This window comes from Amycolatopsis sp. NBC_00438 (genome assembly GCF_036026695.1).
Taxonomy (GTDB): Bacteria; Actinomycetota; Actinomycetes; order Mycobacteriales; family Pseudonocardiaceae; genus Amycolatopsis.
Genome location: NZ_CP107923.1, coordinates 6,600,662 through 6,711,956 on the forward strand (window position 1 = coordinate 6,600,662; position 111,295 = coordinate 6,711,956).

Below are 111,295 nucleotides of genomic sequence, written 5' to 3' on the forward strand. Positions count from 1 at the left end.
TCGCCCATGAGCGGCGAGGCATGCCGGATTCGAAGGCTTCTGTGGCACGACCGGACAGGAACCGCCCGAACCGGACTTCGGGGCCGCTCACCAGGGTTGATCCTTGTGTCGGGTCGGTCCTACTCTTCAGCGTCGATGATTGCCTAGGAGGGCCGATGCGAGGCGTCAACCGTAGGCGTGGTCACTTGGTGATCATCTCCTGTGCACTGTCCGCCGGGCTGCTCGCCGCCGCGAGTCCGGCTGCGGATGCGGCGCCGGCACAAGCGCCTCGATACTCCCCCGGTGCGCCGGGCGCTGGGGATCCGTACTTTCCCGACATGGGCAACGGCGGTTATGACGTCAGCCACTACGACATCCGGTTGGCCTTCAGCCCCGAAACCGAAGCGATCGACGCGACCACGACGATTCTCGCCACGGCCACGCAGGACCTCTCCCGCTTCGACCTGGATTTCCGGGGGCCGCTGAAGATCAGCCGGCTCTCGGTGAACGGCCTGGACGCCACCTTCACCCGCAGCGGTGCCCAGGAGCTGGTGATCACCCCGCCGCACGGGCTGCGGAAGGGCAGTGCGTTCGTCGTCTCGGTGTCCTACGCCGGCGTCCCGCAGAAGATCGACGACCCCGCGCTGGGCGTCTCCGGCTGGGTCGCCACCAAGGACGGCGCGGTCGCGCTCAACCAGCCGATCGGCGCGGCGACCTACTACCCGGTGAACGACACCACCGACGACAAAGCGACCTACACCCAGACCATCACCGTGCCGGCCGGGCTCACCGTGCTGGCCAACGGCGAACCCGGGCCCACCACCACGCACGATCACCGGACCACCTTCCGCTGGTCCATGAACCGGCCGATGTCCAGCGAGCTGAGCATGCTCGCGATCGGCGACTACGACGTCACCCGCGGCAAGACGGCCGGCGGCCTGCCGGACATCACCGCGATCGGCAAGTCGATCGACACCCAGCCCGGTCAGGGCGAGGTGTTCAACCGGACCACGGCGCAGGTCGTCCAATGGGAATCCTCGATGTACGGGCCGTACCCGTTCGACTCGACCGGCGGCATCCTCGCCGACGTCGGCGTCGACTACGCCCTCGAGACCCAGAGCCGCCCGGTCTACGACCAGAGCACCAGCGACGTCGACGGCGATCTGCTCGCCCACGAACTCGGCCACCAGTGGTTCGGCGACAGCCTCACTCCGGTGCATTGGTCGGACATCTGGCTCAACGAAGGCTTCGCGACCTACTCGGAATGGCTCTACCAGGAGAAATTCAACAACGTTCCCGTGCAACAGACCTTCGCGAAGGCATACGCCGACGAGAAGGACTGGAGCGGCGAAGTCGCCGACCCCGGACGTGATCACATCTTCGACGATCTGGTCTACAACCGCGGCGCGATGGCACTGCAGGCACTGCGCGTGAAGATCGGCGACCGCGCCTTCTTCCAGGTGCTCACGCAGTGGCCGACGGCGCACCGGTACGGCACGGTCTCGACGCGGCAATTCATCCAGTTCGTCGAGCGACAGACCCACCGCGACCTCGACTCGTTCTTCCGCACCTGGCTCTACCAGCCGGGTAAGCCGACGCTCTGACGAGCCGCCCGCCTCCGGCCGTCGGGTCAGGCTCCGACCGTCATGCGGTTCCGGGACCTGCTCGCCGAGTACCCCGAGAGCCGGGAAGCCTTGTTCGCCTATGCCTGCGCGCTCGACTACGCCGGGCATGAGTCCGACGCCGCGTCGGCCTACGAGCGGGCCTTCGCCGCGGGCCTCGACGGTGACGATCTCCGCCGCGAGCTGCTTCAGTACGGCAGCACTCTGCGCAACCTCGAGCGCGTCGACGAAGCCGTCGCCGCGCTCGAGAAAGCCGACGAGATGTTCCCCGGGCACGACTCGGTGAAGGTGTTCAAGGCACTCGCCCTCACCAGCGCCGGACGCAGCCGCGAAGCTGTCGCCGGCCTGATCGACCTGGCCCTCGATCGCATCGACAGCGACGACCTCCAGCGTTACCGATGGGCTGCGCAACTACGCCGCGGACCTGGCCACATGACGCGGCGGACCGGCCGGCCAGGGTGGTCGGGCAGGCGCGTCGAGGTCACCACACGTGGGGAATGAGCCGGGCCCGGCTCGCCGCGAACCGCCGGTAGCGGTCGCCCAGCGCTTGCTCCAGGGCGTGCTCCTCGATGCGCAGGCGGTAGATCAGGGCGATCAGCACCACGGCGACCGCGCCCGCCGCGCTCACCCAGTTGTCCGCGATCAGGCCGCCGCCGGTGAAGGTGAACAGCAGGCCGGTGTAGCTCGGGTGGCGCAGGAGCCGGTAGGGGCCGTGGTCCACGACGGGCTGGTCTTCGCTGGTCTGGACCGTCACGGTGAAGTACTTTCCCAGGCTGGCGAAGGACCACCAGCGCAGCAGCAGGCCGAGCCATCCGAGCACGATCCCGAGCGCGAACAGCCAGCCGCCTCCGCCGATGCGGGCGGCCGGGACGACGGCCCGGCCGACCGGCCACAGCAGGATCGCACCGAAGAACATCGCCCTGAAGACGATCTCCGCGCGCACATCGACGAGTTTTGCGCCGCGGCGCGTACGGAACGCCTGGACGAGTTCGCCCGCCACGAAGGCGCCGACGCTGCCGACCAGGACGACACTGGCCACGTTCGGCAGCTCTCCCCAAGGCGCGAGCACACCGCCATTATCACCCCGGGAGCACGCCGCCCCACTCAACGATATGCGCGTGTGACGCCTCGAGCGCAGACTGCCGGGATGGACATCGGAGACGTCGGCGCGCGGTTGGTGGATCGGTTCGGTCCTGAGGCCGAGGGGTGGCTCGGCCAGGTGCCGGAACTCGCCGCGCGGCTGGCCTCCCGATGGGGAGCCGTGCTCGGTGAGGTGTTCCGGAGCGGGGCGTCCTCGGTTGTCCTGCGGTGTCGATGGCGGGACGGGACGCCGGCGGTGCTCAAGCTCAGTCCGGATCGGGCGCTGCTGACCAGGCAAGTGGAGATGCTGCGCTTGTTCGCGCCGTCGGGTCGGGTGCCGGCCGTGTTGGCTGCGGACGCGGACGCCGGGGCGATGGTGCTGGAGGAGGTTCTGCCCGGCACCGAGGCCGAGGACCTGCCGCCGGAGTCGTTGCCGCAGCGGTGGGGAGAGTTGCTTGCCGCGCTGCATGCTGTGCCGCCGCCCGTGCGCTGGCCCTGGGAGCTGCGCGGCCGGTGTGACGAGGCCTTCGCCCGGATCGGGCGGCGGTTGTCCGATCCGGTGATCGGCGCGCGGATCAGGCCGGACGCGTGGCAGCGGGCGATGCGGCGCTGTGAGGCGTTGCTCGACACTCAGGCCAGAATCGTGTTGCTGCACGGTGATCTGCACCTCGGCAACGTCCTCGACGGCGGTCCGGCCCGGGGTCTGGTCGCGATCGATCCGAAGGCGTGCTGGGGTGATCCGTGCTTCGACGCCGTCGACTTCGTGGTGGCCGGTGCGGGGCAGGACGGTGTCGAGGCGCGGTGTCAGCGGGTGGCGACGTCGTGTGGGCTCGACGGGGACCGGCTGTACGCCTGGAGCCGGGTGATCGCGCCGATGGTGGCCGTCGCGCACCTCACCTATGGCGCTCCGGAACCAGTGCTCGACGAACTGCTCGCCCTGAGTGCCTGAAGGAGATGTCCGGCGAGGACCTTCACCGACGTCGCGACGGCAGTGCCCCCGCTCGACGTCCTGACGCCGTTACGAGCAGGCCCGTTCGAGCCACACCGAGTCCGGGCCGCCATTTGTGTCGGGCTCTCGTTTCAGGTGCGTGAATCCGTGGTGGGCGTAGAACTTCGCCGCTCGGTCGTTGCCCTCGATGTGCGCCAGCCGCACCGCTCGGTGGTGGCCCTTCGCGGTGTCGATCACCTTGCGCAGCAACGCCGTTCCGGCGCCCGAGCCCTGTGCTTCCGGGACGACGTAGAGCTTCCACACGATCAGCACGTCCTCGACCGGGCCGAAGCTGGTCATGCCGATGATCTCGCCCGTGGTGTCTTCCGCGACCAGCGTGCGCTCGAGCGCTTGGCGGAGGAGGTCACCGGACCACCAACGGGCCAATCCGTCTGCGACGTATTCCTTGCCCGCCAAGGGTTCGTACGTGGGCGGCCAGGTCCGGTGGCCCACTTCCGCGATGGCGGGCAGGTCGCCCTCGACGGCTGCTCGGATGCGCACTTTCTTCTCCTCACGCGTGATAACTGCCGATGTTCGCGGACCCCAGTGTGGTCAGCGGGCCCGGGACGCCGTTCAGCAGCCGGACGAGGTCGGTGCCGCCCAGGTGGTGCGCGACCTTCCACGAGTATGCCGGATCGCCGACGACGTGCCCGAACGCCAGCGCGTCCGCCTGCCCGCTCCCGAAATCCAGCGCGGCGAGCACCGAGGAGAGCAGCACGTTCCGCGCGTTCTCCAGCCACTTTCCGACGTCGTGGTGGCCGAGGACCCGCTCGGTCGCTTCGCGTACCTCGGCTTCGCGGTCGGTGGGGAAGCTCAGTTCGAGCCACGCCCGTGCTTGGCCAGGACGGCGCTGGACGCTGGTGCGCAGGCCGTAGCTGATCCCGAGGTCGTCGCGAAGTGCCTGGTACAGCGGGGCGAACGGCGCGCCGGCGACGCCGAAGAGGAACAGCTCCGCCGCCGCGGCTTGTTCGGGGTCCAGTGGCGGCAGGTCCCAGTACACGGCGTACCAGGTCTGCCGGCCGCTGCCGGCTCGGTGCGTTTCGCCGGCTCGCCTCGGCGACGTGAGGTCTGCCGGTGGTTCGCGGCTCGTGGCGGGCTCGGCGGGGCCGTCGAGGTCGGCGAGGATCGTGAGGTGCGTTTCGAGCGGGCCTTCCGGCCGGACGAAAAGGTCTTCGCCGGCGGCGAGTCTTCGGGCGGCGAGCCGCGGATCGGCGGTGCGTCCGGCGTCGGCGACGTCCAGGTCCGCCCACGTCAAGGGCGTGCCGCCGAGAAACCCGAGCAGCTCGCCGAGACGGTCTTCGGTCACCGTGAACGACAACGCCGGCTTCCCGGCGAGCACCTTCGTGCCCACCCCGGCGCCGGTGCTCGCGGCGACGCCCCGCCACTCCGGACGCACGGCGACCGCCCGCTTCCACGCCTCGGCGACCTTCGCGGACGCGCCGGTCGTGGCCAGCGTCCACCGGACGTGCGCCAGGCCGGACGCGATCCCGGACCGGTACACGTCCGCCGGCAGCCGCGTCGAGCCGCCGACCGCGATCCGCACGGGCAGGCACTCCAGGACGGCGGTCACAGCACGATCTCCCGGCCGCCGTGCGCGGCCAGTTCCACCGCGGCCTTCGTCACCCGGTCACTGTCCACATCGGACAGCTCGGCGAGGTAGCCGTCGACGGACGCGCCCGCGAACATCCGCAGCCAGGTGGCCGCGCGCGTGCGCGGCACCGGGCGGTCGAACCGCTTGAGCGCCCCGGTGCGCACCCACCGCGCGGCAGCCGCCACCACCGCCGGATCGAGCCCGTCGGCCAGGGTCCCGAGCGCCGAAGCCAGCGCGTCCGGCAGCCACTCCGTCTCCCCGGTCGCCTCGAGGGTCAGGCACGTCGGCGAGCGGTCCTCGTTCGGGTCGCCGCTGATCCCGGCCCGCGCCGTCACGTTCGTCCCCGCGGGCGCGCGGCGGCCGACCAGCGATCGGCCGCCACCCTGTCCCAGCAGCGCGGCCACGACCTGGGCGACCGCGAGATCGGTCAGCCACCGCCCGGTCCGGACCACCGGGAAGCACACCGCGCGGGCGTGCGGCGAGTCGTCGGCGCGCTCGATCCGGATCACCCGCGGGCCGCCCAGGTCGTGCGGCCGCGGCGCGTCGGGCACCGCGTTCCCGTCGAGCACGTCGAGCAACGGCGAGAGCCGCTCCGCCACCTCGTCCGGCCCGAGCGGCCCGACGCTCGCGACCTGGGCGACCGCTGGGTCGAGGAAGAACCGGAACCACCGGTCGAGGCCGGCGGGCGTCAGTTCCCGAAGGGCCGGGTTGTCGACAAAACCACTGTGCGCGTTGACCTCGTCGTCGAACAGCGCCGCCCGGTTGTACTGCACGCTGAAGCCGCGCTGCGGGTGCCGCAGCACCTTGCTCGCCACCTCCTGCGCGATCACGTCGAGTTCGCGCCGCACCGCGGCCGGCTCGTGCGCGGGATCGACGAGCTGCCGCCGCGCGATCCGCGCCCAGCGGCCGAGCCCGGCCGGCGGCACGCTCACCCAGAACTGGACGTAGTCCGCTCCGGTGTAGGCGTTGCAGATCGCGCCGGCGGTGCGCAGCGACGCGAAGAACTGTCCCGACCCGGCGTCGCCACGGCAGTGGAACACGTGCTCCACCAGGTGCGCCGCGCCGGGTAGCGGCTCGTCGCGCTGACCGCGTCCGAACGTGAGGCAGACCGTCTGCAGTGCGCGGCCCCGTTGCCGCTCGGCGAGCATCATCGGACCGCGGCCGCCACGGCGGCGGGCGGGGCGGGGGCCACCGGGGCGGGTGGCGGGCGGACCATGGTGCACGCGGCGGCGGCCACCGCCCCGCACGCCGCCGTCACCAGCCACACCACCGTCCCGCCGCGGGCGGTCAGCGACAGCATGACCACCGGCCAGAGCAGCCCGGCGGCGGCCCAGCCGAGCTGGTAGGCCGCCATGTACTGGGCCAGCCGGGCGGCCGGCGCGATCCGGGCCACGAAGTCGTTCATCACCGACGTGCTCAGCAGCTCACCGGCGGTCAGCCCGACCATGCCGAACACCGCGCACACCGCGGTTCCCCAGGCCGGCAACAGGAAGCCGACGCCCAGTACGGCGGCGCCGGCCGCGATCGACAGCGCCGCGGCGATCATGACCGTCCGGTGCTGGTACCGCTCCAGCCGCCGCGACACCACAGGCAGCAGCAGCACGAGGAGCACGACGTTGAGCGCGATCAGCGCTCCGGCCAGCCCGGCCCCCCATTGTCCTTTTTGGACCAGGGACAGCGTGAGCACGGACGGCATCGCCAGCAACGGCACCACCAGCAGCACCGAGGCGATCAGGAAAACACTGAACCTGACGTCCGCGTAGACGGCCAGCGCGCGGGCCGGCCGTTCGGCGCCGGCGACCCGCGGCGCGGTGCGCACCCCGCGCAGCAGCACCGCCGCGACCAGGAACGACACGGCGTTCAGCGCCATGAACACGGTCAGCCCGCCGTTCCCGGCGAACCCGACCGAAATGCCGCCGACCAGCGCGCCGAACCCCATGGCGGCGTTGCGGATGCTGCCTTCCAGCGCGTACCACCGGCGCCGCTGGTCCCCGGTGATGTCGGCGACGAAAGTCGAGTTGCTGGCCCAGAACGCGTTGTCGCCCGCGGTCGAGAGCAGCAGGACGACCAACGCGAGCAGCCGGCTGGTCGCGAACAGGGCCCCGACCGCGGCGAACGCCCGCGCGTAGTTGATGACCACGAGACAGCGTGCCGAGCCGAACCGCCCGACGAACCGGCTGGCCAGGGTCCCGGCCGGCAGGGCCAGGATCGCGGCCAGCGTCATCAGCACGCCGACCGCGGGCTGGGAAAGCCCGGCCCGGAAGACGAAGTACAGCGGGATGAACGGCACCAGGGCCCCGCCGGCGACGGAGTCGATGGCGACCGAGGCGAGCACGGACCGGCCACGCGGGATCCGGGCGAGGTCGAGCTGCGTCCAGCGGGCGAACATCCTGCCTCCTCAGTAGTGCGCGAGCGGAAAGCGGTTCAGCCCGGACTCCGGCAGCGGCGTCTCGCGCCAGCCGAGCGTGACGGCGGCCCGGCTCACCCGCTCGCCGCCCCACTGCGGGAACGCCGCCGGGAAGTTCGGCACCAGGCCGGGGCTGAGCACGCGCACCGCCGAGAACCCGGCCTCGGCGATGTCCGGCGTGGTCAGGTCGACGGCGATCGGTTCTTCGCCGAATTCCGCTTGCAGGGCCCCGGCGATCCGCCCGATCTGCGCGTCCGCGGTCTCCGGCGCACCCGCCGGCTCGGCCGGGCGGAGACCGGCGGGGACGTCGAGCGTCCACGTCGAGACCCGCGCGGCCGCCCGCGGGTCCAGGTAGATCTGCAGCTGGCAGGACAGGTCCTTGACGTCGCGGAAGTCGGCCCGGTACGAGTCCAGGTACCGCGAATCCGCCCGGAACGGCTTGAGGTTCCGTTGCGCGGAAAGGACGTTCGCCTGCGCGCTGCCCGGCCGCGCCCCGCCCATCGTCAGCCCGGTCCACTGGAGACCGACGCCTTCGGCAAGCGCTTTCCGGCCCGCTTCGGCGAAGCCGGGCCGGGTCGCGAACCCGATGGCCAGGAAGTCCGACCGGACGTCCTGCACGCAGGCGGCGACGGTGGCCATGCCGTACCGGCCGGAGATCGGGATGATCGACGTCCGGAACCGGTCGCCGAGCTCGGCGGCGAGTTCCGGCGCGAACGCCGCGAGCGGAACCCGCGGCAGCACCGGCGTGTTCGCCCACCAGACCATGGACGCGTCGCGCTCGATCGTCTCGCACAGGCCGTTCGCGACGGCGTCCGCCCAGGTGCGGCCGCCCGCGATGCCGGACAGGTTCGGGTAGAGGTGCCGCTGTTCGCCTTCCGGCCGCACGGAGTTCCACGACACGTACACCCAGCACGCCGGGACCCACCGCTCGGCGCCGCTCACCAGCCCGCGGCCCGGAACCCACGCCACGGTCGTGTCTTCGGCCAGCGGCGCGAACGGGAACCCGCGCTCCGCGTGCTGGTCCGCCGAGTACCCGACGAGGCTGTCCGGCGCCACTGCGGCGAGCCCTCGCCGCGTCAGCTCGGTGTAGCTCGCCGACACCATCGGCGTCCGCGGCGACACCCAGTTCGCGCAGTAGCGCTCGATCAGCTCGCCGATCGCCGGGCCTTCGGCGGCCGCGGCGCTTTCCCAGCTGGAGCCGAACGCGGTCAGGTCATTGGGAAAGTCCATCACCCGGCGCATGTCGGCCGCGCGGGCCACCGCGATGTGCAGTGAACGCGGGAAGTGCGCCGGTGTCGGCTGCACCTTCACCGACCGGATCACCCCGGCTTCGGGATCGCGCAGGTGCCACGCGTCGGTGCGGCGCACCGCGCGACGGCGGTCGCCCTGGTCGGGCAGGGCGATGATGCCGTGGTGCTCGACGCTCAGGTGCGCGCAGTCCAGCACCAGCTCGGCCGACTGGATCTCGGCGCGGGCGGCCCCGGCGAGCCAGCGCTCGGCCTGCACGGCCAGCGTCGCGCCGGCCCAGCGCAGTTCCGCGGGCCGCAGCGAATCCGGCTCGGCCGCCGGCGGCTCCTGGTGCTCGGCCAGGAACATCGCCGGGGACGCCGCGGCGGCCTCCCGGCGGCGGTAGACGTCCGACATGGTCGCGCCGACACCGGGTTTGATCACCGGCCCGGCGAAGATCTTGTGGTCGAGCAGCCGGACGACCAGCCGCAGCGCGTCGAGCCGTTCGAGCTCGTCGTCCAGCGCGATCACGGCCTTCGCCGGCGCGTGGCTGAACACCGGGCAGACGACCAGGCGCGGCCCGAGGTCGTCGAGCGCCTGGCCGGCGGCGGTGAGGAGGCCGTCCTCGGCGCACACGCGGGCCTCGGTGCGCAGGCCGGCGGCCTGCCAGGCCTCGGCCAGCGCCGTCACGGGCCCGGCGGGGCCGAGCCAGAGGAACCGGTAGTCGTGGAGCCGCTGCGTGCGCAGCGCTTGCGGGAGCAGCCGGTACCAGGACCGGTCCCGGGTGTCGGCGACCGGCTGGACGCAGCCGTCGCGGGTCAGCGCGTCCCAGACCTCGGCGAACCCACCGGGATCGGGGGCCGCGGCCAGCAGTTCCTCTTCGGTGCGGGTGCCGTCCAGGAGCGCGAGCCAGCTCCGCATCCGTTCGGCCGCGACGCGGACGCGAAGAACGGTCCGGCTCGGGGGCACCAGGAGGCAGCGGTCCGGCCCCTCGGCGACGACCCGGACGTGCCCGGCGATCCATTCAGCTGACATCTGCTTCCTCCACGCCGCTGCACGCGTTACCCTGGACGTGCCGGTTGGCCCCCGGGGTGTGCTAAGGACGCACCCCGAGGGCCAATCCGATCATCGTGCGGTCAGTCCTCGTCCCAGCTGAACTCGATTTCCGGGGCGACGTTGTTGTTCGCCAGGATTGCGAGCTCGTTCTCGTTTTCGAAGGACTCGAAGATCTCCAGCATGTGCGGGTGCTTCCTTTCCTCGATCGATTACCGGACCGCGCCCGGCGGCGAGGCTGCGTCGGCGTGGCCCACCCTCGGGTGCGACTCACAGCCGGTCATGTGCGTTCCTCATACCTTCGCCGTGCGTGTTTCCATGGTGCCGATCCGGCACAACGCAGACGTCTCCCCGATTGCGGCCCGCGGATGCACACCTCGGTGCGCGGGACAGGACCGCCGTCAACGGACCTCGGACGCGCGGCTCTAGCGCCGGGCCTGCTCCACGTTCGCCTGGTGGGGGCCGGCGAGCCAGTCCTGCTCGAGGCGCGCGTCGGCCGGTTCTTCGCCTCGCCGCAGCGCTCCGAGGTAGGCGCGGTCGGCGGCGAAACGGGCCGCCACCTCGGATCCTTCGGCCACGGCGCCGTGGCCGGGGATCACGACATCGACGTGCTCGGCTGCCTCGGCCAGGCGGTCGAGGGCCGTCTCGTAGGCGCTCAGCTGACCGGGGCGGCGCGGGTCGAGCAGCGGGATCAGGACGTCGGACAGCATGTCGCCGGCGAGCAGGACACCCCGGTCCGCGAGGAGGATCGCGGCGTGGCCGACGGCGTGCGCCTGGTGCTCGACGATCTCGCCCGGCACCCCTCCGCCGTCCGCGGGCAGCGGGGTGAGGAGTGCGACCAGCTCGAGCGGGATGCCCGTCGCGCTCTCCGCAGCCATCTTCTGCGCCCGCTCCCGGGCTTCACCGGCGAGCTGCGCGCAGGCGGCGGTGGCGTAGCGCGGCACGTCGCCGAACCGGGCGTGCCACAGCAGGTGGTCCCAGTGCGGGTGGGTGGCGAACCCGGCGACCACCGGAATGCCGAGCCGGTCCACGTCGTCGGCGAGCTGGTTCAGATCGGCGCCGTCGATGCCGGGATCGACCACGGTCAACCCCGCGTCGCCGCGCACCACGACGGCGTTGCTCCAGACCCACTCGCTCTGCCGGACCCAGACCCCGTCGGCCACCTGCTTCAGCATCGGGTCACTCTGTCAGCTGGTCCCGCCCGGCGCGAGGGCTACCGCAACTGGTCGCGACGGCGGGTCAGGTAGGCGATTTCCGCGGTGTTGCCCGCCAGCTCGATGGCCTTGTCGTACGCCGCGCGTGATTCCCGGCTCCGGCCCAGCCGGCGCAGCAGGTCGGCGCGGGTCACGTGGTAGGCGTGGTACCCGGCCAGCTTGTCCGCGAGCCGGTCGACGGCGGCCAGCGCCACGTCCGGGCCGTCCAGTTCGGCGACCGCGATGGCCCGGTTGAGGGCGACGATCGGCGACGGGTCGAGCCGGACGAGCCGGTCGTAGAGGGCGACGACCTGCGACCAGTCGGTGTCGCGGATGTCGCGGGCGGAGGTGTGCACGGCGTTGATCGCCGCGAGGATCTGGTAGCGCCCCGGCGCCACGCCGGCGGCGGCCGCGGCGAGGCGCTCGCGCACCAGCCGGTGCCCCTCGGCGATCAGCGCCGCGTCCCAGGCCCCGCGGTCCTGCTCGGCGAGCGCGACCAGTTCGCCGCCGGCCGAGATCCGGGCGGGGCCGCGGGCCTCGATGAGCAGCATCAGCGCCAGCAGCCCGGCGACCTCGCCGTCGTCGGGCAGCAGGGCCCGGATCAGGCGGGTGAGCCGGATCGCCTCGGCCGTCAGGTCCCGGCGGACCGGATCGGTGTCCGGGCCCGTCGCCAGGTAACCCTCGTTGAACACGAGGAAGAGGACGGCGAGCACGCCGGTGACGCGGGCCGGGAGGTCCTCGGCGGACGGCATCCGGTAAGGGATGCGGGCCGCCTTGATCTTGGCCTTCGCGCGGGTGATCCGCTGCCCCATGGTGCTCTCGGCGACCAGGAAGGCGCGGGCGATCTCGGGCATGGTCAGCCCGCCGACCAGCCGCAGGGTCAGCGCCAGGCGGGCGTCCATCGCGAGCGCCGGGTGACAGCAGGTGAAGATCAGCCGGAGCCGGTCGTCGTCGAGGACGCCGAGAGGCTCGGGCGGGTCGTCGTCGTACCGCATCTGTGCCTCCTTCTGGGCCTCCCCGTGCTTGTCGTCGCGCTTGTTCTCGCGCCGGATCCGGTCGATGGCCTTGCGGGTGGCGGTGGTGGTCAGCCAGGCGCCGGGGTTGGGCGGCACGCCGTCGGCCGGCCACCGCTCGACCGCGGTCGCGAACGCCTCGGCGGCCGCCTCCTCGGCGACGTCGAGGTCACCGAACCGCCGGGTCAGCGCGGCGACCACCCGGGCCCACTCCTCGCGGTGCACCCGGATGACCGCGTCGTCGACGTCGTCGGTGCCCGTCATCGGAACGGCCGCACCTCGATCTTCCGATCGCAGACCTTCGACGCCTCGGTGGCGAGCTTGAGCGCCACGTCCAGGTCGGGGGCCTCCCAGACCCAGACGCCGGCGAGGTACTCCTTGGACTCGACGAAGGGGCCGTCGGTGACCACCGCCTGCCCGCCCCGGTTGTCGATGACCGTGGCCGTGCCGGTGTCCGCGAGCCCGCCCGCGAAAACCCAGTAGCCCTCGGCGATCAGCCGTTCGTTGAACTCGCTGATGGCCGGCTGCCGGTCCGTGCTGCCGGGGTCGTCCTTGTCGTCGATGACGGAAACCAGGTACTGCATCCGAAGATCCTCTCCTGCGGGTCGAGACGGTGGGTGTGCTTCAGGCCATCGCGTACTGCGGGCGCCCGGCCGGCCGGTAGACCTGGATCGTCACGCCCTTCGAGTCGGCTCGCGACTCGACGAGGTCGAGCGCGAGGTCCGGACCGGCGTCCGGGAACAACCGCGCGCCCTGGCCGAGCACGACCGGGACCACGAGCAGGATCATCTCGTCGACCAGACCGCGCTCCAGCAGCCACCGGGTCAGGGTGCCGCTGCCGTGCACCTGCAGCTCACCGCCCGGCCGGGCCTTCAGGTCCGCGACCGCGGCCGCGAGGTCGCCGGAAAGGACGGTCGTGTCCGCCCAGCCCGGCGCGGTGAGCGTCGTCGAGGCGACGTACTTGGGGGCCGCGTTCAACGCCACGCCGACGGGGTGCGAGCGCATCCGGTCGATCGATCCCCAGGACCCGGCGAACAGTTCGTAGGTCCGCCGGCCGAACAGGTACGCGCCGGCACGCTGGTAGGTCCGCGTGATGAACGCCCTGGTCTCGTCGTCACCCGCGCCCTTGGCCCAGCCGCCGCGCTCGAACCCGTTCCGGCGGTCCTCCTCCGACGCGCCGCCGTTGCCCTGGGTGACTCCGTCGAGGGTGACCTGGGTGATGGTCGTCAGCTTCATGATCGCGGTTCCTTCGCCTCGGCGCCGGCCCGGCGCGGGCGGCCTCACCCCTGCTACGAACACCACCGCCCCGATCCGACACCGCCGCCGGGAATTTGTCCGAAGAATTTTCGGGCACCCCGTCCGCCGGTAAGCTCGCTGGTCAGCAGGGGTGTCCGCGCCGGCCGCCGGAGTGCGTCGAAAGAATCTTCCGGGGCCGTGTCGATCCGCGCGCCGCTCGCTCGACCAGGGGGTGCGAAGGCCGGGAGGCGGCCCGCCGGACAAGGAGAAGCCGATGTCGAAGTACATGCTGATCATGCGGGGCACCGACGAGTCGAACGCGGCCATGATGGCCGACATCGACGAGATGATGGTCACCAGCCGCCGGTTCATCGAGGACCTGTTCAAGGCCGGCGTCTACGTCGCGGCCGAAGGGCTGGACGACCCGGGCAAGGGCGTCGTGGTCGACTTCGGCGGCGAGACGCCCGTGGTCACCGACGGGCCGTACGGGGAGACCAAGGAGCTCTTCGGGGGGTTCTTCCTGATCGACGTCGCCTCGAAGGAAGAGGCGGTCGAGTGGGCCAAGCGGGTCCCGGCGGCGCGCGGGGCCAAGGTCGAGGTGCGGCGGGTGCCCGGCGAGGACGAGGTCCCGGCGGAAAGCGGGACGTCCGCCGAGAGCACCGGCCGGCGCTGATGGGGACGGCCGACGTCGAAGCCGTCTGGCGGATCGAGTCGGCGCGGATCGTCGCCGCGCTGACCCGGTTCACCGGCGACTTCGGGCTGGCCGAGGACGCGGCCCAGGAAGCGGTGGCCGAGGCGCTGGTGTCGTGGCCGCGCGCCGCTCCGGCCGATCCGGCCGGCTGGCTGATGACCACGGCCCGGCGGCGGGCGATCGACGCGATCCGCCGCCGGGCGGCCCTCCGGGACCGCTACGCCCTGCTGGCGGACGACGACCGGATCGACGCCGAAGAAGCCGACCCCGACCGGATCGACGACGACGTCCTCGCGCTGATGTTCATCAGCTGCCACCCGGTGCTCTCCCCCGAGTCCCGGGTGGCGCTGACCCTGCGGGTGGTCGGCGGCCTGACCACCGAGGAGATCGCCCGCGCGTTCCTCGTCTCCGTGCCGGCCGTGCAGGCCCGGATCACCCGGGGCAAGAAGGCGATCGCGGCGGCCGGTGTGCCGTTCGAGGTGCCGACCGCCACCGAGCGCCGGGAGCGGCTGGGCGGCGTGCTCAGCGTCCTCTACGTGATCTTCACCGAGGGGTCGACGGCGACCTCGGGTGACCGGCTGGTGCGCCCCGACGTCGCGTACGAGGCGATCCGGCTGGCCCGCAAACTGGCCGCGGTGCTGCCGGACGAGCCGGAGGTGCACGGCCTGCTCGCGTTGTGCGAGCTGACCGCCGCGCGCTTCCCGGCCCGGACCGGCCCGGACGGTGCGCCGGTCCTGCTCGAAGACCAGGACCGGCGGCGGTGGGACTTCTCGGCGATCACCCGCGGGCTGGCCGCGCTGGCCAAGGCGTCGGCTCGCGGCCTCGGCCCCTACGGCCTGCAGGCCGCGATCGCCGCCACCCACGCGTCGGCGTCCTCGGTCGAGGCGACCGACTGGGACCGGATCGTGGTGCTCTACGAGGCGCTGGGCCGGGTCGCGCCCTCGCCGGTGGTCGAGCTCAACCGGGCCGTCGCCGTGGCGATGGCCTCGGGTCCGGAACCGGCCCTGGCCATCGTCGACGAGCTGGTCGCCACGGACCGGCTCCCGGGTTCGCACCTGGTCCCGACCGTGCGCGGTGAGCTGCTGGCCCGGCTCGGCCGGCGCCCGGAGGCGCGCGCCGAACTGGAGCTGGCTGCCCGGCTGTGCGCCAACCAGCGCGAACGCTCGGTACTGCTGCGCAAGGCGGCCACGCTGGGTTGACGGCTCCGGGCGGCCACACCGGGCACCCCGGCCGGCTTCCATCGACCGTGACGACGGTCACAGAAAGCCGTGTCGAGAACGCCTCGCCGGCTCCGTCCCAGGGGTACGAGCGGCCACGAGGGCCGCGTGACCCGGGAGGGGAATCATGACGATCCACCGGATGGACCACGTCGGCGTCGTCGTCGAGGATCTCGCGGCCGCTGTCGCGTTCTTCGTCGAACTGGGCCTGGAGCTGGAAGGCGAGACCACCGTCGAAGGCAAGTGGGCCGATCAGCTGATCGGGCTGGACGGCGTCCGCGCGGACATCGCCTTCCTGCGGACCCCGGACGGCCACAGCCGGGTCGAGGTGTCGGCGTTCCGTTCGCCGGTCTCCACCAGTCCCGCGCCGCGGGCGCCGGTGAACGTCCCGGGCATCCCCCGCTTCACGTTCGTGGTGGACGCGCTCGACGACGTCCTCGCCCGCCTGCGCCCCCACGGCGCCGAACTCGTCGGCGAGGTCGCGCGGTACGAGGACTACTGCCGGTACGGCTACGTCCGCGGGCCGGCGGGCGTCATCATCGGGCTGGTCGAGGAGCTGACGTAGGCCGGCGCGCCGTACCGTCCACACCAGACTCCCGCTCCGGAAAGGACCGTCCGTCATGGCTGTCGCCGACGACCTCGACCGCGCCACCGACTCTTCGTGGGACTGGGTCGCCGAGCAGACCCGCACGTACCTGGCCTCGGGCGGCACCGAGGGCCACGAGTCGAACGGCGTGTACACGCTCATCCTCGCCACGACCGGCCGCAAGACCGGCGAACCGCGCCGCACCTGCCTGATCTACGGCACCGCGGGGGACGACTTCGTCGTCGTCGCCTCCAAGGCCGGCGCCGACGAGGATCCGGCGTGGTTCAAGAACCTCGAAGCGGACCCGAGCGTCGGGGTGCAGGTCGGCACCCGCCGGTTCACCGCCCGCGCCCGGGTCGTGCCCGCGGCCGAGCGCCCGCCCCTGTGGGACCGGATGGCGCGCATCTTCCCGCTGTACGACGAATACGCGCGGAAGACCGACCGCGTGATCCCGATCGTCCTGCTCACCCCGCAGGACTGACCGGCTCGCGCGGCGTCCCGTCCGGGCCCTCAGCGTCGTGCAGCGTCCGCGCGGCGGCACACAGCGGTGACGGTCGCCGTGCTGGTCGGGGCGGTTCCGGCCGGCTGACGCGGTGGTGTCAGGGCTGTGTCAGGTGCGTGTCAGGGCGGCCCGTGATCGTGGCTTCACCAGCCCGCCACGAAAGGCACTTCGATGACCCGGACCCCAGGCCTGCCCATGGAACGCGACGCCGGCCCGTTCGACCCGCCCCGCGACATCACCCGGCTGCGGGAGACCCGGCCCGTCAGCCCGCTGCTCTTCCCCGACGGCCACGAAGGCTGGCTCGTCACCGGTTATGACGCCGTCCGCCAGGTCATGGCCGATACGCGCTTCAGCTCGCGGCAGGACATCGGTGTCCTGCACGTGCCGTACGAGACTCCCGGGATGCCCGTCGTCACCGAGCCCTCGCCGCAGCTGCCCGGGGTGTTCATCGCGATGGACCCACCCGACCACAGCCGGCTGCGGAAAAGGCTGACCGGCGCCTTCACCGTCAAGCGGATGAAGCAGCTCGAAGGGCACATCGTCGACGTCGTCGAGCGGCAGCTGGACGAGATGGCGAAGCTGACGCCGCCGATCGACCTCGTCCGGGAGTTCGCGCTGCCGGTGCCGTCGCTGGTGATCTGCGAACTGCTCGGCGTCCCCTACACCGACCGCGCGGACTTCCAGGCGAACTCCGCCCAGTTCATGGTCAAGGAGCAGCCGTTCGAGCAGAAGATGGGCGCCTACATCGCGCTCAACACCTACCTCGCCGAACTGGTCACGCGCAAACGGGCCGACCCCGGCGACGACATCCTGTCCGATCTGGCCGCCCAGGACGACCTCACCGTCGAGGAGCTGACCGGCGTCGCCTTCCTGCTGCTGCTCGCCGGCCACGAGACCACCGCCAACATGCTGTCGCTGGGCACGTTCGCGCTGCTGGAGCACCCCGGGCAGCGTGCGGCCCTGGCCGCCGACCCGGAGCTGCTGCCCGGGGCCGTCGAGGAGCTGCTGCGCTACCTGTCCGTCGCCGACATCTTCTTCCGCTACGCCACCGAGGACCTCGAGCTCGGCGGGGAGACCATCCCCGAGGGGGCGACGGTCGTCATCTCGCTGCTGGCGGCCAACCGCGACCCGAAGCGGTTCGAGCACCCCGACACCCTGGACGTCCACCGCACGGCCCGCGGGCACCTGTCCTTCGGCCACGGCGTCCACCAGTGCCTCGGCCAGCAGCTGGCCCGGATCGAGATGCGCGCCGGGTTCGAGGCGCTGCTGCGGCGTTTCCCGACGCTGGAACTCGCCGTCCCCGCCGGCGACGTGAAGCTCCGGACCGACATGAACATCTACGGCGTCCACGAGCTGCCCGTCACCTGGACGGCGGTGGACCGGTGACGGCGATCGAGGTTTCCGGGCTGTACAAGGCGTTCAAGGACAAGGTCGTGCTCGGCGGCGTCGGCTTCGAGGTCCCCGAAGGCACAGTCTTCTCCCTGCTCGGCCCGAACGGCGCGGGCAAGACCACCACGGTGAACGTGCTGACCACGCTGATGAAGGCCGACGGCGGGACGGTCCGCGTCGGCGGGCACGACGTCGGGACCGAGGCGAAGGCGGTGCGCGCGCAGATCGGCGTCACCGGCCAGTTCGCGGCCGTGGACGAGCTGCTGACGGGCCGGGAGAACCTGCAGCTGATGGTGGACCTGAAGCGCGCGGACGACCGGATCGTCCCGGAGCTGCTGGACCGGTTCGACCTGGCGGAGCCGGCGGGCAAGCTCGCGTCGACGTACTCCGGGGGCATGCGCCGGAAACTGGACCTGGCGATGACGCTCGTCGGCGGCCCGCGGATCATCTTCCTGGACGAGCCGACGACCGGCCTGGACCCGCGCAGCCGCCGGACGATGTGGACGATCATCCGCGAGCTGGTCGACGACGGCGTCACCATCTTCCTCACCACCCAGTACCTCGAGGAGGCCGATCAGCTCGCCGACCGGATCGCGGTGCTGGACCAGGGCGAGCTGGTCGCCCAGGGCACGCCCGACGAGCTCAAGCGCCGGCTCCCCGGCACGCACGTCCGGCTCCGGTTCACCACCACCGCCGAACTCGGCGCCGCCGCGCGGATCTTCCCCGGCGCCACCCGGGACGACGAGACCCTGGCCCTGCGCGTGCCCAGTGACGGCGGGACGAAGTCGCTGCGGGCCCTGCTCGACCGGCTCGACGAGTACTCGGTCGGCGCCGCGGACTTCTCCGTCCACACCCCGGACCTCGACGACGTCTTCCTCGCCCTGACGGGCCACAACACGAAGGTGAGCCCGGAATGAGCACCCAGGTCATGGTGCGCCGCAACTTCAAGCACATCGCCCGGAACCCGACGTCGGTGTTCAACGCGGTCCTGATGCCGATCGTGATCATGCTGATGTTCGTCTACATGCTCGGCGACGCGTTCAGCGTCGGGGTCGACTACGTGGACTACGCGACGCCGGGGCTGATGCTGCTGGCCGTCTGCTACGGCCTGGGAGCCACCGCGACGTCGGTGAACTCCGACATGACGAAGGGCATCATCAACCGGTTCAAGGTCATGGACGTCTCCCGGGGCGCGGTGCTGACCGGGCACGTCGTCGCCAGCCTGCTGACCAACCTGGTCGCCATCGCGGCGCTCGTCGGGGTGGCGTTCCTGCTGGGGTTCAGCACGTCGGCGAGCCTGCTCGACTGGCTCGGTGTGCTCGGGATCGTCGTGCTGCTCGGGGTCGCGGCCGGCTGGTTCACCGTCGCGCTGGGACTGGCGGCGAAATCCCCGGAGACGGCGGGCCTGGCCACCGTGCCGCTGGTCATGCTGCCGTTCTTCAGCAGCGCGATCGTCCCGGCCGAGAAGATGGGGCCGGGCCTGCGGCAGTTCGCGCAGTACCAGCCGTTCACGCCGATCATCGAAACCCTGCGGGGGCTGCTCGACGGCGCCCCGGCCGCGGGCGACGTGATCCCGGCCCTGGCGTGGTGCGCCGGGATCGCCGTCGCCGGGTACCTGTGGGCGCGGGCGACGTTCAAGAAACGGGCGTGACCAGCTCGCTCCACGCCGTCTCCGCGCCCTCGCGCGCCGCCTCGGCGTACCCCTCGCCGCCGAGGCGTTCCCGCGCGGCCTGCTCGATCCGGGCCACGTCCGGACAGGACCGATCGGGCAGGCCGCGCACCCCCGCGCTCGCCGCCAGCAGCCGGGCGGCCTGCTCGGGACGGTCTTCGCGCAGCGCCAGGTCCGCCAGCCCGACCAGCGCCTGGGCGATCGTGGGCGGGTGTCCCGCCTCGGACGCCGCCCGCAGCGCCGCGGCCCGGTGTTCGCGGGCCGCGCCGAGATCCTCCGCCAGGTAGCCGAGCAGGTCCTGCGTCATCGCGCGGACGCCGGGCAGCTCGGCGGCGTCCCCCAGCAACGCCGTCCCGGCGTCGAGCTGCCGGCGGGCCTGTCCGGCGTCGCCGCTCCAGCGCGCGAGCTCCGACTTCGCCAGCGCCAGCTCGGCCAGCGCGCTCGGCCAGGCGACGCGTTCCGCGTGCCGCTGCGCTTCCGCCATGGCCGCCGCGCTCGCCTCCGCGTCACCCGACAGCCAGTACAGCTGGGCTTGCCGCGACCGCATCGGCACGACGTCGTCGAGCGCGCCGACTTCGGTGACGACGGCGATCGCGTCTTCGTAGTGTTCGCACGCGCGGACGAACTCGCCGCGGGTGGCGATGCGGTTCGCCACTTCCATCAGGGCGAAGGAAATCCCCCACCGCTCACCGAGCGCGCGGAACTCGGCGAGGGCCTGCTCGAGGTAGACGTCCGCGTCCCGCCCCTCCCGGCCGAGCTCGATCCGCATCTTGCCCAGGTGCAGCCGGGCGAGCGCGCGGACCCACGGATCCTCGTCGGCGAGCAGGGGTTCCCACGCGGTCAGGGGCGCTTCCGGCGCCCGCACGAGACGTTCCAGCGCGGCGATGACCCCGAACAGCGGATGCCGGCTCCGGCCGCGCAGGGTGAAGTCGTACGCCCGGTGGATCCACTCCGCCGCCCGGTACTGGTTGCCGCCCCGCCCGGAGCTCAGGAACATCGTGGCGTAGCCGTACACCATGGCGCGGACGTCGTCGGTCACCTCGCCGGGCAGCGCGGTGGCCGCCATGATCAGCTCGTTGCTCTCGAGCTTGTGCCCGCCGAGCCACCAGTACCAGGCGGCGCCCGCCGCGAGCCGCATCGCGCCCTGGGCCTCGCCGGCCGCGAGCGCGCCGCGCATCGCGGCGCCGATGTTGTCGTGCTCGGCCCCGAGGGTGGCGAGCCAGTCCAGCTGCTCCACGCGGCGAAGGTGCGGCTCCGCGGTTTCGGCGAGTTCGGTGAAGTACGCGAGGTGCGCGTGGCGGGCCCGCTCCGACTCCCCCGCCTCGGCGAGCCGCTCCCCGGCGTACTCCTTGATCGTGCCGAGCATCCGGTAGCGCGGCGCCTCGTCGCTTCCGGTGACCACCAGCGACTTTTCCGTCAACGCGGTCAGCAGCTCCAGGACCTGCCACGCTTCGACGGCGTCGCCGGCGCAGACCCGCTCGGCCGCTTCCAGGCTCGCGCCACCCGAGAACACCGCGAGCCGGCGCAGGACCGTCCGTTCGGCGTCGGTCAGCAGCTCCCAGCTCCAGTCGACCACCGCGCGCAGCGTCCGGTGCCGCGGCAGCGCGGTGCGGCTGCCGCCGGTCAGCAGGCGGAACCGGTCGTCGAGCCGGTGGGCGAGCTGGTCGGGCGACATCGTCCGCAGCCGGGCCGCGGCGAGTTCGATGGCCAGCGGCATCCCGTCCAGCGCCCGGCAGATGCGCGCCAAGGTCGACGACGTGCCGGCGTCGCCCCCGAGGTCGGTGCGCACCGCGCCGGCCCGGTCCCGCAGCAGCCGGACGGCCGGCGCGGCCTCGATCGCGCCGGGTCCGGCGCCGGCCGCGGGCAGGACCAGCGGCACGACCTGCCAGAGGGCCTCGCCGGTGATGCCGAGGGGCTCCCGGCTCGTCGCGAGGATCCGCAGCCGCCGGCACTCGCCCAGGACGCGGTGGGCGAACGCCGCCGCCGACTCGATCACGTGCTCGCAGTTGTCCAGGACCAGCAGCACATCCCGCTCGCGGACGGCGGCGACGACCCGGTCCGTCGCCTCCGCGTCGCTCGCCTCGGCGAGCAGCGCGTCCCGCAGCCGGAGCGCCGACAGCGTCGCCTGCGCGACGTCACCGCCCGCGCCGAGGGCCGCGAGCTCCACCACCCAGGCGCCGTCCGGCAGGTCGCCGAGCAGCGTGCGCGCGGTTTCGGTGGCCAGCCGGGTCTTCCCCGAACCCCCCGGCCCGATCAGCGTGACGAGCCGGTGCCCGGCGACGAGCTCCCGGACCGTGGCCACGTCGTCGTCCTTGCCGACGAAGCTGGTCAGCTCGGCGCGCAGGTTGGTCTGCCGGGGCTCCTCCCGCCGGGCCAGCTCGCCGCGCAGCAGCGCGACGTGCACGGCGGCCAGCTCCGGTGACGGGTCGACCCCCAGCGCGTCGGCCAGGGCTTCCCGCGCGCGCTGGTAGACGAGCAGCGCCTCGGTGTCACGACCGGCCGCGGCGAGGGCCCGCATCAGCGCGGCGACGAGCCGTTCGCGCACCGGGTGCGCGGCCACGAGATCGGTCAGTTCCGCGACGAGGCCGGCACCGCGGCCGGCCCCGATCTCGGCGTCGAACCGGTCCTCGACGGCGGTCAGGCGCAACGCCTCGAGCCGGGTGACGGCCGCGTCGAACGCTTCGCTCTCCTGCAGTCCGACGTCCTGCATGGCCGCGCCCCGCCACAGCGCGACGGCCTCGCGCAGCAGCCGCGGATCCCCCTCCGTGCGGGCCCGGCCGACCAGCCGTTCGAACTTCACGGCGTCGACGGCGTCCGGGGCCACGTTCAGCCGGTAGCCGTCCGGCTGGCCCTCGACCGAGCCTTCCGGCAGCGCTTTCCGCAGCCGGGAAACCAAGCGTTGCAAGGCGTTCGCCGCTTCCGCGGGCGGGTGCTCACCCCAGATCCAGTCGACGAGCGCGGCCTTCGGGACGACGTGCCCCGGTTCGAGTGCGAGGGCGACCACCAGCCCGCGCAACCGCGCGCCCGGCACCTCGGCGGTGCCGCCGTCGTCCGTGCGCACCTCGAACGGTCCCAGCATCCCGATCTGCACTTCGCCGATTTTGCCACGAAGGGCCGGGCGAGCGGCGGGCCGGCAAGATCTTCTCGCCGGCCGGCGTCACGAACAGTGGCGAGCCGGGTTCGCCGCGCGGCTTCGGGCGAGCCGCGGGATCAGGCGTCCGCCCGGCGCGGACGTTCGGCCGCTCGCGCCCGGAGCGCGGCGCCGGCCGGCGGGCGGTCGCCGTGCGGGGCTTCCCGCGAGTGTCCTCATAGGACTCCAGGCCCGCCGCGGAACTCCCGAGCGACGGCAACGCCGGTGGCCCGGCACGCACGGCAGGTCCGCGGCCGGCAACCGCTTGCGAGCCCGGGCCGCCGTTTCGACGACGTACGCGGCCACCACGCGCCGGACCCGGTCGTCGAGGAGCCGATCGACGGCCACCGGCCCGGATCGCCGTGGTCCACCGGGCCCAGCGAGGACGCTGCCACGAACGGCCGGTGCCGCCACGGACGTCGCCGCGGCGGCACCGGCCGGGAATGCCGGACCCGGTCCGCCCCTCCCCCGCGAGAAAGCGAAGCCGGCCCCGGCGAGTCGGTCCACCGTGTACGCGCACGGCGTCAGCGGCGCGGCTCCCAGCGGAAGAGGCGGGTGGCCAGCGCGACCGCGACGACCACCCAGGCCAGCGTCGGCGCGAGCAGGATCAGGGAGTCGCCCAGGGCGACGCCGCCGTTCCAGGCGTTGAGGATCAGCTCGGTGGCCGAGCCGCCGGGCAGCAGGCGCTTGAGCAGCGTGAGCTTCTCCGTGCCGGTGGCGCCGACCCAGCCGGCCACCGCGATGACGCCGACGCTGATCGGCAGCGTGGTGACCTGGGCGTGTTCCGGGGAGTTCGTCAGGCCGGCTGTGGCCAGGCCCAGCGCGAGCATCATGACCACCGTCGAGACGACCGCCACCACCAGCAGGAGCGGGTCGGCGGGCTTGCCGGTGACCGCCGCGAGCACGCTCAGGATCACGGCGATCTGGACCAGCGTGAGCACGGTGATCGGCAGCAGCAACCCCGCGAGGATGCCGGTGTCGCCCGCCGCGGTGGAGCGCAGGCGTTTGAGGAACAGGTTCTGGCGGCGGGAGGCCAGGGTGGTCACCGACGTGGTGTACAGCCCGATGCCCACGACGAAGAACAGCGCCAGGGCCGCGATGTAGCCGAGGCTGCCCGCCTGGGTGAACAGTTCGTGCTGGTTGATGAGGAACGCGCTGAACGCGACCGGCAGGAGCAGGGCGGTGACCAGGACCAGCCGGTTGCGGAAGATCTGGATCAGCTCGCCGCGAGCGATGGAAAGCATGGGAAGGGCCCTTTCTCAGGAGTTGCCGATGGCGCGAAAGACGTCGTCGAGGCGGGTCGGGCCGGCTTCGAGCCCGCGCAGTTCCACGGCGTGGTCCTGCGCCCAGGCGAGCACCGTGTGGAGGTCCTTCTGCAGCCCGAACGTCTCGATGAGGAACCGGCCGTCCGGCTCGCGGGTGGCCTGCAGCGGCGGCGCCGGCGCGTGCGGCGGGAGGGCGAAGTGGATGGTCGAGGGCAGGGTCCGCGTCAGCTCGGCGACGGTGCCCTCGCGGTGGAAGGTGCCCTCGTGCATCAGCCCGATGCGGTCGGCGCGCTGCTGGGCCTCTTCGAGGTAGTGCGTGGTGAGCACGATGGTCGAGCCGTCCTCGCGCAGCCGGTCGACGGCGTCCCAGAGCGCGTCGCGGGACTGGATGTCCAGGCCCGTGGTGGGCTCGTCGAGGAAGATCAGCTCGGGCGTCCCGTAGACGGCGGTGGCGAAGTCCAGCCGCCGCTTCTCGCCGCCGGAGAGCTGGGACACCTTCGTGCCCGCCTTGCGGGTGAGGTCGACGATGCCGAGCACCCGCTCGACGCTGTCGGTCCGCTCGGTGAGGCCGCCGATCAGCCGGACGGACTCGCGCACGGTCAGGTCCGGGGAGAAGCCGCTCTCCTGCAGCATGATCCCCATCCGCGGGCGTACCGCGGCGCGGTCGCGCGGGCTCTTCCCGAACACCCGCACGGCGCCCGAGGTGGGCGCGCGGTGGCCCTCGACGGTCTCGAGGGTCGAGGTCTTGCCGGCGCCGTTCGTGCCGAGCAGCGCGTACAGCTCCCCGCGTTCGACCTGGAACGAGAGGTCCCGGACGGCGTGGAAGCCGCCGTAGGTGAGGTTCAGGTGATCGACGTCGATGACTGGTGTCGTGGACATGCTCCGATTCCAGCGCGGTGCGCGCCCGCCCGGCAGTGTGGCCACGTCACCCGAGGACATGACGTGGTGTCACTGGTGGGGCCCGCCGTGGCCGTTACGCTCGGGGACATGGAGGTGACCACGCTCGCACGCCGGGCGACCTGGACCGGTGGGGCGGTGCAGGAACGGCTGCGCCGGCTCAACCTCATCACGACGGTGCCGCCGCTCGCTATCGTCGGCGTGCTGCTGGTGGTGCTCACCGCGCGTACCTGGTGGCACGTCGTCCTGCAGGTCATCGGCCTGATCGCCGCGCTGGCGACGGCGGAGCGCTGGACCGCGGGCGACTTCATCCGCGTCGCGCGGCCCTGCGTGGCCATCACGGCGGCGGTCTGGCTCGCCGGCGCCCTGAACGACGACTCCTCCTCGTTCTACGGCCTGTGCGTCGTCGGCTCGTTCACCATCCCGCCGCTGCCCCGGCACCGCATCGCGGCCCTGCTGGGGCTGGCCGTGCTGGTCGCCGCGCTGGGCGCGTCGAACCCGCTGTTCTTCCACGACTACGGCGTCGGGCGGCTGCTGCAGTACGTCGTCATCCCGGCCGTCTCCGTCGTGGTGTCGACCGCGTTCACGTTCGTCAGCCAGCGGTTGTACGACCTGGTGGCGGAGCTGGAACAGTCCCGCGACCGCGAGGCGGAGCTGGCTGTCATCCGCGAACGCATGCGATTCGCCAGCGACCTGCACGACATCCAGGGCCACACGCTGCACGTCGTGAAACTGAAGGTCGCGCTGGCCGAGAAGCTGCTGGTCGGCGACGTCGACCGCGCACGGCAGGAGCTGCGGGAAGTGCACACCCTGGTCGGCGACACCATCGTCCAGACCAAGGAGCTCGCCTACGCCCAGCGGCGGCTCAACCTGTCCGCGGAGCTGGAGAACGCGAAGAACCTCTTCGAGGCCGCGGGCATCCACGTGCGCGTCGACCGCGAGGCCGAGGTCGACGCGCGCGCGGGCGAGCTGCTCGGCCAGGTCCTGCGCGAGACGACGACGAACATCCTGCGCCACGCCCAGGCCGAGCAGGTGCGGATCACGCTCACGGAGTCCGGGATCAGCATCGTCAACGACGGCGCGCAGGAGGGCGGGCTGCCCGAGCTCAACGGGCTTTCCACCCTCCGGCAGCGGCTGGCGGACGACGGAGGCGAACTGAAGGTGGAGCAGCAGGACGGCCGGTTCCTGACCGCGGCCGCCTTCCCGCGACGGGAGGACGTCCGATGACGACCGTGGTCCTCGCCGACGACGAGGCGTTGCTGCGCAAGGCACTGGCGGCGTTGCTGCCCCTCGAGGGCGAGATCACCGTGCTCGCCGAAGCGGAGGACGGCGAAGAAGCCGTGAAGGCCACGCTGGAGCACCAGCCGGACGTGCTCGTGATCGACCTGGAGATGCCCAATGTGGACGGACTCGGCGCCGTCGCCGAGATCCGCCGCGCCCGGCCGGACCAGGTGATCCTCATGCTGACCCGGCACGCCCGGCCCGGCGTGCTGCGCAAGGCCCTGAAACTCGGCGTCCAGGGGTTCGTCAGCAAGTCGGCGGAACCGGCGCACATCACTTCGGTGATCAAGACCTTGCACGAGGGCAAACGCTGGATCGACCCGGACGTCTCCGCGCTCGCCGTCGTCGACGACTGCCCGCTGACCGACCGCGAAATCGACGTCCTGCGCGCGACCCGCGAAGGGTTTTCGGTCGCCGACATCGCGGGCCGGCTCCACCTCGCGGAGGGCACGGTCCGGAACTACCTGTCGAACGCGATGCAGAAGACCCAGACCCGTACCCGCCACGAAGCGGCCCGGTACGCCCGCGAACACGACTGGCTCTAGAGCACCTTTTCCGTCCACGCCAGGAGTTCCGCGACGACCTCGGCGCGGTTCGTCTCGTTGAGGATCTCGTGCCGGGCGCCCGGGTACACCCGGGTCGTCAGGTCCTTGATGCCCGCTTCGCGGTAGCGCCGCACGAGGACGTCGAACAGCGCGAGGTTGCCGTTGACCGGGTCCTGCTCGCCGACGGCCAGGTACATCGGCAGGTCCGGGCGCATCGCGCCCACCGCGGCGGGATCCGCCAGCCGGCGGGCGCCGGCGAACATCGCCCTCGTGTTCTCCGGGTCGATCCCGAAGCCGCACAACGGGTCCGCGACGTAGGCGTCCACTTCGGACTCGTCGCGGCTGAGCCAGTCGTAGTCCGTGCGCGGCGGCTGGAACGGCGCGTTGAACACCGCCAGGTCCAGCGGCCGGTCGAGGTCCAGCGCCGGCTCCAGGACGTCGAGCGCGGCCGTGCCGGTGAGGACGGCCGCGTCGACGGCCGCGGAGTTCTCGAGCAGGTACTGCTGGGCCGCGAACGAACCCATGCTGTGCGCCAGCAGGACGACCGGCAGGCCGGGCCGCTCCGCGCGGACGTGCGCGGTGAGCACGCCGATGTCGGCGACCAGCGCCGGCCAGCCGTCCGGCCCGAGGTCGCCCGGCGTGTCCCGGATGGACGCGCCGTGGCCGCGGTGGTCCTGGCCGTAGACGGCGAACCCGCGATCGGTGAACGCGCGGGCGACCCGGTCGTAGCGGAGCACGTGCTCCCCCATGCCGTGGGTCAGCTGCAGCACGGCGACCGGCGGCCCCTCCGGGTCCCAGCGGTACGCGGTCACGCTTCCGGGCAGGGTGAACGTCTCATCGGGCATCGTCGCCTCCTCGTTCCGCCCACCCTGCCTCATGCGCCCCGCCGGTTCCAGCCCTCAGCCGGCCGGGATGTAGGCGAGGCCGTGCGCGCCCGGCTCGCCGGCGCGCGGCACGGCGAGCGTGCCGACGACGGTGGGCGCCGCGGGATCCGCCAGGTCGACCACGGTGACCGTGGAACCGACCACCGCCGAGACGTACGCGCGGTCGCCGTCGGGGGACGACGTCAGCGTCAGCGGCATCGTGCCGACCTCCGCCGTCCCGACCAGCTCCAGCGCCTCGGGCGACGCTCCCTTCCAGACGGACAGGCGGCCGTCCGGGCGGTGCTGCTCGCCGGCCAGCAGCAGGCCGGTGGCCGTCCAGTGCACCGGGATGACGGCGTGGGCGGCGGGCAGGGTCCGCACGATCTTTCCGCTGCGGGTGTCGATCAGCGCCACGCCGGGCTCGGCGTCCCGCACGGCCACCGCGACGGTCGCGCCGTCCGGGCTGACCGCGATGCCCTCGCTGCCGGCCACGGCGATCTTGTCGAGCAGCTCACCGGTGGCCAGTTCGACGACGGTGACGTACGGCGCTTCCTTGTTCGCCGCGTACCCGCGCACGCCGTCCGGGTCGATGACGAACCAGTGCGGGCCGGGCGCGAGGGTGTCGATGCGGCGCAGCACGCGGCGCGTGGTCGTGTCCAGGACGACGACCCCGCCGGGGCCGGCCGGACCGGCTTCGACGCTGACGTAGAGGAGCCGCCGGGCCGGGTCGAGGGCCAGGCCGTGCGGCCCGTGCTCGGGTGACAGGTCGAGCACCTCGACGATCTCGCCGGCGTCCGGGTCGATGACGGTGAGCAGGTGGTTGTGGCCGTCGTGGGCGCCGTAGTAGCCGCGGACGTAGGCGCTGGTGCAGTAGAGCAGCCGGTGTTCGGCGTCGAAACACAGCTCGTGCGGCTCGGCCGGCACGGTCAGGACGGCGCCGGCCTCGTGGGTGACGGCGTCGAACAGGGTGACGGTGGGGCCGCTCTGGCTGACGACCGCGAGCCGGTCGCCGGGGCGGGGGTAAGTGGACATCGGGATCTCCTTCGTTCGTTCTGGTCCCACCTTGCGTCGCGCGGCGGTATTGCCACAATGGGAAAGTCGGCACGGGATAGTTGCTCAGATCGGAACGGTGCTGGTGAACGTCGATGCGAACCTGCTGGTGGCGCTGGACGCGTTGCTGGCCGAACACAGCGTCACGCGCGCTGCGGAGCGGCTGCGCACGTCCCCGGCGGCGATGAGCCGCACCCTCGCCCGGCTGCGGCGGCTGCTGGGCGACCCGCTGCTGGTGCGCGCCGGGCAGGCGATGGTGCCCACACCCCGCGCGGAGGCGATGCGCGACGAGGTCGCGGCGGTCGTGCGCCGCTGCGGAGCGCTGCTCTCCCCCGGCGCGGACGTCGACCCGCTCACGCTGCAACGGACGTTCACCCTCCAGGCGGCCGACCTCATCGCCGCGGCCCTGGCCCCGGGGCTGCTGGACCTCGCGGCGACGGAAGCGCCCGGGGTGTCGGTGCGGTTCCGCGCCGAGGAGCTGGAGGGCGGCCCGGCGCTGCGCGACGGCCAGGTCGACCTGGAGGTCGGCGCCCTCGACCACGCCGACCCGGAAACCCGCACCGAGCCGCTGGTCACGCTGCGCATGGCGGCCGGAGTCCGCGCGGGCCACCCGCTGACCGAAGGCCTGCTCACCCCGGCCCGCTTCGCGGCGGCGTCGCACGTGGTGGTGAGCCGCCGAGGCCGCTTCACCGGCCCGGCGGACGCCGCCCTCGCGGAGGCCGGCCTGCGGCGCCGGGTGGTGGCGGCACTGCCCAGTCACCTGGCGGCGATGACGCTGGCGGCGCGGACGGACCTGGTGTGCCTGGTGCCGGGCGGAGTCGGCCCCACGACGGAGGCGGCTCGCGCGCTGGGGTTGCGGCTGCTGGAGGTGCCGTTGCCGTTGCCGCCGGTGGTGATCGGGATGGCTTGGCACCCCCGGAATTCCGCGGATGGCGGGCACTGCTGGCTGCGTTCGGCCGTGCGACGGGTGCTTGGTGAGGGACTGCCGCTCCCACCGGGATAATCGCCGGGTGCCCGACGCCGAGGTAGCCGATCAGACGACCGCGCCGTCGTGGCCGCGTCAGCGCTGGTGGCGCATCGCGCTGGTCGTCGCCGCGATCGGCGTCGCCGCTTTCTCGTGGGAGCAGCCCGTTGTGGCCCTCTTCGGCCTTCTCCCCACCCTCGTGTGGTGCGTCCTGGCGAAGTCACCGCGGACCGGAATGATCGTCGGACTGGTGCTCCTGGTCCTGCTGGCGTGGTTCGTCGTGCCGCGGGCCCTCGACCTGACCGGGCGGTGGGTGCCGGCGTCGATCGAGGTCTACTGGTTCCACACCACCCTCGCGGCCGTCGTCTGCGCCGTCGGGATGCTCGCCGGGCGGCAGCGACCCAGCGAACTGCTGCCGACCATGGTGGTCATCGGGTTCGTGGCGGCCGGCGGCATCCTCTTCCTGCACAAGGACGCACCGCCCGGAGACGAAGGCGTTGCGCCAGGGCCGTCGCGGCTGACGGTCGTGCGGACCGTCGCCTGTGGGTCCGGCGGGTGCTGGGGTCTCTTGGAAGCCACCGGCGACCGCGCGACCGAGGTGATGCGCGACTACCTCGTGCCGCACGGTTACACGCCGGCGAGCGAGATCGACGGGGTGCCCCGGCTCTGCCGGCGCACGGGTGTGCTCGTCACGCACGAGGTGTGCGCGGAACTGCGGACCCTTTCGGCGACGGCCGTCCGGGTCGAGTGGTACGTGAACTGACGGCGCGGCGGCGTCGGACCGCCGCGCCGCCGGGTCAGGCCGGGGCCACCGCGCGGCCGGTCTGCGGGGAGATCATCCCCGCGCACAGGCCGCGGGCGGCCAGGCCCTGCGCGATGCGCGGGATCGCCGCCCGGGTGTTGGCCGGCCACTCGTGCATCAGGATGATCTGGCCGTTCTGGAGCCGGGCGTTGGCCGCGACGATCGCGTCCGTGCTCGCGCCGTTCCAGTCCTGCGAATCGACGTCCCAGATGATCTGGGTGAGGCCGTACTTCGCTTCGACCATCCGGAGTGTGGTGTTGGTTTCGCCGTAGGGCGGCCGGAACAGCCGCGGGGTGCCGCCGCCCGCGTTCGCGATCGCCTGCTGCGTCCGGGAGACCTCCGAGTCCATTTGGGACTGACTCTGCTGGATCAGGTGCGGGTGGGTGTAGCTGTGGTTGCCGACCCACATCCCGGCACTCACCTCCGCCCGCACCTGGGCCGGGTACGCGGCGGCGTACTGGCCTTCGTTGAACATCGTCGCCCGCAACCCGTTCTGCCGCAACGCGTTGAGCAGCGCCGGAGTGTTGGCGTTGGACGGGCCGTCGTCGAAGGTGAGCCCGACGTACCCGGAACAGGCGGCCGCTCGAGCCGGCCCTCCGACGGCGATCGCGCTCGCCGCGGCCACGACCGCGACCGCGGCCAGCAAGGATTTCCGCATGATCAGCCCACCGTCAGGTTCGAGTTGCCGCTGCTCTGGTAACCCTCGGTCGCGAGGATCATGTAGTAGCTGAAGTTGCCGAGACGCATGCCGTAGCGCGCCCACGCGTCGAAGTGGTTGCCGGTGGTGATGGTGCCCCCGGTCCGCTTCTGCTGCCGGACGCTCCAGTACTGGTTGAACGTCTTGGTACCTTCGACCGACGGCGCGTTGTACCGCGTGGTCTGGTAGACGTCGTAGGTGCCGCCGTCGCTGGTGACGGTGCCCTTGTAGGTCCCGGTCGGCCGGTAGGTGCCCCAGTTGTCGACGATGTAGTACTCGACGAGCGGGTTCGACGTCCAGCCGTAGAGCGCGAGATAACCGTTGCCGGAGGGGTTGAAGCTCCCGGAATAGGCGACGTTCCGGCGGCTCCCGTTGCTCCACCCCTTGCCGGCGACGAAGTTCCCGGTGTTGCTCCAGGAGGTGCGGTAGTTGCCACCGGAGCCGAGCGTCATCGAAACGGAGCCACCGCCGTCGGTCCAGAAGGAGTAATAGTAGCCGTTGCTGGTCCCGGTCCGATTGGTCGTGATGACGGTGTCGGCGTGGGCGACACCCGGCGTGAGCGCCGCGAGCACCGCGACGGCGACCCCGCTGACAAGCACCTTGACGCGACTCTTCCTGCGCATGCTTCCTCCTCGCTGAGGATGGTCCGGTGCGGGAAGTATTGGTCCGATTTCGCCGAAGTGTCAACGATTCTCGAAACCTTTCGACATGCTTTTCGGAGCCGAAAGTTTCGGTCGCCACCGAACCGCGAGGCATCCCCTGCGCATCCAGTTCCGTGAAGGCCTCCTTGAGGGACTCAGAGTCCCTCAAGGAGGCCTTCACGGACTTGCCGGTGACTACTCGCGCAGGCCGATGGCGTCGATCGGGCGGGCTCGCAGCGCCACCCGGGTTGCCAGGCCCATCGACAGCAGGCCCAGCAGTACCGCGCCCGCGATGATTCCGATGTAGACCGTCGGCGAGCCGGACGGGATCACCGTCCCCCGCAGGCCCATGTTCAGCAACGCCAGCGGCAGCAACGGAACCAGTGTCCCGGCGACCACCGCGACCCCGACCGTCGCCAGCGCCTCCAGGCGCATCATCCGGATCACCTGGCCACGTGTCGTGCCCACCAGGCGCATCAGCGCGAACTCGCGGCCGCGCTGGGCGGTGCTCATGACCAGGGTGTTGGCCACCGAAATCGCCACGTAGCCGATCAGCACGCCGACCGCCACCAGGTTCAGGTAGAACTGCGCCTGCCGTTCGCCGCCGGTTTCCGGGGACGTCGAGGCGAAACCCAGGCCCGGGTAGCGGCCGGCGACCGAGAGCAGGCCGGCGGACACCGCGGCCGGGTCGGCCGTGAGCGAACGGCGGACCAGGACCGAGTCGTCCAGCTGGTCGCTCGTGTGGGCGCGGGCCAGCGAGGCCGGCAGCACGAAGTCGCCGAACGCCAGGTCGTGTGTGTAGGTCGCGACCAGGCGCAGTGCGGCCGGAACGCCGTCGCCGTAGTAGAAGTCGACTTCGTCGCCGATCTTCTTGCCCAGCCAGCTGGCCTCCGACTCGCTCAGCGCCACCGTGTTCCCGGTGAGGTCCGTCAGGCGGCCGGCCGAGACGCCCAGGTCGAGGGTCGCGCCGGCCTGGTCGCCCAGCAGACCTTGCGCCGGCAGGCGCTGGACGTCCATGTCCTCGCCCGTGGGCGTCGCGACGATCACCTGCGTGCGCACCACCGGGGTCGCCGCCGCCACGCCTGGGACGCGCCGGACCGCCTCCGCGACCTCCGGGGAGACGCCGCCCGCCGGGCTGGTGAGGACGTAGTCCGCCGTGGTGGACCGCGCCGTCTGCTGCTCGGCCGCCGCCGAGGCCGACGTCTGGCTGTAGAACATCGACAGCGCGAACGCGACCGCCAGCATCAGCGGGGTCACCGCCGCCGCCAGCCTGCGCGTGTTGGCCTGGCTGTTCGCCGCGGCCAGGTAGCCGCTGATCCGCGACACCCGCGACAGCACCGGCGCGAGCACCCGCACCATCAGCCCGACCACCCGCGGACCCACGACCGCCAGCCCGATGACCGCCACGAGCGTCGCCATCGACGACGCCGCCGTGCCCGCCTCACCGTGCACGAACAGCGGGACCGCCGCGCCGCCGAGACCGATCAGCACCAGCGCCCAGCCCGTGACGAGCCGGACCTTGCCGAGTTCGCGCCGCTCCACCGCGGCTTCGCCCAGCGCCTCGACCGGCTTGATCGTCGACGGCCGCCGCGACGCCGTCCAGGCGGCCAGCCGCGCCGCGCCCAGGCCGAGGAGCACCGCGGCCACCAGCGGGAGCGGGCCGATCGCCAGGCCGAAGTCCGCCGGGATGACGCCGATCGCGGCGAACGCGTCGCGCATGCCGGAGGCCACCGCCAGCCCCAGCACGCTGCCGAGCACGCCGGCGACCAGCGCGATGAGCGTCGTCTCGACGCCGATGAGCTTGCGGATCTGCTTCGGCGTCGCCGCGACGGCGCGCAGCAATGCGAACTCGCGCCGCCGCTGGTTGATCGTGAGCGCCAGGGTGCTCGCCACCACGAAGACCGCGACCATCAGCGCGAACCCGCCGAACGAGCCGGCGATCGCGAGCAGCAGTGTGCGGGTCTGGCTGACGTCGAGGAACTCGACGGTGCTGCGCTCGACGCCGCTGGTCACCTCGACCGGCGCCCCGGCCGTCGCGGCCCGCACCCGGTCGGCCAATGCGTCCGGGGCCACGCCCGGCTCGGCCAGGACGCCGATCGCGTTCACCTGGCCGGGCCGGTCGGCCAGGCGGGCGGCCTGGGTCGCCGTGAAGAACAGCGCCGACTGCCGCGACAGGCTGGCCGCGGTGGCGATGCCGGACACGCGGTAGGGCACCGGCGCCGACCGGGTCATGACGCGCACCTGGTCGCCGACGACGACTCCGGCGCGCTGGGCCAGGTCGGCGTCGAGGACGACCTCGCCGTCGGTCGCCGGCGCCCGGCCGGCGCTCAAGGTGAAGGGCGCGAGGACCGCCGCGTCCCAGTTGTGCCCCAGCGACGGGACACCGGTCACCACCTGCCCGTCGCGGGTCACCACCTGCGCCGCGAAGCTCTGCTCCGCCACCGCGGCGCGCACGCCGGGCACCGTGGCGAGCCGGCCGGCCAGGTCCGCGGGCACGGTGGCCTGCTCGGCGACCTGCTCCGACGACAGCGCGTCGGCGCCCGGCGGCCGGACCGACTGGGTGCCGCCGACGACGACGGCCGCGTCCGCGTACCGCTGGGTCGGCACGCCGGCGCGCAGGCCGGACTCCATGAGGATCCCGCACGCGGCCACCAGGGCCGCGCCGCACAGGATCGCGACGAACGCGCCGGCGAAGCCGCCGATGCGCGTCCGGATCGTCTGCAGGGCCAGGGTCAGCACGGTCACCACTCCCCGAGGTGCGTCATGCGCTCCGCGACCCGCTCGGGCGTGGGCTGCGTGAGGTGGCCGGCGAGCTTGCCGTCGGCGAGGAAGAGCACACCGTGCGCGGCCGAGGCCGCGACCGGGTCGTGCGTGACCATCAGGACGGTCTGGCCCATGCCTTCGACGACGGCGCGGAGCAGGTCGAGCACCTGCCGTCCGGTGCGGGTGTCGAGCGCGCCGGTCGGCTCGTCGGCCAGCACGACTTCGGGCCGGCTGACGAGCGCCCGCGCGATCGCGACGCGCTGCTGCTGCCCGCCGGACAGCTCGGCCGGCCGGGCCTCCAGCTTCTTCGCGATGCCGACGCCTTCGACGATTTCCCGCAGCCAGTGCGGATCCGGCTTGCGGCCGGCCAGCCGCGTCGGCAGCGTGATGTTCTGCAGCACGTTCAGCGACGGCAGCAGGTTGTAGGCCTGGAAGACGAACCCGATCCGGCTGCGCCGCAGCTGCGTGAGCGCGGTTTCCTTCAGCTTGCCGATCTCGGTGTCGCCCAGCAGCACCCGGCCCGACGTCGGCCGGTCGAGGCCGGCCGCGCAGTGCAGGAACGTGCTCTTGCCCGAGCCGGACGGCCCCATCACGGCGGTGAACGTCCCTCGCGGCACTCCCACCGATACGCCGTCGAGCGCGGTGACGGCACCGTCACCGCGGCCGTACACCTTCCGCACCTCGGCCAGCTCCAGCGCATACCCTGTGGTCATCACGATCCCTTTCGTTCTGTACCAACAAAACTAGGATCGCGGTGGCGTCCGATCGATCCTGCGGAGAGGTGGATCGGGGGTAGCGCCAGCACCACCACGCCGGTGGGGTGCGCCCTGGTGGGAGACTTGCCCGGTGACGACCCGCGTGCGCGCCTGCTGGTCGGCGGTGCGCTACCTGCTGGTCGGGGCGGCGACGTCGATGTTGTCGATCTTCGCCCTCCTCGGGCTGTTCGTCGTGCTCGTGCTGTGCCCGTTCGGCATCGGCATCCCGTCGGTGGCGCCCGCGATCCGGTTGTCGCGCAAGGTGGTCGCGTTCGACCGCCGCCGCGCCGCCCGGGCGCTCGGCGAGCCGATCCCCGAGCCCTACCGCGACGGCAACCCGCTGACCGACCCGGCGACCCGCCGCGACGTCGCGTGGCTGGCGCTTCACGCGGCCACCGGGCTGGTCCTCGGCGCGCTGGCCTTCGGCCTGCCGATCGGCGCGGTCCAGCAGGTCGTCACGGCGTTCGTCTGGCCGGCGGTGCCCGGCGGGATCGAGGCGTCGATGGGGATCGTCGTGCACTCGTGGCCGACCGCCGGGCTCGCTGTCCTCAGCGGGATCGCGATGGCCGCGGTGACGCTGCTGCTCGCGCCACCGGTCGCGCGCTGGCAGGCGCGCACCGCGCGGTCTCTGCTCAAGCCCGGGCCGGGCGTCGTGCTCGCGGACCGCGTCGCCGAACTGACGGCGACCCGTGCGGCCGCGCTGGAGGCGCACGGGGCGGAGCTGCGCCGCATCGAGCGTGACCTGCACGACGGGACGCAGGCGCGGATCGCCGCCGTCGTGCTGCAGCTGGGCATCGCCGGGCAGCTGTACGAGCGTGACCCGGAAACCGTGCGGGACCTGCTGGTCAAGGCGCAGGACACGGCGACCGACGCGCTGGCCGAGCTGCGGACGGTCGTGCGCAGCATCTACCCGCCGCTGCTGAGCGAACGCGGGCTGGCCGGCGCCGTGCGCGCCCTGGGCGAACGCAGCCCGGTGCCGGTCGCGCTCACCGTCGAGAACGACGCCGGGCGCCCCGCCGCGGTCGAGGCGGCCGCGTACTTCGTCGTGGCCGAGGCGCTGGCCAACGTGACCAAGCACGCCGACGCGTCGAAGATCGAGATCACCCTCGGCGGCACCGCGGGCCTGCTGAGCATCGACATCCGCGACGACGGCCGCGGCGGCGCCGAAGAGGCCGCCGGCAGCGGGCTCGCCGGGATCCGGCGGCGCGCCGAGGCCTTCGACGGGACCCTCACCCTGACCAGCCCACCCGGTGGGCCGACCGAGCTGCGAGTGGAGCTGCCATGCGGGTCGTGATCGCCGAGGACGACGCCCTGTTGCGCGAAGGGCTGTCGCTGCTGCTGAAGACGTCGGGCATCGAGGTGGCCGCGACGTTCGACAACGCCGAGGACTTCCTCACCTTCGTCGAGCAGGACCGGCCCGACGCCGTCGTGATGGACGTGCGCATGCCGCCGACGCACCGCGACGAGGGGTTGCGCGCCGCCGTCCGGGCCCGCGAGATCCACCCGGGCCTGCCGGTGCTGGTGCTCTCGGCGCACGTCGAGACGAGCTACGCGGTCGAGCTGCTGGCCGACGGCGTCGGCGGGGTCGGCTACCTGCTCAAGGAGCGCGTCGGCAAGGTCGAGCGGTTCCTCGACGCGCTGCAGCGCGTCGCGAAGGGCGGCACGGCGATGGACCCCGAGGTGATCGGCCAGCTGATGGCCCGCAGCCGCGCGAAGGATCCCCTGGACGCGCTCACCGCGCGCGAGCGCGAGGTGCTCGCGCTGATGGCCGAGGGCTACAACAACGGCACCATCGCCGAGCTGCTCGTCGTCAGCGACGGCGCGGTGCTCAAGCACATCCGCAACATCTTCCAGAAGCTCGACCTGCCCTCGGACGAGGGTGGTCACCGGCGCGTGCTGGCCGTGCTCGCCTACCTCGGCCGGGACAGCTGACACGCACCGGTAGTGCTGGCGCTACCCCGATTCCGGGTGCGCGGGCCAGTGAATCGCGCCGCGGCCGCTTCTAACGTTCCGGTCATGGAAAACAACACCATCGCCTCCGCCCGCACCTTCGCCCCGGCCCTCTGGCTGGTCCTCGCCGTCAGCGCCGGAACCAACGCCGTCGGTTCCGTGACGGGACTGGATTTCACCCTCCGCATGATCGCCGGCTCGGTCGCCCTGGTCTGCACCGTCCTGCTGATCACCCACTACGTGCGCCGCCGCAAGGCCAGGTAGTCGCCGAGCCGGGCCGACGCGTCGAGCATGGCGAGGCCTTGGGCCGTCACCCTCGCCTGCCAGCCGGCCAAGGCGCGGGACAGCTCCTCGGTACCGCCGGCCGTCCGGATCTGCTCGACCACCGTGGCGATGTGCTCCAGCGGGTAGCCGCCGCGGCGCAGGAGGTGGGCGAGTTCGGCGTCGCGGACGTCCTCCGCGCGGTAGACGCGGTAGCCCGCGGCGTCGCGCGAGGGCGTCAGGATGCCGGCCTCCTCCCAGTTCCGCAGGGTCGCCGGCGTGACGTGCAGCCGGTGCGCCAGTTCGCCGATCGTCCGGACGCCCGGGTCCGGCGCGGGTTCCGCCGTCAGGTCACCCGCGGCGCGGCGCACCGAATCGAGGGTCTCGCGGTCGCGCAGCAGCCGGCCGTGGCCGCGGTCGATGACCAGGAGCGCGTCGTCGAGGTGGTCGTCGTGGATCGCGAGCATCACGCGACCGGCCGTCGGGTGGCCGTATCCCCGGATCAGGGCGAGGTAGGCGCGCAGCGCGGCCGCGTGCGTCCCGGTGTAGATCCGGTAGCCGCTCGGGGTGCGGTCCGCGGGCGGGAGGAAGCCGTCCGCCTCGTAGTTGCGGACGGCCTGGCTCGAGAGCCTGTGCTCCCGGGCGAGGTCGGCGGGTCTCATCGGGTTGAGACTTTACCGTGCTCGGCTTGGACGAAGTCTCAACGGTTCTTTCAACGATACGCTTGAGCCTCATGAGTCAGGACATCCGAGACTTCGCCCCCGCGTCGTGCACCCTGCTGGGTTACGGCGAGCCGTCGCACCAGGAACCGGCGTTTCCCTTGCGGCGCAACGCACTCTTCGCCCAGCTGGCCGAGCACGGCTTCCGCTCGATCGCCCTCGAGACCGACCGGGTGGCCGCGCTGGCCGTGGACCGCTTCGTCCGCGACGGCGTCGGCACCCTCGACACCGCGATGAAGGAAGGCTTCTCGCACAGCTTCGGCGAGCTGGACGCCAACCGCCGCCTGGTCGCCTGGATGCGGGACCACAACGAGCACCTCCCGGCCGAGGAACGCCTGGCGTTCCACGGTTTCGACGCCTCCACCGAGATGATGAGCGCGCCCAGCCCGCGGCACTACCTCGAGCACGCCCGCGACTACCTGGGCCTCGACGTCGACGTCGCGAGCCTCGCCGGGGACGACGAGCGGTGGAGCCGCACGGAAGCCGTGATGGACGCGGCGGCCTCCCCCGGCGCCACGCCGGAGGCCGACACCCTGCGTGCGCTCGCCGACGACCTGCTGACCACGCTCTACAGCCGCGCGCCGGAGCGGATCGCGGCGACCTCGCACGCGGAGTGGGTCCGCGTCCGGACTCATCTGAGCGCCGGGCTGGGTCTGCTGCGCTACCACAAGCAGGCGGCGATCGACGGCGCCGAACGGTATTCGCGCCTCAGCGGCACCCGGGACGCGATCATGGCGCAGAATCTCCTCGACATCCGCGACCTCGAGGCCCAGCGGGGCCCGACGATGGTGTTCGCCCACAACAGCCACTTGCAACGCGGCACGAGCACCTGGAACTCGGCGGTGGCGAACCTCGTGTGGTCCGGCGCCGGCGCCATCGTGGGGTCGCTGCTGGGCGAGCGGTACGTCTTCGTCGCCGGGAGCGTCGGGCGCAGCGACGCGCTCCGGCTCGGGGAGCCCGAGCCGGAGACCTACGAGGCGTCGCTGCAGGACCGCGTCGACGGCTGGGGCCTGGTGCGCGCGGTCGAGCCCGGCCGCACGCGCACGGACGCCATCCCGGAGACGGGTTACTTCCCGCTCACCTCCGAGGTCCTCGACGGCGCCGACGCGGTCCTGCACATCAACGCGACCACCTGAGCCAGCGCGATCAGCACGACGGCCGTCCAGACCGGCGCCGCCACCGCCCCGAGCACCGGGCCGGCGGCGGCGCCGACGTTCAGCGCCGCCGTCGCGTACGAGCCCGCCATCGTCGGCGCGCCCGAGGCCAGCCGCAGGATCCGCGCGATCACCGTGCTCCCGACGGCGAACGACAATGCGCCCTGCGTGAACGCCAGGACGGGCAGCGCGCCCGGGACCAGCGCCAGCACGACCCAGCCCGCGAGCAGCAGGAACCCGCCGATCGCGACGACCCGGCCGGGCCACCGGTCGGCGAGCCGGCCCGCCGCCGTCACGCCGGCGAAGCAGCCGGCGCCGAAGATCGCGAGGACCAGCGGCACCGGCGCGATCCCGGTGGCCAGCGGCGCCAGGGCGGTGAAGACGCCGAACGTGGCCGCGTTGACCAGGGCGCCCAGCAAGAGCGTCCCGGCGAGCGCCGGTCGTCGCAGCTCGGCGAGTTCCGCACGCAGCCCGGACGGCTTCGCGGTCGCCGGGGTGTCGGGGATCCGCGCGACCCCCGCGACCGCGGGCGCGCACAGCAGCGCGACCGCCCAGAACGCCGCGCGCCAGCCGAACACGGCGCTCAGCAGCGCGCCGCCGGGAATGCCGGCGACGCAGGCGAGCGTCGTGCCGCCGAGCAGCACCGCCAGGGCCCGGCCCGTCCGGTCCGGCGGCACCAGTCCCGCGGCCGCGGTGAGGGCGACGGCGAGAAAGCCCGCGTAAGCCACCGCGGCCATCGCGCGCGTCACGAGCAGGACGGCGAACGATCCCGTGAGGCCGCCGACGACGTGCGCCGCGACGAACACCGCCAGGAACCCCAGCAACGCCGTACGACGCCGCCAGGAACGGGCCACGGCGGCCATCAACGGCGCGCCGACGACCAGGCCGACGGCGAACGCGGACGTCAGGAATCCGGCCTGCGCCGGGGAAATCCCCAGCGCGCCGGCGATGTCGGGCACCAGCCCGGCGAGCATGAACTCGGACGTGCCCATGGCGAACACGGCCAGGGCGAGGAAGTAGACCGGAAAGGGCACAACAGGCTCCAGGGATCACGAGATCGGCAGACGACTTCGTGGTCACCCGGGGACCCGGGCACGCGGGCGGTGAAGGAGCGGGCTACCGGGCTGCCGGGGCGACCGACAGCCCGGTCCTGGACGCTTCGGGGCTCGACACGCGTCCGACGATACCGTGGCCCCATGTTCGAGCAGGAAGTCGCACGCCTGGACGCCGTCCTGGAGCCGATCGCGAACGCCCCGTACGACGGGGAGCCGTTCGAGGTGGTCCTTCCGCCCGGCGCGCGGGAAGTTCTGCGCGCCCTGCTGGACCACTACGCGACCGGCGGCGACGACGCACGGGCCGCCGTCCGGGCGTTGTTCGAGCGGTACCCGTCGTTCCGCTGGGCGGTGTCCCTGCCCGACGCGGACTTCCGCACCCGGCTGCTGCACTTCTCGGCCTGCGACCAGGGCGCCGACCCGCGGGACGAACTCCTGGCGCTCAACGCCCTCTGCGCCGCGGCCCTCGCCGACGGTGTCGACGTCCGGCCGGTGCTGCGGGAGGTCGCGGCACTGTCGAGCCCGGTGGACAAGTACGGCATGGGCTCGACCCGGGACTTCCTCTTGCGCAGAGCGGACTAGCTACGACCACGTCGTGGCGCAGAGCGGCATGGCGCGCCGGATACCGCCGATTTCCCGGTGGCCGCGCAACAGTCCCTCGCGGAGGTAGCCCGCGTTTTCCGCCGCCCGCACCGAACCGGGGTGCCACGGCTCGACGTACAGCCCGATCCGGTGCAACGCCACGATGGCCCAGCCGAACGCGGTCACGGCTTCGATCGCGCTGCCGCACCCGGTGGAGCGCCTGCTCGGGCGTCGGGTCCGCGAGGATGCTGCCGACGAGCGGGAGATACGGGTCCCCGCCCAGCTCGGCCGCGAGGCGCGCGCCGACGGCGGGTGGTCTGCCGCGGCTCGTCGTGAGTGGTTAGGGCGGTTAGAACCGCCCTAACCACTCACGACCGGCCACGGGAGCCTCAGCCGGCGCGGAAACTTGCCCGGTAGGCGTGCGGGCTCGTTCCGACGACCCGTTTGAACCGCTCCCGGAACGCCGTCGGTGACCCGAACCCGACCTCGCCCGCGATCCGGTCCACCGCGTACCCCGTCGCCTCCAGCAGGTACTGGGCCCGCCGGACCCGCACCCGCAGCAGCCACTGCAGCGGCGTCGTCCCCAGCTGCTCGCGGAAGCGGCGGTTGAGCGTGCGGGTGCTCATCCCGGCGTACGCGGCGGCGTCCTCGAGGGAGATCTCCTTCGCGCAGTTCTCCTCCAGCCAGGTCAGCACCGGCTCCAGCGCCGAGCCGCGCGGGGCCGGCGGCTGGTCGTGGACGATGAACTGGGCCTGGCCGCCCTCGCGTTCCAGCGGCATGACCGACAGCCGGGCCGCGTCGGCCGCCACCGCCGAGCCGTGGTCGCGGCGGATCAGGTGCAGGCAGAGGTCGAGGCCGGCCGCCGCGCCCGCCGAGGTCAGGAACCGGCCGTTGTCGACGTAGAGGACGTCCGGGTCGACGTCGATCGCCGGGTGCCGCCGGGCCAGTTCCGCCGCGCCGGCCCAGTGCGTGGTCGCGCGGAGGCCGTCGAGCAGCCCGGTCTCGGCCAGGATGAACGCGCCCGAGCAGATCGACGCGATCCGCGCGCCCCTCGCGGCGGCCCGCCGCAGCGCGTCGAGCACGTCGAGAGGCACCGGCGGGTTCGCGTCGCGGCCCGGCACGATGACCGTGTCCGCGTCGTCGAGCCCGTCGAGGCCGAACGGCGGCCGCAGCGTGAACGCGCCGGCGTCGACCTCGGGGCTCGCGCCGCAGATCCGGACCTCGTACGCCGGCCGCCCGCTCGGCAGCGTCGTCCGCGAGAACACCTCGATCGGCGTGGCCAGGTCGAAGGGGACGACCCGGTCCGGCGCGAGGACGGCCACGATGTGCATGCCGTCCACGATAGGCCCGGCCTACCCGGCCGCCGGCGGCTCCGGGCGGAGGCTGCGCAGCATGAGGTTGGCGAAGTGCTCCCCCACCTGCTCGCCGGACAGCGCGCCGTCGGCGTGGTACCACATGTGGAGCCGGTGGATCGCGCCGTAGTGGTAGTTGATCACCAGGTCGGCGGGGACGTCGGCGCGGAAGACGCCCGACCGCTGGCCTTCCTCGACGAGGTCGCGCACCCGCTCGTGGTAACTCCGGCGTTCGGCACGCACCTGGACCTGTTTGGACTTTTCGAGCAGCGGGAACGACTGGAAGAACACGGTCGCCGCGTCGAGGTCCGCAATGGACGTCACCACGACATCGGCGATGATGGCGTGCAACCGTTCCGGCAGCGGCATGTCCGACTCGGCGATGGTGCGCATCCGCTGGGTCTGCATCCGCAGCATCGCGGTGTAGATCTCCAGGAGCAGGTCCTCCTTGGACTCGAAGTAGTGGTACAGGCCACCTTTGGTGACCCCGGCCGTCTCGACGATCTCGCGGACCGTCGTGGCCCCGAACCCCTTCTCGGCGAACAAGCGCACCGCGGCCCGCACGACCTTTTCCCTGACCGCCATGTCTTCACCTTAAGCGAGGGGGTGGGCCGGCTCGCGCGGCGCCGCGAACCGGCCCACGTCTCCTCACTTCCCCAGCAGGTTCACCTGGTCGGGGGTGGCGCGTTCGCCGCTGTACGGCGTGATCGCGCCGGTGCCCCGGTCGGTGACGGCCGGTTGCTGGATCACCGTCGTGGTCGTGTCCGGGTTGATCTTGAACACGTAACCGCCGGTGTAACCCGAGTGCGAGTCCTTCGAGAATCCGAACGGCGTCAGGCCCGGTCCTTTGAGGGAACCGGAACTCATGGCTTCGACGATCTTCTGCCGCGTCGGGTCGGGCCCGGAGGCCTTGAGCGCCTGCGCGAACGTGTAGGCCAGCACCATGCCGTAGAACAGCGTGTTGGTGAGCTGCTCCTTGGGGATGTACTTGTCGTGGATGCCCTTGAAGTAGGCGACCCACGGGTCGGACGTCTGCGCGACGTCGGGCAGGTAACCGGTGCCGATCAGCCCGTTGAGCAGCTGCGCGCTCGACACGCTCGCGCCGCCGCGCTTGGCGAAGTCCTGCAGCAGCCCGGAAAGCGTCGCCGGGTCGGCGCCGATGCTGCTGACGACGAACTGCGGCTTGTAGCCGATCTTCGCCGCGGCCAGGATGGACAGCGCGGTGAACGCCGGGATGCACTCGCACACGACGACCTCCGCGCCGGCCGCTTTGAGCGCGGACAGCTGGGGCGTGACGTCGGTGTTGGCACTGTCGTAACCCTGCTTGGCGACCGTCTGGTCCTTGATGAACTGGTCGAGGCCGGCCTGGGTGTCGCGGCCGACGTCGTCGTTCTGGGTGAAGTAGCCGACCTTCTTGCCCGCGAAGGTGTCCTTGATGTACTTGCCCTGGATCTTGCCCTCCCGGGTGTAGTCCAGTTGGTACCCGAAGGTCATCGGCGCCTTCTGCGGGTTGTCCCAGGCGAGCGCGCCCGACGACACCAGCAGGTCCGGCACGCCTTCGGTGTTCAGGTAGTCGACCACTTTGGAGTGCGTCGGCGTGCCGAGCCCGCCGACGATCGCGAACACCTTGTCCTGCAGCACGAGCTTCTTGACGACCTCGACGGTCTTCGTCGGGTTGTAACCGTCGTCCTCGACCTTGTAGTCGATCTTGCGGCCGTTGATCCCGCCGCCGTCGTTGATCGACTGGAACACCGCGCGGGCGCCGACGGAGATCTTGCTGTAGCCCGGCGCGGCCGGCCCGGTGAGCGGCTGGTGGGTGCCGATCACCACCGAGTCCTTGGTGACGCCGACCGCCGAATCCGCGGCCTGCGTGCCACTGGTGTCGGACTCCCCCGCACCGCCGCACGCGCTGAGCGCGAGCGCCAACACCGCGATTCCCGCGACGGTTCTAGTGGTTCTCATGGTTCTCCTTCTTTTCGGCGGTGCGACGGAGAAGCCCGCGAAGCCGTTGGAAACCGCCCTGGATGCCGCGCGGGAAAGCGAGCACGACGACGATGAGGATCACGCCGTACACCGCGAGCGGGAGGTTGTTGGCCACGTCGGTGTTCAGGTGGAGCGCGTCGGCGAGGTCTTCGGACCACGCCTGGAAGTAGACGAGCGCGATCGCGCCCCACAGCGCGCCCCAGAGCGACCCGAGCCCGCCGAGGACCACCGCGGCCAGCAGGCTCAGTGACAGCGCGGGCGTGAACGAGCCGGGCGCGGCCGTGCCGAGCAGGTACGCCTGCAGGCCACCGGCGAGACCGCCGCAGACCGCGCTGACGAGGAACGCCAGGATCTTCGTGCGTCCGACGTGGATCCCGCTCAGCGCGGCGGCGACCTCGTCGTCGCGGACGGCGCGGAAGGTCCGGCCGAGCTTGCCGCGCACGATGTTGACCACGAACACCAGCGCGACGAGCACGCTGAGCCAGACGATCCAGGTCTGCCAGCGCAATTCCGGGACGACGCCGGCCAGGCCGGCCGGTCTGCTGTGGACGGTGAAGCTCAACCCGTTGCTGCCGCCCAGGAAGTCCTGGAACCGGCGGGTCAGCGCGGGCAGGCCGACGGCCAGCGCGAGCGTCGCCCCGGCGAGGTACGGCCCGCGCAGCCGGGCCGCGGCGGCCCCGGCCAGCAAGCCGCCGAGACCGCCGGCGGCCGCGGCGAGCAGCAGGTCGGCCCACAGCGGGAACGCCGGGACCCGGCGCACCAGCAGCGCCACGGTGTACGCGCCGATGAACATGAACGCGCCGTGCCCCAGGGAAACCTGGCCGGTGAGGCCGGTCAGCAGGGTCAGGCCGGCCACCGCGATCAGGTAGTAGCCGACGGTCGCGATCCGCAGGTTGGTGAACTCGTCGGTGACCAGGGTGAGCACCACGATGACGGCCAGCGCGCCCAGCGCGGCCAGGATGTGCAGGACCAATGGGGGCAGCCGGCGGTTGCCCGGCCGGGCCGGGGAGCCGGCCGGTGCCTCCGGAAGACTCGTGCGCACGCTCACACCCGCCTCGCCTTCGCGCGGCCGAACAGCCCGGCCGGTCGCAACGTCAGCACGATCACCAGGATCACCAGCGCGGCGATCGTCACCGTCTCCGGTCCGAAGTAGCCGGACACATAGGACAGTCCGACGCCGAGCACGAACCCGCCGGCGATGGTGCCCAGCGGGTTGTCGAGCCCGCCGAGCACGGCCGCGGTGAGCGCGTAGACGAAGACGCCGTCCAGCACGTTCGGGAAGAGGAACGGCGGGGTGGCCAGCAATCCGGCCAGCGAGCCGACGGCCGCGGCCATCCCCCAGCCGACGGTGAGCATCAGCCCGACCCGCACGCCGAGGGTGCGCGCGACGTCCGGGGCGAACGCGGCCGCCCGCATCCGCAGGCCGAGCGGGGTGTACTTGAACACCACCAGCACGAGCGCCGCGATCGCGAGCACCACCAGCACCACGAACAGGTCGTTGGCGGAGAACCGGCCGACGAAGTCGAAGGCGTACGGGTAGGCCAGCGGCTCGTTGGACCAGATCATCCCGGCGACCGCCTGCAGCACCAGCAGCAACCCGAGGGTGACGATGATCGAGCTCAGTTCGGAGCGGTGGCGCAGCGGCCGGATCAGCAGCCGTTCGGTCACGACGCCCAGCAGCGTCCCGGCCACGATCGCGACGGCGAAGCCGAGCCAGTAGCTGCCCGTCCCCTTGGTCACCGAGTACGCGAGGTAGGTCGAGATGAGGGCGAGCGCGGGCTGCGCGAAGTTCACCACCCGGGTGGCCCGGTAGATGATGACCAGCGCGAGCCCGAGGGCCGCGTAGACCGCACCGGCGGAGATCCCGCCGAGGGTCAGGTCGAGGAATTCCTGCATACCGGACCGTTCACCTCCCGTTTGATGGTCAGCAGCGTCAGAAGCCGAGATAGGCGTGGCGGAGGCCGTCGTCGGCCAGCAGTTCCGCCGCGGTGTCGACCGCCACCACGCTGCCGAGCGCGAGGACGTACCCGTTGTCCGCGATGGACAGCGCGCTGTGGGCGTTCTGCTCGACGAGCACCACGGTGAGTCCGGTCGAGGCCCGCAGGTCGCGCAGGATCCGCATGATCCGCGCGGTGATCAACGGCGCGAGACCGAGGGAGGGTTCGTCCAGCAGCAGCAGTTCGGGCCGGCTCATCAGGGCCCGGCCGATGGCCAGCATCTGCCGCTCGCCCCCGGAGAGCGTCGCGGCGAGTTTGGCCGAACGTTCTTCCAGCGGCGGGAAAAGCTCGTACACCTCACGCTTGGCGGCCGCGCGGTCGGCGCGGTCACGCCGCCACAGCGCGCCGAGGCGGAGGTTCTCTTCGACGGTCAGCTCGGTGATCACGCCGCCGCCTTCGGGCACGTGCGCGACCCCGCCGCGGGCGATCCGGTCCGGCGCCCGGCCACGCAGTTCCGTGCCGTCCCAGGTGATCCGGCCTTCGCGGGCCGGCTGCAGGCCGCTGATCGTGCGCAGCAAGGTGGTCTTGCCCGCGCCGTTCGCGCCGAGCACGGCGGTGATGCCGCCGCGATCGACGGTCAGGCTGACGCCGTCGAGCGCCCGGACGGCGCCGTAGGCCACGGAAAGGCCGTCGATCTCAAGCACCGGGTGCCTCCTCGGCGGGGTCACCGAGGTAGGCCTCGGCCACGCGGGGGTCGGCCTGGATCTCGGCCGGGCTGCCCGCGGCGATCACCTCGCCGAAGTTCAGCACCACGACGCGGTCGCAGACCTGCATCACCAGGTCCATGTGGTGCTCGACCAGCACGACCGCCATGTGCCGCCGCAGCGACAGGATCAACGTCGAGAGCTCGACCAGCTCGGCGGCCGAGAGCCCGCTCGCGGGTTCGTCGAGCAGCAGCAGGTCCGGTTCCGCGACCAGCGCGCGGGCCAGCGCGACGCGTTTCCGGACGCCGTAGGGCAGCACGCCGGGCAGCCGGTCGGCGAGCTCGGCGATCCCCAGCTCGCCGAGGGTCGCACGGGCGCGCTCGGTGAGGTCGGCCTCGTCGCGGGCCGAGCGGCCGGCACCGGCGAGCGCCGGGAGCACCCCGGTGCGAGCGTGCCGGCCCGCGCCGGCCAGCACGTTCTCCAGCACGGTCAGCCCGGCGAACAGGCCGAGGCCCTGCAGCGTCCGGACGATGCCGAGCCCGGCGAGGTGTTCGGGGCGGTGCCGGATCAGCGGCGTCCCCCGCCAGAGGACGCGCCCGGACTGGGGGCGGACGAAGCCGCAGATGACGTTGAAGAGCGTCGTCTTGCCGGCACCGTTGGGCCCGATGACGCCGACGACGGTGCCTTCGTCGACGCTCAGCCGGACGTCGCGCAGCGCGGTGAGACCACCGAACCGCACGGTCAGGCCGTCGACCACGAGCAGGCCCTCGCCGGGAAGTGTCATCGATGACCCCTCTAGTTCTCACCATGTGGACCAGTCCGTACCGCGCGGTCGGTATGAAGAGGGTGGAGCGCGGCGCGGGCCGTGTCAAGGTGCGAACCGGCAACTTCCGGATCTTCCGGGCCGGTCCGAAAATTTCGCGAAGGACGGCCGCGAGGGGAAGAGCCGACGTCCGCAAAACGACCGAAGGCGGGTGCGCAGAGTGCGCACCCGCCTTCGGTCGTGGAATTACCCGGATCAGCCGGTACCGGACTGCGGCGCGATCATCTCCGAAGCGTCGACCTTCGTCTGGATGATGCCCAGCTGCTGGAGCAGGTCCGGGACGCGCTGGATGCGGCGGGCGTCCAGCGTCGAGCCGAACGTGGGCATCACCATCAGGCTCGCGATGTCCTGGTCCACCTTGGCGTTGCGCACGACCAGCGGCTCGATCCGGCCGCGGTCCACCGAGTCGCGGGTGGCCTTGAGCATCGCGCGCTGGAACGCCGCCATCGTCCGGGGGTGGTCCTGGACCCATTTGCCGGTGGCGCCGAACCCGGTCAGCGGGAACGACTGGGTGCTCCCGCTGGCGGCGTCGACGACCGGGTACGCGCCGGCGAGCTTGGCGGCCTGGGTGAGGAACGGCTCCGGCTGGTACGCGGCGTCGACCTTGCCCTGGGCCAGCGCGGCGCCCATTTCCGGCAGCGGCATCGGGACCCACTGCACCTTGGCGAAATCGATGCCGTGGTCCCGCATCACCGACCGGGTCAGGATGTCGGAGGCGGCGTTTTTCGAGCTGATCGCGATCCGCCGGCCCGCCAGGTCGCCCACGGTCTTCACCGGCGAGTTCGGCACGGTGACGACCTCGTTGCTGAGCGGGCTCGCCGACGTCGCGTCGGCCACCAGCTGGACGTCGGCGGTTCCGCTGTTCTTGGCCAGGAAGAACAGGGTGTACGTGGACAACGCGATGTCGTCCTGGCCCTTCGCCATGCGGTTCAGCGACTCCTGCCCGCTGGTCGCGACGTCGGTCTGCACGTCGAGGCCCTCGGCCTTGAAGTAGCCGCCTTGCTGGGCCAGCCACAACGTCGCGAGGTCGACGGCGGTGAAGATGGCGACCCGGATGGCCGGCTTCTCGACATTGCCACCCGCGGAACCACTTCCACCGGCCTGGTTGCAGCCGGCCAGCAAGAGCCCGGCGGAAAAGAGCGCGGCGAATCGCCGCAGCGAGGCGCGTCGGAACATGACACTCCCGGAAAACACTGGACAGATCAAGGAAACCGGCCGGTATGGCCGAGATCTGCCGGACTGTAGATGACGCTTTCCATCGCCGCAAATGTGTTGCCGAGAAAAGAGAACACGTTATTTCCGGAAAAGGATCACCGAACTTCATCCCAGGTGGAGCGCGCCAGCAACCCACCATTGCGCGGCCTCGGAAATGAGCAACGGCAAATTGCAGAAAGGATTTTCCCGGCACCGTCGGTCCCGGTGCGCGGGTGCTCGGTCAGCGGCTGACCCGCGACCGGCGCAGGCGGCGCGTCCACCGGGCGACCAGCCGGCCGAGGCGCTCCTCGGCCCGGCGGCGGTCCCGCTCGCTCTGGCAGGTGACGGTCCACAGCTGACTGACCGGGATCATGACGGCTCCTCTGGCTCGGGGTTTCGCCCCGACGACGCCGCCGGTCCCCGGGATCGACCGGCCCCGGGGAAAACTTTCCGGGTTTCTCCCGGGGCCCTGTCGATTCCGGGCCGCGGCCGCGTCGGGTGGGTGAGAAGCTGCACCGGACGATCAGGAGGAGCCCTTGCGGTACATGCTGATGATCTGCGACGACGGCGCGGAGCTGTTCAGCCCGCCCGAGATCGACGCCCAGCCGGAGTTCGTCGCCTGGCTGCGGGACGTCGAAGCCCGCGGCGCGAGCCACGCCGGGACGCTGCTGCGGCCGCCCGCCGAAGCCGTCACCGTGCGGGTGCGGGACGGGCGGCGGCTGACGTCGGACGGCCCGTTCGCCGAGACGAAGGAATGGGTCGCCGGCTGCGAGGTCGTCGAGTGCGCGGACCTCGACGAGGCCATCGCGATCGCGTCCGCGCACCCGTCCGCCGGGCGGTTTCCCATCGAGATCCGGCCGTTCTGGGAGGACTGAGTCATGAAGTTCCTGATGTGGGTGTGCGTGGACCCCGAACTCGTCGGCACGGCGGAAGACAAGCCGGACGACTGGGTCGCCGTGGCCGGCGCGCGCCGGCTCGAAGGCCACCAGCTGCGGCCGGTCAGCGACGCGACGACGCTGTGGCCGCGCGACGGCGGCACGTTCGTCTCGGACGGCCCGTTCGCCGAGACGAAGGAGCAGATCGCCGGGTACGACATCCTCGACTGCGCCGACCTGGCCGAGGCGATCGACGTCGCCGCGGCGCACCCGGTCGCGAAGTTCGGCGCGATCGAGCTGCGGCCCGTGTGGGAGTGACCGAGCCGGTCTCCGCAGCCGTCGACGAGGCCTTCCGCACCGAGTGGGGCCGCGTCGTCGCCACCCTGATCCGGGTCACCGGCGACTGGGACCTGGCCGAGGAGTGCGCCCAGGAGGCGTTCGCCAAGGCGCTGGCCACCTGGCCCCGGGACGGCGTTCCGCGCCGCCCCGGGGCGTGGCTGACGACGACCGCCCGCAACCGGGCCCTGGACAAGCTGCGGCGCGGCACCGCCGAGGCGAACCGGCTGCGCGAGCTGGCCGTCACGGCACCCGCCGACGACGCGGCACCGGAATCCGACGACGTCCCGGACGACCGGCTGCGGCTGATGTTCACCTGCTGCCACCCGGCCCTGCCGCTGGAAGCGCAGGTGGCGCTGACGCTGCGGACGCTCGCCGGGCTGACGACGCCGGAGATCGCCCGCGCGTTCCTGGTGCCCGAGGCGACGATGGCGCAGCGGATCGTGCGGGCCAAGCGCAAGATCCGCAATGCCCGCATCCCCTACCGCGTCCCGCCCGCCGAGCTGCTGCCCGAGCGGACGTCGGGGGTGCTCGGCGTGCTCTACCTGCTGTTCAACGAGGGCTACTCGGCCAGCGCGGGCGCCGACCTGGTCCGCCAGGCCCTGACGGCCGAGGCGATCCGGCTCGCCCGCGTCGTCGCCGGTCTGCTGCCGGACGCGCCGGAGACCGGCGGCCTGCTGGCCCTGATGCTGTTCCACGACGCCCGCCGCGCGACCCGCACCGACGACGACGGTGACCTGATCACCCTGGCCGACCAGGACCGCACCCGCTGGGACCGCGCGCTGATCGACGAGGGCGTCACTGTCCTGGACGAGGCGCTGACGCTCGGCCGGCCGGGCCCGTACCAGCTCCAGGCGGCGATCGCGGCGTGCCACGCGACGGCGGCGCGCGCCGAGGACACCGACTGGGCGCGCATCGCCCGGCTGTACGAGCTGGTCGCGCGGCTGAACCCGTCCCCGGTGGTCGAGCTGAACCGGGCGGTCGCGGTGGCCATGGCCGACGGCCCGTCGGCGGGCCTGGCCCTGGTCGACGCGCTCGCGGACGGCGGCCACCTGGCCGGCTACCACCTGCTCCCGGCGACGCGGGCGGACTTCCTGCGTCGCCTCGGCAGGGGCGAAGCGGCGGCGACGGCGTACCGGGAGGCGCTGGAGCTGGCACCGACCGACGCGGAACGCCGTTATCTGGCCCGGCGCATCGCCGAACTCCAGTAACAAACCACCCCGCCGCGGAGACTCTGGCCGCGAATCGCGACGCGCGAAGAGGGTGGGAACGATGAACGACTCCTGGAAGTACCGGCCGCCGCTGCTGTCTCCCAGGTTCGGCCACGAGGTGGCGCGCGCCGGCGACGACATCTTCGTCATCGGCGGCACCGACGGGACCGCCGGTCACAGCTCCGTCGAGACCCGCAAGGTGACGGGCAGCGGCGCGTGGCACCACGTCAGCCCGATGCCGGCCCCGCGCTGCGACCACGCCGTCGGCGTGACCGGCGGCCGGGTCTACGTCGCCGGCGGCACCGTCGGCGACGGCTCCACCGACGCCGTCGACCGCTACGACCCGCGGCTCGACGAGTGGAGCCCGGCTCCGCCCCTGCCCCGCCCGCTCGCCGAGGCTTCGGCCGCCGGTCTCGGCGACCTGCTCTACGTCGCGGGCGGCAGCGCCGGGGACAGCGCCTCGGACGCGGTGCACGTCTTCGACCCGGCCGAGAAGCGCTGGGACCCGGTGGCCCCGATGCGCACCCCCCGAGCCCGGTTCCGGCTGCTCGCGACGGAAACCCACCTGTACGCGATCGGCGGGCTGGCCGGCGGGCCGCAGGACGTGCTCGACTCGGTGGAGCGGTACTCCCCCGAAACGGACACCTGGGAAGCCGTGGCCCCGATGCACAAGCGGCGGGTGCTCCCCGGCGTGGCGCTGCTCGGCGACCGGATCGTGGTCGTCGGCAGCGAACCGGCGGCCGAGGACCCGGTCGCGCGCGACCGCACGACCGAGGTCCTCGACCTGGGCACCGGAGCGTGGCACCTGCTCGCCACGCTGCTCCCCCACGGCCGGTCGTCGGTGGTCTGCACCGCCGGCGCACCGCACCGGGTCCTGGCGATCGGCGGCCGCGCGAACCCCTACGGCCGACGGATCACGGTGCCCGGCGTGCTCTCGCTGAAGGTGCCGTGACTCAGCAGAACCAGCCCGACTGGACCCAGCCTCTCTTGTTGACGTTGCCCATGGCGTAACCCTCGGCCCAGTCACCGCTGGGCGAGTACCGCGACAGCTCGAAGTGGTCGCCGCGGTAGAGCGTGCCGACGATGACGCCGGCGGGCTGCGTCCGGACGTACAGGTCGGTGGCGCAGATCTCGTGGACGGTCCCCGCCGAAGCGGCGGGGGCGAGGGTGATCGCCGCGGACACGGCGAGCGTCGCGGCCGCGAGACCGCCGGCGATGCGTGCTGTGGTCATGTCTTTTCTCCCGTCAGTCCAGTGAGAAGCAGCTGCGGAGCAGGAAGCCCCACTTGCTCGCGCCGTGCCAGAAGACGTCGGCCGAGTTGTGGTCCGACGTGATGTACCGGACGCCGATGTAGTTGCCCTGCACGAGCGTGTCGATCGGGTCCGAATGCCCCTGCCCGGCCGTGTAGTTGCCGAAGAGCGTGGCGGACGAGCAGGTGATGTGGGCGGCGCGCGTCGGCACCCACGGGTCGCTGATGGTCCCGCTTCCACTTTGGACGGTCAGGGTCCCGGCCTGCGCGGGCACGCCGCCGAACCCGGCCGCCGCCGCGGTCAGCGCGACCACCGCACAAGCGCGTTTGACGCTGGTGAACGTCATCATCGGTCCTTTCTCCAGCGGTTTCTCCGCTGCTCGGAAAAGAACTACCGAGTAGTAGGCACGGACGGAAGCCCACGTCGTGACCGTGTGTGCACAGTTCGGGTCCCGGTGTGCACCCGCCCAGGTCAGGCGTCCGCCGCCGGACCGGGTCCACAGCGGCCTCGTCCCCCGGCTGGGTGTGACCACATCCGGGGCGGCGCGACATACTGAGGCCATGCCCCGTCCGAAGCACGTCCCCGCGAGCGATCTCCGGCTCCCGGACGCACTGGAGCCGGGGCGGCCGAAAGGCGACCAGCTCCGCGAAATCATCGAAAGCGTCGCGACGGAGGCGGGCCCCGGCCGGCTGATGCCGTCCGAACGGTTCCTCGCCGAGCACTTCCAGGTCGCCCGCGGCACCGTCCGCCAGGAGATCAACCGCCTGGTCGCCGACGGCGTCCTCTACCGCCAGCACGGCACGGCGACGTTCACCGCCCAGCGGCAGGCGGCGCACATCGACATGCTGACGTCGTTCACCGAGGACATGAACGCCCGGGGCGTCGTCCCCAAGACGAAGGTGCTGCACGCCGAAATCGAAAACGCGGGCCCCCGCATCGCCGGCCGCCTGAACGTGCCCCCGGGCGCGCGGGTGTTCCGGCTGGAGCGGCTGCGGTACGTCGAGGACGAGCCGTTCGCGGTCGAGCGCACCAACCTGTCGGTCGACCGGTTCCCGGACATCGAGCTGTTCGACTGGGAGACGCAGTCCCTGCACCGCACGCTGGAGGAGCGCTGGGGCGTCCGGGCCGACTGGAACGACACGGCGATCTCCGCGGTCCTCCCGAACACCCACGACGCGGGCCTGCTGGGCATCGAGGCCACCCAGCCGTGCCTGATCATCGAGGGCACGTTGCACGACCAGAGCGGCGGCGTGATCGAGGCAGGCCGCTCGCTCTACCGCGCGGACCGCTACACGGTCTTCACCCAGGCCCGCCGCAGCGGCGGCTAAGCCCCTTCCAGTCACCGTGTCGGCGCCGCGGCGGCGACTAGGAAGTGTCCTGCAAGTCATCGGAGCCAGAGGACGATCGCGGCGATAGTCAGTTCGGCCTGGTAGTAGGCAGCACGTTTGGCGTAGCGGGTGGCCAGTCACGGAACTGTTTGAGCCGGTTGAAGCACCGCTCCACAACGTTGCGCTGCTTGTAGACCTCCGCATCGAAGACGGGGGCCGCCCGCCGCGGGAACCCTTCGCCTTTACGGCGGGCGATCTGGTCATCACGTTCGGGGCTGACGAAGGTGATCCGCCGTCGGCGCATCGCCTCACGGGTGAAGGGATGCGAATACGCCTTGTCCGCGATCACCGCCTCCGGCCGACATCGTGGCCGGCCCGGCCCGATCCGGGCGACGCTGATGCCATCCAGCAACGGCACCAACTGCGGATTGTCCCCGGCCTGGCCCGGAGTGAGCAGGAACCGTATCGGCAGGCCACGGTTGTCGACGGCGAGATGGATCTTCGTGCCCAGTCCGCCTCGGGACCGCCCGAGTCCTTCTCCGTCGAGGGCGAGGGCTTCGGTGTCGCTGCCGCATCCCCTTTTTCCGGGCACCGGCGGAATGCCGGTGCGCCCTGACCACGCTGGAGTCCACCGAGATGACCCATTCGAGGTCGCCGACGGAGTCGTCTTTGACGATGACGTGGTCGAGGATCTTGTCCCAGGTCCCGTCTGCAGTCCACAGCCGCGGTTTCCAGAGGATCGCGTTGATCACCTGGCGGTGATCCCGCCACCGCCGGCCACCGCTTTGTTGCGGTGGCAGCAGCGGTTCGATCACTGCCCATGCCGGTCTGTCAGTTCTCCTCGGCCAACCACCGCACACGATTACCAGAGGTCCAGCTCAACCGCTTACAGGCCACTCCCTAGGCGTAGTGGCTCTTGAGCAGTTTCGAGCAGTGCTCCACCAGCACCTCCGCCGCGTCCGGGCCGAAGAGCGTCACGTACGACTCGTAGATGCCGTCGCGGTGGCCGTTCGCGTCCGGCAGGTACCCGAGGTAACCGTCCGTGTAGCCGATCACCCGCGTGTGCCGGAACGGGCTGCCGCGGCGGATCCGCAACCCCAGGGACGCGAACAGCTCGAACGGCGTGTGCAGCCAGGCGATCTCCCCCAGGGACACCACGCTGACCGGCACCTCCGCGCACCCCGTGGGCCGGTCGCTGGCCGCCATCACGGCGAGCATCGCGCACCCTTCGTAGCGGGTCTGCGCGATCCGGACCGACGGGTGGTCCGAGCCGTGGCGGGCGAGTTCGCGCTGCCACTCGCCTTCGGCCGACTCCCGTAGCTCCAGGCTGTCCGCGATCGACGGGACGTCGCGGTAGGGCAGGTACAGCGACGACCGGGTCAGCCGGACCGGGCCGGTGGCCGCCGCCGGGGACGCGGCCTCGAGCGTCCGCGAGATCGATGTCGCGAGGTGGCCGCCGAGGGTGCGGACCTCCTCGTGGTCGCGGCCGCGGCGGACGAAGCGGGAGCTGGCGTCGCCCGCCGCGCCCTGCAGGAACGCCGCGACCGGCCGGCCGATCAGCGCGGCCAGCTCACGGCGGGTCGCGCCCGGCCAGTCCGCGGACCAGCTCAGGTTCTCCGGGCCCAGCACCGTGGGGTGGCTGGCGTAGTCGAACAGCAGAGCGGCCGGCGTGTCGTCGTCGCGCCGCAGTTCGAGGACGCCGAACGACGTGTCGTGCGGGCCGTCGGGGTCATAGCGGTTGCTGCCGACGGCCTCGGTCTCGCCCGCGTGCCACCGGGCCCGGACCCGTCTTCGGCAGGCGCGCAGCAGGGCCGCGGCGCCGGTGACCTTCTCCGTCATGCGCTCGACCAGGCCGGTGTCCCGCTGCCCGGGCAGCCCGGGGTGCAGCGGGCCGGTCCAGCCCTCGGGCCCGGAGTGCGTGTGCGACGCGCAGACGAGCACGCGCTCGGGGTTGATGCCGACCGCGTCGGCGACGGCGTCGGCCAGGGTGCGGGTGAGCCCGGCGTCCACGGCCAGCGCGTCCAGCGCCACCCACAGCACGCCGGGGTCGTCTTCGGTGGACAGCCAGATCAGCGACGCCTCGAGGTCGTCGTGGGTGCCGGTCGCGACGCCGTTGCGGGCCAGGTAGCCGCCGAGGGGGTGCCCGGGACCGGGGGTGATCCGCACGTCCTGCGCGGCGAGCAGGAGCGAGGCGGTCACCAGGTGGATTCCAGGACGTCGACGACGCCGTCCCGGCCGGCGGCGCGGGCCACCCCGGCCAGCTCGGTGACATCGCCGGCGGGGTGCAACAGCACTTCCAGCAGCATCGGCAGGTTCAGCCCGGACACCAGCTCGACGCGGGCCGGCCCGCCGGCCGCGAAGGTGCGGACGGCGTTGAACGGCGAGCCGCCGTGCAGGTCGGCGAGCACGAGCAGCTCGGTGGCGGCGCCGGCCAGCTCCCGCAGCCGGGCGCCGAAGTCCTCCGGCCGGTCGGCCGGGTTCAGCTCGCAGACCTGCAGCCGCGACTGCGGGCCGAGGATCATCTCGGCCGCTTCGCCGACGCCCGAAGGCAGGCTGCCGTGCCCCGCGAGAATGATCGGGATCGACATGACGGGCTCCTAACTCTTCGCAGGCCCGGCGGGAGCGAACCAGCCGAGCCACCCCAGTGCGACGCCGGCCACCATGACGACCGCGATGATCCAGATCGGCCGCATCCGGGCCTTCACCACCAGCAGGTACACCCCCGCCGTGACCAGCACCGGCAGCAGGAACGGCACCAGCTCGTCGAGCCGGTCCTGGATCGCCACCGCCTGCGTCACGGGCTTGCCCTGGACGGTGGTGGTCTGCCGGTAGGTCAGCGTGGTGACGACCTTGACGATCGACGGGATGAACCCGCCGAGCACCACGAACCCGAGCACCGTCGCTCCCTGCGCGACGCGGGCCAGCGCGCCGGCCGCGAGGTGCCCGGCCAGCCGCTTCCCTTCACGGTACGCGAACCCGAACTGCCAGCGCCGGATGAGCGCGTAGGGCACGAGCACCATGACGGCGGCGAACACCGGGCCGAGCCAGTTGCCCTGCAGGGCCCAGGACGCGCCCATGGTGAAGATGATGCTGTTGTACAGCGCGAAAACGAGGGTGTCGCCGATGCCGGCGAGCGGGCCCATCAGGGCGACCTTGGTGCTCGCGGCCGACGTCGGCGTGCCCGCTTCTTCCAGCGCGACGGCGGAGCCGAGGATCAGCGGCCCGCCGACGAGCACCGAGGTGTTGAAGAACTGCATGTGCCGCTGCAGCCCGGCGGCGTAGTCGCCCTTGTCGGGGTAGAGCCGGCGCAGCACCGGTTCCATCGCGTACGCGAAGCCGAGCGCCTGCATCCGTTCGTAGTTCCAGGAGATCTGGCTCGACCAGAAGTACCGGCGGTAGGCGCGGCGCAGGTCCTGCTTGGTCAGCCGGGGGTCCACAGTGGACTCTTCGCCGGCCGGAGCGCCTTCCGCCGCGGACGGCACGACCGCCGGTTCCTCGCGGCTGAACGTCACGAACAGCATCGCCACCGCGACGCCGACCAGCGCGACGCCCAGCACGGGCAGGTGCAGGTAGGCGAACCCGACGAAGCCGATGAGCAGCAGGTACCAGTACTTCGGCAGCTCCATCATGCTCAGCAGCAGCGCGAAGCCGACCGCGGGCAGCAGCGAACCGGCCAGCGTCATGCCGTCCACGAACCCGGCCGGGATGTTCGCCGTGATGTCCTTGACCAGCCCGCCGGACGCGGCGAGCGCGGCGAGGAACGTCGGGATGGCGCGCACCGCGACCCACGGGACGAGGCTCACCCAGTGGATCATCGCCATCCCGCGCGCGTTGCCGTCGGCGGCGTAGGAGTCGGCGCGGTGCACCAGCCCGGTCGTGACCATCTTGCCGACCGGGTCCAGCGCGGACAGCAGGACAGCCGCCGGCAGCCCGACGCCGAGCCCGACCGCGACCTGCGCGGACGTGCCCCCGGCGGCGCCCGCGGCCAGCGCGGTGCCGACGATCGCGCCGGTCTGGTAGTCCGGGATCGTCGCGCCGCCGTAGGTGTAGACGCCGAGCGCGGCCAGTTCCAGCGTCGCGCCGATCAGCAGGCCGAGCAGCGGGTTGCCGGTGATCAGGCCGGCGACCGAACCGGCGATCAGCGGGCGCTGGGCGTAGATCAGGAACGGGCCGAGCCCGTCGTAGGTGCAGTAGACGGCCCAGACGGTCAGGGCCAGAGCGACGAGCATTCCGGGCTCACAGCCCCTTTCGGTCGAGCAGCGCGACGAAGTCGGCGGGTTTGTCCTGGGGCATGAGTTGGGTGACGACCGGGACGCCGGCCGCGGCCAGCTTCCGGTAGCCGGCCGCCTCGTCCGCGGTGACCGCGATCGAGCGGGTGACCATCGTGTACCCGGGGCCGGGCCGGGGCGCGGCGTTGCCGACGTTCACGACCTCGGGCAGCAGCCCGCCCTCGACCAGGCGGAAGACGTCTTCGGGGTGCTTGGCGATGATCATCGCCTCGGCGACGGCGGGCGCGAGCAGGGTGTCGGCGACCGAGAGCACCTCGGTGGGCAGGCCGCGCGCGGCCTGCGGGAGCAGCAGCCGCTGCAGGTCGTCGGCGGCGACTTCGTCGTTGCAGACGAGCAGCCGGCGCACGCCGAGACGACGGGTCCAGGCCACGGTGACCTGCCCGTGGACCAGCCGGTTGTCGATGCGAACGTGCGCCCCCGCCATGTTTCTCCTCCCAGATGGCAGGAGACATCCTGGTTCGTCGCAGTAGCGAAGTCAACACTGCGTGTGACCGAACACATACGGCCAGGAGACAGCCTCGCGCGGGCCGACGGCAGGACCCCTCAGACCTCCCGTCGGCCCCGAGCGCGCGACGCCTCTTCATCTACCCCGGCGTGAATCCCCGGACCCTCCCATAAAGGTATATACCAGTATGGACCGTCTAGATCGACTGTCAAGACCCGTACCGCTCAGCGGACCACGAACACCGGACGGCGCCGTCGATCCGTGACCGGTTCACCCCAAGCTGTCCGTTCTTGTCAGTGACAGCCATCGGGCCCCGCTCCTATCATTCCGAGTGGTCTAGACCGCCTGCGTACTTCTCGTCCACTGCCGCATCGGGAAGGCGGATTCGTCGTGACCGCAAGAACCTGGCGCCTCGCCGCGCTCAGCACCGCCCTCGTGTTCGCCACCGCGTTGCTCCCCTCCGCCGGGGCCGCCGGCAACGATGGCACCGAACAGCTTCCAGCCGACCTCCGGACGCCGTCGGCCGCCGCCGCGGCGCCCCTGTCGACCGTCTGCGACGGCGACGGCACCAGCGGAAAGCGCGTTCAGGCGCTCTACGTCCGCGGGGCCGGGCAGGCCGACCGGTACTCCCAGTTCGCCGCGCAGTTCCAGACGTTCACGAGCCAGATCGACGACGCCTTCGTCGAGGCCGCGGGCCGGCTCGGCGGCGGCGTCCGGCACCTCCGCTACGTCACCGATTCCAGCTGCCGCGCCACCGTCGCGAACGTGACGATCGCGCAGGGCGACATGGCGACCGTCGACACGATCACCAACGCCATCAAGGCGCAGGGCTACAACCGCGCCGACCGCAAGTACGTCGTCTGGTACGACAAGGACGGCTGCGGCCTGGCGTTCGGCAACGGCGGCAACGACAGCCCCGGCGCGAACAACCCGTACAACGCCGGCCCGCACTACGCCACGGTTGGCACCGGCTGCTGGTCGTGGCAGGCGACCGGCCACGAACTGCTGCACACCCTCGGCGCCGTCCAGGGCAGCGCGCCGCACTCCACGCCCTACGGCCATTGCTGGGACGACGAAGACATCATGTGTTACGACGACGGCGGCATCCCGAACCCGCCGGGCGGGCTGGTGAAGGTCTGCCCCGGCGCGCCGGAGAACCAGATCGACTGCGGCGGTGACGACTACTTCAACACCAACCCGCCGGCCGGCGGTTACCTGGCGACGCACTGGAACGTCGCGAACAGCGCGTACCTGATCACCGGCGGCACCGCGAATCCGTCGGGCGCGATCACCGGGATCGGCGGCAAGTGCGTCGACGTCAGCGCGTCGAACACCGCCAACGGCACCGCGATCCAGCTGTGGACCTGCAACGGCACCGGCGCGCAGCGGTGGACGTCGCAGAGCGGGACGCTGCGGGCACTCGGCAAGTGCCTGGACGTCGCCTCGAGCGGCACCGCGGACGGCACGCTCGTGCAGCTGTGGGACTGCAACAGCACCGGCGCGCAGACGTGGCAGGCCCGTTCCGACGGCACGCTGCTGAACCCGCAGTCGGGCAAGTGCCTCGACGCGACGGGCAACGCCTCGGCCGACGGCACCCGGCTGCAGATCCGGTCGTGCGCCGCGACGGCGAACCAGCGGTGGCAGGTGCCGGCCTGATCTTTCCGTGATTTTTTCGCGAAGAGGTTCCCCTTCGGACGGAAACTGGCAGAATGCGGAATGACCTGCCGGTTTCCGTCCCCACCGGGAACTCCTCGGGAACTCGTCGAAATACCGGCAGAAAGCGCGCAACCTGGCCGCGCCCTCGTCGTTAAGCGCAACGCCGGTCGCCACCCGTTCACGCGGGACGCCGGCACGCTGCGAAGCCGGGCCGTTACGGCTTCGCTCAGGGAGGGAAAGCAATGCCGGCCGTTACCGCGAACATCGTCCCGCTCCGGCACGCCCGCCCGGGGGTCGTGGCGTACGTGAAGAGCCCGGACGAATGGTTCGTCGCCAACAGTGGCTGGATCCAGGGCAGTGAAGGCGTCGCGCTGATCGACACGTGCGGCACCGAACAGGCCACGCTGGAACTGGTCCGCGACGTCCGCAAGTACGCGCCCGAAAGCGCGCGGCAACTCACCGTGGTCGTCACGCACGCGCACGGTGAGCACCACAACGGGGTCGGGGTCGCGTTGCGCGACGGCGGGACCGTGCTCGCCGCGCCCGCGAGCGTCGAGGTCGTCAAGGCCGGGCCGCAGACCTACGGCAACGTCTTCACCTGCTCCCAGTGGGGTGTGCTGGAACCGCCGGAACCCGCCGCGGTCCGCCCGGTCGTCGGCTGGAAGCGGCTCGACCTCGGGGACGCCGTCGCCGACGTCGTGGCCGTACCGGGCACCGCGCACACGGCGGGTGACCTGGTGGTACACGAGCCGCGTTCGGGCACGCTGTTCACCGGCGACCTGGTGTTCATCGGCAGCACGCCGATGGCGGTGCACGGCTCGATCCCGGGCTGGCTCGACGCGCTCGACTGGCTGCAGGACACGTTCCGCCCGCGGACGCTCGTGCCCGGCCACGGGCCGGTCGCGAACCCGGGTCACAGCGCCGTGCACGCGATGCGCGTCTACCTGGAGTGGCTCCTGGACGCGACCGCGCGCAGCCGCGACTTCTCGAAGCTCGCGACCCAGGCTTCGCTGCGCTGGCCGACGTGGAGCAACCCGGAGCGCCACATCGGCAACCTGATGCGCGCGTACGCCGACCAGCACGGCCGCAAGCTCGACGTGGACCTCGCGGTCGACGCGGTGATCGCGGCGGCGGGCGGGCGCATCGACCTGGACTACCTGCTGGGCGCCGAACCGGTCCGCCGGATCTCCTAGTCCCGAACGCCCCAAGGCCGCCTCGGGGCGTCAGGAATCCGCGCCACCGAGGCTCTCGAGGAGCTTCCGGAGCATCTCCGCCAGGTCCTCCCGCTCGTCGTCTTCGAGCGCGGCGAGGACGCGGTGTTCCGTCGCGACGTGGTCCGGCAGCGCGCGGTCGATCAGCTCGCCGCCGACGTCGGTCAGCTCGACCCGCACGCCGCGGCCGTCGGCCTCGTTCGGCGTGCGGCGGACCAGTCCCCGGGCCTCCAGCTTGTCGAGGCGCTGGGTGATCGCGCCGGAGGTGACCATCGCCGAGCGCATCAGCTCCGTCGGCGTCAGCCGGTACGGCGGCCCGGTGCGGCGCAGCGTCGCGAGGACGTCGAAGGTCGCGTGGTCCAGGCCGTGCCGGGCGAACGTCCGCCGCAGCTCGGCGTCGACCAGCACGCCCAGCCGGGACAGCCGGCCGATCACGGCCATCGGGGAGACGTCGAGGTCGGGGCGCTCGGCGTGCCACTGCTCCAGCACCCGGTCCACGTGGTCGGCCATCGGCCCAGCGTAACCGATGTCTTAGCGGTAAGTGAGCAGTGGCAATCTACCTTAGCGCTGAGCTATGTTGTCTTAGTGCTAAGCAATCGACTGCGGGTGGCCACCGCCCTCGCCCCGGTCATCTGGGGCTCCACCTACCTCGTCACGACCGAGCTGCTCCCGCCCGGCCGCCCGCTGCTCGCCGCGGTCGTCCGGGCCCTGCCCGCCGGGCTCCTGCTGGTCGCGCTCACCCGGCGGCTGCCGCGCGGCAGCTGGTGGTGGCGGTCGCTGGTGCTCGGCACCCTGAACATCGGCGCGTTCTTCGCGCTGCTGTTCGTCGCCGCCTACCGGCTGCCCGGCGGCGTCGCCGCGACGCTCGGCGCCCTGCAGCCGCTGCTCGTCGCGGGCCTGTCCACCGGCCTGCTCGGCGAACGGCTGACGCGGCGCACTCTGCTCGCCGGCGTCGCGGGCGTCGCCGGCGTCAGCCTGCTGGTGCTGCGGTCGGACGCGCGGCTCGACGCGCTCGGTGTCGCCGCGGCGGTCGGCGGCGCGGTCGTGATGGCCACCGGCATCGTGCTGAGCAAGCGCTGGACGTCCCCCGCTCCCCTGCTGCCGACCACCGGCTGGCAGCTCGTCGCGGGCGGGCTGGTGCTCGTGCCGCTCGCGCTCGCCGTCGAAGGGCCGCCGCCGTCGACACTGTCCGCGGCGAACTACGCGGGTTACGGCTACCTCGCGCTGATCGGCGCCGCGCTGGCGTACCCGCTGTGGTTCCGCGGGATCCGCGCGCTGTCGCCGACGCACGTGACGTTCCTCGGGCTGCTCAGCCCGGTGGCCGCGACCCTGCTCGGTTGGCTCGTGCTCGGCCAGCGCCTCGGCGGGTGGCAGCTGCTCGGCGGCGCGGTCGTGCTCGCCGCCGTCGTGACCGCTCAGCGACGGACGCTGGGCCGGACGGCTGCTAATAACTATCAGCCTTTGACAACGTCTCCGCGCGCCACCGACTCTGAAGTGGTCTGAACAACTCGTGATCACCGGCCTCGACGAGGAGGCGCCCCCGTGCGTACGAGATCCCCCATCCGACGGCGGTTTTCCGCTCTGGCCGTCGCCGCCGGGCTCGCGACCGCCGTCGCCCCCGCCGCCGACGCGGTCCCGGCCACCATCCCGTTGAAGATCACCAACAACTCCGGCCGCGGCGACCAGGTCTACGTCTACGACCTGGGCACGAACCTGGCGACCGGGCAGCAGGGCTGGGCCGACGCGAACGGCACGTTCCACGCCTGGCCGGCCGGCGGCAACCCGCCCACCCCGGCGCCGGACGCGTCGATCCCCGGGCCCGCGAACGGCGGCTCGGCCACCATCCGGATCCCCAAGTTCTCCGGCCGGATCTACTTCTCCTACGGGCAGAAGCTGGTCTTCAAGCTCACGACCGGCGGCCTGGTGCAGCCCGCGGTGCAGAACCCGTCCGACCCGAACGTCAACATCCTGTTCAACTGGTCGGAGTACACGCTCAACGACGCCGGTCTCTGGCTCAACAGCACCCAGGTGGACATGTTCTCCGCGCCGTACGCGGTCGGCGTGCAGCCGGCCGGCGGCACGACGAAGAGCACCGGGCACCTGAAAGCGGGCGGGTACAACGGTTTCCTGAACTCGTTGCGCGGCCAGTCCGGCGGCTGGGCCAACCTGATCCGGACGCGCACGGACGGCACGGTCCTGCGCGCGCTCGCCCCGGGCCACGGCATCGAAGCGGGCGCGCTGCCGGCGACCGTGCTGCAGGACTACATCAACCGCGTCTGGACGAAGTACAGCTCGTCGGCTTTGACGGTGACGCCGGTGGCGGCCCAGCCGAGCGTGAAGTACACCGGCCGGGTGTCGGGCAACGTCATGAACTTCACGAACACGTCCGGCGGCTTCGTGACGGCGTTCCAGAAGCCCGACTCCGACAGCGTCTTCGGCTGCTACAAGAACCTCGACGCCCCGAACGACGTCCGCGGCCAGATCTCGCGCACGCTCTGCGCGGGCTTCAACCGCTCGACCCTGCTGACGAACGCCAACCAGCCGGACACCAGCTCGGCAGGCTTCTACTTGGACAGCGTCACCAACCAGTACGCGAAGAAGATCCACGCGCAGATGGCGGACGGCAAGGCGTACGCCTTCGCCTTCGACGACGTCGGCAACTACGAGTCCCTGGTCAACGACGGCAACCCGGCGACGGCCTACCTGACGCTGGACCCGTTCAACTGAGCCGCACGCAGTCCGTTTCCGGCGTCACCGGTGTCCGCCCGAGCACGTCCAGCCCGGGTACGGTGCGCGCCGGAACGGGCTGCGCCGTACCGACTTTGACCACCACCACCGGTTGACCGCACGCGGCCAGCTCCACCACCAGCAACGGCACGACGAGCATCGTGGTCCGGATCCGCATGAGCCACCCACCCCGCTTCGCTCCACCACTCCCGTGGAGAACACGTGAGGTGGCGCCCCGCGGTTCAGCGCGGGGCGGCCTCGTGAGTGTTTAGGGCGGTTAGAACCGCCCTAAACACTCACGACAAGCCGCGGCAGACCGTCAAGCGCCGACGTAGGCCGCCAGGTGCTCGCCGGTGAGCGTCGAGCGCGCCTCGACCAGTTCCCGGGGGGTGCCTTCGAACACGACCGTGCCGCCGTCGTGGCCGGCGCCGGGACCGAGGTCGACGATCCAGTCCGCGTGGGCCATCACGGCCTGGTGGTGCTCGATCACGATGACCGACTTCCCCGAGTCCACGAGCCGGTCGAGCAGCCCGAGCAGGTTCTCGACGTCGGCCAGGTGCAGGCCGGTGGTCGGCTCGTCGAGGACGTAGACGTCGCCCGCGGAACCCAGGTGCGTGGCCAGCTTGATCCGCTGGCGCTCACCGCCGGACAGCGTCGTCAGCGGCTGGCCCAAGGTGAGATAGCCGAGGCCGACGTCGGCGAGCCGCTGCAGGATCTTGTGGGCCGCGGGGAGCGTGCCGCTGAAGAACTCCTCCGCCGCGGCCACCGACATCGACAGGACCTCGCTGATGTCCTTGCCGCCGAACTTGTACTCCAGCACCTCGGCCTGGAACCGCTTGCCCTCGCACACTTCGCACGGCGTCGCGACGCCGGCCATCATGCCCAGGTCGCTGTAGATCACGCCGGCGCCGTTGCAGTTCGGGCAGGCGCCTTCGGAGTTGGCGCTGAACAACGCCGGCTTGACGCCGTTCTCCTTCGCGAAAGCCTTGCGGATCGGCTCGAGCAGCCCGGTGTAGGTCGCCGGGTTGCTGCGCCGCGAGCCACGGATCGCGCCCTGGTCGATCGAGACGACACCCTCGGCGCCCGCGACCGAACCGCGGATCAGCGACGACTTCCCGGAGCCCGCCACGCCGGTGATGACGGTGAGCACGCCGAGCGGGATGTCGACGTCGACGTCCCGCAGGTTGTGCGTGTCGGCGCCGCGGACTTCCAGCGCGCCGCCGGGCTTCCGGACGTCGTCCTTGAGCTTGGCCCGGTCGTCGAGGTGGCGGCCGGTCGTCGTGTCGCTCTTGCGCAATCCCGCGACGGTGCCCTCGAAGACGACCTCGCCACCTTCGGAACCGGCCTTCGGCCCGAGGTCGACGACGTGGTCGGCGATCGCGATCGCCTCCGGCTTGTGCTCCACGACGAGCACCGTGTTGCCCTTGTTCCGCAGCTGCAGCAGCAGTTCGTTCATCCGCTGGATGTCGTGCGGGTGCAGGCCGATCGTCGGCTCGTCGAAGACGTAGGTGACGTCGGTGAGCGACGACCCGAGGTGCCGGATCATCTTGGTGCGCTGGGCTTCCCCGCCCGACAGCGTGCCCGACGGCCGATCCAGCGAGAGGTAGCCGAGGCCGATCTCGACGAACGAGTCGAGCGTGTGGCCCAGCGCCTCCAGCAGCGGCGCCACCGACGGCGCCTTCAGGCCGCGGACCCAGCCGGCGAGGTCGCTGATCTGCATCGCGCACGCGTCCGCGATGTTCACCTTCCCGATCTTCGACGACCGCGCCTCCGGGCTCAGCCGCGTGCCGTCGCACTCCGGGCAGGTGGTGAACGTGACCGCTCGCTCGACGAACGCGCGGATGTGCGGCTGCATCGCGTCGACGTCCTTGGACAGCATGGACTTCTGGATCGAGGGCACCAGCCCCGAGTACGTCAGGTTGATGCCCTCGACCTTGATCTTGGTCGGCTCCTTGTAGAGCAGGTCGTCGAGCTGGCGCTTGGTGAACTTCTTGATCGGCTTGTCGGCGTCGAAGAAGCCGCAGCCGCGGAAGATGCGGCCGTGCCAGCCCTCCATGCTGTAGCCGGGGATGGTGATCGCGCCCTCGTTGATCGACTTCGTCTCGTCGTAGAGCTGGGTGAGGTCCACGTCGTTGACCGCGCCCCGCCCCTCGCAGCGCGGGCACATGCCGCCGAGGACGCTGAAGCTGCGACGCTCCTTCGTGGTGCGGCCGCCCTTCTCGAGGGTGACCGCACCGGCGCCGCTGATCGACGCGACGTTGAAGGAGAACGCCTGGGGCGAGCCGATGTACGGCTTCCCGAGCCGGCTGAACAGGATCCGCAGCATCGCGTTGGCGTCGGTCGCCGTGCCGACCGTGGAGCGCGGGTCGGTGCCCATCCGTTCCTGGTCGACGATGATCGCCGTCGTCAGCCCGTCGAGCACGTCGACGTCGGGGCGCGCCAGCGTCGGCATGAACCCCTGCACGAACGCGCTGTAGGTCTCGTTGATCAGCCGCTGCGACTCCGCGGCGATCGTGCCGAACACCAGCGAGCTCTTGCCCGAACCGGAGACCCCGGTGAACACCGTCAGCCGGCGCTTCGGCAGCTCGACCGTGACGTCCTTGAGGTTGTTGACGCGCGCGCCGTGCACCCGGATCAGGTCGTGGCTGTCGGCTTCGTGTGCGGCCTTGCTCATCGTGTCTCCATGGTCTTCGGTCCGGTCGTTCCGGTCGGTCAGCGGTCCTGGTAGAGGCCGAGCACGTTGCCGTCGGGGTCGGTGAAGGTGGCCACCACCCGGCCGCCGCCGACCTCCTTCGGGGCCTCCTTGAGGGTGCCACCGGCCGCGGTCAGCTCGGCGAGCTTCGCCTCGATGTCCGGCACGGGCCAGTAGGTCACCGGGCCGGTCATGCCCTGCGCCGCGCCGCCCGGCACCAGCCCGATGTGCTGCCCCTCGACGTCGAACCCGACGTAGTAGTCCGAATCGGCCGTCGGCTCGGCACCGAGCAGGGTGGCGTAGACGGTCTTGGCCTTCGCCAGGTCGGTGACGGGGTGCAGAACGGTGATGGTCATGTTCACTCCTGGTTGTCGTCGCTGCTGCCGGTCACGCTACGGCCGCGTCGATGACCTGCGCTTCTCGATTCCTGATCGGTACCGCAAGGCATGATGGAGGCATGCGGATCACGGCCTGGTGGCGCGGCATCAGCCCGCGACGGCGCCTGATGCTGGGCGGCGTCGCGGTCGTGGTGGTGATCGCGGTCGTGGTGGCCGTCGTCGTCACGTCCGGGACCAGCGCCGCGCCGCAGGCCGGCACACCCGACCAGGACAAGCCCGGCCCGGTGCTGCTCGTGCCCGGGTACGGCGGTGGCCAGGGCGCGCTGAACGAGCTGGCCGCGCACATCCGGCAGACCACCGGACGCACCACCGAGGTGCTCACCCTGGCCGGCGACGGCACCGGTGACCTGCTCGAACAGGTCGCCGTGCTCTCCTCGGCCGTCGAACGCGCGTACGCGGCCGGCGCGCCTTCGGTGGACGTCGTCGGCTACTCCGCGGGCGGCGTCGTGGCCCGCCTGTGGGTCGGCCGCGAGGGCGGCGAGCACCAGGCCCGCCGGGTGGTGACGCTCGGCGCCCCGATGCACGGCACCGGCCTGGCCGCGGCGGGCGGCGCGCTGGTGCCGGGCGCCTGCCCGACGGCGTGCGTCCAGCTGGCGCCGGGCAGCGCGCTGCTGCAGGAGATGGCGAAGGACCCGATCCCGTCGACGCTGCCGTGGCTGTCGCTGTGGACCGAACGCGACGAGACGGTGACGCCCCCGGACTCGGCCCAGGTGGACGGCGCGGTCAACGTGGCGCTGCAGCAGGTCTGCCCCGGCAACCAGGCCGGCCACGGCGACCTGCCCACCGATCCGGCGGTCACCGAACTGGTGCTGCAGGCGCTGGGGACCACACCGCTGGAAGCACCGACCGACTGCCTCAGCTCGTGACGTCCTTGGTCGCGAAGTTCGCCCAGGCCGCGCCCGACTCGCGCCCGGCGAACAACAGCCTGCTCCGCAAACGCGACCGCCTCACGCCCGACTCGCCGGCATCCGCAGCGGGCCCCGACCGCCCACCCGCCGCGCACGTCCGGCGAACCACCAGCCCGCCGTCGCGCGACCGCCTCACGCCCGACTCGCCAACATCGTCGCGAAACGGGACGCCTCAGCTCGTGACGTCCTTGGTCGCGAAGTTCGCCCAGGCCGCGCCGAAGAACACCACGATGTAGCCGGCCTGCAGCAGCAGGCCGTGGTCGATGTTGCGCCACAGCACGGGATCGCGGAAGAAGTCGATCCACGACAGCCAGTAGTGCGTCGGCAGGTACGGCTTCACCGACGCCGCCGCGTCCAGGGTTTCCAGCACCGAGCTGGTGATCAGCACGGCCAGCCCGCCCAGCGCGGCGCCGAGCGAGGAGACGGTGACCGTCGACAGGAACATCGTGATCGCCGCGAACCCCAGCATCGACACCACGATGTAGGACACCGCGCCGAGCAGCCGCAGGCCCAGCCCGGACGAGCTGAGCGACTGCCCCGACAACGACGTCACCCCGGCGGGCTGCCCGCCGGGACCCGCGACGCCGGGGGTGCCGCCGGTGCCGAACAGGATCACGCCGAGCACCAGCGACGTCAGCACCACGATCACGATCGCCGCGGTGACGTACACCGCGATGGCGACCATCTTGGCGCTCAGCAGGCGCGTCCGGCCGACCGGGCGCACCAGCAGGTAACGCAGCGTGCCGCCGGACGCCTCGCCCGCGATGGAGTCCCCCGCGACGACGGCGACCGCGATCGGCAGGAACAGCGGCAGCACCAGGGCGAGCGCGGCCGCCGGGTAGAGCGCGCCGTCGTTCACCACGGCCGACAGGAACGCCCCGCCCTGCCCGGGCGGCGGCGCGAAATCGGCCGTCGCCAGGAAGATCCCGACGATCGCGGGCAGCAGGCAGAGCAGCAGGATGCTGACCCAGATCCGCGGCCGCAGCACGAGTTTCCGGAGTTCGACGCCGATCATCCGGCCGCCACCTCCCCGAACCGGTCCGAGCCGGGGCCGGTGAACTCGAGCACCACCTGTTCGAGCGTCCGGCGCTCGGCGTCGATGGACGTCACGCGCACGCCCGCCTCGACGAGCATCGCGTTCAGCGCCGCCGGGTCTTCGTGCCGGATCACCAGGCGCTCGCCGTCGCGGGATTCGAGCTGCCCGTCGAGGACCGCGGCCGCCGCGGCCGGGTCCGGCGTGCCGACGAGCACCCGGCCGGTCAGCGCGCGCAGCGACGTCAGGTCCTCTTCCAGCACCAGCCGGCCGCGGTCGACGACGCCGACGCGGGTGCACAGCTGCTCGACCTCGGCCAGCAGGTGACTCGACAGGAACACCGTGGTCCCGCCCGCGTTCAGCTCGACGAGCAGTTCGCGGATCTCCTTGATGCCCTGCGGGTCGAGGCCGTTCGTCGGCTCGTCGAGGATCAGCAGCCGCGGCTTGCGCAGCAGCGCGCCGGCCAGCCCGAGCCGCTGCCGCATGCCCAGCGAGTACGCCTTGATCGGCCGCTGGTCGACCGCGCCCAGCCCGACCTGCTCCAGGGCGTCGTCGATGCGACGCCGCCGGGTGCGCCGGCCGCCACCGCGCCCGGCCGCGTCGAGCAGCGCGAGGTTCCGGCGGCCGGACAGGTGCGGGTAGGCGGCCGGGCCCTCGACGAGCGCGCCGACCTCCGGGAGCACCTCGGCGACCCGTTTCGGCACCGGCTTCCCGAGCACCTCGATCTCGCCGCTGGTCGCGTAGACCAGCCCGAGCAGCATCCGGACCAGCGTGGTCTTGCCCGAGCCGTTCGGGCCGAGGAAGCCGTAGCGGTCGCCTTCGCGCACGTCCAGGTCGACCGCGTCGACGGCGAGCACCCGGCCGTAGCGCTTGGTCAGGCCGCGGGTGACGATCATCGGCCGCTCCGGCGCAGCCGCGACAGCTCGTCCGCGACCGTGCGCAGCACGTCCGGCGTCACCGTCCCGGCCAGCAGGTACGAGCGCCGGGAGAACGCCGAGCGCACGATCGCCAGCGACAACGGCGTGAGCGAGAGCTGCACCACGCTCCCGGCCGTCAGCTTGACCTCCACACCGCCTGCCTTCCCGGCCGCGTCGCTCGCGGCGTTCCCGACGTTGCGCGGCACGGCGATGACGGCGAAGGCCGCCAGCCCGGTGCCGTAGAGCGCGGCGCCGGTGATCCCGCCGAAGTTCGACGACACCACCGGCCGCCCGCCGAGGGTGTCCGGCAGCACCGCCTGGCCCAGCGCGCCGAGGGCGTCGGTGACGTCCGGGGCGCTGGTGACCGAGAAGCCGGAGCCGAGCACCGGCCGCGGCGCTTCGACCGCCGGTGTCGTCTGTTCGAGCTGCTGGAACTCGGTGCTCAGGATCGGTGCCTGCTGCCCGCGGGCGGTCACCTCGACCCGCACCGGCAGCCCGGTCGCCGGGTCCGCCCACAGGTCCACCTGGCCGATCGTGGTGTCCGGGTCGGCCGGGACCAGCCGCAGCCCGGACGCGTCGACCCCGGCGACGCGCCGCGCGGGCAGCGTGCCCACCGAGTCGTTCTTCGCGGCCTGAAGGATCCGCCGCGCGAGCTCGGGCGGCAGTAGATCGCCTGCTCGCGGCAGCCGGACGCTGGGTTCGCCGATCAGCTCGGTCAGCGTGTTGGTGCCGTAGTCCCAGGTGTACTCACCGTCGGGCAGCCGGTAGACGTCGTGCTCGCCCGCGGTGCCGAGGGTGTCGACGCGGTAGCGGTCGGGCCCGGCGTACCAGGCGCGCATCCGCGTCGTCCCGGCGAAGAGCGCGGCGACGTCGGCGAGGTTCGGCAGCTCCGGCAAGGCGAGCGAACCGGAGCTCTCGGCGTAACCCTGGTACGGCCGTCCGGCGGACCCCAGCACGAGGGCGCGCAGGCGGGCCGGATCGATCGACTCCCCCGCGGACGGCAGCGCGGCGACGACGGCGGGCACCGACACGAGGACAAGGGTCACCGCGGCGACCACCGCCCAGCGGCGCCGCTTTTCGTGCCGCACCACCGAGGGCGTCATCCGGCATCACCTCTGTCGTCCTTTGTACGCCATGGGACCGGGGAGATCAGCCGCCGAGTTCTTACGGATCCGGTGGGTTCCGGCACTAGGCTCGCCCGGTGACGACCCCCGTTCATGCTGCTGTCTTGAGCTAGGTCCGGCTGCTCCGGCAGTCCCGAACCCCCTCTCACCCCGCGCCGCGCGCGGGCACACCGCCACGCGCGCGGCCGCAGCAGAACGGAAATCCGTGTCTCACCTCGTCCTGCCCGGCGAACCCGCCCGCATGCTCTTTTCACCGCCTTCACACCGCGCCGTCCCTGCCGTCCCTGCCGTCCCCGCCGTCCCCGCCGACGAAGGGCTCTCGGCCGACGCGGCGCTACGCGCACTGTCCGCCGGCGACGCGCTGCTCTGGCGCGGCGGCTACCCGGCCGCGCGGCAGCTCCTCGACGCCGTGTCCCGGCGGCTCCCGCCCCCGCCGTCCGGCGGCCACGCGGCCTACCGGGCGCACCGCGGGCACCGGGCGCGGCTGCTCTCGCTGTTGTACGTGCCCCTGGACCCCGGGCACGTCGTCCCGCTTCGCCGGGCGCCGGACGTCCGGGAAGCGTGCACCGGCGTCTACGGCCCGCTCGACGTCGCGGCCGCGGTGCCGCTGCGGGAGCTGCTCGGCGTCCTCGGCGCGGCCGGATGGCGCCGGAGCGGGATCGCCGTCCCCGCCCTCGGCGCCCGGATCCACCCGCACTACGGCGTTTTCGCGCCGGTGCGCCAGGAGTACGTCCGGCTGGTCGCGGAAACGCCGTTGCCGGCCACGGAGCTCGCGTTCGACGTCGGCACCGGGACCGGCGTGCTCGCCGCCGTGCTCGCCCGGCGCGGGGTCACGCGGGTGATCGCGACGGACACCGACCCCCGCGCCGTCGTGTGCGCGACGGAAAACCTGGCCCGGCTGGGGTTCGCTGCGCGCACCGAGGTCGTGCGCGCGGATCTGTTCCCACCCGGCCGGGCGGGGCTGGTGGTGTGCAACCCGCCGTGGCTGCCGGGCCGGCCGCGGACGTCACTCGACCACGCCGTGTACGACCCGGGCAGCCGGATGCTGCGCGGCTTCCTCGACCGGCTGCGCCGCCACCTGACGCCGGCCGGGGAGGCCTGGCTCGTGCTGTCCGACCTGGCCGAACACCTCGGCCTGCGCACCCGCGACGAGCTGCTCGGCCGGATCGACGCGTCGGGCCTCGAAGTCGCCGGCCGAACGGACACGGCTCCCGGGCACCCCCGCGTCGCCGACGCCGGTGACCCGCTGCACCGGGCCCGCGCGGCGGAAGTCACGTCGTTGTGGCGGCTGCGCCCGGCCTGAGCGCCACAGCCGAAGTCACGGCTCGGTCCGGAATGCCGGATCCGGGCCGTGACCCGGCTATTCTTCGGCCAGCGCAGCCGAGAACGGGGGACGAAGTGAGCACGACCAGCGAGGGCACACCGCAGAGCAGCGCCGAAGCCATGATCGCCGAAGCCAAGCGGGCCTTGTGGGTGATGGTGGGCCTGCTGGCCGTGATGTGGGTGCTGCAGATCGTCAACTCCCTCGACAGCAACGGCCTGAGCCGGGAGTTCGGCATCGAAGCGCGCGATCCCGCGTCGCTGCCGGAGATCTTCAGCGCGCCGTTCTTCCACTTCAGCTGGGACCACATCGAGGCCAACTCCGGCCCGCTGTTCGTCTTCGGCTTCCTCGCCGCCTACCGCGGCGTGAAGAAGTGGCTCGGTGTGAGCGTGCTGATCATCATCGCGAGCGGTCTCGGCGTCTGGTTCATCTCACCGTCGACCGCGGTCACCGCCGGCGCCAGCGGCCTGGTGTTCGGCTACTTCGGCTACATCATCGTGCGCGGCCTGTTCGACCGGCACCCGATCGACATCGTGCTCGGGCTGGTGATGGCGTTGTGCTTCGCCTACCAGTTCTCGTCGCTGCTGCCGTCGGACGAGCAGGTCAGCTGGCAGGGCCACATGTTCGGCTTCGTCGGCGGCATCCTCGGCGGCTGGCTCTTCCGCGACCGCCGCCCCAAGGCCGTCGCCGGACCGGACGCGACCGACCCGGCGACCGTCCTGCTCCCGAAGGACCTCAGCTAGGCGGCGCCAGCCAGGCGTCGACGACGATCCGCACGTACCGGCCGATCATCGGCCGCGGCGCGCGCACGCCGAGCGGCGCCCGGTCCAGCGTTCCCGTCGCCCGGACGTGCCCTTCGCCGGTGGGCGGCTCGACCGTGAGCGTCAGCGGGCAGGACGTCCCGCGCAGCCGCAGCTCACCGGCGACTTCCCAGCCCTCGTGCCGCCGGATCCCGGTGGCCTCGAAAACCAGCTCGGGGTGGGTGGCGCTGTCCAGGAGCTTCGGCTTCCGCAGGTCGGCGTCGCGACGCGGGTTCTTCGTGTCGAGGGCGCCGAGGTCGAGCGTGGCCGCGATCGCCGTCACCTCGCCACCGGTCACCTCGACGGTGCCCGCGGTGACCGGGATCGTGCCGCGGACGCGGTTGAACCCGAAGTTGCGGACCTCGAAGGTCGCCGTCGTCCGTCCACTCAGGACGGTCCAGGTGCCGGTGCGCAACGCGGGCGCGGTGGGCCGGGTCATCGCGCGGCCGCCGGTTCCGGCAGGTCCGCGCGCAGCACGCGGTGCAGGTCGATCCGGTCCGGGCCGGGCAGCAGCGCGGGGTCCTCACCGGGCAGCAGCTCGGTGCTCATGACCGCCCGCTGCGTCGCCTCGATCGTCTCGATCGACGCGGCGAAGCCGACGATGACCGTCGCGCGGTCCGCCGCCGTCAGGACGTAGGACGGTCCGAGGCCCTCGATGTCCCGGATCGCCGGCCAGATCCGCTCGGTGCTCGCCCGCCGCTCGGCGGCCGCCTGGTCGGCGGTGCGCGGGCCGTCGAACCAGCTGAGCTGGGCGAACCGCGGCTCGGCGGTGGTGGTCCGGACGTCGGCGACCTCGTAGACGCCGGTGTCGAGCCAGGTCGTCCCGGCCGGCTGCCGGGCGGCCGCGGCGGCCGCGGCGTCGGGCCAGAAGGCGACGACGGCGCCGTTCAGGCCGCCGACCTGGGTGAACGCGCAGGTGCCGAGCGAGCCCGGGAGCAGCTCCCCGAGCGGGCCTCGGAACTGGTGGACGGTGGCGTACATGGCGGTTCCTTTCCGCTGGTCATCGTGTGAGGACGACTCTCGCCCGGAACCGGCGACCGGACATCAGTGCCAGTACGGAGCACGGCACTGAAACCGGGCACGCAGGGGATACTGCTCGGGTGACGCGCAGCGAACCGTTCGTCGGCCGGTCCGGTGCCGTGGCGGAACTGCGGGCGCGGCTCGCGGCGGCGGCCGGCGGCACCGGCGCGCTGGTGCTCGTCGGCGGGCCGGCCGGGATCGGCAAGACCCGGCTGGTCGAGACCGTCGTGGACGCCGGCGCCGTCTGGGGCCGCTGCGTCGACGACCCCGGCGCCCCGCCCCTGTGGCCGTGGCGCCGGGTGCTGCAGGCGCTCCCCACCGCCGGGGCGGAGGTCGCGCGGGCGCTGGCCGACCTCGACGGTCACGACGGCGCCGACCTGGTCGCGGCCCGCTTCCGGTTCGTGGCGCTGGCCGCCGACGCGCTGGTCGCGGCGGCCGAACCGGCCGGGCTCGTGGTGGTCCTGGAGGACCTGCACTGGGCCGACGAGGCGTCGCTGCGGCTGCTGCGGCACCTCGCGGGCGAGATCCGCCGGTCCCGGCTCGCCGTCGTCGCGACCTACCGCGACGCCTTCTTCGAGGCCGATCTGCTCGGCCGCCCGGGGACCGAGAGCCTGCGCCTGGATCCGCTCACCGAACCCGACGTCCGCGCGTACCTCGCCGAGATCGGCCGGCCGGGCGTCGACGTCGGGGACGCGCTGCGGCGCTCGGGCGGGAACCCGCTCTACCTCAAGGCGGTCGCGCGGTCGTCGGCCACCGGCAGCGGGCGGGCCGAGCTGAGCCACCTCGTCCGCACCGCCGTCGCCGCACTCGATCCCGGCGCCCGGGAGCTGCTGGCGATCGCGTCGGTGCTCGGTGAGGACGTCGACGCGCACGTCGTCGCCGCGGTGGCCGGGCGGCCGGGCGGCGACGTCGTCACGGCGCTCGACCGGGCGGCGCGCGCCGGGGTGCTGGTGCCCGGCGTCGCCGGGACCCGCCGCTTCGCCCACGCCGTCGTGCGCGACGGCATCTACGCGGACCTCGACCAGGGCGTCCGCGAGGACCTGCACGCCCGGACGGCGGCCGCCCTGGAGCACGAACCGGCGCTCGCCGGGGTGGTGGCCGGGCACTGGCTGCGGTCCGCGCCGACCCCGGACGCGCTCGCCCGCGCGGCGCGCTGGGCCGAGGTCGCGGCCCGGGACGCGACCCGGTCGTTCGCCTTCACCGAAGCGGCCCGGTTCCTGGCGTTGGCCGTCGGCTCACGACGTCGGGCCGGGGCCCACGACGGGCTCGCGGCCCTGCTCGTCGAACTCGCGACGGCGGAGTACCGGGCGGGGCGGTTCGCGCAGAGCTTCGAGCACGCGAAGGAGGCCGCTGAGCTGGCGCCGGACCTGGTCGTCGCCGCGGCGCTGGTCGTCCGGGACGTCGCCGCCCCGGACCTGCTGGCCGGGATGGCCGAGCTGACCGCGGCGGCGCTGACCGCGGCCGGTCCCGACGCGGACCCGGTGGTCCGGGCGAAGCTGCTCGCACAGGCGGCGTCGATCGCGGCCGACCGCGGGCGCGGCGGCGAAGCGGTCAAGACCGCGGACGAGGCGCTGGCCCTCGCCGAGCAGGCCGGCGACGAGGAGGCGCGGATCGACGCGGTCCGCGCCCGGCTGAAGGTCCGCCCGACGGACCTGCCCCTGACCGAGCGGCTGCGGCTGGGTGCCCTCGCCGTCTCCCTCGGTGGCACCGGGCGGCCGCTGGTGGCGTTGTGGGGGCACAAGTGGCGGGTGGACGCGGCGTTCGAGGTGGGCACGATGCCCGTGGTCGACGCCGAGCTGGCCGGGATCGCCGCCCTCGCGACGACGACCCGGCTCCCCCTGGTCCGCTGGCACTGCCTGCGGCTGCAGGCCTCCCTCTCGGCCTACCGCGGCGCGTTCGCCCGGTCCCGCGAGCTGAACCGGCTGGCGTCGGAGCTCGCCTGGGGTGAGCTCGCCGAAGACCGGTCCACGGTCGGCCTGACCTACGCGTTCGCGCTGCAGCTGGCCCTCATGGCCGGCGATCCGGGTGAGCTGCCGGAAGGCTACGAGGAGCTGCTGGCGATCGCGCCGCCGTTGCCGATCACGCTCATTTCGCGGCCGCTGTCGGCCCTCGTCCTCGGCCGGCGCGACGAGGCCCAGGCCGGGTACGACGCCCTGCGCCCCCTGCTGCGTGACCCCGACTTCGTCAGCCGGGCGCCCGGCGTCGGCGTCAACCTGGTGCCGTTGGTGGAGGAGTTCCGTGACCTCGAAACGGCGGCGTGGCTGGCCGACCGGTTCGACGGCGAACCGCCGTTCGCCTCGGGCGGCGCGGGCACGTTCTGCGGCGACTGTTCCAGCAGCTGGTCCGCCCGCCTCGCCGCACTTCTGGAGCGCCACGACGAGGCCGCCCGGCTCTTCGAGGAGTCGATCGCGTGGGACACCCGCCTGGGCGCCCGCCCGTACGTCGTGCACAACCGCGTCCGGCTGGCGGCGGTGCTGGTCGAGTGCGGTGACCTGCGGCGCGCGGAAACCCTGGCCGGGCAGGCCGCCGAAGAGGCCCGCCGGCTCGGCATGCCCGGCTGGCTGCGGGACGCCACGGCGTTGCTGGAGCGGGTCCGGCTCGCCGCCGACCCGCTGACCGGCCGCGAGCGCGAGATCGCCGCACTGGTCGCGGACGCGCTGAGCAACCGGCAGATCGCGCACCGGCTGGTGCTCTCCGAACGCACGGTGGAAAGCCACGTCCGCAGCGTCCTGGCCAAACTCGGGCTGGCGAACCGGACCGAGATCGCCGCGTGGGTCCACCGTCGCGGGCTCACACCCCGCTGAAGCCGGACACGGCGTCGGCGACCTGATCGTTGCCGGCGTGGTGGCGGGTGTGCCGGCTGTCGGATGTTCCGGCACCGAGTCCAGCCGACCGGCGGCCCGCGACCAAGATCCGGTCCGCTATCGCAGCGATCACGAATCCCGTTGAGTCCCGACGCTGTGCGGTCGCTGTGGATCCGCCTCCGCGGGATGCCGATCCGGCACCGCTGTGGTGACCTGGATCAGTGGTGCACAGAGTCCTCCGGCCCGTGGTCGTCGTGGTGGTGTCGTTGCTGGTCCTCGGGGCCGGCCTGGCCGTCGGCGCCGGCAGCACGGCCGACGACGCCTACGCGGCGAACGCCCCCGTCACCACGGCCCCGGCCGCCGCGCCCGCGCCGACCGGTGCCGCGGCCACCTCGCCGGTCGGCGCGCTGTTCGCCGGCGGGAGCCACTTCTGCAGCGCGAGCGTCGTGCACTCCGGCGCCGGTGATCTCGTGCTGACCGCCGCGCACTGCGTCAAGGACGGGATGGCCTTCGCGCCCGGTTACCACGACGGCGTCGCGCCGCTCGGGATGTGGACCGTGACGAGCGCGGCCGTCGCGGACGGCTGGACGTCTTCCGCCGACCCGGATCTCGACTTCGCTTTCCTGACCGTTCAGCAGGCCGGGAACACCGCTTCCCTGGAAAGCCTGACCGGCGCGAACACCCTGGGAATCGACCAGGGATTCGACCACGAAATCACTCTGACGGGCTACCCCGACACGACCGATTCCCCGGTCGTCTGCACCGGCGCGACGACCCGTTCCGACACCTATCAGCAACGGATCGCGTGCCCCGGTTTTCCCGACGGGACCAGCGGCGGGCCGTGGGTGACGAACGGCGTGGTCGTCGGCGTGATCGGCGGTTACCAGCTCGGCGGCGACACCCCGGACGTCTCCTACAGCGCCTATTTCGACGACGACATCCGGAAGCTGTACACGTCGGCCGGCGGCTGAACGCGAACCGGGCCCGCGTCCCTGGCGGAGGACACGGGCCCGGCCCTTCTCACGTGAACCTTCAGCAGGTCACGATGAGCCCGGTGAGCGCCGAGCACGTCTTCGACGCGCTGTCGTTGGCACTGGTGGGATCGGTCGGCGTGCTCGTGGTCTTCTGCACCGAAGTGGTGTAGGAGCCGAGGGCCAGCAGCCCGCCGTTGACCGAGAACTTCGCGGTCGTGGACGCGCCGGAGGCCAGCGAGGCGACGTCGCAGTTCAGCGTCCGGGTGGTGCCCACGTGGGCGCAACCGGTCGAGCTCGCGTACGAAAGACCCGACGGATACGTTGCGACGACCCGGATCCCGGACGCGGCCGACGGGCCGGTGTTCGTCACGGTCAGCGTGTAGTCGATGCGCGCGTTCAGGCCGCCGTGGCCGGTCGCGGCCAGCGCGACCTTGACGTCGGCGAGGCTCGACGCCTCGCCGATGGTGACGACCGGGCCGTCGAGGGTGTCGAAGGCGTAGTTGTCACCGACGAACTGGTGCTGCAGCGTGAACTGGCCCGGCGTGAGCGTTTCCTTGGCGCGCAACGTGAACACCGCGGTCCGGGTACCGCCGGCCTCGAGGTCGCCGAACGGCGCGCGGTAGCTGCTGCCGGCCTGGAAGCAGCCCAGGTCCGTCACGCCGGTGCAGGACACGAGGTCCGCGATGTCGGTGATGGCGGTCGGCGAGCCGTAAATGGCCGCCTTCGCGAACGTGACCGTGAAATCGCGGTCGTTGTAAATGGTTTCCGAAACGGTGAATGTCTGTCCCGGCAGTACCGTTGTGGGACTGACTTCGACAGAACTGGAGGGCGGGGCCGCGTCCGCGGCGGGCGCCATCGCGATGAACGCGGTGGCCAGTGCGGCCACCGAAGACAGAATCGTTGTCCGTCGCCAGCTTCTTCGCATAGTGGTGTTCTCGCCGTTCAGTCGAGGAATGCCGCTCTGACAGATGCTGCTGTTCAGTCGTCGCATCCCCGGAATTCGTTACCTCCATCCGGCGGCGCCCCCGCACCGCCGTCAGGAGTGACGCCAGCGGCCGTTCATCTCACCCGGGCGCGGCGGCGGGCCCGGCAGGTCCGGGCCGCCGCCCGACTCCAGCCCTTCGACGAGCAACGCGAGGTACCGCTGCCGCAGCTCGCTGGTGCGCGCCGGGTCGTCGACGCGGATCGCCGCGCAGCACTCGAGGATCATGCCGACGTCTTCGGTGACGGCGTCGCGGCGCAGCCGCCCGCTCTCGTGCGCGCGGGCGACGAGCCCGGCCGCGAGCTCGTTCGCCCGCTGGGCGTCGAGGCCCATCTCCGGGGTCGGCGTGAACGTGCCCGCGAGGTGGGTGGTCAGCGAGTGCACGTCGGCGTCGACCACCCGGCGGAGGAAGCCGGTGAGGGCCCGCCAGGCGTCCGGTTCTTCCACCGAGACCTCGGCTTCGGAGATGAACCGGCGCAGGCCGTCGTGGCAGAGCCGGCAGAGCAGGAACTCCTTGCTCGGGTACCGGCGGTAGAGGGCGCTGATGCCGACGCCCGCGCGCTTGGCGACGGCCGAGATCGGAGCCTTCGGGTCCAGGAGGAAGACGTCACGGGCGGCGTCGAGGATCACGACGTCGTTGCGGGCGGCCTGGCCGCGGCGGCCGGGCAGGGCTGGCTCGGGCATGCCCCGAGATTAGCACTGGAACGGATCGTTCCGCTCTGCTATCGTACGGAACGAAGCATTCCGTTCCAGTCAGATCCGCCGAGTTCCGAGGAGCAGCACATGACGAACGCCCTCCGCCCCTTCCGCGCCGAGGTCCCGCAGTCCGCGCTGGACGACCTGCACGGGCGGCTCCGGCGCGCGCTCTGGCCGGACGACCTGCCCGCCGGGTACGGCGTCACGAACGAGCGGGTCCGTGCCCTGGCCGAGTACTGGCTGGAGAAGTTCGACTGGCGGGCCTTCGAGGCGCGGCTCAACGCGTACCCGCAGTTCGTGACGGAGATCGACGGCGAGACGATCCACTTCCTGCACGTCCGGTCGTCCCGCGCGGACGCCACCCCGCTGGTGCTGACGCACGGCTGGCCGGGGTCGGTCGCCGAGTACCTCGACGTCATCGGCCCGCTGACCGAGCCGGCGTCGCCCGGGGCACCGGCGTTCCACCTCGTGATCCCGTCACTGCCGGGCTTCGGTTTCTCGGGCCCGACGAAGGCGGCGGGCTGGGGCACCCACCGCACCGCGGCGGCGTGGGCCGAGCTGATGGAGAGGCTGGGCTACGAGTCGTACGGCGCGGCGGGCAACGACGCGGGCTCGATGATCTCGCCGGAGATCGGCCGGCTCGCGCCGGGGAAGGTCGTCGGCGTGCACGTCACGCAGCTGTACTCGTTCCCGTCCGGCGACCCGGCGGAGATGGCGGACCTGAGCGCGGCCGACCAGGCGGCGCTGGCGCACCTGCAGTGGTTCTACGAGAACATGTTCTCGTTCAACACGCTGCACAGCCAGCAGCCGCACACGCTGGCGTTCGCGCTCGCCGACTCGCCGCTGGGCCTGCTGGCGTGGAACGCGCAGCTGTTCGGCGAAAACCTGGACGCCGACTTCGTCCTGGCGAACGTCGCGCTGTACTGGCTGACGGGCGCCGGCGGCTCGTCGATCCGCTTCTACTACGAGGACGCGCAGGCGACGACGCGCCCCTCGGAGCCGACCACGGTCCCGACCGGCCTGGCGATGTTCAAGGGCGACTTCCAGTCGATCCGCCGCTTCGCCGAGCGCGACCACGCGAACATCGTCAGCTGGCACAGCTACGACGTCACCACCGGAAGCGGCGGCCCGCGCGACGCCGCCGGCCACTACGCGGCACACGAAGCGCCGGAGGTCCTGGTCGCCGACATCCGCCGGTTCTTCGCCGGGCTTTCCCGCCCCTGGCCCGTCCTGGACCAGGCCCACGCGGCATTGCGCGCGGCGATCGAAGGCGTCGAGGACTGGTCGGCCCCGACCCCGTGCGCGGAGTGGACCGTCACCCAGGTCCTCCAGCACGCGGCGGGCGACCAGCTGGGCTACGCGGCGTCCATCACCGGCGAGCCGGGCCCGGACTTCAACCCGTTCGCCCCGTCGGGCACCCTCACCGTCCCGGCAGGCGACTTCCTGGAACCCACCCTGGCGGTGGCCGAAGCCGCGTTCGCGACGATCACCCCCGACACCGTCGCGGTCCCGACGCCACTCCCCCAGGGCGCGCTGCCGGCCCCGGTGGCCGTCGGCGCGGCCGCCCTGGACGCGGCCGTCCACGCCTGGGACATCACGACGGCGACCGGCCGGAAGTCCTTGCTGACCAACGAACTGGCGGAAGCCTTGCTGCCGGTGGCGAAGGAACTGGCCGAGCCCCTGCGCGGGTTCGCCTACGCCCCGGCGCTCCCCGCACTGGCCGACGACGACGCGGTCTCGACGTTGCTCCGGTACCTGGGCCGCGACCCGCACTGGACGGCGTGAGCCCCTCACTCCGCCACGGCGAGGCCGGTTCCTCCCCGGCCGTGGACAGCACATCCGTTGCCCCGCAAGGAACAGCGTTTCGCTCGACGGCGTCGTCTGGTACTACTTCGGCAGCGGGACACACACCGGCCGGAACGCCCGGACGAGGGAGCAGCTCGTCCGGTCCACCGCCGGGAAGCCCGTGGTGATCGAACCGGCGGACGACGGCCACGAGCCGCGATACTGACTGGCCAGTCAGCAGAGGGTACGGTGAGCCGCATGGCGCGGAAGTCGGTGTCGGTGCGGCGGGAAGAGATCGTCCTCGCCGCGCTCGATCAGGTCCGCGCGCGGGGCATCGCCGGGGTGCGGGCGGCCGACGTCGCTCAGGCCCTGGACGTCAGCACGGCCTTGATCTTCTACCACTTCGGCACCCTCGAAACCCTCATCATCGAGGCCTTCCGGCAGGCCGCCGAGAACAACCTCGCGGTCCTGCGGGGCGAACTCGACCGCGGCGGCCCGGTCGGCGCGCGGCTGCGGGCCGTCTTGGCGCTCTACGGCCCCACCGAGCCCGCCCACGGCTGGAAACTGTGGATCGAGGCAGGCGCCGCGGCGATGCGCGACACCGAGCTGCGCGCCGTCCTGCAGCGGCTGGACCTGCGGTGGCGGGACGCCGTCGTCATGCTGATCGCCGAAGGTGTCGGGGCCGGCGAGTTCCGGTGCCCGGATCCGCAGGGCGCCGCGTGGCGGCTGACCGCGCTGCTCGACGGTCTGGCCATGCAGGTCGTGGCGCGCGAAGGCACCGTCACCACCGCGGACTGCGCGAGGTGGGTCGAGCAGGCCATGACGTACGAGCTGGGCCGTAACTGACTCGTCAATCAGGAGGGGCGATGACCGAAGCCGGATTCCTCGAGGTGACGTGGACCGACCCGGTCACCGGGTGCCGCGGTTACCTGGTGATCGACCGGCTCGTGCGCGGCGTCGCCAGTGGCGGCCTGCGGATGCGCCGCGGCTGCACGCTCTCCGAGGTCCGCGGCCTGGCCCGGGGCATGACGCTCAAGGAAGGCCTGAACTACGACCCGGCCGGCCGCTACATCCCGCTCGGCGGGGCCAAGGGCGGCATCGACTCCGACCCGTACGACGAGAACGCCCGCGACGTCGTCACCCGCTACCTGCGCGCGATGCGGCCGCTGATCGAGCGGTACTGGACCCTGGGCGAGGACCTCGGCCTGCGCCAGGACGTCATCGACGGTGTCATCGCGGACATCGGCCTGCGGAGTTCGATCCAGGCGATCCACCCGTTGCTCGAAGACCGCGACGCGGCGACCGGACGGCTCGCGGCCGCGTTCAAGATCGAGGTCGGCGGGCTGGGCCTCGACGAGCTGGTCGGCGGCCTCGGCGTCGCCCAGGCCACGCTGACGGGGCTCGACATACTGGGTCTCGGCGGCGGCCCGAACCGGGTGGTGGTGCAGGGCTTCGGCTCGATGGGCGGCGCCACCGCGCGGTTCCTCGCCGAAGCGGGGCTCGACGTCGTCGGCGTCTCGGACGTCCACGGCGTCGTCACCAACCCGAGCGGCTTGGACGTCGAGAACCTGCTCCGGCACCGGGATCGCTTCGGCGGCATCAACCGCGACCACCTGAAGGCCGGCGACGCACTGCTGCCGCCGGAAGCGTGGCTGGACGTCCCGGCCGAGGTGCTCGTGCCCGCGGCCGTCTCCTACTGCGTCGACGCCGGCAACCAGGCCCGGATCGGCGCGAAGCTCGTCGTCGAGGCGGCGAACATGCCAGTGACGGCGGACGCGGAGGACCTGCTCGGCGCCCGCGGCATCCCGGTCGTGCCGGACTTCGTGGCCAACTCGGCGACCAACTCCTGGTGGTGGTGGACACTCTTCGGAGACATCGGCGCGGACGCCGACGAGGCCTTCGCCCAGGTCCGCACCCGCATGCGCGAACTGGTGACGAACATGGTCGACCAGGCGACACGCGACGGCCTCAGCCTCCGCACCGCCGCCCTCCGGCTGTCGGAGACGAACCTCGAAGCCATCCAGGCAAGGTTCGGATGACGCCACCACCCGAAGCTCCGGCCACCCAGCACCCGGCCGCAAGGTCCGAGTGATGCCCGCCCAGTCACGCGAGATGCCCCGCGGATCACGCGAGACGCCCGCCCAGACACACGAGACGCCCGCACCATCACGAGTAATGCCCGCCCGATCACGCGAGACGCCCGCCCAGCCACGGGCGGGCTCACAGCCCGCACCCCGCGCCGGCTCGCACACCCGCGCGGGTGCCGCCGAGGCGGGCGCGCGGGGGTGGTCATCGCGGCCGACCCGGCGGGAACAATCCGAGGCGGCAGCGGCGCCGGCTGTCCACCAAGCCGTCCGGCACCCCGCCCAGCCACTGCCGGGCCGGAGCCGGGCCGCTGCCGGGCCACTGCCGAACCGGAGCCGTCGACCTGAACACGCAGGTCAAGCCCTCAGCGGAGCCGCCCGACCTGCGCCGGGAACGAATCAGACCGAGAGGTAGTTGAACGCTCTATGAAACTCGGTATCTACAGCTTCGGCGACCGGCCGCCGGACCCCCGCACCGGCGAGCAGGTCTCCGTCGCCCAGCAGCTGGCCAACACCCTCGAGCGGATCAAGCTCGCCGACCAGCTGGGCCTGGACTTCTACGGCCTCGGCGAACACCACCTCGACCAGTACGCCATCTCGAGCCCCGGCACCGTACTGGCCGCGGCCGCGAGCGTCACCGACCAGATCACCCTGAGCTCCGCCGTCACCGTGCTGAGCACCGAGGACCCGGTGCGCGTCTACCAGCAGTTCACGACCCTCGACCAGCTCAGCCACGGTCGCGCCGAGCTGCTGGCCGGGCGCGGGTCGTTCACCGAGTCGTTCCCGCTGTTCGGCAACGACCTCGGCGACTACGACGAGCTCTTCGAAGAGAAGCTCGCGCTACTCCTGCGGATCGACCGCGAGGACCCGCTCACCTGGTCCGGCAGGTTCCGGCCGCCGCTCGACAACGTGCGGATCCTCCCCCGCCCGTACGGCAGGCGGCTGCGCATCTCGGTCGGCACCGGCGGCAACCCCGAGTCGTCGATCCGCGCGGGCCTGCTCGGCCTGCCCGTCGTCTACGCCGTGATCGGCGGCCGGCCGGAGCGCTTCGCGCCGTTGGTCGACCTCTACCGCCAGGCCGGCGAAGCGGGCGAGCACCAGCCTGAAGACCTGCACGTCACGATGAGCGCCATCGGGCTCATCGCGCCGAATTCGCAGGACGCGAAGGAGAAGTTCTACCCGTACTGGCTCGAGACGATGAAGTACGGCGCGAAGGCCCGCGGCTGGGCGATCCCGACCCGCGCCGAGTACGACACGTACGCCCAGGGCGCGCAGGCCCTGTTCGTCGGCAGCCCGCAGGAGATCGCCGAGCGGCTGATCTCCGTCGGCAAGCTCACCGGCGCCGACCGGTACGCGCTGCAGATGGACTGGTCCGGTGTGCCGCACCAAGACGTCATGAAGGCCATCGAGCTGCTCGGCACCGAGGTGCTTCCGTTGGTGCAGAAGGAGTTCTAGACGTCGTTCGCGGCGATGTAGCCGAACGTCATCGCCGGGCCGATGGTCGAGCCCGCGCCCGCGTAGCTGTGGCCCATCACGGCCGCGCTGGCGTTGCCGGCGGCGTAGAGACCGGGGATCACCGAGCCGTCCGGGCGCAGCACGCGCGCCCGGGCGTCCGTGCGCATGCCGCCCTTCGTGCCCAGGTCGCCGGGGACCAGCTTGAGCGCGTAGAACGGCGGTGCCCACAGCGGCGCGAGGCAGGAGTTCGGCAGCACCAGCGGGTCGGTGTAGTAGTGGTCGTACGCGCTCGCGCCGCGGCGGAATTCGCGGTCGACGCCCGCCCACGCGAAGCCGTTGAACCGGTCCACTGTGGACTTCAACGCGGCCGGCGGCACGCCGATCGCCGAGCCGAGCGCCTGGACGCTCGACGCCTTGAAGACCGCGCCCGCGCTGTACCAGGCGTCCGGGAACGGCAGCAGCGGCAGGATGTCGCGGAACAGGTACTTGTTGCGATAGCTCTGGTCGACGATCAGCCACGCGGGGATGTCCGGCGCCGACGGGTTCTTGTCGTACATCGTGTGCACGACGTCGCTGTAGGGCGCGGCCTCGTTGACGAACCGCTGCCCGGCCTGGTTGACGATCAGCCCGCCCGGCAGCGTCCGCTCGGCCAGGCAGAAGTACGGGTCGCCGGGCGTCGGGATCGCCGGGCCCCACCAGGCGTCGTCCATCAGGTCGAGCGCGGCGCCGGCGCGCTGGCCCGCGCGGTGGCCGTCGCCGGTGTTCTCCTTGGCGCCGACCGTCCAGGCCGTGCCGATCGGCTGCCGCTGGTACTGCGCGCGCATGGCCGCGTTGTGCTCGAAGCCGCCCGAGCCGACGATCACGCCGCGACGTGCGCGGATCAGGCCCTGCGGCACCAGAACACCGGTGACCGCACCGTTTTCGACGTTCAGGTCGGTGAGCGGGGTGTTCAGCAGCACCGGGACGTTCGCCGCGAGCAGCCCGGCCCGAAGCCCGGCGGCCAGCGCCTGCCCCATGGTGAGCGGCTTCTGCCCGGCTAGCGCGGCGGCCGTCCCCCGCGCGAGACACGTGGCGGCGACGGCGGCGCCCTTCGCGTTGACCGCGGCCAGGTTCAGCCACTTGTAGTCGGCGCTGAACACGACAAGCCCGGCCGGCGTCGCGAGGTACGCCGGATTCAGGTTCGCCAGCTCGGCGCCGAGCAGGTTGCCGTCGAACTGGTCGGGCTCGATGGACCGCCCGTTCGGCAGGCCGCCCGGCAGTTCCGGGTAGTAGTCGCTGTAGCCCTCCATCCAGCGGAACCGCAGCGGGCTGTTGGCCATCACGGACGCGATCATCGCGGGTCCGTTGCGCAGGAACGCTTCCTGGCGCGCGGCCGGCACGTCCGGGCCGACGACGGCGGCGAGGTACTGCGCGGCTTTCGCCGGGGTGTCCGGCACGCCGGCGGCGAGCAGCACGGGGTTGTTCGGGATCCAGATGCCCGCGCCGGAGCGGGCGGCGGACCCGCCGAACGTCGGCGCCTTCTCGACCACGACGACACTCAGCCCGCGCTTGGCCGCCGTCAGCGCGGCGGTCATCCCGGCCGCGCCGGAGCCGACCACGACGACGTCGTACTCCCCCACGAGCGGTGCCGCACCGGCGGCCGGCGCCCCCGAGATTCCGGCGGTCACCGCGATTCCCACGCCCGCCGCGGTACCGCGCAGGATCTGGCGGCGGGTCAGGTCGGCATCCATGGGGCACTCCTCGCTCGCGGAACGGCGAAGGTCATGGTGTCGGCACCGGCGGAAAACTGGAACATGTTCTACCCGCTTGGAGCAGTGTTCACCCTCCCGAATGGACCGGAGGCGCCAACCGCGGACGGCATTCGGCGCACGGGACGTAAGTTGACGGCACCCTCACCTTCTGACTAACTTGAGCATAGTCTCAAGTTATCTTCCGAGGAGGTCCTCTTGTCGAAAGTGCTCGCCGTCCTGGGTGTCGGTCCCGGGCTCGGCCTGTCGATCGCGCATCGGTTCGGCCGCGAAGGGTTCACGCCGGCGCTGGTCTCACGCACCGACGCGCGGCACGCGACCTACCACGCGTCGCTCGCCGAAGCCGGCATCACCGCGCACACCTACACCGCCGACGTCACCGACGAAGCCCAGGTCCGCGCGGTCCTCGCGCGCATCACGGCCGAAGCGGGCGAGATCGACGCGGTGTACTTCGGCCCGGCGGACCTCGGCGTCGGCTCGGCGATCGCCCCGCTGACCGAAGCCGGGGCCGACAATCTGCGCGTGCCGTTCGAGTCGATCGTGCTCCCGGCCGCGCAGGTGACCCAGGCCGTCCTGCCGCGCCTGCTGGAGCGCGGCACGGGCTCGCTCCTGTTCGCCGGCGGCATCAGCGGCAAGTACCCGATCCCGCTGCTCGGCAGCTTCGCCCCCGCGGCGGCGGCGCTGCGCATGTACGTCCTGACGCTCAACGCGGCCTTGCGCGACAAGGGTGTCTACGCCGGGACGCTCACGATCGGCGGCGTCATCGAGCGCGGCGACATCCACCGGATGTTCACCGAGCAGGCCCCGGATTCCATGCCGGGCACGCTGGACCCCGACGACATCGCCGAGCGGGCGTGGCTCCTGCACGCCGAGCGCGACGAGGCCGAGGCGGAGTTCAACGCGCTCGTCGTCTAGCTGCCGTCGCGGTCGGAGTCGGCAACGAGCACGTGCGCGCCGAGGTAGCCGTCGCCGTCCGCCTTGACCGTCATCAGCATCGTGTCCTTGAAGATGGAGTCGTTGTCGTTCAAGGTGTCCCGGCCGGTGTGCGCCGCGTACGGCTGCTCGGCGTAGACCGCGCTGTTGAGCTTCTCGTCGAACATCAGCTGCGTGGTCAGCACCCGCTGGTTGCCGACGTGCACCAGCACGTGGACGTGCGTGGTCCGGCCGCGGTACCAGCCGGGCCAGATCGTGGTGAACTCGACGATGCCCGCCGCGTTCGTCACCTGGGCGCCGCGCAGGTAACGCTGGTCGTCGGTGGGGGTCAGGTCACCCTGGTCCCCACCACCGCCGGGCGACCGGCCGCCACTCGGGGGTGGCCCGCCACCCGGCGGCGCTCCACCAGGCCCGCCCGACGACAGCGATTCCGCCCCGGAGTAGAGCCCCGCCGCGTCGCAGTGCCAGATCTCGACGACGGAGTTCGGCAGCGGCTTGCAGGTTTCGCTGTCCTGCAGCTTCAGCGCGACGCGCAAGCGTTTGCCTTGCCGGTCTTCCCGGACGTCGGCGCGGATCTTGTCGGCGTCGAAGTAGTACGGCCCCTGCGTGGTCGACGCGGTGAGCGTGCAGCTTCCGCTGTCCTGGAACAGATCCGTGAGGTCCTTCGTGGTGATCGCGTCCGGCGTCACACTCGCGCCGGTGCTCGTCGTGACGGCGGTGGAGCCCGAGCACGCCGCGAGCAGCCCGGTCAGGCTGACCGAGCTCACCCCGGCCAGGAGCCGCCGCCTGCTGACCCGCTGGCCCTCGTGGTGGTCCATGTCCGTCTCCGTCCTGGATGTCGGGAATCCGAGGCTAAAGAGGTCGCCTGTGCGGACGCTGTGCGCCCGCTAGCCTGGGGTTGTGTACACACCGGGGGACAGGGACCTGCTGCGCAGCGCCCTGCTCGCGGCGGCCCGTGCGGACGACCGCGTAACCGCCGCCGCGCTCACCGGCTCGGCCGCGCTCGACGCCGAAGACGCGTGGTCCGACATCGACCTGGCCTTCAAGACGACCGAGCCCGAGCGGGTGCTCGCCGACTTCACGGCGCTGCTGTACCGCGACCACGGCGCGGAGCACCACATGGAGGTCGTGTTCGAACGGACCGTCTACCGCGTGTTCCTCCTGGAGAACACCCTTCAGGTCGATCTGTCCTTCTGGCCCGAAGCGGACTTCGGCGCGACCTCACCGAAGTTCCGGCTGCTGTTCGGCACCACGAACGACCGCGAGCCGTCGCCACTGCCCGACGCGCGGCGGTTTGTCGACCTGGCGTGGCTGCACGCGTTGCACGCACGGTCGAGCATCGCCCGCGGGCGCGCCTGGCAGGCCGAGTACATGATCAGCCGGGTACGCGAGTACGCCTTGTCCCTGGCGTGCGTGCGGCACGACGTGCCCGCGGGCGAAGGCCGGGGCCTCGACCAGCTGCCCGCCGCACTCCTGGCGGAGTTCGAGACGACACTCGCGCACGGGCTCGAAGACCTCTCGCGGGCTTTCCGCGCCGTCACCGAACTCCTGATCACCGAGACCCGCCATCTGGACGCCGGCCTCGCCGAACGATTGGCTCCGCTGCTACGCGCGCTGGCTTCCTAAGTACGCGAGTTCCGGGTGCGCGGCGACGTACCCGTCCAGCAGCCGGCGCGCCACGGAAACCGAATCCACCAGCGGGTGCACCGCGAACGCCCGCAGCGCCGCCTCCCGCGAACCCGTCGTCGCCGCTTCGATCGTCGCCCGCTCGGCGGCCTTCACCGCCGTCACCAGACCCAGCGCGTGGTCCGGCAACGGCCCGGCGTCGAGCGGACGCGCGCCCGCGCCGTCGACGACGCACGGCACCTCGACGACCGCGTCCGCCGGAACGCCCGGAAGCGCGGATCCGTTGCGGACGTTGAGGATCAACGTGGCCCGCTCGCCGCCCGCGAGGGCGCGCATGAGCGCCAGCGCGACCTTCTCGTAGCCGCCACCTTCGAGGTCTTCGCGTTCGCCTTCGCGCGTCTCGGCCATGTACGTCTCTTCGCGCTCCAGCCGCGTCCGGTCCCACGAAGCCAGCGACGGGTCCGCGTAGAACGACTTCTGCTGCTCCAGCAGGAAGGCCCCGCGCGACGCCACGCCCAGGGCTTCGCGGGTGAAGTAGTAATAGTGCAGGTACTCGTTCGGCAGGGCGCCCAGCACGCGCAGCCAGTCCGCGCCGAAGAGTTTCCCTTCCTCGAACGACTCCAGTGCGTCCACATCGGACAGCAGGCGCGGCAGGACGTCCTCACCCCCGACGTGGACCGCCTGGAGCCAGCCGAGGTGGTTCAGCCCGGAGTAGTCGAATCGCGCCGCGGCCGGGTCAACGCCGAGGGCGCGCGCCACCCGGCGGCACAGCCCGACCGGCGAGTCGCAGATGCCGATCACACGCTCGCCGAGCACCTCCGCCATCGCCTCGGTGACCAGCCCGGCCGGGTTGGTGAAGTTGACGACCCACGCGCGCGGCGCGACCTCGGCGATCGTGCGGGCGAGCGCGACGGCGACCGGGACCGTCCGCAGCCCGTACGCGATCCCGCCCGCGCCCACGGTTTCCTGCCCCAGCACACCTTCCGCGAACGCGACCTGCTCGTCGAGCCGCCGGCCGCGCATCCCGCCGACCCGGATGGCGGAGAACACGAAGTCCACATCGGACAGTGCGGCGCGCAGATCGGTGGTCGTGCGCACCCGCGGCGCGCCCGGGACACCGGCCGCCTGTTCGGCGAGGACCCGTTCGATCGCCGCGAGCCGGCCGGCGTCGACGTCGTGCAGGACCAGTTCGGTGCTGTCGCCCCCGGCCAGCAGCGCGCCGTGCACCAGCGGGACGCGGAACCCGCCGCCGCCGAGCAGCGCGAGCCTCATCGCAGCACCTCGACGCCGGCCTCGCCGAGCGCCGCGCACGTCGGTTCGTCGGCTCCCACGCTGGTGACGACGATGTCGAGGGCCTCCGGCCCGCACACCTTCGCGAGCCCGGTACCGGGGAACTTGCCCGCGTCGGCCAGCAGCACCACGCGGTCGGCCGCGGCGACCATCGCCCGCTTCACCGGCACCTCGACGACCGTCGAGTCCATCACCTGGCCGTCGCACCGGATCCCGCTGGCGCCGAGGAAGACGGTGCCGGCGCGCACCTGGCGCAGCGCGTCCTCGGTGAGGAACCCGACCATCGAGTGATAGCTGCGACGCACCACCCCGCCGAGCAGCACGAGCTGGACGTCTTCGGCGTCCTTCAGCTCTTCGTAGACGGCGAGGCTGCTGGTGATCACGGTCAGCGCGCGGTCGCGCAGGTGGCGGGCCAGCCGGTGCGCGGTGGTGCCGATGTCGAGGAGCACGGTGTCGCCGTCGGCGACCAGCGCGGCCGCGCGGCGGGCGACGGCTTCCTTGTCGTCGGCCCGTTCGGCGGCGACCTGCGCGAACGGCTCGTCGTCGTCCGCGCACGCCACCGCCCCGCCGTAGACGCGGGTCAGCAGGCCTTCACGATCGAGGTGCACCAGGTCGCGCCGCACCGTCGCCGGGCTGACGCCGAGCCGCTCGGCCAGCACGCCGACCGGCGCCGGACCCTCCACGCGCAGGGTCCGCAGGATCAGGTCGTAGCGGCGCTGGGGCAGCATCCGGCGACGATAGCAGTCAAACCCGCTCATCACACGGACGAGTTTGCGCGGCTCTTGCGAAATCTGCGCGACTCAAGCAGTCTCGTGCGCAAGCTTGCGCAGCTCTGGAGGCGCCCGTGACGGCTGAACCCGACATCGACGTCTTCCTGTCCGGCCTGCTGTTCTTCGACCTGGTCTTCACCGGTCTGGAAAAGCCGCCCGCACCAGGGGAAGAGGTGTGGACGGGCGGCATGGGCTCGGGCCCGGGCGGGATCGCGAACTTCGCCGTCGCGCTGAGCCGGCTCGGGCTGCGGACGTCGCTGGCCGCCGCGTTCGGCACCGACGTCTACGGCCGCTACTGCTGGGACGTGCTGTCGCGGCAGGAGCACATCGATCTTTCGCGCTCGCAACGGTTTCCGCGGTGGCACTCCCCCGTCACCGTGTCGCTCGCCTACGCCGGCGACCGCGCGATGATCACCCACGGCCACCCGCCGCCCGTGCCCGTCGCGCAGCTCGCCGGTTCGCCGCCGCCGAGCCGCGCGACCGTCGCGCACATCGGCCTCGACACCGCCGACTGGGTCCACACGGCCCACCAGTCCGGCAGCCTGGTGTTCGCCGACGTCGGCTGGGACCCGTCCGAGGCCTGGTCGCGGGCGCTGCTCGACCAGCTGGCGTGCTGCCACGCGTTCCTGCCCAACGACATCGAGGCCATGCGCTACACCCGCACCGACACGCCCGAAGCGGCGTTGTCGACGCTCGCCGACCTGGTGCCGATCGCGGTGATCACCCGCGGCGGCGCGGGAGTGCTGGCCGTCGACAGCACCACCGGTGAGACGGCCGACGTGCCCGCGCTGCCGGTCGACGTCCTCGACGCCACCGGCGCGGGTGACGTCTTCGGCGCGGGGTTCGTCGCCGCCACCCTGACCGGCTGGTCGCTGGCGGACCGGCTGCGGTTCGCATGCCTGACCGCGAGCCTGTCGGTGCAGCACTTCGGCGGCGCGCTCGCCGCGCCCGGCTGGCACGAGATCGCCCAGTGGCACGCGCGCACCCGGCGGCCGGACTACGGGTTCCTCGACGAAGTCCTGCCCGCCGACACGGAGACCGGCACTTCCCGGCGCGGCCCGGTGACGCTCGGCTTCGGCACCGAGGACGGCTGGGAATAGCCGTGCCGGACCGGGCCGCTCGCTACACCGCGTCCGGGCTGCGGACGTCGTTGCTGTCGGTCCCGGGCGCGGTCGGCGCCGAAGCGGTGGGGCTGCGGCCGATCGGCGAGGTGATGGGCTGCGTCGTCGAGCACGCCGGCGTCGACGACCCGGCGTCGTGCCTGCGGCGTGGCTACGCCACCGCGCTGGACCGCCTGCGCGCGGAGGCCCGGGCCCTCGGCGCGGACGGCGTCCTCGGCATCCGGTGCACGGTGACCCACGCGAGCCGGGCGATCCGGGAGTTCGTCGTGCTGGGCACGGCCGTCCGCGCGACCGGCGGCAAGCGTGCGGACCGGTGTTCACGACAAGCCTGTCCGGCCCGGACGTGGCGAAGCTCCTGCCGGCGGGCTGGGTGCCGGTGACCCTGGCGATCGGCCTCGACGGCGGCACGGTCTACGACCTCGCGATGCCGGACCGCCCGGCGCAGGAGATCGCGGCGCCGACGGAACTGGTGACGCGGGTGCGAGCCGCGGCGCGCGCGGAGTTCCTGGAGGCGGTGCGGGTTTCCGGAGCGGACGGCGGTCTCGTGTCCGCGACGACGTTGAGCGCCTGGCCTCTCGGCCGCACCGGCGCGGCGGCGGTGGCGGGTGTGTTCGGCACGGCGATCACCCGGTGCGGTACCGGTCCGGCGCCGCGGGACGCGCTGGCCGTGCTGCCGCTGGACCGCCGCGGCTGACCCGGCGCACGCAAGATCCTTCCCCGGAACCGGGAACATCCGGACTGATCACCCGCGGTCCGCCGCCCCCGGTGCGGATCCGTGCCACGATGGCGGGAGAAGCCCGCCGAAGGAGGTCCGAAGTGCCCGATTGGGACGGTCGTGGCCTGCCTCCCGTCGCGCGGGCCCGCGTCGAGCGCTACGCCGCGTCCGGGCTCAAGACGTCGCTGATGAGCGTGCCCAGCGCGGTGGGCGCCGAAGTCGCCGGCTTCACCGCGATCGGCGAGGTCATGGGCTGCGTCGTGCAGCAGGTCGGCTGGACCGGCACCGGCATCTTCGCCGACGACCAGGTCAAGCTGATCTCCGGCATGCTGCGGCAGGGCTACTCGACCGCGCTCGACCGGCTCGCCCAGGAGGCGACCGCGCTGGGCGCCGACGGCGTGCTCGGCATCGGGTTCACCGTCACCTCGCTCGACGGCGTGATGGAGGAGTTCGTCGCCCTCGGCACCGCCGTGCGCGCGGAGACGAAGCAGCGGCCGCGGCGGCTGTTCACCACCGACCTGCCCGGCCAGGACGTCGGCAAGCTGATGCAGGCGGGCTGGGTGCCGGTGCGCCTCGCGGTCGGCATCGCCGGGCGCGCGCAGTACGACTACAACATGCAGTACCAGACGACCACCTGGGCCGGGAACACCGAAGTGGACGCGCCCACGAGGGTCGTCACCGAAGTCCGCGCCGCCGCCCGGGCCGAGTTCGCCCGCGCGATCCGCGACGCCGGCGCCGACGGCGGCATCGTCTCCGGCATGACCTTGCGGACGTGGCCCGTGCAGGAGGTCGCGATGGCCGGCATCGCGTCCGTCACCGGCACCGCGATCGCCCGCTTCCACACCGGGCGCGCCGCCCCGACCAGCGCGCTCAAGATCCTTCCTTTGAACCGTTCCTGAGGAGGCTTCGTGACCACCGCGGACCCCGCCGGGCAGCACATCCCCGAGGATGCGATGCGCCGGCTCGCCGAGATGCGACCGGGCCAGAAGACCAGCCTGTTCACGTCGGACCTGAGCGTCAACGAGTTCCTGCTCGTGCGCGAAGCCGGGTTCCGGCCGCTCGGGCTGGTGCTCGGGTCGAGCATCTACCACGTCGGGTTCCAGATGGGCCGGTGGAGCAAGAACCAGGAGCTGGACCGGCTTTCCCAGGCGATGTACCACGCCCGCGAGCTCGCGATGTCCCGGATGGAGGCGGAGGCGGACGTGCTGGGCGCGGACGGCATCGTCGCGGTCCGGCTCGAGATCGAGTTCAAGGAGTTCGGCAGCGACCTCGCCGAGTTCATCGCCGTCGGCACCGCGGTGAAGGCCGACGAACCCGGGCAGTGGCGCAACAACACCGGGAAGCCGTTCACCTCGGACCTGTCCGGGCAGGACTTCTGGACGCTCGTGCAGGCCGGGTACGCGCCGCTGGGCATGGTGATGGGCACCTGCGTCTACCACATCGCGCACCAGCGGTTCCGGCAGATGATGGGCAACATCGGCCAGAACGTCGAGATCCCGCAGTACACCGAAGCGCTCTACGACGCGCGCGAGCTCGCGATGTCGCGGATGCAGACCGAGGCGGAACAGCTCGAGGCGGAAGGGATCGTCGGCGTCCAGCTGCTGTCGCTGCCGCACCGCTGGGGCGGGCACACGACGGAGTTCTTCGCCATCGGCACCGCGGTGAAACCGTTGCGGGAGGACCACCACATCGCCAAGCCGCAGCTCGTGCTGCCCCTCACCGACTGATGGGCGCCGAGCTGGAGTTCCACCTGCTGGTCGCGGCCCTGCGCACGGACCGCGCGGACGTCGAGTCCTACCACCGCGTCCTGTCGGAGACGCTGGGCGACGCGCTCCCGGCGGGCATGGTCGAGGTTTCGCGGCACCGGACGTTCGCCGACCGCGTCGCCGGCCGCGCCGGGCAGGTGGTTTCGGTCCAGGTGAGCACCCCGGACCGGGTTCTGGTGTTGAGCGCGGGCAAACACGGCGGGGTCGCGGCGGAGATCCGCCAGGTGGTGCGCGGCGTGGTGATCAGCCGCAAGGAAGCCGCGGTCGAAGACTGGCTGGCGGCGCTCGCCCGGGAGCTGACGACGCTGGCCGAGAAGGACGCGAAAGCCCGGGACGCGCTCTCGCGCCTGCTCGGCAGCTGACAAGTCCTTGCCCCGCAAGGGAAGTTTCATCGGGGGCGGGATGAGCGCCCCCGAATACACAGACTAGCCGCGGGGTACGACAGACCCGGGCTTCAGCGCAGCACGCGTCAGCGCAGCACCCGGCCGAGGAAGCCGCGGATGTAGCCGGCGATCGTGTCCAGCTGCGTCTCCAGCGCGAAGTGGCCCGCGTCGAGCAGGTGGATCTCCGCGTCCGGCAGGTCGCGGGCGTACGCGCGGGCGCCGTCGGCGATGAAGATCTCGTCGTTGCCGCCCCAGACCGCCAGCACCGGCACCCGGCTGGTCCGGAAGTACTCGTGGAACTTCGGGTATAGGCCGACGTTGTGGTGGTAGTCCGCGAGCAGCGCCATCTGGATCTCCGCCGCGCCGGACCGGTCGAGCAGCGCCTGGTCGTGGATCCAGACGTCCGGGCTGACCAGCTCCGGGTCGGGTGAGCCGTCGAGGTACTGCGCCTTGGTGGCTTCGAGGGTGACCATCGCGCGCAGGTCGTCGCCGGTCAGCGTGCCGGCGGCCAGCTTCTGCGGCAGGCCTTCGCCGAGGCCTTCGACGTAGGCGTTGCCGTTCTGCGTGACGATCGCCGTGACGCGGTCCGGGTTCGCCGTGGCGATCCGCAGGCCGACCGGCGCGCCGAAGTCCTGGATGTAGAGCGCGAACCGGGTCAGGCCGAGCTGGTCGAGCAGGCCGAGGGTGAGCTCGGCGAGCGCGTCGAAGGTGTAGCCGAACTCTTCGACCGAAGGCGCGTCGGAGGCGCCCGCGCCCAGGTAGTCCGGCGCGATGACGTGGTAGCGGTCGGCCAGCGCCGGGATGAGGTGCCGGTACATGTGCGAGCTCGTCGGGAAGCCGTGGAGCAGCACGATCGTGGGGGCTTCGGCGGGCCCGGCCTCCCGGTAGAAGAGCCGGTGCCCGGCGACGGTGGCGTGGCGGTGGTGCACGGCGGTCATGATTGCTCCTCACCTCTCATGGATACTTTTTCATTTATCCATGAGACGCGGTAGGCTGTCAACAGGTCGGGGAAACTGGAGGCCGGACTCGGGAGGCGAACGTGGTCACTGCGGCACCCGGCGAGGAGCGCTCGCTCGCGTTGGCGCTGGTCAACACCCAGCGGGTCGGCGGCGGCGGTGCTGTCGACGACCTCGAAGACCCGCTCCCCTGGCTGCACGCGCACGGCCTCCGGGTGACGTCGGTCGCCGACGTCGGCCCCCTCACGGACCTCCGCACGGCGGTCCGTGAGCTGCTCGCCGCGCTGGCCGAGGACCGGGTGCCGGACCCGGCCGCCGTCGACGCGGTGAACGCGGCCGCCCGCGCCGACGCCGCCGCGCCGCAGCTCGCCTGGGCCGCCGGGCCGCACCGGGAGTGGCACAGCACCCGGCCGGGCAGCGTCGAGGAAGCCGCGGCGACCCTGGCCCGCGACGCGATCGAGGTCGCCGGCGGTGACCTGGGCCGGCTGGTGCGCCCGTGCGAGGCCCACGGCTGCGTCCGGTTCTACTTCCGCGAGCACGCGCGCCGCCGCTGGTGCTCCACGACGTGCGGCGACCGCGTCCGCGCGGCACGCCACCAGCAGTTGCTGGTCGAGCGGCGTACCGTGTGAGCCCGCCGGCGAAGGGACGCACCATGGACTGGACGCTCGAAGTGGTCATCGTGCCGGTGTCCGACGTGGACCGGGCGAAGGCGTTCTACGCCGATCAGCTCGGCTTCGTCCTCGACCACGACATCACGCCCGCCGAAGGCGTCCGGATCGTCCAGCTGACCCCGCCGGGTTCGGGCTGCTCGATCGTGTTCGGCCGCGGCGCGGTGCCGGACATGCCGCCGGGCTCGCTCAAGGGGCTCCACCTGGTGGTCAACGACCTGCCGAAGGCCCACGCCATGCTCACCGAACGCGGCGTCGCGGTCAGCGAGATCCAGGTCCACGGCGTGGGCACCTGGGACGGCGAAGCGGACTTGAACAACGTGGGTTTCGTGCACTTCGCCGACCCCGACGGCAACGCGTGGACGGTCCAGCAGATCACCGCCCGGAACTAGCACGCACCCGCCGGCCCGGACCTGCCGCGGCTGAGCGCTAGTCGACCAAGGCGCCGCAGCTGACGTTGACCGTCGAGGCCGTCATCGACCGCGCCCGGTCCGACGCCACGAACGCCGCCACCGCGCCGACGTCGGCCAGGGTGGCCGCGCGGCCCAGCATCGTCCGGCCGGTGATGCTGTCCTCGACCACCTGGCGGGCGGCGAAGTCCGCGGGGAGCGTCTCCGGGATGCCGCCGGTCCGGAGCGTCACCGCGCGCACGCCGTGCGGGCCCAGTTCGGCGGCGAGCTGGCGGCGCATGGCCTCGAGGGCGTGGAACGCCACCTGCAGCCCGCCGACGGAGAACTCGCGCACGGGATCCCCCGCGCCGCCGAAGAACAGCAGCACGCCGGAGCGCTGCCCGACCATGTGCCGCGCCGCGGCCCGCGCGGTCAGGAAGTTCGTCCGCACGGCGGTCACGACCGGCTGCTCGTAGTCGGAAAGGGTCATGTCGATCAGCGGCGTCCCCTGCACGTCACCGTGGTTGACGAGGTTGAAGGAGACGTCGATCCCGCCCTGCGCGGCGACGGCGTCGGCGTGCTCTTCGACGGCCCGCTCGTCCAGCGCGTCGACCGACGCGGTTTCGGCCGACCCACCGGCCGCCCGGATCCGCTCGGCGACGGCGTCGAGCAGGGACAAGCCGCGGCCAGCGAGGAAAACGCGCGCGCCTTCTGCGGCGAACGCGCCGGCCACGGCGCTGCCGATCCGCCCGCCCCCGCCGTAGACGATGGCGTTCTTCCCAGCGAGCAACGTCATGAGTACCTCCGATGTCCGGGTGCGGTCACCTCCGCGTCGAACGAGCACCCCCGGAATCGACAGCTCACGGCCGCGGGACGCCCATCGGGTTCGGGACCGGGACCAGGCCCGCGTCGATCACCGCGCGGCTCAGCGGGACCGCCAGCTCCAGGACCCGGGCCAGCCCCTCCTCGCCGAGTGCCTCGACCGGGGCCGACGCCAGGCGGTCCGTGTCCTCTTCGATGCCGCGGCGCAGTGAAACACCGGCCGAAGTCAACCGACCCGACGCGTCGAGCACGCCCCGGTCCCGCAAGCGATCGACCGCCGCGGTCCAGTCCTCATCGGACCAGCCGCGGTGCGGCTGGACGTCGCCGCGGGTGAGCACGTCGTCGCCGATGTGGGTCAGCGTGGTCTCCAGTCCGGACAGGCCCGCGTGGACGGCCGACAGCACGTGGCCGTCGCCGCGGTGCTCGCGCAGGATCGTCGCTGCCAGCCAGAGCCGGCCGAGCACGCCGGACGGGCGGGGCACCGCCGACCACGCCGCCGCCAGCGGACGCCCGTCGAAGCGGCACGCGTCCACCGCCCGCTCCAGCAGCGACGCCAGCTCCGCGGCGTCGGGCACCGCCCGGCCCAACGCCTCCTCGACCGCCTCGATGCGCGTCCGGAGGACATCCGCCGGCGAGGCGAACGACCACGCGTCCGGCAGGGCCCGCGAGACCATGCCCGGCGCGAAGCCGAACAACACCGACGTCGCCGCCGCGGGACCGATCGGGCCCAGCGGCGCGAGACGGCCGGCGAAGTAGCCCATCCAGTAACCGCGCAGGCCGGCCGCCTTCGCCGCGGCCGCGGTCTCGGGCGCGAAGTACACCACGGCGTGCAGCGGCTCGACCGCGGCCCAGAGCCGGCGGGGCAGGGTCATCGCGGCCTCCTCACGGGGTCAGCCGGTGCAGGTCGCGCGGGAACAGCGTGACCTCCCGGATGTTGGCGACCCCGAGGAGCCGCGCCGTCCACCTTTCCAGGCCCAGCGCGAAACCGCCGTGGGGCGGCATGCCGTGCGCGAACACCGCCAGGTAGTCGTCATATCCGGAAACCTCGCCGCCGAGCGCCGCGACGTAGTCGGCGTGCCGGTGCAGCCGCTGACCGCCGGTCACCAGCTCCAGCCCGCGGAACAGCAGGTCGAAGCTGTTCGAGTAGGCGGGCCGCGCCGGGTCCGGGTGGGTGTAGAACGGCCGTTTCGCCATCGGGTAGCCGGTGACGAACAGGAACTCCGACCCGTGCTCGCGCACCGCCCACTCCGACAGCCACCGCTCGTCGGCGGGCGCCAGGTCGGGCTCGTCCTTCCCCAGCATCTTCTGGGCGTCGGCGAAGTGGAGCTCCGGGATCTCGGCGGGCACCTCCGGGACGGCGACGCCGAGCGACGCGACCGACCCGGCCATCCCGGCCAGCACCTCCCGCAGCACGGCCATGACGTCGTGGTGGTCCTCGATGAACCCGAGTTCGGCGTCGAGGCTGGTGTACTGCGCCAGGTGCCGCGCGGTGTCGTGCGGCTCGGCGCGAAAGACCGGGCCGACCTCGTAAACGCGCTCGAACACCCCGACCAGCGCCTGCTTGAAGAACTGCGGCGACTGCGCGAGGTAGGCGCGGCGGCCGAAGTAGTCGATGCCGAAGACGTTCGCGCCGGACTCGGTGGCCGACGAGACGATCTTCGGCGTGTGCGTCCCGGTGAACCCCAGGCCGTCCAAAGTGGACCGGAACCCGGCGACGGCGGCCGCGGACACCGCGAACCGCGCCTTCAGCAGCGGATGCCGCAGTGCGACCGGCGCGTGGTCGAGGATCGTCGGCAGCGACGCGGACACCGCCGGCCGGTAGAGGTCGAACGGCGGTGGTGCCGCCGGTTCCGACAGTGGAACCAGCGACGCCGACGTCAGCTCGACACCGCCGGGCGCGCGCGGATTCGCCGTCACGGTCGCGCGCACCTCGACCACGGTCTCTTCCGGCGGCGGCGCGACGTCGGAGCGCAGCACGACCTGCGCGGTGCCGGAGCGGTCCCGGACCACGAGGAACGTGACGGATTTCAGGCGGCGACGGCGGTGTATCCACCCGGCGACGCGGACGTGGGAACCGACGTGCCGGGGCAGGTCGGCGGTCAAAGTACGGGAGATCATCGTGGGCCCTTCGCAGGCGACGCGACCCCTTGGGAGTGCGGGCGATAAGGGAACTCGCGGTGCCACCGCACTTTCGCCACTCCCGAGGGAGCGGCCTCTCGTGGCCCGTGACGGGGGCCGGCCGGCGGGGCATTTCCTCCCCGCACTCCGGAGGGTCTTCACCGCGGGGCACGGGACCGCCTTCCCAGCTGCCGGCGGCTCTCTGGGCCCGTGCGCTCCCGGGGCTACTCGGCTCCATCAGCGCGTTGGCCGGGAGGTTAGCCCGGTCGCGGCGAAGCGCGCACCGCATTTTCGGGCGTGGCCGGCGTCACGCCACTATTGAATGAACGTTCAGTTGACAGTCCGCCGGGTAAGGCCTAGCGTCACTGTTGAATGAGTATTCAGTTAAGAGAGGACACCCCATGACCGGCAAAGTCTGGTTCGTCACCGGCTCGTCGCGCGGCCTCGGCCGGGAGATCGTCGACGCCGCCCTGGAGCGGGGCGACTCCGTCGTGGCCACCGCCCGCGACCCGCGCAGCCTCGGCGACCTGCCGGCGGACCGCGCGCTGGCCGTCGCACTCGACGTCACCGACGAAGCCGCCGCCGACCGGGCCATCGCCGCGGCCGTCGAGCGGTTCGGCCGCATCGACGTCGTTGTCAACAACGCGGGTTACGCCGACTTCGGGTCCATCGAGGACACTCCGGCGGCGCAGTTCCGCGCCCAGATCGAGACGAACCTGATGGGCGTGGTGACGGTGACCCGCGCGGCGATCCCGGTGCTGCGCGAGCAGGGTCACGGGCACATCATCCAGATCTCCACCGTCGGCGGCCGGATCGCGCCGGGCGTCGGCCTGGCCGCGTACTCGGCGGCGAAGCACGGCGTCGAAGGCTTTTCCGGGGTACTGGCCAACGAGATGAAGCCGTTCGGGGTCAAGGTGACCATCGTCGAGCCGGGCGGGTTCCGCACCGACTGGGCCGGCTCGTCGATGTCGTTCATCGAGCCGAGCGAGGCCTACCAGCCCGTGCTGAACCCGATGATCGAGCACATCCGCGGCCCGGAGCAGCTCGCCACCGGCGACCCCGCGAAGGCCGGCCGCGTGATCACCGAGCTCGCCGACCTGGCCGAGCCGCCGCTGCGGCTGCCGCTGGGGTCCGACGCGGTCATGCTGATCCGCGCCACCGACGAGGCCAAGATCGCCGAGATCGACGCGTGGGCCGAGACGTCCCGCCGCACCGACGCCGACGACGCCGCGCAGCGGGACTTCAGCAGCCTCACCCGGAACTGAACCGGAACTAGGGTTGCGTGACTGTTCCGCCCCAGGCGACCGGCAGCTCGCGGACGCCGTAGACGAGAGCGTTGTGCTTGTACGCCAACGACTCCCGTGGCACCGCGAGGCGCAGGTCCGGCACCCGGCGGAACAACCGCGTCAGCGCCTCCTGCAGTTCGACGCGCGCCAGCTGCTGGCCGATGCACTGGTGCGCGCCGAACCCGAAGGCGACGTGCGTGCGCGGCGACTCGCGGTGGAAGTCGAGCTTGTCGGCCGCCGGGAACAGCTCCTCGTCGCGGTTGGCCGAGTTCAGCGCGGCGACCAGCCACTCCCCCGCCTTCACCGCGCGGGCCCCGACCTGGACGTCTTCGGTGGCGTAGCGCAGCACCCCGAACTGCACGACCGACAGGTACCGCAGCAGCTCCTCGACCGCGCGCTCCGGTGCCGCCAGCACGACTTCGCGCTGCTGCGGGTGATCCAGCAGCACCAGGGTGCTGAGCGCGATCATGTTGGCCGTCGTCTCGTGCCCGGCCACCAGCAGGCTGAGCCCGAGCATCACCAGCTCTTCCATGGTGAGCGCGTCACCCGTCTCGCGACCGCGGGCGATCAGCCGGCTGAACAGGTCGTCCCGCGGGTTCTGCTGCTTGTCGACGAAGAGCGCGGTCAGGAACCCGGAAAGCTCTTCGTAGGCCTGCTGTCCCTGTTCACGGGTGGTGTCGGTGCTGACGAGCGTCGAGCTCTGGCGCTGGAACCGCTCGCGGTCGGCGTACGGGACGCCGAGCAGCTCGCAGATCACCAGCGACGGGATCGGCAGCGCGAAGTCCCGCACCAGATCGGCTTCGCCGGGCTTCGCGAGCATCGCGTCGAGGTGGCTCTCGACCAGCTCCTGGACGTAGGTCCGCATCGCTTCGATCCGCCGCACGGTGAACTCCGCGAGCACCATCTTGCGCAGCCGCGAATGGTCCTTGCCGTCGAGCTGGATGATCGAGCCGGGGGCGACCTCGATGTCGAGGTCACGGTCGGCGCCCGCGTTCACGTGCACCGAAGACGCGCCGCGCGAGCTCATCGTGCGGTCGGCCAGCACGGCGCGCACGTCGCTGTAGCGCGTGACCAGCCAGGCGTCCATGCCCGCCGGGCAGCGGACCTGCGACGTCGGCGCTTCTTCGCGCAACGTCGCGTAGTTCTCGGGTGGGTCGTACGGGCATCCGGCCGGTCGCGTCGTCGGGAGGGCCGGGGTGTCGGATGCTGCCGTCACGGCGGATCACGCCTCTCTGCCGGTGGTCTGGACACTTCCACCATGGAGACGTCCGGCGCCGTCGTGGGACGCCCGACCCACATCCGACCCGGATGGACCAGTCCGGACGGCGTTCGTTAGAGAACTTTACGAATGGGTCTTGACGGGCCGCCCTCGCACCGCGAACCTGGACCCACGCCGCAGTCATCGTCCGTCCAGTCCTTCCGGAGGCAGCATGACCCGGCGCGCTTCGGTGCTCGTCGCGACCCTTTTCCTCGCCCTGGCCGGCGCTCTCGCCGGTGGCACGCCGGCGAACGCGGAGACCACGCAGCCCACCTTCCTCACCTTCTACGGCTGGTGGGACAACACCCCGCCCGGCGGCGACATCGCCTACCCGCAGATCCACGACACCGCCGGCGGCAAGGGCAGTTACACCGACCCGATCACGTTCGCCACCAGCACGTCCGAGCTCAAGGCCGGCACCAAGGTCTGGGTGCCCCGGGTGAAGAAGTACTTCATCATGGAGGACGGCTGCGACGAGTGTTCCGACGACTGGAACGGCCAGGGCCCCAACGGCGGCCCGAACCTGCGCCACATCGACCTCTGGCTCGGCGGGCAGGGCGGCAGCGCCTTCGACGCGATCGACTGCGAAGACGCGCTGACGCACTACAACGCCGACAACACACCGGTCCTGGAACCGGTGGTCGTCGACCCGCCGTCGACCGAGCCGTACGACGCGACGCCGATCTTCAACACCAGCACCGGCGCGTGTTACGGCGGCGCGCAGCCGAACACCACGGTCGGCCAGTACCGCAACAACTCCACCAGCACGTGCCTCGAGGCGCCGAGCAGCGGGACCACGCTGAAGGTCGCCGCTTGCACCGGAAGCGACGCCCAGCGCTTCACCTTCCACGGCGCGTTCCTCGTGCACAACGACAAGTGCGCGGGCATCTCCGGCAGCTCGATCGTGCTGCAGACCTGCACCGGCGGCCCGGCGCAGCAGTGGTCGATCAACCCGGACGGCACCATTTCCGACATCCAGACGAGCAAGAAGTGCTTCCGCGCTTCGGGCACGGCACTCACCGCGGGCAGCTGCTCCGGTGACCAGGCCCGCTGGACGTTCACCGCGGCCGCCGGCCTCGGCGTGACGCCGTCGTCCGTTTCGGTCGCGCCGGGTGGTACGACGACAGCAACCGTCACCTCCACGGACGCGGTCACGCTGTCCGCGAGCGGCGCTCCCGCGGGCGTCACCGTGTCGTTCTCCCCGACGTCGGCGCCGGCGGGCGGCACCTCGACCGCCACGGTCACCGCCGCCGCGAACGCCGCCCCCGGCACGGCGACGATCACCATCACGGGCGGGACGAAGACCGCCTCACTGGGCGTGACCGTCACAGGTGGCGGCGGCACCGAGACACTGCTATCACAGGGCAAGACGGCCACGGCGTCGTCGACGGAGTCCTCGTCCTACCCGGCGAGCGCGGCCTTCGACGGCAACCTGACCGGCACCCGCTGGGCCAGCAAGGAGACCGCGGCGGAGTGGCTGCGGGTCGACCTCGGCGCGCCCAAGGCCGTCTCGCACGTCAAGCTGACCTGGGAGGCCGCGTACGGGAAGGCGTACAGCATCCAGACCTCGCCGGACGGCACGACCTGGACGACGATCTACAGCACCACCACCGGCAACGGCGCCACGGACGACCTGACCGGGCTCGCCGGCACCGGCCGGTACGTACGGATGAACGGCGTCACGCGCGGCACGGCGTACGGTTACTCGCTGTACGAAATGCAGGTGTACGGCACCGCCTGAGTTGCCGAACCGGCAACTGGATTTGCCTTCCCGGGGACGTTCTCCGCATGGTGGGAGGACGTCCCCGAGGAGGAACCATGGCCCACACCCACGAGCAGCCGGTGACCGTCGAGAACATGCTCAAGCAGGAGTTCTGGGAAGCGCTCTACCAGCGTGACGAGCACCGGATCTGGAGCGGGAACGTGAACCGCAACCTGGAGAGCGAGGTGACCGGGCTGAAACCCGGGCACGCCCTCGACCTCGGCAGCGGTGAAGGCGGCGACGCGATCTGGCTGGCCCAGCAGGGCTGGACCGTCGACGGCGCCGACATCTCGACCCTCGCGCTGTCCCGCGCCGAAGCCGCGGCCAAGGAGCAGGGTGTCGAGGTCCGCTGGCTGCACCGGGACATCCTCGACTGGCAGCCCGAGGAGACCTACGACCTGATCTCCGCGCAGTACATGCACCTGCCGCCGGAGCTGCGCAAGAACGTGTTCACCGCGGCCGCCGCGGCGATCCGGCCCGGCGGCTCGCTGCTGATCGTCGGGCACTCGCCGAAGGCGATGCGGGAGTTCGACGGCGAGGCGCCGCCGCAGGAGCTGTTCTTCGAGCCGGAGGAGATCACGAACTACCTGGGTGACGCCCGGGAGTGGGTCGTCGAGACGTGCGAGACGCGTGGCGAGGGCCACCACACCGACGCCGTCTACCGCGCGAAGCGCCGCTGAATTCTTGAGCGACTCCAAAAGCGCATCTTTCCTAGCGAAAGTGACGCCTTGGGAAAGCCGCGAGGGCCCCTTCACGCGCCCTCGACGCGTGTGAAGAGGCCCTCGCGGGTGTTCCACCGGAGTGTGGATCAGGCGAGCTCGAGGCCGTAGTTCTGGAGCTCCAGGGTGAGCGGGTAGAAGTAGCTGGTCACGGTGTCGCCGCCGGACAGCGTGCCGAGGCCCTTCGAGCCGTCGTACGCCGGGCCGCCCGAGTCACCGTGGTCGGTGTGCGCGGTGGTGCCGAACTCGTGGTTCAGGACGCCGACGTCGAAGTTGACCGACTCGTCGACCGAGGTGACCTCACCGCTGCCGCCGCCAGTGGTCGAGCCCTGCTTCTCCATCTGCTCGCCGACCGTCGGCGCCGCCGCGCTGGTGATCGCCTGGCCGGTGTTGATCTCGCTCGGGCCGGTGCCGTTCGGGCGGGTCAGCAGGCCGGAGTCGGCGTCGGGGCAGTCGCTCTCGACGACCGTGGCGCCGGAGACGTCACCGCCGGCCCAGGTGCCGCCGAGGTTGGTGCAGTGGCCCGCGGTGAGCAGGAAGGGCTCCCCGCCGCGCGTCACGTTGAAGCCGAGCGAGCAGCGGCCCTGGTCGTTCTGGATCGCGTCACCGTCGGCGATGTGCAGTTCGAGCTTGCCGGTGCGGTGCTCGACCCGGACGCTGTCGCCGTACTTCGCGGCGGCCGCGGCGACCTTGTCGGCGCTCTCCTTGCTGGCCGAGTCGTAGATCTTCACGACGACCTGGTTGGTCTTGGTGTCGATGCCCCACGCGGTCTGCGGGACGTTCTTCACAGCGTCCAGCGAGTTCTTGACGCCGGTCAGCGCGGCGAAGGTGTGCGCGACCTTCTTCGCGGTCAGGCCGGCGGCCTGCACCTTCTGCACGGACGCGTCGTCGGTGACGTTGACGACCGCCTTGCCGTTCTCCAGGTAGATGCCACCGGAGGTGGCGCCGAGCGAGTCCGCCACCTGGGTGGCGTTGCTGACGGCGTTGGCCTGCATCTCGGAGAAGGCCAGTGGGGACGCAGTGGCCGCCGACGCGCACACGCCGGACGTCAGCGCTGCGGCCGACAACACGGCGAAGGTCTTGAGAGCGGTCTTCCGGGGAGTCATCAACTTCCTCCAGTTTGCCGGTTCGAAGCCTGCGCCGGTCACTTTCGTTGCCGAGCAACCAACGCACTACCGACTAAGGTTGGTTAATAACCAGCAGAACCGGACATACCTCGCACTCGAGACTCGCCGCCTCCGTGTCACTACTGCGTTCGGCGTAACAAACGCCTGGTGTAGTCCCTTCGGCTCAAGACCCGGACGGCCAACGGACGTGCGCCTCGTAGTCCGGGTGCTTCCGGAGATACCCGGCGATGAACGGGCAGACCGGCACGATCGTCCCGCCCTTCGCGACGACGTCGTCGAGCGCGCCCGCCGCCAGCACCTTGCCCAGGCCCTGCCCGGCGAAGGCGTCGTCGATCTCCGTGTGGGTGAACACGGTCAGGTCGCCCCGCTGGTCATACGCCGCGAAGCCGGCCAGCTTCTCGTCCGACCAGACCTCGTAACGGCTCTCCGCGGGGTTGTCGATCACCTTGTTCATCTGGACTCCATTCTCTCTGCGGCGTGAACGCCGGACGGCCGCCGGAGCTTCCCCCATCGTGCGACGCCGACCCGTCCACCGCTGCCCCCGCGTCGAAGGCCACTGGGCCGCCCGGGGGACAGCGGCTTCCCGTTCGTGTGCAACCCGGCCACATCCCTTGGCCTGCCCGGCCGCTTTTGGTTGCCTCACTGGAGTATGCGGGGCTTCGCCCCGAGCCGGGGACTCCGCCACCCGGACCCCCGAAGTCAGTGGCGGAAACCGCCAGCGCCGCAACGGAAAGGCCCAACCCGCGTGCCGCAGCAGCCGTTCGTCCTCCCCGAGTTCTACATGCCCTACCCGGCGCGGCTGAACCCGCACCTCGAGGGCGCCCGCGAGCACAGCAAGGCCTGGGCCTACGCGATGGACATGATCGACGTCCCGCAGCACGGCACGGTGATCTGGAACGAGCACGACCTCGACTCCCACGACTACGCGCTGCTCTGCGCCTACACCCACCCGGACGCCGGCGCCGAAGAGCTCGACCTGATCACCGACTGGTACGTCTGGGTCTTCTACTTCGACGACCACTTCCTCGAGCTGTACAAGCGCACCGGCGACATCGACAGCGCGCGCGGCTACCTCGACCGGCTGAACCTGTTCATGCCCGCCGAAGGCGCGATCACCGACACCCCGGAGAACCCGGTCGAGCGCGGCCTCACCGACCTCTGGAACCGGACGATCCCGCACCGCTCCGCAGGCTGGCGGCGCCGCTTCATCGAGAGCACGAAAGCGCTGCTCGAAGAGTCGCTGTGGGAACTGGCCAACATCAACGAAGGCCGGCTCTCCAACCCGATCGAGTACATCGAGATGCGCCGGAAGGTCGGCGGCGCGCCGTGGTCGGCCAACCTCGTCGAGCATTCGGTGCACGCCGAGGTGCCGGACGTGATCGCCGCGTCCCGGCCGATGGAGGTGCTGCGCGACTGCTTCGCCGACGGCGTCCACCTGCGCAACGACCTGTTCTCCTACCAGCGCGAGGTCGAGGACGAAGGCGAGCTGTCCAACGGCGTCCTCGTGTTCGAGAAGTTCCTCGGGCTGACGACGCAGCAGGCGGCCGACGCCGTCAACGACCTGATCACCTCCCGGCTGCACCAGTTCGAGCACACCGCGCTGACCGAGGTCCCGGGGCTGTTCGACGAGCACGCCGTCGACCCGGCGGCGCGGCTGGCGACGTTCGCCTACGTCAAGGGCCTGCAGGACTGGCAGTCCGGCGGGCACGAGTGGCACCTGCGCTCGAGCCGCTACATGAACGAAGGCGCGCTGGAAACGCGTGGCGGACCGGAACTGGGCACCGCCACCGGGCTGGGGACGTCGGCCGCGCGCATCTTCTCGTCCGTGCTCGCGACCGCGCCGCAACGGCTGCGGTCGTACTCGAGCACGCCGTTCCGCGCGGTCGAGATCGAGCGGCCACCGGTCGAGCTGCCGTTCCCGCTGCGGCTGAGCCCGCACCTGGACGCGTGCCGCGTCCGCAACGTCGACTGGGCGCGGCGGATGGGCTTCCTCGACGGCGTGGTGTGGGACGAGCGGAAGCTGCGCGCCACCGACCTCCCGCTGTGCGCGGCGGGCATCCACCCGGACGCCGCCGCCGACCAGCTCGACGTCACCAGCGACTGGCTGACCTGGGGCACGTTCGCCGACGACTATTACCCGATCGTGTTCGGCGCGACCCGCGACCTCGCCGGCGCGAAGGCGTGCAACGCGCGGCTGTCGCTGTTCATGCCGGTGGACGGCGAACCCACGCCGGCGCCGACGAACGCGCTGGAGCTCGGGCTGGCCGACGTCTGGCCGCGCACCACCGCCGGGATGTCGCCGGAAAACCGCCGCACGGTGCGGAAAGCCGTCGACTCGATGACGTCGAGCTGGCTGTGGGAGCTGGTGAACCAGGCCCAGAATCGCATCCCGGACCCGATCGACTACGTCGAGATGCGGCGCCGGACGTTCGGCTCGGACCTCACGATGAGTCTCTCGCGCTTCTCGCACGGCCGCGCGGTGCCGCCGGAGCTGTACCGCACGCGCCCGGTCCAGGCGATCGAGCACGCGGCGACCGACTTCGCGTGCCTGGTCAACGACGTCTTCTCCTACCGCAAGGAGATCCAGTACGAGGGCGAGCTGCACAACGCGGTGCTGGTCGTGCAGAACTTCCTGGACTGCTCCGAGGAGCGCGCGTTCGGCGTCGTCGAGGACCTGATGAAGGCCCGGCTGGCCGAATTCAAGCACGCGGCGGCGATCGAGCTGCCGGCGTTGTTCCGCGACTACGGCATCGACCCGGACGTCCAGGAGATGCTGCTGGAGTACGTCGAGGAGTTCCGCGACTGGATGGCGGGCATCGTCAACTGGCACGAGAACGTGGGCCGCTACACGGAGAAGGAGCTGAACTACCACCCGATGGCGGCGTCGGCGTCCCTGTTCGGCCCGACGGGCATCGGCACGTCGTCGCTGCGCATCTCGTCCCTGCTCCCCAGCGGGCGGTGACGTGCTGGGCTCCCCGACGACGAAGCAGCGCGAAATCGCCCGCCTGCTGCGCGCGGTCGGCATGCACCACGAGGCCGAGCAAGCGCTGCGCACGGACCTCCGGGCCCGCTTCCGCCGCGGCCGAAGACGCCTGAGAGTCCGGTCGATCCGCTGGTCCCGAAGGCTCCGCCGCCGCGTCCGGGCCTAACCCACCACCTCGCGTGACTACCGAGCCAACTCACGTGACTGCGAGGCCAACTCGCGTGATTGCGGAGTCGACTCGCGTGATTGGAGGGTCGACACGGCGCGCAGGCTCCCGCGTCGCCGTGTCGACCCTCTGATCACGCGAGTCGACCCTCCAGGCACGCGAGTCGACCCTCCAGGCACGCGGGTTGGCACTTCGGGCACGCGAGTCGGCGTTCTGATCACGTGCGCCGGCGTTCGGATCGCGCCGGGGGCGTCGTTCGTGCCACTCCGCCGGGCATTTGCCCGGCGAGAAGGTGATACTCAAGGGCGTGAGCGGCTTCAACCTGCGTTTCCTCGGCCATTCGACCGTCCGGCTCGAACTCGGTGACCGGGTCGTCCTCACCGATCCCGTGCTCACCGCCCGGGTCGGCGGGCTGACCCGGGTCGTCCCGCCGCCCCCGCCGGACGCGTACGCCGGCGTCGATCTCGTGCTGCTGTCGCACCTGCACGGTGACCACCTGCACGTGCCGTCGCTGAAGCTCGTCGGCCGGCGGACCCGGATCGTCGTCCCGCGCGGAGCCGGGAGCTGGCTGGCCAAGAAGGGCTTCACCGCCGTCGAGGAGATCGCGCCCGGCGAGACGCTCACCGACGGCGGGCTCACCGTCACCGCGACCGAGGCCGTCCACTCCGGACACCGCTGGGGCCCGCGCCTCACCCACGGCCCGCAGAGCCCGGCCGTCGGCCACCTCATCGACGGCGCCGGGCTCCGGGTCTACAACGCCGGCGACACCGACCTCTTCGACGCCATGGCCGGCTTCGGCCCGGTCGACGTCGCGCTCCTGCCCGTCTGGGGCTGGGGCCCGAACCTCGGCCCCGGTCACCTGAACCCGGCCCGCGCCGCCGAGGCCGCCGGGCTGCTGCGGGCCCGCGCGGTCGTGCCGGTGCACTGGGGCACGCTCGCCGTCCCCGGGATCCGGCGCACCGCGCGGATGCGGCGGCTGCTCGCCGATCCGCCGCGGGAGTTCGCGGCCCACGTGGCCGCCGCGAGGGTCGCCACCGACGTCCTGTTCACCGAGCCCGGCGCCGACGTCGTGCTCCCGGCCTCGACGGACCGCGCGTGAGCTGGACCGACCCGGCCGCCCTCGGGTACCCGGCGCTGTTCGGCGGCGTGCTGCTCGGCTCGATCATCCCGATCGTGCCGACCGGCGCGGTGGTCGGCGCCGCGGCCGCCGTCGCCACCACCACCGACCACCTGTCGCTGCCGCTGGTGATCGTCCTGGCCACGCTCGGCGCGTACGTCGGTGACGTCATCACCTTCGGCGTCCCGCGCCTGGGCAGCGAAGCCGCGTTCCGCTGGATCAGCCGCCGCCAGCCCGCCGAACGCCTCGAAAAGGCGCGCGGCCAGTTCGCCCGCCGCGGCTGGCAGATCGTCGTGATCGGCCGGCTCGTCCCGGCCGGCCGGATCCCGGTGCTGCTCGCGGCCGCCGCGCTGAGCTACCCGTGGCGGCGCCTGCTGCCCGCCGCGCTCGTCGCGTGCGTGCTCTGGGCGGTCGCCTACAGCTTGCTCGGCATCGTCAGCGGGG

Annotated in this window: 114 protein-coding genes and 1 pseudogene (1 of these 115 only partly in view); 55 read left to right on the forward strand and 60 right to left on the reverse strand. The window is 72.1% G+C overall.

The genetic code is table 11. The features are described 5' to 3' along the window. The first annotated feature begins 317 nt into the window (after positions 1–317). Both OG494_RS29500 and OG494_RS29505 read left to right on the forward strand, forming a co-directional pair. Positions 318–1,583, forward strand: a complete 1,266-nt coding sequence (locus OG494_RS29500) for a M1 family metallopeptidase (protein ID WP_328444206.1) — start codon at positions 318–320, stop codon at positions 1,581–1,583. A gap of 42 nt (positions 1,584–1,625) precedes the next feature. Continuing rightward, on the forward strand, positions 1,626–2,102 hold the full coding sequence (locus OG494_RS29505; protein ID WP_328444208.1) for a tetratricopeptide repeat protein: 477 nt from the start codon (positions 1,626–1,628) through the stop codon (positions 2,100–2,102). On the opposite strand, the gene OG494_RS29510 is transcribed toward OG494_RS29505, so the two are convergent. Then, positions 2,083–2,640, reverse strand: coding sequence for a methyltransferase family protein (locus OG494_RS29510; RefSeq protein WP_328444210.1), 558 nt, complete (start codon positions 2,638–2,640; stop codon positions 2,083–2,085). The genes OG494_RS29505 and OG494_RS29510 overlap by 20 nt on opposite strands. A 108-nt stretch (positions 2,641–2,748) precedes the next feature. Between OG494_RS29510 and OG494_RS29515 the strand changes: the two genes are divergently transcribed. After that, positions 2,749–3,630: an aminoglycoside phosphotransferase family protein gene (locus tag OG494_RS29515; RefSeq protein WP_328444214.1), complete on the forward strand. Its 882-nt coding sequence runs from the start codon at positions 2,749–2,751 to the stop codon at positions 3,628–3,630. Positions 3,631–3,699: 69 nt separating this feature from the next. Here OG494_RS29515 and OG494_RS29520 read toward each other — a convergent pair whose 3' ends face one another. From OG494_RS29520 to OG494_RS29560, 9 genes are all read right to left on the reverse strand, one after another. Then, complete coding sequence (locus tag OG494_RS29520) at positions 3,700–4,170, reverse strand: GNAT family N-acetyltransferase (RefSeq protein ID WP_328444216.1); 471 nt, start codon at positions 4,168–4,170, stop codon at positions 3,700–3,702. A 10-nt stretch (positions 4,171–4,180) separates the two neighbouring features. Next, entirely contained in the window at positions 4,181–5,239 is a 1,059-nt protein-coding gene (locus OG494_RS29525; RefSeq protein ID WP_328444218.1) for an insulinase family protein, read from the reverse strand. Next, the gene (locus OG494_RS29530) at positions 5,236–6,411 is read right to left on the reverse strand and encodes an insulinase family protein (protein WP_328444220.1); all 1,176 of its coding nucleotides are present in this window, start codon (positions 6,409–6,411) and stop codon (positions 5,236–5,238) included. The genes OG494_RS29525 and OG494_RS29530 overlap by 4 nt, the downstream gene beginning before the upstream one ends. Beyond that, positions 6,408–7,649 (reverse strand): MFS transporter, encoded by a 1,242-nt coding sequence (locus OG494_RS29535; protein WP_328444222.1) that lies wholly within the window; start codon positions 7,647–7,649, stop codon positions 6,408–6,410. The genes OG494_RS29530 and OG494_RS29535 overlap by 4 nt, the downstream gene beginning before the upstream one ends. A gap of 9 nt (positions 7,650–7,658) precedes the next feature. Then, positions 7,659–9,929: a YcaO-like family protein gene (locus OG494_RS29540; protein ID WP_328444224.1), complete on the reverse strand. Its 2,271-nt coding sequence runs from the start codon at positions 9,927–9,929 to the stop codon at positions 7,659–7,661. Positions 9,930–10,372: 443 nt separating this feature from the next. Beyond that, positions 10,373–11,122 (reverse strand): MBL fold metallo-hydrolase, encoded by a 750-nt coding sequence (locus OG494_RS29545; protein ID WP_328444227.1) that lies wholly within the window; start codon positions 11,120–11,122, stop codon positions 10,373–10,375. A gap of 38 nt (positions 11,123–11,160) precedes the next feature. After that, positions 11,161–12,417, reverse strand: a complete 1,257-nt coding sequence (locus OG494_RS29550) for an RNA polymerase sigma factor (protein ID WP_328444229.1) — start codon at positions 12,415–12,417, stop codon at positions 11,161–11,163. After that, entirely contained in the window at positions 12,414–12,737 is a 324-nt protein-coding gene (locus OG494_RS29555; RefSeq protein ID WP_328444231.1) for a YciI family protein, read from the reverse strand. Before OG494_RS29555 ends, OG494_RS29550 begins: the two co-directional genes overlap by 4 nt. A gap of 40 nt (positions 12,738–12,777) precedes the next feature. After that, positions 12,778–13,389 (reverse strand): dihydrofolate reductase family protein, encoded by a 612-nt coding sequence (locus tag OG494_RS29560; protein WP_328444233.1) that lies wholly within the window; start codon positions 13,387–13,389, stop codon positions 12,778–12,780. A gap of 274 nt (positions 13,390–13,663) precedes the next feature. On the opposite strand from OG494_RS29560, the gene OG494_RS29565 reads away from it, so the two are divergent. The 7 genes from OG494_RS29565 (at position 13,664) to OG494_RS29595 (ending at position 19,425) form a co-directional block, all read left to right on the forward strand. Beyond that, on the forward strand, positions 13,664–14,062 hold the full coding sequence (locus tag OG494_RS29565) for a YciI family protein (RefSeq protein WP_328444235.1): 399 nt from the start codon (positions 13,664–13,666) through the stop codon (positions 14,060–14,062). Then, entirely contained in the window at positions 14,062–15,279 is a 1,218-nt protein-coding gene (locus tag OG494_RS29570) for an RNA polymerase sigma factor (RefSeq protein WP_328444237.1), read from the forward strand. Before OG494_RS29565 ends, OG494_RS29570 begins: the two co-directional genes overlap by 1 nt. A gap of 145 nt (positions 15,280–15,424) precedes the next feature. Further along, positions 15,425–15,862, forward strand: coding sequence for a VOC family protein (locus OG494_RS29575; RefSeq protein WP_328444239.1), 438 nt, complete (start codon positions 15,425–15,427; stop codon positions 15,860–15,862). 55 nt (positions 15,863–15,917) lie between these two features. Then, positions 15,918–16,364, forward strand: a complete 447-nt coding sequence (locus OG494_RS29580; RefSeq protein WP_328444241.1) for a nitroreductase family deazaflavin-dependent oxidoreductase — start codon at positions 15,918–15,920, stop codon at positions 16,362–16,364. A 192-nt stretch (positions 16,365–16,556) separates the two neighbouring features. Beyond that, entirely contained in the window at positions 16,557–17,771 is a 1,215-nt protein-coding gene (locus OG494_RS29585; protein WP_328444243.1) for a cytochrome P450, read from the forward strand. Then, on the forward strand, positions 17,768–18,691 hold the full coding sequence (locus tag OG494_RS29590) for an ATP-binding cassette domain-containing protein (protein WP_328444245.1): 924 nt from the start codon (positions 17,768–17,770) through the stop codon (positions 18,689–18,691). Before OG494_RS29585 ends, OG494_RS29590 begins: the two co-directional genes overlap by 4 nt. Next, on the forward strand, positions 18,688–19,425 hold the full coding sequence (locus OG494_RS29595; RefSeq protein ID WP_328444247.1) for an ABC transporter permease: 738 nt from the start codon (positions 18,688–18,690) through the stop codon (positions 19,423–19,425). The genes OG494_RS29590 and OG494_RS29595 overlap by 4 nt, the downstream gene beginning before the upstream one ends. Here the strand turns inward: OG494_RS29595 and OG494_RS29600 are convergent. The 3 genes from OG494_RS29600 to OG494_RS29610 all read right to left on the reverse strand — a co-directional run bounded on the left by OG494_RS29600 (position 19,409) and on the right by OG494_RS29610 (position 24,717). Further along, on the reverse strand, positions 19,409–22,534 hold the full coding sequence (locus tag OG494_RS29600) for a BTAD domain-containing putative transcriptional regulator (RefSeq protein ID WP_328444249.1): 3,126 nt from the start codon (positions 22,532–22,534) through the stop codon (positions 19,409–19,411). The genes OG494_RS29595 and OG494_RS29600 overlap by 17 nt on opposite strands. A 563-nt stretch (positions 22,535–23,097) precedes the next feature. Then, complete coding sequence (locus OG494_RS29605) at positions 23,098–23,817, reverse strand: ABC transporter permease (RefSeq protein ID WP_328444251.1); 720 nt, start codon at positions 23,815–23,817, stop codon at positions 23,098–23,100. Between the two features lie 15 nt (positions 23,818–23,832). Continuing rightward, positions 23,833–24,717 (reverse strand): ABC transporter ATP-binding protein, encoded by an 885-nt coding sequence (locus tag OG494_RS29610; protein ID WP_328444253.1) that lies wholly within the window; start codon positions 24,715–24,717, stop codon positions 23,833–23,835. A 108-nt stretch (positions 24,718–24,825) separates the two neighbouring features. Between OG494_RS29610 and OG494_RS29615 the strand changes: the two genes are divergently transcribed. After that, positions 24,826–25,962, forward strand: a complete 1,137-nt coding sequence (locus OG494_RS29615; RefSeq protein ID WP_328444255.1) for a sensor histidine kinase — start codon at positions 24,826–24,828, stop codon at positions 25,960–25,962. Beyond that, positions 25,959–26,561, forward strand: coding sequence for a response regulator transcription factor (locus OG494_RS29620; RefSeq protein WP_328444256.1), 603 nt, complete (start codon positions 25,959–25,961; stop codon positions 26,559–26,561). The genes OG494_RS29615 and OG494_RS29620 overlap by 4 nt, the downstream gene beginning before the upstream one ends. Here OG494_RS29620 and OG494_RS29625 read toward each other — a convergent pair. Together OG494_RS29625 and OG494_RS29630 are read right to left on the reverse strand one after the other, a co-directional pair. Then, complete coding sequence (locus OG494_RS29625; protein ID WP_328444258.1) at positions 26,558–27,406, reverse strand: alpha/beta fold hydrolase; 849 nt, start codon at positions 27,404–27,406, stop codon at positions 26,558–26,560. The genes OG494_RS29620 and OG494_RS29625 overlap by 4 nt on opposite strands. A 54-nt stretch (positions 27,407–27,460) precedes the next feature. After that, complete coding sequence (locus OG494_RS29630; protein WP_328444260.1) at positions 27,461–28,456, reverse strand: YncE family protein; 996 nt, start codon at positions 28,454–28,456, stop codon at positions 27,461–27,463. Between the two features lie 103 nt (positions 28,457–28,559). Here OG494_RS29630 and OG494_RS29635 point away from each other — a divergent pair, with 103 nt between their 5' ends. Further along, positions 28,560–29,477 carry a LysR family transcriptional regulator gene (locus OG494_RS29635; RefSeq protein WP_442874505.1) on the forward strand — a complete coding sequence of 306 codons (918 nt, stop codon included), beginning with the start codon at positions 28,560–28,562 and terminating at the stop codon, positions 29,475–29,477. 7 nt (positions 29,478–29,484) lie between these two features. Continuing rightward, complete coding sequence (locus OG494_RS29640; RefSeq protein ID WP_328444264.1) at positions 29,485–30,201, forward strand: hypothetical protein; 717 nt, start codon at positions 29,485–29,487, stop codon at positions 30,199–30,201. Positions 30,202–30,235: 34 nt separating this feature from the next. On the opposite strand, the gene OG494_RS29645 is transcribed toward OG494_RS29640, so the two are convergent. From OG494_RS29645 to OG494_RS29660, 4 genes are all read right to left on the reverse strand, one after another. Next, positions 30,236–30,898, reverse strand: coding sequence for a polysaccharide deacetylase family protein (locus OG494_RS29645; protein WP_328444266.1), 663 nt, complete (start codon positions 30,896–30,898; stop codon positions 30,236–30,238). A gap of 2 nt (positions 30,899–30,900) precedes the next feature. Further along, positions 30,901–31,560, reverse strand: coding sequence for a glycoside hydrolase family 11 protein (locus OG494_RS29650; RefSeq protein ID WP_328444268.1), 660 nt, complete (start codon positions 31,558–31,560; stop codon positions 30,901–30,903). Between the two features lie 213 nt (positions 31,561–31,773). Then, positions 31,774–34,317, reverse strand: a complete 2,544-nt coding sequence (locus OG494_RS29655) for an ABC transporter permease (protein ID WP_328459058.1) — start codon at positions 34,315–34,317, stop codon at positions 31,774–31,776. 2 nt (positions 34,318–34,319) lie between these two features. After that, entirely contained in the window at positions 34,320–35,054 is a 735-nt protein-coding gene (locus tag OG494_RS29660; protein ID WP_328444270.1) for an ABC transporter ATP-binding protein, read from the reverse strand. Between the two features lie 133 nt (positions 35,055–35,187). Here OG494_RS29660 and OG494_RS29665 point away from each other — a divergent pair, with 133 nt between their 5' ends. From OG494_RS29665 to OG494_RS29675, 3 genes are all read left to right on the forward strand, one after another. Continuing rightward, positions 35,188–36,390 (forward strand): sensor histidine kinase, encoded by a 1,203-nt coding sequence (locus OG494_RS29665; RefSeq protein ID WP_328444272.1) that lies wholly within the window; start codon positions 35,188–35,190, stop codon positions 36,388–36,390. Continuing rightward, on the forward strand, positions 36,378–37,028 hold the full coding sequence (locus OG494_RS29670; RefSeq protein WP_328444274.1) for a response regulator transcription factor: 651 nt from the start codon (positions 36,378–36,380) through the stop codon (positions 37,026–37,028). The genes OG494_RS29665 and OG494_RS29670 overlap by 13 nt, the downstream gene beginning before the upstream one ends. Before the next feature lie 84 nt (positions 37,029–37,112). Beyond that, positions 37,113–37,310 (forward strand): hypothetical protein, encoded by a 198-nt coding sequence (locus OG494_RS29675; protein ID WP_328444277.1) that lies wholly within the window; start codon positions 37,113–37,115, stop codon positions 37,308–37,310. Here OG494_RS29675 and OG494_RS29680 read toward each other — a convergent pair. Then, entirely contained in the window at positions 37,283–37,969 is a 687-nt protein-coding gene (locus tag OG494_RS29680) for a TioE family transcriptional regulator (protein WP_328444278.1), read from the reverse strand. The genes OG494_RS29675 and OG494_RS29680 overlap by 28 nt on opposite strands. A 71-nt stretch (positions 37,970–38,040) precedes the next feature. On the opposite strand from OG494_RS29680, the gene OG494_RS29685 reads away from it, so the two are divergent. Next, positions 38,041–39,162 (forward strand): erythromycin esterase family protein, encoded by a 1,122-nt coding sequence (locus OG494_RS29685; protein ID WP_328444280.1) that lies wholly within the window; start codon positions 38,041–38,043, stop codon positions 39,160–39,162. Here the strand turns inward: OG494_RS29685 and OG494_RS29690 are convergent. Continuing rightward, positions 39,093–40,214: a Cmx/CmrA family chloramphenicol efflux MFS transporter gene (locus tag OG494_RS29690; protein ID WP_328444282.1), complete on the reverse strand. Its 1,122-nt coding sequence runs from the start codon at positions 40,212–40,214 to the stop codon at positions 39,093–39,095. The genes OG494_RS29685 and OG494_RS29690 overlap by 70 nt on opposite strands. 162 nt (positions 40,215–40,376) lie before the next feature. Between OG494_RS29690 and OG494_RS29695 the strand changes: the two genes are divergently transcribed. Continuing rightward, complete coding sequence (locus OG494_RS29695) at positions 40,377–40,814, forward strand: hypothetical protein (protein ID WP_328444284.1); 438 nt, start codon at positions 40,377–40,379, stop codon at positions 40,812–40,814. Here OG494_RS29695 and OG494_RS29700 read toward each other — a convergent pair whose 3' ends face one another. The 9 genes from OG494_RS29700 to OG494_RS29740 all read right to left on the reverse strand — a co-directional run bounded on the left by OG494_RS29700 (position 40,815) and on the right by OG494_RS29740 (position 48,789). Continuing rightward, positions 40,815–41,000, reverse strand: a complete 186-nt coding sequence (locus OG494_RS29700) for a GNAT family protein (protein ID WP_328444286.1) — start codon at positions 40,998–41,000, stop codon at positions 40,815–40,817. It lies immediately after the preceding gene. Between the two features lie 203 nt (positions 41,001–41,203). Further along, positions 41,204–42,145, reverse strand: coding sequence for a GlxA family transcriptional regulator (locus OG494_RS29705; RefSeq protein ID WP_328444288.1), 942 nt, complete (start codon positions 42,143–42,145; stop codon positions 41,204–41,206). 21 nt (positions 42,146–42,166) lie between these two features. Then, complete coding sequence (locus OG494_RS29710) at positions 42,167–42,751, reverse strand: TetR/AcrR family transcriptional regulator (RefSeq protein WP_328444290.1); 585 nt, start codon at positions 42,749–42,751, stop codon at positions 42,167–42,169. Positions 42,752–42,814: 63 nt separating this feature from the next. Further along, entirely contained in the window at positions 42,815–44,128 is a 1,314-nt protein-coding gene (locus OG494_RS29715; RefSeq protein ID WP_328444291.1) for an ABC transporter substrate-binding protein, read from the reverse strand. Next, positions 44,115–45,191, reverse strand: coding sequence for a branched-chain amino acid ABC transporter permease (locus tag OG494_RS29720; RefSeq protein WP_328444293.1), 1,077 nt, complete (start codon positions 45,189–45,191; stop codon positions 44,115–44,117). Before OG494_RS29720 ends, OG494_RS29715 begins: the two co-directional genes overlap by 14 nt. Before the next feature lie 2 nt (positions 45,192–45,193). Beyond that, complete coding sequence (locus OG494_RS29725; protein WP_328444295.1) at positions 45,194–46,045, reverse strand: branched-chain amino acid ABC transporter permease; 852 nt, start codon at positions 46,043–46,045, stop codon at positions 45,194–45,196. A 37-nt stretch (positions 46,046–46,082) separates the two neighbouring features. After that, positions 46,083–46,790 (reverse strand): ABC transporter ATP-binding protein, encoded by a 708-nt coding sequence (locus OG494_RS29730; protein ID WP_328444297.1) that lies wholly within the window; start codon positions 46,788–46,790, stop codon positions 46,083–46,085. Beyond that, positions 46,783–47,574, reverse strand: a complete 792-nt coding sequence (locus OG494_RS29735; protein ID WP_328444299.1) for an ABC transporter ATP-binding protein — start codon at positions 47,572–47,574, stop codon at positions 46,783–46,785. Before OG494_RS29735 ends, OG494_RS29730 begins: the two co-directional genes overlap by 8 nt. Positions 47,575–47,808: 234 nt before the next feature. Then, on the reverse strand, positions 47,809–48,789 hold the full coding sequence (locus OG494_RS29740; RefSeq protein WP_328444301.1) for an ABC transporter substrate-binding protein: 981 nt from the start codon (positions 48,787–48,789) through the stop codon (positions 47,809–47,811). A 69-nt stretch (positions 48,790–48,858) separates the two neighbouring features. On the opposite strand from OG494_RS29740, the gene OG494_RS29745 reads away from it, so the two are divergent. Next, positions 48,859–49,059 (forward strand): hypothetical protein, encoded by a 201-nt coding sequence (locus OG494_RS29745; protein ID WP_328444302.1) that lies wholly within the window; start codon positions 48,859–48,861, stop codon positions 49,057–49,059. Here the strand turns inward: OG494_RS29745 and OG494_RS29750 are convergent. Then, a complete protein-coding gene (locus OG494_RS29750) occupies positions 49,049–49,180 on the reverse strand; it encodes a hypothetical protein (RefSeq protein ID WP_328444304.1) in 132 nt (43 codons plus the stop codon). The genes OG494_RS29745 and OG494_RS29750 overlap by 11 nt on opposite strands. A 163-nt stretch (positions 49,181–49,343) precedes the next feature. Between OG494_RS29750 and OG494_RS29755 the strand changes: the two genes are divergently transcribed. From OG494_RS29755 to OG494_RS29770, 4 genes are all read left to right on the forward strand, one after another. Further along, a complete protein-coding gene (locus tag OG494_RS29755) occupies positions 49,344–49,682 on the forward strand; it encodes a YciI family protein (protein ID WP_442874294.1) in 339 nt (112 codons plus the stop codon). A gap of 3 nt (positions 49,683–49,685) precedes the next feature. Further along, the gene (locus OG494_RS29760; protein ID WP_328444306.1) at positions 49,686–50,000 is read left to right on the forward strand and encodes a YciI family protein; all 315 of its coding nucleotides are present in this window, start codon (positions 49,686–49,688) and stop codon (positions 49,998–50,000) included. Continuing rightward, on the forward strand, positions 49,997–51,229 hold the full coding sequence (locus OG494_RS29765) for an RNA polymerase sigma factor (protein WP_328444308.1): 1,233 nt from the start codon (positions 49,997–49,999) through the stop codon (positions 51,227–51,229). The genes OG494_RS29760 and OG494_RS29765 overlap by 4 nt, the downstream gene beginning before the upstream one ends. A 61-nt stretch (positions 51,230–51,290) precedes the next feature. Continuing rightward, positions 51,291–52,181, forward strand: coding sequence for a Kelch repeat-containing protein (locus tag OG494_RS29770; protein WP_328444310.1), 891 nt, complete (start codon positions 51,291–51,293; stop codon positions 52,179–52,181). A gap of 1 nt (position 52,182) precedes the next feature. On the opposite strand, the gene OG494_RS29775 is transcribed toward OG494_RS29770, so the two are convergent. Together OG494_RS29775 and OG494_RS29780 are read right to left on the reverse strand one after the other, a co-directional pair. Then, a complete protein-coding gene (locus OG494_RS29775) occupies positions 52,183–52,461 on the reverse strand; it encodes a hypothetical protein (RefSeq protein ID WP_247061473.1) in 279 nt (92 codons plus the stop codon). A 13-nt stretch (positions 52,462–52,474) separates the two neighbouring features. After that, positions 52,475–52,825 (reverse strand): hypothetical protein, encoded by a 351-nt coding sequence (locus tag OG494_RS29780; RefSeq protein ID WP_328444312.1) that lies wholly within the window; start codon positions 52,823–52,825, stop codon positions 52,475–52,477. A 214-nt stretch (positions 52,826–53,039) separates the two neighbouring features. Here OG494_RS29780 and OG494_RS29785 point away from each other — a divergent pair, with 214 nt between their 5' ends. Next, complete coding sequence (locus OG494_RS29785) at positions 53,040–53,807, forward strand: GntR family transcriptional regulator (RefSeq protein ID WP_328444314.1); 768 nt, start codon at positions 53,040–53,042, stop codon at positions 53,805–53,807. Between the two features lie 56 nt (positions 53,808–53,863). Here the strand turns inward: OG494_RS29785 and OG494_RS29790 are convergent. From OG494_RS29790 to OG494_RS29810, 5 genes and pseudogenes are all read right to left on the reverse strand, one after another. Further along, positions 53,864–54,660: pseudogene (locus OG494_RS29790) on the reverse strand (IS5 family transposase). Positions 54,661–54,707: 47 nt separating this feature from the next. After that, positions 54,708–56,006, reverse strand: coding sequence for a hypothetical protein (locus tag OG494_RS29795; RefSeq protein ID WP_328444316.1), 1,299 nt, complete (start codon positions 56,004–56,006; stop codon positions 54,708–54,710). After that, a complete protein-coding gene (locus tag OG494_RS29800) occupies positions 56,003–56,395 on the reverse strand; it encodes a PTS sugar transporter subunit IIA (RefSeq protein ID WP_328444318.1) in 393 nt (130 codons plus the stop codon). The genes OG494_RS29795 and OG494_RS29800 overlap by 4 nt, the downstream gene beginning before the upstream one ends. 9 nt (positions 56,396–56,404) lie before the next feature. Continuing rightward, on the reverse strand, positions 56,405–58,036 hold the full coding sequence (locus OG494_RS29805) for a PTS system mannose/fructose/sorbose family transporter subunit IID (protein ID WP_328444320.1): 1,632 nt from the start codon (positions 58,034–58,036) through the stop codon (positions 56,405–56,407). A gap of 7 nt (positions 58,037–58,043) precedes the next feature. Then, a complete protein-coding gene (locus tag OG494_RS29810) occupies positions 58,044–58,520 on the reverse strand; it encodes a PTS sugar transporter subunit IIB (RefSeq protein ID WP_328444322.1) in 477 nt (158 codons plus the stop codon). A 411-nt stretch (positions 58,521–58,931) separates the two neighbouring features. Here OG494_RS29810 and OG494_RS29815 point away from each other — a divergent pair, with 411 nt between their 5' ends. Together OG494_RS29815 and OG494_RS29820 are read left to right on the forward strand one after the other, a co-directional pair. Next, complete coding sequence (locus tag OG494_RS29815) at positions 58,932–60,197, forward strand: ricin-type beta-trefoil lectin domain protein (protein WP_328444323.1); 1,266 nt, start codon at positions 58,932–58,934, stop codon at positions 60,195–60,197. A gap of 242 nt (positions 60,198–60,439) precedes the next feature. Next, positions 60,440–61,390 (forward strand): MBL fold metallo-hydrolase, encoded by a 951-nt coding sequence (locus OG494_RS29820; RefSeq protein WP_328444325.1) that lies wholly within the window; start codon positions 60,440–60,442, stop codon positions 61,388–61,390. 30 nt (positions 61,391–61,420) lie between these two features. Here OG494_RS29820 and OG494_RS29825 read toward each other — a convergent pair whose 3' ends face one another. Next, positions 61,421–61,918: a MarR family winged helix-turn-helix transcriptional regulator gene (locus OG494_RS29825; protein ID WP_328444327.1), complete on the reverse strand. Its 498-nt coding sequence runs from the start codon at positions 61,916–61,918 to the stop codon at positions 61,421–61,423. Between the two features lie 75 nt (positions 61,919–61,993). On the opposite strand from OG494_RS29825, the gene OG494_RS29830 reads away from it, so the two are divergent. Both OG494_RS29830 and OG494_RS29835 read left to right on the forward strand, forming a co-directional pair. Continuing rightward, positions 61,994–62,911 (forward strand): EamA family transporter, encoded by a 918-nt coding sequence (locus OG494_RS29830; protein ID WP_328444329.1) that lies wholly within the window; start codon positions 61,994–61,996, stop codon positions 62,909–62,911. A 39-nt stretch (positions 62,912–62,950) separates the two neighbouring features. Beyond that, positions 62,951–64,135, forward strand: coding sequence for a glycoside hydrolase family 64 protein (locus OG494_RS29835; RefSeq protein WP_328444331.1), 1,185 nt, complete (start codon positions 62,951–62,953; stop codon positions 64,133–64,135). Here OG494_RS29835 and OG494_RS29840 read toward each other — a convergent pair. The 3 genes from OG494_RS29840 to OG494_RS29850 form a co-directional block, all read right to left on the reverse strand. After that, positions 64,128–64,313, reverse strand: coding sequence for a hypothetical protein (locus tag OG494_RS29840; RefSeq protein ID WP_328444333.1), 186 nt, complete (start codon positions 64,311–64,313; stop codon positions 64,128–64,130). The two genes, OG494_RS29835 and OG494_RS29840, sit on opposite strands and share 8 nt — an antisense overlap. A 141-nt stretch (positions 64,314–64,454) precedes the next feature. Next, the gene (locus OG494_RS29845) at positions 64,455–66,809 is read right to left on the reverse strand and encodes an excinuclease ABC subunit UvrA (protein WP_328444334.1); all 2,355 of its coding nucleotides are present in this window, start codon (positions 66,807–66,809) and stop codon (positions 64,455–64,457) included. 38 nt (positions 66,810–66,847) lie between these two features. Further along, positions 66,848–67,183 carry a VOC family protein gene (locus OG494_RS29850; protein WP_328444336.1) on the reverse strand — a complete coding sequence of 112 codons (336 nt, stop codon included), beginning with the start codon at positions 67,181–67,183 and terminating at the stop codon, positions 66,848–66,850. 101 nt (positions 67,184–67,284) lie between these two features. Between OG494_RS29850 and OG494_RS29855 the strand changes: the two genes are divergently transcribed. Next, on the forward strand, positions 67,285–68,091 hold the full coding sequence (locus OG494_RS29855; RefSeq protein ID WP_328444338.1) for a PGAP1-like alpha/beta domain-containing protein: 807 nt from the start codon (positions 67,285–67,287) through the stop codon (positions 68,089–68,091). 214 nt (positions 68,092–68,305) lie between these two features. Here OG494_RS29855 and OG494_RS29860 read toward each other — a convergent pair whose 3' ends face one another. The 3 genes from OG494_RS29860 to OG494_RS29870 are packed head-to-tail and all read right to left on the reverse strand — an operon-like array spanning position 68,306 to position 71,186. Then, positions 68,306–69,148, reverse strand: a complete 843-nt coding sequence (locus tag OG494_RS29860) for an ABC transporter permease (protein ID WP_328444340.1) — start codon at positions 69,146–69,148, stop codon at positions 68,306–68,308. Beyond that, positions 69,145–70,062 carry an ABC transporter ATP-binding protein gene (locus OG494_RS29865; RefSeq protein WP_328444342.1) on the reverse strand — a complete coding sequence of 306 codons (918 nt, stop codon included), beginning with the start codon at positions 70,060–70,062 and terminating at the stop codon, positions 69,145–69,147. The genes OG494_RS29860 and OG494_RS29865 overlap by 4 nt, the downstream gene beginning before the upstream one ends. Then, a complete protein-coding gene (locus OG494_RS29870) occupies positions 70,059–71,186 on the reverse strand; it encodes a hypothetical protein (RefSeq protein WP_328444344.1) in 1,128 nt (375 codons plus the stop codon). The genes OG494_RS29865 and OG494_RS29870 overlap by 4 nt, the downstream gene beginning before the upstream one ends. Positions 71,187–71,448: 262 nt before the next feature. Between OG494_RS29870 and OG494_RS29875 the strand changes: the two genes are divergently transcribed. Next, entirely contained in the window at positions 71,449–72,510 is a 1,062-nt protein-coding gene (locus OG494_RS29875; RefSeq protein WP_442874507.1) for a methyltransferase, read from the forward strand. Between the two features lie 140 nt (positions 72,511–72,650). Continuing rightward, entirely contained in the window at positions 72,651–73,271 is a 621-nt protein-coding gene (locus tag OG494_RS29880; RefSeq protein WP_328459060.1) for a rhomboid family intramembrane serine protease, read from the forward strand. Here the strand turns inward: OG494_RS29880 and OG494_RS29885 are convergent. Together OG494_RS29885 and OG494_RS29890 are read right to left on the reverse strand one after the other, a co-directional pair. Beyond that, the gene (locus OG494_RS29885) at positions 73,264–73,767 is read right to left on the reverse strand and encodes a YceI family protein (protein ID WP_328444348.1); all 504 of its coding nucleotides are present in this window, start codon (positions 73,765–73,767) and stop codon (positions 73,264–73,266) included. The two genes, OG494_RS29880 and OG494_RS29885, sit on opposite strands and share 8 nt — an antisense overlap. Continuing rightward, a complete protein-coding gene (locus OG494_RS29890; protein WP_328444350.1) occupies positions 73,764–74,309 on the reverse strand; it encodes a hypothetical protein in 546 nt (181 codons plus the stop codon). The genes OG494_RS29885 and OG494_RS29890 overlap by 4 nt, the downstream gene beginning before the upstream one ends. 119 nt (positions 74,310–74,428) lie before the next feature. Between OG494_RS29890 and OG494_RS29895 the strand changes: the two genes are divergently transcribed. Together OG494_RS29895 and OG494_RS29900 are read left to right on the forward strand one after the other, a co-directional pair. Beyond that, positions 74,429–77,152, forward strand: a complete 2,724-nt coding sequence (locus OG494_RS29895) for an ATP-binding protein (protein ID WP_328444352.1) — start codon at positions 74,429–74,431, stop codon at positions 77,150–77,152. Positions 77,153–77,376: 224 nt separating this feature from the next. After that, complete coding sequence (locus OG494_RS29900) at positions 77,377–78,123, forward strand: trypsin-like serine peptidase (protein WP_328444354.1); 747 nt, start codon at positions 77,377–77,379, stop codon at positions 78,121–78,123. A 61-nt stretch (positions 78,124–78,184) separates the two neighbouring features. On the opposite strand, the gene OG494_RS29905 is transcribed toward OG494_RS29900, so the two are convergent. Beyond that, positions 78,185–79,012 carry a hypothetical protein gene (locus tag OG494_RS29905; RefSeq protein WP_328444356.1) on the reverse strand — a complete coding sequence of 276 codons (828 nt, stop codon included), beginning with the start codon at positions 79,010–79,012 and terminating at the stop codon, positions 78,185–78,187. 150 nt (positions 79,013–79,162) lie between these two features. Next, positions 79,163–79,792, reverse strand: a complete 630-nt coding sequence (locus OG494_RS29910; protein ID WP_328444358.1) for a TetR/AcrR family transcriptional regulator — start codon at positions 79,790–79,792, stop codon at positions 79,163–79,165. A gap of 99 nt (positions 79,793–79,891) precedes the next feature. Here OG494_RS29910 and OG494_RS29915 point away from each other — a divergent pair, with 99 nt between their 5' ends. The 4 genes from OG494_RS29915 to OG494_RS29930 all read left to right on the forward strand — a co-directional run bounded on the left by OG494_RS29915 (position 79,892) and on the right by OG494_RS29930 (position 85,128). Further along, positions 79,892–81,589 carry a TIGR03086 family metal-binding protein gene (locus OG494_RS29915; RefSeq protein ID WP_328444359.1) on the forward strand — a complete coding sequence of 566 codons (1,698 nt, stop codon included), beginning with the start codon at positions 79,892–79,894 and terminating at the stop codon, positions 81,587–81,589. Between the two features lie 258 nt (positions 81,590–81,847). Next, positions 81,848–82,435, forward strand: coding sequence for a TetR/AcrR family transcriptional regulator (locus OG494_RS29920; protein ID WP_328444361.1), 588 nt, complete (start codon positions 81,848–81,850; stop codon positions 82,433–82,435). A gap of 20 nt (positions 82,436–82,455) precedes the next feature. Continuing rightward, complete coding sequence (locus OG494_RS29925; protein ID WP_328444363.1) at positions 82,456–83,628, forward strand: Glu/Leu/Phe/Val dehydrogenase dimerization domain-containing protein; 1,173 nt, start codon at positions 82,456–82,458, stop codon at positions 83,626–83,628. 471 nt (positions 83,629–84,099) lie between these two features. Continuing rightward, positions 84,100–85,128 carry an LLM class flavin-dependent oxidoreductase gene (locus OG494_RS29930; protein ID WP_328444365.1) on the forward strand — a complete coding sequence of 343 codons (1,029 nt, stop codon included), beginning with the start codon at positions 84,100–84,102 and terminating at the stop codon, positions 85,126–85,128. Here OG494_RS29930 and kstD read toward each other — a convergent pair. Further along, entirely contained in the window at positions 85,125–86,858 is a 1,734-nt protein-coding gene (gene kstD / locus OG494_RS29935; RefSeq protein WP_328444367.1) for a 3-oxosteroid 1-dehydrogenase, read from the reverse strand. The two genes, OG494_RS29930 and kstD, sit on opposite strands and share 4 nt — an antisense overlap. A 225-nt stretch (positions 86,859–87,083) precedes the next feature. On the opposite strand from kstD, the gene OG494_RS29940 reads away from it, so the two are divergent. Further along, positions 87,084–87,791: an SDR family NAD(P)-dependent oxidoreductase gene (locus OG494_RS29940; protein WP_328459061.1), complete on the forward strand. Its 708-nt coding sequence runs from the start codon at positions 87,084–87,086 to the stop codon at positions 87,789–87,791. Here OG494_RS29940 and OG494_RS29945 read toward each other — a convergent pair. Further along, positions 87,788–88,627: an intradiol ring-cleavage dioxygenase gene (locus tag OG494_RS29945; protein WP_328444369.1), complete on the reverse strand. Its 840-nt coding sequence runs from the start codon at positions 88,625–88,627 to the stop codon at positions 87,788–87,790. The genes OG494_RS29940 and OG494_RS29945 overlap by 4 nt on opposite strands. Before the next feature lie 82 nt (positions 88,628–88,709). Between OG494_RS29945 and OG494_RS29950 the strand changes: the two genes are divergently transcribed. After that, positions 88,710–89,435 (forward strand): nucleotidyltransferase domain-containing protein, encoded by a 726-nt coding sequence (locus OG494_RS29950; protein WP_328444370.1) that lies wholly within the window; start codon positions 88,710–88,712, stop codon positions 89,433–89,435. Here the strand turns inward: OG494_RS29950 and OG494_RS29955 are convergent. Together OG494_RS29955 and OG494_RS29960 are read right to left on the reverse strand one after the other, a co-directional pair. After that, a complete protein-coding gene (locus tag OG494_RS29955; protein WP_328444372.1) occupies positions 89,415–90,707 on the reverse strand; it encodes a 6-phospho-beta-glucosidase in 1,293 nt (430 codons plus the stop codon). The genes OG494_RS29950 and OG494_RS29955 overlap by 21 nt on opposite strands. Further along, a complete protein-coding gene (locus tag OG494_RS29960) occupies positions 90,704–91,453 on the reverse strand; it encodes a DeoR/GlpR family DNA-binding transcription regulator (protein WP_328444374.1) in 750 nt (249 codons plus the stop codon). Before OG494_RS29960 ends, OG494_RS29955 begins: the two co-directional genes overlap by 4 nt. 116 nt (positions 91,454–91,569) lie before the next feature. Here OG494_RS29960 and OG494_RS29965 point away from each other — a divergent pair, with 116 nt between their 5' ends. From OG494_RS29965 to OG494_RS29990, 6 genes are all read left to right on the forward strand, one after another. Next, complete coding sequence (locus OG494_RS29965; protein ID WP_328444376.1) at positions 91,570–92,595, forward strand: carbohydrate kinase family protein; 1,026 nt, start codon at positions 91,570–91,572, stop codon at positions 92,593–92,595. 2 nt (positions 92,596–92,597) lie between these two features. Continuing rightward, positions 92,598–92,996 (forward strand): heavy metal-binding domain-containing protein, encoded by a 399-nt coding sequence (locus OG494_RS29970; protein ID WP_328444378.1) that lies wholly within the window; start codon positions 92,598–92,600, stop codon positions 92,994–92,996. Next, positions 92,960–93,310: a hypothetical protein gene (locus OG494_RS29975; protein ID WP_328444380.1), complete on the forward strand. Its 351-nt coding sequence runs from the start codon at positions 92,960–92,962 to the stop codon at positions 93,308–93,310. Before OG494_RS29970 ends, OG494_RS29975 begins: the two co-directional genes overlap by 37 nt. A gap of 122 nt (positions 93,311–93,432) precedes the next feature. Next, positions 93,433–94,230, forward strand: coding sequence for a heavy metal-binding domain-containing protein (locus OG494_RS29980; RefSeq protein WP_328444382.1), 798 nt, complete (start codon positions 93,433–93,435; stop codon positions 94,228–94,230). 9 nt (positions 94,231–94,239) lie between these two features. Beyond that, positions 94,240–95,058: a heavy metal-binding domain-containing protein gene (locus OG494_RS29985; protein ID WP_247061439.1), complete on the forward strand. Its 819-nt coding sequence runs from the start codon at positions 94,240–94,242 to the stop codon at positions 95,056–95,058. Further along, positions 95,058–95,459 (forward strand): hypothetical protein, encoded by a 402-nt coding sequence (locus tag OG494_RS29990; protein WP_328444384.1) that lies wholly within the window; start codon positions 95,058–95,060, stop codon positions 95,457–95,459. The genes OG494_RS29985 and OG494_RS29990 overlap by 1 nt, the downstream gene beginning before the upstream one ends. Positions 95,460–95,566: 107 nt before the next feature. Here the strand turns inward: OG494_RS29990 and OG494_RS29995 are convergent, their stop codons facing one another. After that, the gene (locus tag OG494_RS29995; protein ID WP_328444386.1) at positions 95,567–96,418 is read right to left on the reverse strand and encodes an alpha/beta fold hydrolase; all 852 of its coding nucleotides are present in this window, start codon (positions 96,416–96,418) and stop codon (positions 95,567–95,569) included. A gap of 101 nt (positions 96,419–96,519) precedes the next feature. On the opposite strand from OG494_RS29995, the gene OG494_RS30000 reads away from it, so the two are divergent. Then, on the forward strand, positions 96,520–97,065 hold the full coding sequence (locus OG494_RS30000; RefSeq protein WP_328444388.1) for a CGNR zinc finger domain-containing protein: 546 nt from the start codon (positions 96,520–96,522) through the stop codon (positions 97,063–97,065). 23 nt (positions 97,066–97,088) lie between these two features. After that, complete coding sequence (locus tag OG494_RS30005; RefSeq protein ID WP_328444390.1) at positions 97,089–97,496, forward strand: VOC family protein; 408 nt, start codon at positions 97,089–97,091, stop codon at positions 97,494–97,496. A gap of 37 nt (positions 97,497–97,533) precedes the next feature. On the opposite strand, the gene OG494_RS30010 is transcribed toward OG494_RS30005, so the two are convergent. The 3 genes from OG494_RS30010 to aspS all read right to left on the reverse strand — a co-directional run bounded on the left by OG494_RS30010 (position 97,534) and on the right by aspS (position 100,433). Next, on the reverse strand, positions 97,534–98,289 hold the full coding sequence (locus tag OG494_RS30010) for an SDR family NAD(P)-dependent oxidoreductase (RefSeq protein WP_328444392.1): 756 nt from the start codon (positions 98,287–98,289) through the stop codon (positions 97,534–97,536). 64 nt (positions 98,290–98,353) lie between these two features. Beyond that, positions 98,354–99,187 (reverse strand): SCO6745 family protein, encoded by an 834-nt coding sequence (locus OG494_RS30015; RefSeq protein ID WP_328444394.1) that lies wholly within the window; start codon positions 99,185–99,187, stop codon positions 98,354–98,356. 10 nt (positions 99,188–99,197) lie between these two features. Next, positions 99,198–100,433, reverse strand: a complete 1,236-nt coding sequence (gene aspS / locus OG494_RS30020; RefSeq protein ID WP_328444396.1) for an aspartate--tRNA(Asn) ligase — start codon at positions 100,431–100,433, stop codon at positions 99,198–99,200. A gap of 401 nt (positions 100,434–100,834) precedes the next feature. Between aspS and OG494_RS30025 the strand changes: the two genes are divergently transcribed. Further along, positions 100,835–101,698: an SDR family NAD(P)-dependent oxidoreductase gene (locus OG494_RS30025; RefSeq protein WP_328444397.1), complete on the forward strand. Its 864-nt coding sequence runs from the start codon at positions 100,835–100,837 to the stop codon at positions 101,696–101,698. Positions 101,699–101,705: 7 nt separating this feature from the next. Here the strand turns inward: OG494_RS30025 and OG494_RS30030 are convergent, their stop codons facing one another. Then, a complete protein-coding gene (locus OG494_RS30030; RefSeq protein WP_328444398.1) occupies positions 101,706–102,935 on the reverse strand; it encodes a cytochrome P450 in 1,230 nt (409 codons plus the stop codon). A gap of 214 nt (positions 102,936–103,149) precedes the next feature. Here OG494_RS30030 and OG494_RS30035 point away from each other — a divergent pair, with 214 nt between their 5' ends. Continuing rightward, the gene (locus OG494_RS30035) at positions 103,150–104,718 is read left to right on the forward strand and encodes a discoidin domain-containing protein (RefSeq protein ID WP_328444399.1); all 1,569 of its coding nucleotides are present in this window, start codon (positions 103,150–103,152) and stop codon (positions 104,716–104,718) included. Between the two features lie 77 nt (positions 104,719–104,795). Beyond that, positions 104,796–105,419, forward strand: a complete 624-nt coding sequence (locus OG494_RS30040) for an SAM-dependent methyltransferase (protein ID WP_328444400.1) — start codon at positions 104,796–104,798, stop codon at positions 105,417–105,419. Positions 105,420–105,547: 128 nt separating this feature from the next. On the opposite strand, the gene OG494_RS30045 is transcribed toward OG494_RS30040, so the two are convergent. After that, the gene (locus OG494_RS30045; protein ID WP_328444401.1) at positions 105,548–106,564 is read right to left on the reverse strand and encodes a S1 family peptidase; all 1,017 of its coding nucleotides are present in this window, start codon (positions 106,562–106,564) and stop codon (positions 105,548–105,550) included. A gap of 184 nt (positions 106,565–106,748) precedes the next feature. Continuing rightward, positions 106,749–107,039, reverse strand: coding sequence for a GNAT family N-acetyltransferase (locus OG494_RS30050; protein ID WP_328444402.1), 291 nt, complete (start codon positions 107,037–107,039; stop codon positions 106,749–106,751). Between the two features lie 327 nt (positions 107,040–107,366). Here OG494_RS30050 and OG494_RS30055 point away from each other — a divergent pair, with 327 nt between their 5' ends. From OG494_RS30055 to OG494_RS30070, 4 genes are all read left to right on the forward strand, one after another. Then, positions 107,367–109,547 (forward strand): terpene synthase family protein, encoded by a 2,181-nt coding sequence (locus OG494_RS30055; protein WP_328459062.1) that lies wholly within the window; start codon positions 107,367–107,369, stop codon positions 109,545–109,547. A 1-nt stretch (position 109,548) separates the two neighbouring features. Then, positions 109,549–109,734, forward strand: a complete 186-nt coding sequence (locus OG494_RS30060; RefSeq protein ID WP_328444403.1) for a hypothetical protein — start codon at positions 109,549–109,551, stop codon at positions 109,732–109,734. 307 nt (positions 109,735–110,041) lie between these two features. After that, a complete protein-coding gene (locus OG494_RS30065) occupies positions 110,042–110,833 on the forward strand; it encodes an MBL fold metallo-hydrolase (RefSeq protein WP_328444405.1) in 792 nt (263 codons plus the stop codon). After that, positions 110,830–111,295: the 5' portion of a DedA family protein gene (locus tag OG494_RS30070; RefSeq protein WP_328444407.1), read on the forward strand. The gene runs 137 nt beyond the window's last position; 466 of the gene's 603 nt are visible here — the first part of the coding sequence; its start codon is at positions 110,830–110,832; its stop codon lies beyond the right edge, outside the window. Before OG494_RS30065 ends, OG494_RS30070 begins: the two co-directional genes overlap by 4 nt.

Bases quoted from the DNA above. Each gene is read 5' to 3' on its own strand.
- OG494_RS29500 (WP_328444206.1), top strand. From the start codon at position 318: ATGGGCAACGGCGGTTATGACGTCAGCCACTACGACATCCGGTTGGCC.
- OG494_RS29505 (WP_328444208.1), top strand. From the start codon at position 1,626: ATGCGGTTCCGGGACCTGCTCGCCGAGTACCCCGAGAGCCGGGAAGCC.
- OG494_RS29515 (WP_328444214.1), top strand. From the start codon at position 2,749: ATGGACATCGGAGACGTCGGCGCGCGGTTGGTGGATCGGTTCGGTCCT.
- OG494_RS29530 (WP_328444220.1), bottom strand. From the start codon at position 6,411: ATGATGCTCGCCGAGCGGCAACGGGGCCGCGCACTGCAGACGGTCTGC.
- OG494_RS29535 (WP_328444222.1), bottom strand. From the start codon at position 7,649: ATGTTCGCCCGCTGGACGCAGCTCGACCTCGCCCGGATCCCGCGTGGC.
- OG494_RS29540 (WP_328444224.1), bottom strand. From the start codon at position 9,929: ATGTCAGCTGAATGGATCGCCGGGCACGTCCGGGTCGTCGCCGAGGGG.
- OG494_RS29545 (WP_328444227.1), bottom strand. From the start codon at position 11,122: ATGCTGAAGCAGGTGGCCGACGGGGTCTGGGTCCGGCAGAGCGAGTGG.
- OG494_RS29550 (WP_328444229.1), bottom strand. From the start codon at position 12,417: ATGACGGGCACCGACGACGTCGACGACGCGGTCATCCGGGTGCACCGC.
- OG494_RS29555 (WP_328444231.1), bottom strand. From the start codon at position 12,737: ATGCAGTACCTGGTTTCCGTCATCGACGACAAGGACGACCCCGGCAGC.
- OG494_RS29560 (WP_328444233.1), bottom strand. From the start codon at position 13,389: ATGAAGCTGACGACCATCACCCAGGTCACCCTCGACGGAGTCACCCAG.
- OG494_RS29565 (WP_328444235.1), top strand. From the start codon at position 13,664: ATGTCGAAGTACATGCTGATCATGCGGGGCACCGACGAGTCGAACGCG.
- OG494_RS29570 (WP_328444237.1), top strand. From the start codon at position 14,062: ATGGGGACGGCCGACGTCGAAGCCGTCTGGCGGATCGAGTCGGCGCGG.
- OG494_RS29575 (WP_328444239.1), top strand. From the start codon at position 15,425: ATGACGATCCACCGGATGGACCACGTCGGCGTCGTCGTCGAGGATCTC.
- OG494_RS29580 (WP_328444241.1), top strand. From the start codon at position 15,918: ATGGCTGTCGCCGACGACCTCGACCGCGCCACCGACTCTTCGTGGGAC.
- OG494_RS29585 (WP_328444243.1), top strand. From the start codon at position 16,557: ATGACCCGGACCCCAGGCCTGCCCATGGAACGCGACGCCGGCCCGTTC.
- OG494_RS29595 (WP_328444247.1), top strand. From the start codon at position 18,688: ATGAGCACCCAGGTCATGGTGCGCCGCAACTTCAAGCACATCGCCCGG.
- OG494_RS29605 (WP_328444251.1), bottom strand. From the start codon at position 23,817: ATGCTTTCCATCGCTCGCGGCGAGCTGATCCAGATCTTCCGCAACCGG.
- OG494_RS29610 (WP_328444253.1), bottom strand. From the start codon at position 24,717: ATGTCCACGACACCAGTCATCGACGTCGATCACCTGAACCTCACCTAC.
- OG494_RS29615 (WP_328444255.1), top strand. From the start codon at position 24,826: ATGGAGGTGACCACGCTCGCACGCCGGGCGACCTGGACCGGTGGGGCG.
- OG494_RS29620 (WP_328444256.1), top strand. From the start codon at position 25,959: ATGACGACCGTGGTCCTCGCCGACGACGAGGCGTTGCTGCGCAAGGCA.
- OG494_RS29625 (WP_328444258.1), bottom strand. From the start codon at position 27,406: ATGCCCGATGAGACGTTCACCCTGCCCGGAAGCGTGACCGCGTACCGC.
- OG494_RS29630 (WP_328444260.1), bottom strand. From the start codon at position 28,456: ATGTCCACTTACCCCCGCCCCGGCGACCGGCTCGCGGTCGTCAGCCAG.
- OG494_RS29645 (WP_328444266.1), bottom strand. From the start codon at position 30,898: ATGCGGAAATCCTTGCTGGCCGCGGTCGCGGTCGTGGCCGCGGCGAGC.
- OG494_RS29650 (WP_328444268.1), bottom strand. From the start codon at position 31,560: ATGCGCAGGAAGAGTCGCGTCAAGGTGCTTGTCAGCGGGGTCGCCGTC.
- OG494_RS29660 (WP_328444270.1), bottom strand. From the start codon at position 35,054: ATGACCACAGGGTATGCGCTGGAGCTGGCCGAGGTGCGGAAGGTGTAC.
- OG494_RS29670 (WP_328444274.1), top strand. From the start codon at position 36,378: ATGCGGGTCGTGATCGCCGAGGACGACGCCCTGTTGCGCGAAGGGCTG.
- OG494_RS29675 (WP_328444277.1), top strand. From the start codon at position 37,113: ATGGAAAACAACACCATCGCCTCCGCCCGCACCTTCGCCCCGGCCCTC.
- OG494_RS29680 (WP_328444278.1), bottom strand. From the start codon at position 37,969: ATGAGACCCGCCGACCTCGCCCGGGAGCACAGGCTCTCGAGCCAGGCC.
- OG494_RS29685 (WP_328444280.1), top strand. From the start codon at position 38,041: ATGAGTCAGGACATCCGAGACTTCGCCCCCGCGTCGTGCACCCTGCTG.
- OG494_RS29695 (WP_328444284.1), top strand. From the start codon at position 40,377: ATGTTCGAGCAGGAAGTCGCACGCCTGGACGCCGTCCTGGAGCCGATC.
- OG494_RS29705 (WP_328444288.1), bottom strand. From the start codon at position 42,145: ATGCACATCGTGGCCGTCCTCGCGCCGGACCGGGTCGTCCCCTTCGAC.
- OG494_RS29710 (WP_328444290.1), bottom strand. From the start codon at position 42,751: ATGGCGGTCAGGGAAAAGGTCGTGCGGGCCGCGGTGCGCTTGTTCGCC.
- OG494_RS29715 (WP_328444291.1), bottom strand. From the start codon at position 44,128: ATGAGAACCACTAGAACCGTCGCGGGAATCGCGGTGTTGGCGCTCGCG.
- OG494_RS29725 (WP_328444295.1), bottom strand. From the start codon at position 46,045: ATGCAGGAATTCCTCGACCTGACCCTCGGCGGGATCTCCGCCGGTGCG.
- OG494_RS29735 (WP_328444299.1), bottom strand. From the start codon at position 47,574: ATGACACTTCCCGGCGAGGGCCTGCTCGTGGTCGACGGCCTGACCGTG.
- OG494_RS29740 (WP_328444301.1), bottom strand. From the start codon at position 48,789: ATGTTCCGACGCGCCTCGCTGCGGCGATTCGCCGCGCTCTTTTCCGCC.
- OG494_RS29745 (WP_328444302.1), top strand. From the start codon at position 48,859: ATGACGCTTTCCATCGCCGCAAATGTGTTGCCGAGAAAAGAGAACACG.
- OG494_RS29750 (WP_328444304.1), bottom strand. From the start codon at position 49,180: ATGATCCCGGTCAGTCAGCTGTGGACCGTCACCTGCCAGAGCGAGCGG.
- OG494_RS29760 (WP_328444306.1), top strand. From the start codon at position 49,686: ATGAAGTTCCTGATGTGGGTGTGCGTGGACCCCGAACTCGTCGGCACG.
- OG494_RS29770 (WP_328444310.1), top strand. From the start codon at position 51,291: ATGAACGACTCCTGGAAGTACCGGCCGCCGCTGCTGTCTCCCAGGTTC.
- OG494_RS29775 (WP_247061473.1), bottom strand. From the start codon at position 52,461: ATGACCACAGCACGCATCGCCGGCGGTCTCGCGGCCGCGACGCTCGCC.
- OG494_RS29780 (WP_328444312.1), bottom strand. From the start codon at position 52,825: ATGACGTTCACCAGCGTCAAACGCGCTTGTGCGGTGGTCGCGCTGACC.
- OG494_RS29785 (WP_328444314.1), top strand. From the start codon at position 53,040: ATGCCCCGTCCGAAGCACGTCCCCGCGAGCGATCTCCGGCTCCCGGAC.
- OG494_RS29800 (WP_328444318.1), bottom strand. From the start codon at position 56,395: ATGTCGATCCCGATCATTCTCGCGGGGCACGGCAGCCTGCCTTCGGGC.
- OG494_RS29805 (WP_328444320.1), bottom strand. From the start codon at position 58,036: ATGCTCGTCGCTCTGGCCCTGACCGTCTGGGCCGTCTACTGCACCTAC.
- OG494_RS29810 (WP_328444322.1), bottom strand. From the start codon at position 58,520: ATGGCGGGGGCGCACGTTCGCATCGACAACCGGCTGGTCCACGGGCAG.
- OG494_RS29820 (WP_328444325.1), top strand. From the start codon at position 60,440: ATGCCGGCCGTTACCGCGAACATCGTCCCGCTCCGGCACGCCCGCCCG.
- OG494_RS29825 (WP_328444327.1), bottom strand. From the start codon at position 61,918: ATGGCCGACCACGTGGACCGGGTGCTGGAGCAGTGGCACGCCGAGCGC.
- OG494_RS29840 (WP_328444333.1), bottom strand. From the start codon at position 64,313: ATGCGGATCCGGACCACGATGCTCGTCGTGCCGTTGCTGGTGGTGGAG.
- OG494_RS29845 (WP_328444334.1), bottom strand. From the start codon at position 66,809: ATGAGCAAGGCCGCACACGAAGCCGACAGCCACGACCTGATCCGGGTG.
- OG494_RS29850 (WP_328444336.1), bottom strand. From the start codon at position 67,183: ATGACCATCACCGTTCTGCACCCCGTCACCGACCTGGCGAAGGCCAAG.
- OG494_RS29855 (WP_328444338.1), top strand. From the start codon at position 67,285: ATGCGGATCACGGCCTGGTGGCGCGGCATCAGCCCGCGACGGCGCCTG.
- OG494_RS29860 (WP_328444340.1), bottom strand. From the start codon at position 69,148: ATGATCGGCGTCGAACTCCGGAAACTCGTGCTGCGGCCGCGGATCTGG.
- OG494_RS29865 (WP_328444342.1), bottom strand. From the start codon at position 70,062: ATGATCGTCACCCGCGGCCTGACCAAGCGCTACGGCCGGGTGCTCGCC.
- OG494_RS29870 (WP_328444344.1), bottom strand. From the start codon at position 71,186: ATGACGCCCTCGGTGGTGCGGCACGAAAAGCGGCGCCGCTGGGCGGTG.
- OG494_RS29875 (WP_442874507.1), top strand. From the start codon at position 71,449: ATGCTCTTTTCACCGCCTTCACACCGCGCCGTCCCTGCCGTCCCTGCC.
- OG494_RS29880 (WP_328459060.1), top strand. From the start codon at position 72,651: ATGATCGCCGAAGCCAAGCGGGCCTTGTGGGTGATGGTGGGCCTGCTG.
- OG494_RS29885 (WP_328444348.1), bottom strand. From the start codon at position 73,767: ATGACCCGGCCCACCGCGCCCGCGTTGCGCACCGGCACCTGGACCGTC.
- OG494_RS29890 (WP_328444350.1), bottom strand. From the start codon at position 74,309: ATGTACGCCACCGTCCACCAGTTCCGAGGCCCGCTCGGGGAGCTGCTC.
- OG494_RS29910 (WP_328444358.1), bottom strand. From the start codon at position 79,792: ATGCCCGAGCCAGCCCTGCCCGGCCGCCGCGGCCAGGCCGCCCGCAAC.
- OG494_RS29915 (WP_328444359.1), top strand. From the start codon at position 79,892: ATGACGAACGCCCTCCGCCCCTTCCGCGCCGAGGTCCCGCAGTCCGCG.
- OG494_RS29920 (WP_328444361.1), top strand. From the start codon at position 81,848: ATGGCGCGGAAGTCGGTGTCGGTGCGGCGGGAAGAGATCGTCCTCGCC.
- OG494_RS29925 (WP_328444363.1), top strand. From the start codon at position 82,456: ATGACCGAAGCCGGATTCCTCGAGGTGACGTGGACCGACCCGGTCACC.
- OG494_RS29930 (WP_328444365.1), top strand. From the start codon at position 84,100: ATGAAACTCGGTATCTACAGCTTCGGCGACCGGCCGCCGGACCCCCGC.
- kstD (WP_328444367.1), bottom strand. From the start codon at position 86,858: ATGGATGCCGACCTGACCCGCCGCCAGATCCTGCGCGGTACCGCGGCG.
- OG494_RS29945 (WP_328444369.1), bottom strand. From the start codon at position 88,627: ATGGACCACCACGAGGGCCAGCGGGTCAGCAGGCGGCGGCTCCTGGCC.
- OG494_RS29955 (WP_328444372.1), bottom strand. From the start codon at position 90,707: ATGAGGCTCGCGCTGCTCGGCGGCGGCGGGTTCCGCGTCCCGCTGGTG.
- OG494_RS29960 (WP_328444374.1), bottom strand. From the start codon at position 91,453: ATGCTGCCCCAGCGCCGCTACGACCTGATCCTGCGGACCCTGCGCGTG.
- OG494_RS29990 (WP_328444384.1), top strand. From the start codon at position 95,058: ATGGGCGCCGAGCTGGAGTTCCACCTGCTGGTCGCGGCCCTGCGCACG.
- OG494_RS29995 (WP_328444386.1), bottom strand. From the start codon at position 96,418: ATGACCGCCGTGCACCACCGCCACGCCACCGTCGCCGGGCACCGGCTC.
- OG494_RS30005 (WP_328444390.1), top strand. From the start codon at position 97,089: ATGGACTGGACGCTCGAAGTGGTCATCGTGCCGGTGTCCGACGTGGAC.
- OG494_RS30010 (WP_328444392.1), bottom strand. From the start codon at position 98,289: ATGACGTTGCTCGCTGGGAAGAACGCCATCGTCTACGGCGGGGGCGGG.
- OG494_RS30015 (WP_328444394.1), bottom strand. From the start codon at position 99,187: ATGACCCTGCCCCGCCGGCTCTGGGCCGCGGTCGAGCCGCTGCACGCC.
- aspS (WP_328444396.1), bottom strand. From the start codon at position 100,433: ATGATCTCCCGTACTTTGACCGCCGACCTGCCCCGGCACGTCGGTTCC.
- OG494_RS30025 (WP_328444397.1), top strand. From the start codon at position 100,835: ATGACCGGCAAAGTCTGGTTCGTCACCGGCTCGTCGCGCGGCCTCGGC.
- OG494_RS30035 (WP_328444399.1), top strand. From the start codon at position 103,150: ATGACCCGGCGCGCTTCGGTGCTCGTCGCGACCCTTTTCCTCGCCCTG.
- OG494_RS30040 (WP_328444400.1), top strand. From the start codon at position 104,796: ATGGCCCACACCCACGAGCAGCCGGTGACCGTCGAGAACATGCTCAAG.
- OG494_RS30045 (WP_328444401.1), bottom strand. From the start codon at position 106,564: ATGACTCCCCGGAAGACCGCTCTCAAGACCTTCGCCGTGTTGTCGGCC.
- OG494_RS30050 (WP_328444402.1), bottom strand. From the start codon at position 107,039: ATGAACAAGGTGATCGACAACCCCGCGGAGAGCCGTTACGAGGTCTGG.
- OG494_RS30055 (WP_328459062.1), top strand. From the start codon at position 107,367: ATGCCCTACCCGGCGCGGCTGAACCCGCACCTCGAGGGCGCCCGCGAG.